The 80,867-nt window shown below is 71.0% G+C and carries 78 protein-coding genes and 1 pseudogene; 35 read left to right on the forward strand and 44 right to left on the reverse strand.

Annotation, left to right across the window (positions count from 1 at the left end; all coding sequences use genetic code 11):
* The 3 genes from IE98_RS0129720 to IE98_RS0129735 form a co-directional block, all read right to left on the reverse strand.
* Nucleotides 1–408 (reverse strand): cation:proton antiporter regulatory subunit (locus IE98_RS0129720; protein WP_043173353.1); only part of this gene is annotated, 408 nt, incomplete at its 3' end.
* Nucleotides 409–1,426: 1,018 nt separating this feature from the next.
* Nucleotides 1,427–4,060 (reverse strand): S8 family peptidase, encoded by a 2,634-nt coding sequence (locus IE98_RS0129730; protein WP_052391134.1) that lies wholly within the window; start codon nt 4,058–4,060, stop codon nt 1,427–1,429.
* Nucleotides 4,053–5,030: an AAA family ATPase gene (locus tag IE98_RS0129735; protein WP_030274258.1), complete on the reverse strand. Its 978-nt coding sequence runs from the start codon at nt 5,028–5,030 to the stop codon at nt 4,053–4,055. Before IE98_RS0129735 ends, IE98_RS0129730 begins: the two co-directional genes overlap by 8 nt.
* Before the next feature lie 741 nt (nt 5,031–5,771).
* On the opposite strand from IE98_RS0129735, the gene IE98_RS52060 reads away from it, so the two are divergent.
* Together IE98_RS52060 and IE98_RS0129745 are read left to right on the forward strand one after the other, a co-directional pair.
* Nucleotides 5,772–5,897, forward strand: a complete 126-nt coding sequence (locus tag IE98_RS52060; protein ID WP_267882374.1) for a hypothetical protein — start codon at nt 5,772–5,774, stop codon at nt 5,895–5,897.
* A gap of 116 nt (nt 5,898–6,013) precedes the next feature.
* Nucleotides 6,014–6,445 (forward strand): ASCH domain-containing protein, encoded by a 432-nt coding sequence (locus IE98_RS0129745; RefSeq protein ID WP_030274261.1) that lies wholly within the window; start codon nt 6,014–6,016, stop codon nt 6,443–6,445.
* 514 nt (nt 6,446–6,959) lie between these two features.
* Here IE98_RS0129745 and IE98_RS0129750 read toward each other — a convergent pair.
* The 9 genes from IE98_RS0129750 to IE98_RS0129790 form a co-directional block, all read right to left on the reverse strand.
* A complete protein-coding gene (locus IE98_RS0129750; RefSeq protein WP_030274263.1) occupies nt 6,960–9,113 on the reverse strand; it encodes a SpoIIE family protein phosphatase in 2,154 nt (717 codons plus the stop codon).
* 5 nt (nt 9,114–9,118) lie between these two features.
* Nucleotides 9,119–9,529: a hypothetical protein gene (locus IE98_RS0129755; RefSeq protein ID WP_030274264.1), complete on the reverse strand. Its 411-nt coding sequence runs from the start codon at nt 9,527–9,529 to the stop codon at nt 9,119–9,121.
* Between the two features lie 109 nt (nt 9,530–9,638).
* On the reverse strand, nt 9,639–10,187 hold the full coding sequence (locus IE98_RS0129760; RefSeq protein WP_030274266.1) for a hemerythrin domain-containing protein: 549 nt from the start codon (nt 10,185–10,187) through the stop codon (nt 9,639–9,641).
* Nucleotides 10,188–10,533: 346 nt separating this feature from the next.
* Complete coding sequence (locus tag IE98_RS0129765) at nt 10,534–10,815, reverse strand: hypothetical protein (protein ID WP_159401110.1); 282 nt, start codon at nt 10,813–10,815, stop codon at nt 10,534–10,536.
* A 274-nt stretch (nt 10,816–11,089) separates the two neighbouring features.
* Nucleotides 11,090–11,452: a hypothetical protein gene (locus tag IE98_RS0129770; RefSeq protein WP_030274269.1), complete on the reverse strand. Its 363-nt coding sequence runs from the start codon at nt 11,450–11,452 to the stop codon at nt 11,090–11,092.
* Between the two features lie 747 nt (nt 11,453–12,199).
* Nucleotides 12,200–12,685 carry a hypothetical protein gene (locus IE98_RS0129775; RefSeq protein ID WP_052391135.1) on the reverse strand — a complete coding sequence of 162 codons (486 nt, stop codon included), beginning with the start codon at nt 12,683–12,685 and terminating at the stop codon, nt 12,200–12,202.
* A 136-nt stretch (nt 12,686–12,821) separates the two neighbouring features.
* Nucleotides 12,822–14,120 carry an ArsB/NhaD family transporter gene (locus tag IE98_RS0129780; RefSeq protein WP_030274273.1) on the reverse strand — a complete coding sequence of 433 codons (1,299 nt, stop codon included), beginning with the start codon at nt 14,118–14,120 and terminating at the stop codon, nt 12,822–12,824.
* Nucleotides 14,117–14,581 carry a CBS domain-containing protein gene (locus IE98_RS0129785; protein ID WP_030274275.1) on the reverse strand — a complete coding sequence of 155 codons (465 nt, stop codon included), beginning with the start codon at nt 14,579–14,581 and terminating at the stop codon, nt 14,117–14,119. The genes IE98_RS0129780 and IE98_RS0129785 overlap by 4 nt, the downstream gene beginning before the upstream one ends.
* A 52-nt stretch (nt 14,582–14,633) precedes the next feature.
* On the reverse strand, nt 14,634–15,914 hold the full coding sequence (locus tag IE98_RS0129790) for a cation:proton antiporter (protein WP_106976746.1): 1,281 nt from the start codon (nt 15,912–15,914) through the stop codon (nt 14,634–14,636).
* A gap of 293 nt (nt 15,915–16,207) precedes the next feature.
* Between IE98_RS0129790 and IE98_RS43280 the strand changes: the two genes are divergently transcribed.
* Together IE98_RS43280 and IE98_RS0129800 are read left to right on the forward strand one after the other, a co-directional pair.
* Complete coding sequence (locus IE98_RS43280) at nt 16,208–16,531, forward strand: hypothetical protein (RefSeq protein ID WP_052391136.1); 324 nt, start codon at nt 16,208–16,210, stop codon at nt 16,529–16,531.
* The gene (locus tag IE98_RS0129800) at nt 16,528–17,022 is read left to right on the forward strand and encodes an STAS domain-containing protein (RefSeq protein WP_030274280.1); all 495 of its coding nucleotides are present in this window, start codon (nt 16,528–16,530) and stop codon (nt 17,020–17,022) included. The genes IE98_RS43280 and IE98_RS0129800 overlap by 4 nt, the downstream gene beginning before the upstream one ends.
* A 427-nt stretch (nt 17,023–17,449) precedes the next feature.
* Here the strand turns inward: IE98_RS0129800 and IE98_RS0129810 are convergent, their stop codons facing one another.
* The 4 genes from IE98_RS0129810 to IE98_RS0129825 form a co-directional block, all read right to left on the reverse strand.
* Nucleotides 17,450–19,153: a SulP family inorganic anion transporter gene (locus IE98_RS0129810; protein WP_030274283.1), complete on the reverse strand. Its 1,704-nt coding sequence runs from the start codon at nt 19,151–19,153 to the stop codon at nt 17,450–17,452.
* On the reverse strand, nt 19,150–19,497 hold the full coding sequence (locus IE98_RS0129815) for an ArsR/SmtB family transcription factor (protein ID WP_030274284.1): 348 nt from the start codon (nt 19,495–19,497) through the stop codon (nt 19,150–19,152). The genes IE98_RS0129810 and IE98_RS0129815 overlap by 4 nt, the downstream gene beginning before the upstream one ends.
* A complete protein-coding gene (locus tag IE98_RS0129820; protein WP_030274286.1) occupies nt 19,497–19,688 on the reverse strand; it encodes a hypothetical protein in 192 nt (63 codons plus the stop codon). Before IE98_RS0129820 ends, IE98_RS0129815 begins: the two co-directional genes overlap by 1 nt.
* Nucleotides 19,689–20,021: 333 nt before the next feature.
* A complete protein-coding gene (locus IE98_RS0129825) occupies nt 20,022–20,390 on the reverse strand; it encodes an ArsR/SmtB family transcription factor (protein WP_052391137.1) in 369 nt (122 codons plus the stop codon).
* 255 nt (nt 20,391–20,645) lie between these two features.
* On the opposite strand from IE98_RS0129825, the gene IE98_RS0129830 reads away from it, so the two are divergent.
* Entirely contained in the window at nt 20,646–20,996 is a 351-nt protein-coding gene (locus IE98_RS0129830; protein WP_030274289.1) for a zinc ribbon domain-containing protein YjdM, read from the forward strand.
* 254 nt (nt 20,997–21,250) lie between these two features.
* On the opposite strand, the gene IE98_RS0129835 is transcribed toward IE98_RS0129830, so the two are convergent.
* From IE98_RS0129835 to IE98_RS0129865, 7 genes are all read right to left on the reverse strand, one after another.
* Complete coding sequence (locus IE98_RS0129835; protein WP_030274291.1) at nt 21,251–21,655, reverse strand: hypothetical protein; 405 nt, start codon at nt 21,653–21,655, stop codon at nt 21,251–21,253.
* A gap of 83 nt (nt 21,656–21,738) precedes the next feature.
* On the reverse strand, nt 21,739–22,137 hold the full coding sequence (locus tag IE98_RS0129840; protein ID WP_052391139.1) for a roadblock/LC7 domain-containing protein: 399 nt from the start codon (nt 22,135–22,137) through the stop codon (nt 21,739–21,741).
* 102 nt (nt 22,138–22,239) lie between these two features.
* Nucleotides 22,240–22,896, reverse strand: a complete 657-nt coding sequence (locus IE98_RS43285; RefSeq protein ID WP_159401111.1) for a hypothetical protein — start codon at nt 22,894–22,896, stop codon at nt 22,240–22,242.
* A 977-nt stretch (nt 22,897–23,873) separates the two neighbouring features.
* Nucleotides 23,874–24,566 (reverse strand): ester cyclase, encoded by a 693-nt coding sequence (locus IE98_RS0129850; RefSeq protein WP_030274297.1) that lies wholly within the window; start codon nt 24,564–24,566, stop codon nt 23,874–23,876.
* Between the two features lie 279 nt (nt 24,567–24,845).
* Nucleotides 24,846–26,039: a hypothetical protein gene (locus IE98_RS0129855; RefSeq protein WP_052391141.1), complete on the reverse strand. Its 1,194-nt coding sequence runs from the start codon at nt 26,037–26,039 to the stop codon at nt 24,846–24,848.
* Nucleotides 26,036–26,563, reverse strand: coding sequence for a hypothetical protein (locus IE98_RS43290; RefSeq protein WP_030274301.1), 528 nt, complete (start codon nt 26,561–26,563; stop codon nt 26,036–26,038). The genes IE98_RS0129855 and IE98_RS43290 overlap by 4 nt, the downstream gene beginning before the upstream one ends.
* 146 nt (nt 26,564–26,709) lie before the next feature.
* Entirely contained in the window at nt 26,710–27,387 is a 678-nt protein-coding gene (locus tag IE98_RS0129865) for a carbonic anhydrase (protein ID WP_030274303.1), read from the reverse strand.
* Between the two features lie 324 nt (nt 27,388–27,711).
* Between IE98_RS0129865 and IE98_RS0129870 the strand changes: the two genes are divergently transcribed.
* Both IE98_RS0129870 and mscL read left to right on the forward strand, forming a co-directional pair.
* The gene (locus IE98_RS0129870) at nt 27,712–28,182 is read left to right on the forward strand and encodes an SsgA family sporulation/cell division regulator (RefSeq protein WP_052391143.1); all 471 of its coding nucleotides are present in this window, start codon (nt 27,712–27,714) and stop codon (nt 28,180–28,182) included.
* Between the two features lie 125 nt (nt 28,183–28,307).
* Nucleotides 28,308–28,751, forward strand: a complete 444-nt coding sequence (mscL, locus tag IE98_RS0129875) for a large conductance mechanosensitive channel protein MscL (RefSeq protein WP_030274306.1) — start codon at nt 28,308–28,310, stop codon at nt 28,749–28,751.
* Nucleotides 28,752–28,896: 145 nt separating this feature from the next.
* Here the strand turns inward: mscL and IE98_RS0129880 are convergent, their stop codons facing one another.
* The 3 genes from IE98_RS0129880 to IE98_RS0129890 all read right to left on the reverse strand — a co-directional run bounded on the left by IE98_RS0129880 (nt 28,897) and on the right by IE98_RS0129890 (nt 30,773).
* On the reverse strand, nt 28,897–29,220 hold the full coding sequence (locus IE98_RS0129880; RefSeq protein WP_052391144.1) for an ArsR/SmtB family transcription factor: 324 nt from the start codon (nt 29,218–29,220) through the stop codon (nt 28,897–28,899).
* A 276-nt stretch (nt 29,221–29,496) separates the two neighbouring features.
* Nucleotides 29,497–29,976 carry a pyridoxamine 5'-phosphate oxidase family protein gene (locus tag IE98_RS0129885; protein ID WP_043175453.1) on the reverse strand — a complete coding sequence of 160 codons (480 nt, stop codon included), beginning with the start codon at nt 29,974–29,976 and terminating at the stop codon, nt 29,497–29,499.
* A gap of 212 nt (nt 29,977–30,188) precedes the next feature.
* A complete protein-coding gene (locus IE98_RS0129890; protein WP_030274312.1) occupies nt 30,189–30,773 on the reverse strand; it encodes a DinB family protein in 585 nt (194 codons plus the stop codon).
* A 593-nt stretch (nt 30,774–31,366) separates the two neighbouring features.
* Here IE98_RS0129890 and IE98_RS43295 point away from each other — a divergent pair.
* The 7 genes from IE98_RS43295 to IE98_RS51255 all read left to right on the forward strand — a co-directional run bounded on the left by IE98_RS43295 (nt 31,367) and on the right by IE98_RS51255 (nt 33,849).
* Nucleotides 31,367–31,705 carry an STAS domain-containing protein gene (locus IE98_RS43295; RefSeq protein ID WP_043175455.1) on the forward strand — a complete coding sequence of 113 codons (339 nt, stop codon included), beginning with the start codon at nt 31,367–31,369 and terminating at the stop codon, nt 31,703–31,705.
* A gap of 114 nt (nt 31,706–31,819) precedes the next feature.
* The gene (locus IE98_RS0129900) at nt 31,820–32,152 is read left to right on the forward strand and encodes an ArsR/SmtB family transcription factor (RefSeq protein WP_043175466.1); all 333 of its coding nucleotides are present in this window, start codon (nt 31,820–31,822) and stop codon (nt 32,150–32,152) included.
* A 220-nt stretch (nt 32,153–32,372) separates the two neighbouring features.
* The gene (locus IE98_RS0129905) at nt 32,373–32,570 is read left to right on the forward strand and encodes a hypothetical protein (protein WP_030274317.1); all 198 of its coding nucleotides are present in this window, start codon (nt 32,373–32,375) and stop codon (nt 32,568–32,570) included.
* 4 nt (nt 32,571–32,574) lie between these two features.
* Nucleotides 32,575–32,913: an ArsR/SmtB family transcription factor gene (locus IE98_RS0129910; protein WP_030274318.1), complete on the forward strand. Its 339-nt coding sequence runs from the start codon at nt 32,575–32,577 to the stop codon at nt 32,911–32,913.
* 65 nt (nt 32,914–32,978) lie between these two features.
* Entirely contained in the window at nt 32,979–33,233 is a 255-nt protein-coding gene (locus tag IE98_RS46935; protein ID WP_199922986.1) for a hypothetical protein, read from the forward strand.
* Nucleotides 33,230–33,718: an ATP-binding protein gene (locus IE98_RS0129920; protein ID WP_052391145.1), complete on the forward strand. Its 489-nt coding sequence runs from the start codon at nt 33,230–33,232 to the stop codon at nt 33,716–33,718. Before IE98_RS46935 ends, IE98_RS0129920 begins: the two co-directional genes overlap by 4 nt.
* Complete coding sequence (locus tag IE98_RS51255; RefSeq protein ID WP_234443729.1) at nt 33,715–33,849, forward strand: DUF6126 family protein; 135 nt, start codon at nt 33,715–33,717, stop codon at nt 33,847–33,849. The genes IE98_RS0129920 and IE98_RS51255 overlap by 4 nt, the downstream gene beginning before the upstream one ends.
* 285 nt (nt 33,850–34,134) lie before the next feature.
* Here IE98_RS51255 and IE98_RS0129930 read toward each other — a convergent pair whose 3' ends face one another.
* Both IE98_RS0129930 and IE98_RS0129935 read right to left on the reverse strand, forming a co-directional pair.
* Nucleotides 34,135–34,422 (reverse strand): hypothetical protein, encoded by a 288-nt coding sequence (locus tag IE98_RS0129930; protein WP_030274321.1) that lies wholly within the window; start codon nt 34,420–34,422, stop codon nt 34,135–34,137.
* Complete coding sequence (locus tag IE98_RS0129935) at nt 34,419–34,703, reverse strand: DUF6247 family protein (RefSeq protein WP_159401112.1); 285 nt, start codon at nt 34,701–34,703, stop codon at nt 34,419–34,421. The genes IE98_RS0129930 and IE98_RS0129935 overlap by 4 nt, the downstream gene beginning before the upstream one ends.
* 649 nt (nt 34,704–35,352) lie before the next feature.
* Here IE98_RS0129935 and IE98_RS49545 point away from each other — a divergent pair.
* The 3 genes and pseudogenes from IE98_RS49545 to IE98_RS46940 all read left to right on the forward strand — a co-directional run.
* Nucleotides 35,353–35,571, forward strand: a complete 219-nt coding sequence (locus IE98_RS49545; RefSeq protein WP_159401113.1) for a hypothetical protein — start codon at nt 35,353–35,355, stop codon at nt 35,569–35,571.
* 242 nt (nt 35,572–35,813) lie between these two features.
* Complete coding sequence (locus tag IE98_RS0129945) at nt 35,814–36,155, forward strand: hypothetical protein (RefSeq protein WP_159401114.1); 342 nt, start codon at nt 35,814–35,816, stop codon at nt 36,153–36,155.
* 250 nt (nt 36,156–36,405) lie between these two features.
* Nucleotides 36,406–36,552, forward strand: a pseudogene (locus IE98_RS46940) (repressor LexA); the annotation flags it as partial.
* Nucleotides 36,553–36,844: 292 nt separating this feature from the next.
* Here IE98_RS46940 and IE98_RS0129955 read toward each other — a convergent pair.
* Both IE98_RS0129955 and IE98_RS0129960 read right to left on the reverse strand, forming a co-directional pair.
* Complete coding sequence (locus IE98_RS0129955; RefSeq protein ID WP_030274326.1) at nt 36,845–37,636, reverse strand: hypothetical protein; 792 nt, start codon at nt 37,634–37,636, stop codon at nt 36,845–36,847.
* A 221-nt stretch (nt 37,637–37,857) separates the two neighbouring features.
* Nucleotides 37,858–40,527 (reverse strand): ATP/GTP-binding protein, encoded by a 2,670-nt coding sequence (locus tag IE98_RS0129960; RefSeq protein ID WP_078661407.1) that lies wholly within the window; start codon nt 40,525–40,527, stop codon nt 37,858–37,860.
* Nucleotides 40,528–40,694: 167 nt separating this feature from the next.
* Between IE98_RS0129960 and IE98_RS0129965 the strand changes: the two genes are divergently transcribed.
* Nucleotides 40,695–40,976, forward strand: coding sequence for a hypothetical protein (locus tag IE98_RS0129965; RefSeq protein WP_030274329.1), 282 nt, complete (start codon nt 40,695–40,697; stop codon nt 40,974–40,976).
* Between the two features lie 69 nt (nt 40,977–41,045).
* Here the strand turns inward: IE98_RS0129965 and IE98_RS45200 are convergent, their stop codons facing one another.
* Nucleotides 41,046–42,890 carry a zeta toxin family protein gene (locus IE98_RS45200; protein ID WP_078661408.1) on the reverse strand — a complete coding sequence of 615 codons (1,845 nt, stop codon included), beginning with the start codon at nt 42,888–42,890 and terminating at the stop codon, nt 41,046–41,048.
* Nucleotides 42,891–43,031: 141 nt separating this feature from the next.
* Here IE98_RS45200 and IE98_RS0129975 point away from each other — a divergent pair, with 141 nt between their 5' ends.
* Together IE98_RS0129975 and IE98_RS0129980 are read left to right on the forward strand one after the other, a co-directional pair.
* Complete coding sequence (locus IE98_RS0129975) at nt 43,032–43,289, forward strand: hypothetical protein (protein WP_030274331.1); 258 nt, start codon at nt 43,032–43,034, stop codon at nt 43,287–43,289.
* A gap of 5 nt (nt 43,290–43,294) precedes the next feature.
* Entirely contained in the window at nt 43,295–43,663 is a 369-nt protein-coding gene (locus tag IE98_RS0129980; protein ID WP_030274333.1) for a hypothetical protein, read from the forward strand.
* A 589-nt stretch (nt 43,664–44,252) separates the two neighbouring features.
* Here the strand turns inward: IE98_RS0129980 and IE98_RS0129985 are convergent.
* Nucleotides 44,253–45,185 carry a transcriptional regulator gene (locus IE98_RS0129985; RefSeq protein ID WP_030274334.1) on the reverse strand — a complete coding sequence of 311 codons (933 nt, stop codon included), beginning with the start codon at nt 45,183–45,185 and terminating at the stop codon, nt 44,253–44,255.
* Between the two features lie 245 nt (nt 45,186–45,430).
* On the opposite strand from IE98_RS0129985, the gene IE98_RS46945 reads away from it, so the two are divergent.
* Both IE98_RS46945 and IE98_RS0129995 read left to right on the forward strand, forming a co-directional pair.
* Nucleotides 45,431–47,734, forward strand: a complete 2,304-nt coding sequence (locus tag IE98_RS46945; RefSeq protein ID WP_052391147.1) for a DnaB-like helicase C-terminal domain-containing protein — start codon at nt 45,431–45,433, stop codon at nt 47,732–47,734.
* 63 nt (nt 47,735–47,797) lie between these two features.
* Nucleotides 47,798–48,322 (forward strand): transcriptional regulator, encoded by a 525-nt coding sequence (locus tag IE98_RS0129995; protein WP_324605815.1) that lies wholly within the window; start codon nt 47,798–47,800, stop codon nt 48,320–48,322.
* A gap of 181 nt (nt 48,323–48,503) precedes the next feature.
* Here IE98_RS0129995 and IE98_RS0130000 read toward each other — a convergent pair whose 3' ends face one another.
* Nucleotides 48,504–49,844, reverse strand: coding sequence for a hypothetical protein (locus IE98_RS0130000; protein ID WP_030274340.1), 1,341 nt, complete (start codon nt 49,842–49,844; stop codon nt 48,504–48,506).
* Between the two features lie 338 nt (nt 49,845–50,182).
* Here IE98_RS0130000 and IE98_RS0130005 point away from each other — a divergent pair, with 338 nt between their 5' ends.
* Complete coding sequence (locus tag IE98_RS0130005; RefSeq protein ID WP_234443730.1) at nt 50,183–52,345, forward strand: B12-binding domain-containing radical SAM protein; 2,163 nt, start codon at nt 50,183–50,185, stop codon at nt 52,343–52,345.
* Nucleotides 52,346–52,401: 56 nt separating this feature from the next.
* On the opposite strand, the gene IE98_RS0130010 is transcribed toward IE98_RS0130005, so the two are convergent.
* On the reverse strand, nt 52,402–53,010 hold the full coding sequence (locus IE98_RS0130010; RefSeq protein WP_234443731.1) for a hypothetical protein: 609 nt from the start codon (nt 53,008–53,010) through the stop codon (nt 52,402–52,404).
* A gap of 62 nt (nt 53,011–53,072) precedes the next feature.
* On the opposite strand from IE98_RS0130010, the gene IE98_RS0130015 reads away from it, so the two are divergent.
* From IE98_RS0130015 to IE98_RS0130040, 6 genes are read left to right on the forward strand one after another with little or no spacing between them, the layout of a single operon-like run.
* Complete coding sequence (locus IE98_RS0130015) at nt 53,073–54,161, forward strand: aldo/keto reductase (RefSeq protein WP_030274346.1); 1,089 nt, start codon at nt 53,073–53,075, stop codon at nt 54,159–54,161.
* The gene (locus IE98_RS0130020; RefSeq protein ID WP_030274347.1) at nt 54,158–54,997 is read left to right on the forward strand and encodes an endonuclease/exonuclease/phosphatase family protein; all 840 of its coding nucleotides are present in this window, start codon (nt 54,158–54,160) and stop codon (nt 54,995–54,997) included. Before IE98_RS0130015 ends, IE98_RS0130020 begins: the two co-directional genes overlap by 4 nt.
* A complete protein-coding gene (locus IE98_RS0130025) occupies nt 54,994–56,181 on the forward strand; it encodes a hypothetical protein (RefSeq protein ID WP_030274349.1) in 1,188 nt (395 codons plus the stop codon). Before IE98_RS0130020 ends, IE98_RS0130025 begins: the two co-directional genes overlap by 4 nt.
* A 20-nt stretch (nt 56,182–56,201) precedes the next feature.
* Nucleotides 56,202–56,765 carry a hypothetical protein gene (locus IE98_RS0130030; RefSeq protein ID WP_030274351.1) on the forward strand — a complete coding sequence of 188 codons (564 nt, stop codon included), beginning with the start codon at nt 56,202–56,204 and terminating at the stop codon, nt 56,763–56,765.
* Nucleotides 56,766–56,819: 54 nt separating this feature from the next.
* Nucleotides 56,820–58,724, forward strand: coding sequence for a PEP/pyruvate-binding domain-containing protein (locus tag IE98_RS0130035; protein ID WP_234443734.1), 1,905 nt, complete (start codon nt 56,820–56,822; stop codon nt 58,722–58,724).
* A 57-nt stretch (nt 58,725–58,781) separates the two neighbouring features.
* A complete protein-coding gene (locus IE98_RS0130040; RefSeq protein WP_052391150.1) occupies nt 58,782–59,300 on the forward strand; it encodes an NUDIX domain-containing protein in 519 nt (172 codons plus the stop codon).
* Nucleotides 59,301–59,425: 125 nt separating this feature from the next.
* On the opposite strand, the gene IE98_RS0130045 is transcribed toward IE98_RS0130040, so the two are convergent.
* A complete protein-coding gene (locus IE98_RS0130045; RefSeq protein ID WP_159401115.1) occupies nt 59,426–59,599 on the reverse strand; it encodes a hypothetical protein in 174 nt (57 codons plus the stop codon).
* A 231-nt stretch (nt 59,600–59,830) separates the two neighbouring features.
* Here IE98_RS0130045 and IE98_RS0130050 point away from each other — a divergent pair, with 231 nt between their 5' ends.
* Nucleotides 59,831–60,940, forward strand: coding sequence for a hypothetical protein (locus IE98_RS0130050; RefSeq protein ID WP_030274359.1), 1,110 nt, complete (start codon nt 59,831–59,833; stop codon nt 60,938–60,940).
* 306 nt (nt 60,941–61,246) lie between these two features.
* On the opposite strand, the gene IE98_RS0130055 is transcribed toward IE98_RS0130050, so the two are convergent.
* The 3 genes from IE98_RS0130055 to IE98_RS0130065 all read right to left on the reverse strand — a co-directional run bounded on the left by IE98_RS0130055 (nt 61,247) and on the right by IE98_RS0130065 (nt 63,964).
* A complete protein-coding gene (locus IE98_RS0130055) occupies nt 61,247–61,738 on the reverse strand; it encodes a hypothetical protein (RefSeq protein ID WP_030274361.1) in 492 nt (163 codons plus the stop codon).
* A gap of 75 nt (nt 61,739–61,813) precedes the next feature.
* Nucleotides 61,814–63,181: a hypothetical protein gene (locus tag IE98_RS0130060; protein ID WP_159401116.1), complete on the reverse strand. Its 1,368-nt coding sequence runs from the start codon at nt 63,179–63,181 to the stop codon at nt 61,814–61,816.
* A 225-nt stretch (nt 63,182–63,406) separates the two neighbouring features.
* Nucleotides 63,407–63,964, reverse strand: a complete 558-nt coding sequence (locus IE98_RS0130065) for a hypothetical protein (RefSeq protein ID WP_030274364.1) — start codon at nt 63,962–63,964, stop codon at nt 63,407–63,409.
* Nucleotides 63,965–64,206: 242 nt separating this feature from the next.
* On the opposite strand from IE98_RS0130065, the gene IE98_RS0130070 reads away from it, so the two are divergent.
* The gene (locus IE98_RS0130070) at nt 64,207–64,635 is read left to right on the forward strand and encodes a hypothetical protein (protein ID WP_030274366.1); all 429 of its coding nucleotides are present in this window, start codon (nt 64,207–64,209) and stop codon (nt 64,633–64,635) included.
* Nucleotides 64,636–64,945: 310 nt separating this feature from the next.
* Nucleotides 64,946–67,255 (forward strand): hypothetical protein, encoded by a 2,310-nt coding sequence (locus IE98_RS0130075; RefSeq protein WP_030274368.1) that lies wholly within the window; start codon nt 64,946–64,948, stop codon nt 67,253–67,255.
* Nucleotides 67,256–67,264: 9 nt separating this feature from the next.
* Here IE98_RS0130075 and IE98_RS46950 read toward each other — a convergent pair whose 3' ends face one another.
* On the reverse strand, nt 67,265–67,765 hold the full coding sequence (locus tag IE98_RS46950) for a ComF family protein (protein WP_234443735.1): 501 nt from the start codon (nt 67,763–67,765) through the stop codon (nt 67,265–67,267).
* 239 nt (nt 67,766–68,004) lie between these two features.
* The gene (locus IE98_RS0130085; RefSeq protein ID WP_078661409.1) at nt 68,005–68,997 is read right to left on the reverse strand and encodes a DNA-processing protein DprA; all 993 of its coding nucleotides are present in this window, start codon (nt 68,995–68,997) and stop codon (nt 68,005–68,007) included.
* Between the two features lie 624 nt (nt 68,998–69,621).
* On the opposite strand from IE98_RS0130085, the gene IE98_RS0130090 reads away from it, so the two are divergent.
* The gene (locus IE98_RS0130090) at nt 69,622–72,054 is read left to right on the forward strand and encodes a hypothetical protein (RefSeq protein WP_030274374.1); all 2,433 of its coding nucleotides are present in this window, start codon (nt 69,622–69,624) and stop codon (nt 72,052–72,054) included.
* Nucleotides 72,055–72,610: 556 nt separating this feature from the next.
* Here IE98_RS0130090 and IE98_RS0130100 read toward each other — a convergent pair.
* Nucleotides 72,611–76,123, reverse strand: a complete 3,513-nt coding sequence (locus IE98_RS0130100) for a DEAD/DEAH box helicase (RefSeq protein WP_030274377.1) — start codon at nt 76,121–76,123, stop codon at nt 72,611–72,613.
* A complete protein-coding gene (locus IE98_RS0130105; protein ID WP_030274379.1) occupies nt 76,108–76,878 on the reverse strand; it encodes a hypothetical protein in 771 nt (256 codons plus the stop codon). The genes IE98_RS0130100 and IE98_RS0130105 overlap by 16 nt, the downstream gene beginning before the upstream one ends.
* Before the next feature lie 470 nt (nt 76,879–77,348).
* On the opposite strand from IE98_RS0130105, the gene IE98_RS43305 reads away from it, so the two are divergent.
* Together IE98_RS43305 and IE98_RS0130120 are read left to right on the forward strand one after the other, a co-directional pair.
* Complete coding sequence (locus IE98_RS43305; protein ID WP_043175457.1) at nt 77,349–78,095, forward strand: hypothetical protein; 747 nt, start codon at nt 77,349–77,351, stop codon at nt 78,093–78,095.
* A gap of 227 nt (nt 78,096–78,322) precedes the next feature.
* Nucleotides 78,323–78,583 (forward strand): hypothetical protein, encoded by a 261-nt coding sequence (locus tag IE98_RS0130120; protein WP_030274381.1) that lies wholly within the window; start codon nt 78,323–78,325, stop codon nt 78,581–78,583.
* A 95-nt stretch (nt 78,584–78,678) separates the two neighbouring features.
* Here the strand turns inward: IE98_RS0130120 and IE98_RS0130125 are convergent, their stop codons facing one another.
* A complete protein-coding gene (locus tag IE98_RS0130125) occupies nt 78,679–79,137 on the reverse strand; it encodes a replication/maintenance protein RepL (RefSeq protein WP_234443732.1) in 459 nt (152 codons plus the stop codon).
* Nucleotides 79,134–79,850 carry a hypothetical protein gene (locus IE98_RS0130130; protein ID WP_043175459.1) on the reverse strand — a complete coding sequence of 239 codons (717 nt, stop codon included), beginning with the start codon at nt 79,848–79,850 and terminating at the stop codon, nt 79,134–79,136. The genes IE98_RS0130125 and IE98_RS0130130 overlap by 4 nt, the downstream gene beginning before the upstream one ends.
* Between the last annotated feature and the right edge of the window lie 1,017 nt (nt 79,851–80,867).

The raw sequence follows: 80,867 nt of genomic DNA on the forward strand, positions 1-80,867 counted from the left end.
CAGCCGGAAGTCCGGGCCGGGGGAGGGCACCGCGCCGGTGCGGCGGAGCACGGCGACGATGGAGACGCCGGTGGCCGTCCGCATCCTGGTGTCGCCGAGGAGCCGGCCGTTCCAGTACGAGGTGCCGCCGAGCGGGATGCGCTCGGCGACCAGGCCGAGATCGGTGGTGTGCAGGACGCCGGGGCTGTGGTGAGCGGGCATCAGCGCGTCCACCAGGGCGGTCGACTCGTCCGCCGTCAGGTGCAGGGCCTGGGCGCAGGCGTCCGGGTCGTCGGCGCGGTAGACGTTGAGGCTGCGGGTGCCGTCGCGGTGGGCGATGACGGAGAGGTGCCGGTGTTCTCGGGTGGTCAGGTCGTACTGGATGCCCACGCCGGGCAGGCTGGTCGTCCGGACTCGGGGAACGGGCACGGCGTCTGTCCTCTCGTCAGCGGATCCGGGCAGCGCGCAGGGCGGACTGCCGCGCGGCGCGCGGTGCCTGGATGCGGAATCGGCCGTCCTATAGTAATGAAAACGTAAAGCGCCTTGTCCTGCGGGCGTCGGCGCGTGGCCGCTCGGTGCCTGCCACGGGTGTCGGCGGGTGCGGAAACGAGGCCGGGGCCGGAGTTTCGCTGCTCGGGCACGCGCCTGCGACCTGACCTGGTGCAGATGCTCGGTCGCGCGGGCGGCCCTGACTGTGTCGTCCCGGCCCTGCCGTCGCCCGTGAACGCCAGGGCGCCGGGTCAGGCGCGCTGCCGGGTGCTGTCGTGGCGCAGCTGGTCGGTGTGCCGGGCGAGGCGGTCGGCCAGGGTGGGGTGACCGGCGTGCAGGTGGGGGCGCAGGGCTTTGAGTGGAGGGAGGAGGTGGGATGCGTTGGCTGCGCCGTCCGGCACCCGCTGGTGGCGGAGGCGACGACACGTTGATTCAGGTTCTGCGCGGCTTTCGCACAGCGCGGCGGCGCACATCCGTGCCACTCGTTGCTGCTGCTCTGTTCGTGCGACGCGTCCGTGTCCGGCGCTTTGGGGAGCGCTGCACAGGGCATTGCTGGTGGGCCCGGCCCTGCGGCTGGTTCGCACACGCGGGTCCTTCCGGGCACGGCCCGCTGCCCGCCCCTATTCGGGCAGCGGGCCCCTCGACCGGCTCCTGCACGGCCCCGGCGTTGTCTGCGAGCGGACAGAGCCGGGCCGCCGGTCGTCTCGACCGGCGGCCCGGTGACCCACACCTCTGCTCACCTCCGACGTTAGGCGCCCCCGTGGCCAACGGCGACCCGGCCGGACCGCGTCCGGTGTTCTCACCAGAGCCCAGGCGGCAGGGAGGGGCTGTGCGCGGGACCGGGTCGGGGATCACCTTGGTACAACCGCTTCGAGGCTGCCCTGTTGTTCTGGGTATGTGGCCGGCCGACTGTGCGGTGGCGGCAGGCTGCCGTTCGCGGGGGCCCAAGCGGGCCGTGTTACCAGTCGATGGGCAGTTGGACGGACGCTCCGACGGAGGTCTGCGGCCTGGCGGCGAGGCCGGTGGGGATCGGGACGTCGAGCTTGAGGGCCGTGGGTGTGTAGAGGTCGGTGGTGACTTCCGGTGTGGCGAGGGAGATGAGCAGGGCGTAGGAGACCTTCCGGCCGATGCGGTCGGTGCGGTTGTGGTCCTTCCACCAGCCGCCGGCGGGGTAGACGGCGAGCATGCCGCTGCCGGCGAGGGTGGTGGCGTCGCCGCGCCAGACGTCGCTGTGCAGGGATCCGCGGTTGCGGTTGGTGGGGCCGACGACCCAGGCGTCGTCGGCCTCGAAATTCTTGATCTTGGTGATGCCGTCGTCTTCCGCCTCCGCGTTCTGCGCGATGCGGCGTTCGAACGCGGCCTGGGATTCGAGGGAGCTCTTCATGGCGAACCGGAGCCGGTGCGAGGGGTAGGTGTGCTGGCCCCGCACGCCCTTGCGTCCGGGGTTGGGCTCGATGAAGTAGGACAGGGTGACGCGCAGTTCGACGTCGGTGCCGCCGAGCTCGTCGAGCTGTTCGCGGGGCCAGGGGAGGGTGTGGAGTTTGAGCTCACCGAGGCGGGGGCCGTCGGGGTGGCGGTGGTAGGGGGTCAGCGTGTCCTGGATCATGAGGGTGACGGCGTTGGCCGCACTCGACAGGACCCTCTCCTGTGTCGGCACGCCCCAGCCGTAGCGGCGCAGGACCTTCCGGGCGAAGTCGCCCGGCCCCATCCTGGGCCTCCCGCTCTTGGTGTAGACGCCCTGGAGCATGGGGGCGGTCCAGCGGGCCTCGTGGACGAGCAGGGCGCGGACGGCTTCGGGCCGCAGGGCCGGGTAGGCGGCGTGGGCCATGGCTGCCAGGTGGGCGGCCTGGGCGGTGGCGGCGCTGGTGGCGTTGGCGGTGGTGAGGGGCCGGTCGATGTGGATGCCGGTGGTGGTGAGGCCGACGATGTCGTGCTGGTGCCACTGGGTGTTGGTCTCGTCGACGAGGAGGTTGCCGCCCTCGAGGACGATGTCCGGCTTGACGGGCGTGGTCTCGGGCATGGACACGGAGGTGCGGCTGAAGGGCGACAGTTCGCCGGCCTGGGCGAGGGGGCGGTATCCGGCGAAGGAGGGGTCGTCGGGGACGGTGGTGAGGTCGGTGTAGGCGCCGACGGCGAGGATGTTCCACGCCTGGGCCGGGTCTTCGATCCGCGAGGTGTCGCACAGGTCGAGGTGGCCGGGGCTGCCGTCGGTCGCCCGCATCTCGTCGGGCAGGCGGTCGCGGATGTTTCCGACCGAGACGATGATCAGCCGGGAGGCGGTGGGGTCGGGGGCGCCGAGCAGCTCGATCCGGTCGTCGCGCACGGCCACGGACGTGCCCGCGGCGAGGGCGTCGACGGTGGCGGACCACAGGGTCGCCGTTCCGTCGGTGCCGTTCTCCGGCCGCACCGACGGCTTGGTGACGGCCATCGAGAACACCCGCGCCCTCGGCTGCTCAACCGATCCGGTTTCGGCGACGGCCACCGCGTCGGCCGTGACCTCGCCGTACGTGCGCTGGCTGCCGGGAGTCTTGGTGGGCAGGAGCTTGACGGCTTCGATCCCGTGTGTGAGCTGCACGGGCTCGTTCGTTGCCAGCGCGGCGTCGAGGCCGTTGCCGTACAGGGCGAGGCCGGCCATTTCGGTGCCGTGCCCGCTGCGGTCGTCCGGGCCCTCCCCGGCCAGGGCGCTCTGGGCCCGGCCGGCGAGCGCGTCCTTCAGCAGGATGTGGCTCTGCCGGATGCCGGTGTCCAGGACGCACACCGTGGGTGATCCGGGGGGTGCCTGCTCAAGGCGGGCGGCGAGGTCCTCCACGAGCGGCATTTGCAGGGCGCGCTGGGTGGTGTGGATCTCTTCGGCGAAGCTGGGGCGTCTGATCTCGGCCGGGCAGTTGGTGGTCAGCAGGAGGCTGAGCCGGTCGCCGGGGGCCTCGACCTGGGCGACGTGGTAGCCGCCGACGGTGACGGCCCGGGGCGCGAGCTGCCAGCCCTGCTCCTCGGCGGTGGTGCGCAGGGCCTGGAGCTGGTCGTCGCTGCTGATGGCGGGGTCGAACCACAGCTCCCACCACCTGGTCGCGGCCAGGTCCGGGAGTGGGGTCTCCTCCTGCCAGAGGTGTTCGAGGACCGCCCGCTGGATGCGTTCGATGTTGGCCACCGTGGCGGCCTGCTTCGGGTTCCCGCCGGGTGTGTCCTGGGTGAACTGGCTGATCTTGTTGGCGAAGGTCTGGACGCTGCCGTCCGGGATCCAGACCACGGCGTCCTGGGGGTGCCCGGGCGTGGCCGGCCGGGCGGACAGCAGGGTCAGGCCGGAGCTGTCGAGGGCCTTCAGGTTGAGGCCGTGGCCCTCGGCGGCTTCGACGGAGATCGCGAATCCGTCGGGCCGGTGCTCCTGCTCGATGTGGCGGCGGTCCTCGACGGCGTCCCGCTGGGCCTGTTGCAGACCGTCGAGGAGCCGGGTGACGTGGCTCTGGCGGTCCGCCGTTCTGTCGACCGGATCGTCGCCGCCACCGCCGCCGGCCCGTCTCTTGGCGGCCAGGGTGGCGGCGTTCCACGGGACGAGCAGGTGAGGGGTGAACCTCGGCGGGGCCGGGTCAGGCATGGCGCAGCGCGTGCCGCTCGTCCAGGGCGTCGATGAGTAGGCGTTCGTCGATCATGTCGTCCCCTCCGAGGATGGCGCGTTTGGCGGCCGACTCCGCTGCCTTGACCAGCTCTGCGTGGCTGAGCTGGTCGACCTTGCCGGTGAGGTCGGCCCACCGGACTGCTGCGGTGTTCATACCGGTGAGCCTTCGCTGCAAAACCTCGATCGCCTGGTCCGGGGAGGGGGGTTGGTAGCGGACGACGAGGTCGAAGCGGCGGAAGAGGGCGCGGTCGAGGAGGTGGCGGTGGTTGGTGGCGGCGATGACGAGGCTTTCGGAGGGGGCTTCGTCGAGGAAGAGGAGGAAGGAGTTGAGGATGCGGCGGGCTTCGCCGACGTCGTTGCCGGCGGTTCGTTCGGCGCCGAGGGCGTCGAACTCGTCGAAGAGGTAGACGGCGCGGGTCTCGGCGGCTGCTTCGAAGATCAGGCGCAGTTTGGAGGCGGTTTCGCCCATGAAGCGGCTGATCAGCCCGTCGAGGCGGATGGTGAACAGCGGCAGGGACAGTTCCTTGGCCAGGGCGGCGGCGGTCATGCTCTTGCCGGTGCCCGGTGGGCCGGACAGCAGGATGCGGTGGACGGGGGTGAAGCCGAACTGTTCCAGGCGGGCGCGCTGGCGCTGCTCGTGGATGACCTTGTCGAGGCTGGCGCGGACGTCCTCGGCGAGGGTCATGTCGTCCAGGCGGACATCCGAGTAGCCGGCGGTGAGAAGGCTGGCGAGTTCGCCCCGGGGCTGGACGACCGGGATCGGGCCGGTGCGGGGGATCTTCTGGGCTCGGGCGGAGTCGATGAGCTCGCGGATCTCGACGGCGAGTTTGCTGTGGCCCTGGCGGGCGGACTTCGCGGCGACCTGCAGAGCGACGCTGTAGAAGAGGTCGTCGTCGCCTTCGGCGTGCGCGGTCAGGAGCGCCTTGAGGTGGTCAGCCGTGGCAGCCACACACCTCACACCCCTTCGTTGGAGACCGGACCGGCCCGCCACTCTAACGAGCGCGTTGGGCCATCGATACCCAGATCGCAGTGATTCAGCGCCGCGTCCATCGTACGGCGGCCGCCCAAACCCGCCAGCAGCGGGCCAGGGCTGCGATGCCTGCACCTGGCGGATCGTATGGCGCAGCGCGCGCCGCATGCGGAGCGATCGCCACCACGAGACGCCGCGAACAGGCTCTCGAGCGCTTCCCTGCTGGATTGGAGGATTCTGCAGCGGTCGGTGGTGATCGTCACACCCTGACGAGCGTCTGCCTGGCGTGCCGGGGCGCGGTGGGGGCGCGCCCCGGCACCGTACGGGCGGCCGGACACTGCTCGACCCGGCCGCTCCGGGGGAGCATGGCTACCCGGCAGGGCAGTTCGCGAACCCGGCTCCGGTGGGCGCAGCCCGGGTACAGGCCGCAGGACTCGTAAGCCGGCGCCGGAAGGACGTTGCTGATGCCGAGGCCCTGGCCGGTGGCCGGTCGCGTTGCGAGTTGCTCACCGTTATCGCCTCCCAACTCCGTAGGCCAACGCCGCTGTTCGCACGGGACTCTGCCGGATCGAAGTCCTCATGCACGTCTGTTCGCGCTACCGTGGCCCTTCGGACTGAAGGGGAGGGGCCGCGATGTTCGGGTTGGCACGGCTTATGGTCAGGTACATCCGGTACTTCCCGCACATGCTCGTCATCGTGGGTTGTCTCACGGCAGGTTCTATGGTGAACACCGACGATCCGGCGGCCAGCTTCCCGGACATTCTCACGCCGATCGCTGTGGTCGCCCTGGGCGTCGTCCTTGCTTTCGTCTTCCCTCCGGACGGCAGGCGCCGGCGGCGGCGCTGAGCGGCGGTTCCCGTGGCACGTTCAGGGCGCGGCGTGGACGGTGCTTGCTGTGGGCGCCCGGAGCGGGCGCAGCGGTGGGCCTTGATCGATGCGGCCGGGCTTCGTACCCTCGCTCGGTGGGACACGACGACCTTCCGCCTCTTGAGCTCGCCTTCCCCGGTCCGGAACGTGACCGTGGTGTGGCGGCGATTCTGAGTGGTGAGAAGACCTCGCTCACGGGTCTCCTGGAAATCTACGAGCATGCGGGGGAGGCAGTGCCGACGGCCGGTCAGCGATTCTCGGTGCTTGATTCCGAAGGTCGTCACGCCGTCACGATCGAGCTTGTCGAGGTGCGTGTTGTTCCCCTGAAGGAGATCGACGACGACTTCGCGCGAGCCGAGGGACGCGGCTACTTGGGCGTGGCCGAGTGGCGGACGGCGCACGAAGAGTTCTTCCGGAGCGATGGTGTGAGCGAGTACCTGGGACGCACCCCGGTCATTGATGACGACACTCTTGTCGTTGCGGAACGCTTCCGAGTGGTCGAGCCGGGCGCCCCGGACAGTCCGTGACCCGCTTGCGACTCGATGGACGTTGCGGGCCCCGGCGGCGTGGTGGTGCGCGCGGGCGGTCGTGGAGTCCACGCTGACATTCCACGTGGTCAGGCCCTTCGCATCGTTCTCGGCCTGCAGGTGCTCGAAGATCCGCTTCCATGTGCCGTCGCGCTGCCACCGCCGAAGTGGTTGTAGGGCCGATTCCGCGGCCCGCTCTTCGGGGAGCTCCCGGCGCGGGGCACCAGTCTTGGACTGCCACCGTCACCGTAGGCCGCCGATCAGCTGCCTGCGGGTCGCGTCGGCAGCCGTCCTGCGGTGTCGGCGACATCCTGGCCGGACCCGCTGATGCCGCCGGGGGTCGCCCGAAGGCCGGCTGCAGGAATGAGCGTCACTACCGCCTCCGGCAGCGCGAACACCGGTGACACCACCTGCAGCTGGAATCACCACAGTCGACGGCATCCCGTCCGTCATCAGGTTCTGCGACCGTCTGCCGGCCTGTTCGAGCGGAAGCGCGGCGCCCCCGGTTTCCGGGTCACGTTCCGGGTTGTGGCCGGGTGGTGCGCAGGACGAGCAGGGCGATGTCGTCGGTGGGCGGGGTGGTCCGCGTGGCGTACTGCAGGACGCTGTCGGTGAGGGTGTCGAGGTCGGGTTCGTGGTGGTGCGTCAGGTGGATTGCGAGGTCGGCGAGGGCGTCGTCGATGTCGGTGCCGGGGGTTTCGACGAGTCCGTCGGTGTAGAGGGCCAGGAGCGTGCCGGGAGGCAGGGGGATCTCGGTGGTGGGGTAGTCGGCGGTGGTTTCGATGCCGAGCAGCAGCCCGGGCGGGAGCCGGGGGATTTCGGTGTGGCCGTCGGGGTGGCGCAGCAGGGGTGGGGGGTGGCCGGCGGTGGCGAGGTGGGCGCGGTGGTGGGTGAGGTCGAGGTGGGCGATGAGGCAGCTGGTGAACAGGCCGGGGTCGAGGTCGGCGAGGAGGCGGTTGGTGGCGGCGAGGATGTGGCCGGGGGGTGTGCCGGCGGTGGCGTGGGCGTGGACGGCGGTGCGGACTTGGCCCATGAGGGCGGCGGCGGTGGTGTTGTGGCCCTGGACGTCGCCGATGACGGCGGTGGCGGTGGTGGGGCCGGTGCGGATCAGGTCGTAGAAGTCGCCGCCGATGTCCAGGCCGTGTTCGGCGGGGCGGTAGCGGGCCACGACCTGCAGGCCGGGGACGGGCGGCAGGGTGTGGGGCAGCAGGCCGGTCTGCAGGGTACGGGCCAGGCTGCGGGTGGTGTCGTAGAGGCGGGCGCGGTCCAGGGCCTGGGCGACCAGTCCGGCCAGTGAGGTGAGCAGGGCGCGTTCGGCGGGCGGGAAGGGCCGGGGCCGGTCGTAGGAGAGGATCAGGGCGCCCACGGCGTGGTCGGATGCGGTCAGGGGGAGGAAGGCCCAGGCGTTGCGGCCGGGATAGCGGGGGGATGTGGGGTAGGTGCGCTGCAGGTCGGCGGGGGTGGCGAAGAAGGCCGCGGTGCCGGTGGTCAGCGCGCGGGCGGCCGGGGTGCGGGTGTCGGCCAGGGGCGTGCCGTCGAAGCGGTCGATGAACTCGGCAGGGTAGCCGCGATGGCCGACGATCCGCAGCCGGCCTTCCTCCGCGGTCAGCACCGCCATGCCCTGGGGTCCGAAGGAGGGAACGATCTGGTCGGCGGCCAGCGCGGCCACCTCGCGCATGCCGGCGGCCTGGGCGAGGGCCGCGGCCAGGTGGGTGAGGTGGTAGAGCCCCATCGCCCCGACCTGCTCGGCAGCCGGCTGCTGCCCCGGCGCGGTGGTGGAGGGTCGTGCCGTGGCGGGGGTGATGTGGACGCTGATGCCGTGGTCGCCGGGGTAGAGCTCGAAGAACAGCCAGCTGTCCGGGGGGCGCAGGGCGGTGAAGGAGGCGGGCTGGCGGGTGATGACCGCGGCCCGGTAGCGGTCTTCGAAGACGGGGTCGTACAGCCACAGCAGCGCCTCCCACGGGCGCCGGCCCACCAAGGTCGCGGCACCGACGTCCAGCAGGTCGGCGGCTGCGGGGTTGATGAAGGTGGTCCTCCCGTCCAGGTCCAGGGCGCAGCAGCCCGTGGGGAGGCGTTCGGTGAAGTCGAGGGCGGCCTGGGCCCGGACGGGGTCGGTTTCGTGCCGGCGTGGCGGGGTCAGCACGCGTGGCTCGTCGGCGGGCAGCAGGGGGCGGCCGCCGACTGCCGCATGTTCCAGGTGCAAGGCGGCGCGGCGGCAGGAGGCAGTGATCGCCTCGCGCTCCTGGGGGCTGAGCTGTGGCGGGTGCCAGATCGGCCACAGCAGCACGATCCCGCCCCAGGCGGCGTGCTCGCCGGCGAGCGGGGCGGCGGCCAGCATGAAGTCGTACGGCAAAACGATGCCCAGGTTGGGATAGCGGCGGGCCATCTCCTCCTGGCTGCCCAACCAGACCAGGCGGCGCTCCCTGATGGCGTCCGCCACCGGAATCGACGCGTCCGGCGGGATGCGCTCCCACGGCGCGGCGATCTGCCGGGACACGCCGGAGACCACGGCCAGGCGCAGCACCTGCTCGCCCGGCGCGGAGAGGTAGACCATGCCGACCGAGGCCCCGGTGCCCTGCACCACCTCGGCCAGGACCGCATCCAGCAGCCCCGGACCGGAGCTCGCGGGAGCGGCTGAGGGGTCGCCGGGGCGGGTGGGCGGATGCATGGACGTCACCGTGTCCCGGCAGTGCGGCGGGCGCGTCCGAAACGGGCGCGGGCCGCGTCCGCGCTGATCCCCAGACCCTCTCCGATCTGCGCCCAACTGGCGCCGGCACTGCGATCGGCCAGCACCGCCGAGCGCACCACCTGCCCGGCCAGCTCCGGCACCTGCGCGACCGCGGCACAGTGCCACCACGGCGGCTGCCCCTGTCCCAGCTGCTGCGCCCGCTGGGCGATGACCAGCAGCTGCGCCAGCAGCCGGGCCTCCGCAGCTTCCAGCGCTCCGCGGGCCGGTGCCGCCGCCCGCCACCGGCGGCGGGCCCGCCACGCCGCCTGGCGGTGCGCGGCCCGGCAGAACCGGCGGCGTGAACCCGCAGGTCCCGGCAGCCGGGTCCCGCACCACTCACACCACACGTCACCCATATCCGGACAATACGCCCAGCCTGGAGTGACGGCACCCGACCGGCCGCCCGATCGGCGCGAGCAGGGGTATTCGACCGAGCCCTGTGCGGTCGCGTGGCTGCCAGCCGGTTCAGACGGCGTGGCCGCGTCCGGACAGCAGGTCGCGCAGCCGGTCGACCAGGCCGACCGCCGGGGTGAGGAGCTTGTTCGAGGCCTCGGCAGGGTGGGGACGGGTGGGCGCGAGCGTCTTCGCGTGGCGGACCTTGCGGCCCAGCGTCTGCAGTTCGTCGGTGGTGCAGGAGCTGCGCAGCGCGGGGAAGATGCGGTGCTCCTGGGATTCGGCATGGGCCGACACCTCGGCCGCGAGGCGGTCCACCAGGTCGTCGAAGCCGGGGTCGTGGGCCTGGTGGTGCTCCAACTCCTTCAGCGTCGCCTGGATCCGGCCGTCCTCGGCCGCCGCCTCCTCCACGAGCGCCGCCCCACCTGCCACCTGCTCGCGCACCGCGGGATGCAGGTACTCCTCCTCCGCCACGATGTGCCGCACCAGGAGGATCGTCAGGTCGTCGGCGCGGTGCTTTCGGCGCGCGTCCGCCGGCGGCAGCGCCCGGATCTGGTCGAACAGTGCCTCCGCCTCCCTGTGGTCGACGGCGAGCTCCTCCACAACGTCAAGGCTGTGCATGGCCGCCCTCCTCACATCACGCGGCGAACCGGTCGCCTCGGGCCGGGGGCGGCCGGACCGTCCGGCTCCTGGTGCCCGGCCATCGCCCTTCCCTTGTTCCGGGCCTGTCCTTCGTTCACCTTCCATTGTCCCGCGCAGGCGTTCCGGCATCAGGGGCCCGGCCGGCGGGCCGTGCTGTGGAGATCGCTCCGCTGCGCCGGTGGGATCGTCAGCGCTTGCGCGGTCTGCCCCACCTGCCGCACGCGTGAGCAGTCGGGGCCGATGACACGCCGGCAAAGTGCTCCGCCAACGGCCGGCCGAGGTTGCGTGCGATGCCTTGCGGCCCCGCCGCAGCGTCGAACGGCAGTCAGCGCTGCTGATCTGCGAGGATCACGAGTTCACCGCCGGCCGACGGGCCCGTGACGGTGTGCCCCAGCTGTCCCAGCAGGCTCGAGACCGCGGCCTGCACGATCGCCTGGATGCTGTCGCCGCCGCCGGAGCGCTGGTGTGCCAGCGAGTTGAAGCCGTCGGAAGCTGCCCACCTCACCACTACCCCGGCCGGCACCTCCCTCGCCGACAGTCCCGGCCGGCCGTCCTCCGTCTCGTCACTGACCAGGTGAAAACCCGCCTGAATCAGGGCGTTCTGCACCTGTGCCAGCAAGTCGGAGGGCGCGGAAGGTACAGCCACAGCAGCGCGTATGCCCCGATTCCGGAGCGGTCATGCCTCCGGCACGGGAGGCGACGGCACAGGCCCGGCCGACGCTGTCGCGGCGCCCTCCCGAGCGTGCCTTCGCGCGGCCGTGCCTGAACCGGAAGAACCGGACGACTCCACCTGTGCGCGCCGACGCACTGCCGCCGAGCCGGAATCCCGACGGCTGTCCTGCCGCCCGCCGCGGTGCCGTTCGCCGGGAGGCGACGCGGTGTCAGACTTCGAGGTCGGCCTCGATGCGCCGCGAGTGGTGGCGGGCCATGGCGAGGTTGGAGCGGTTGCGGTCAAGCATCAAATAGAGGAACAGCCCGGGGTGGCGGGTGAGCGGCCGGATCAGGTGGTACTGACCGGTCAGGCTGATCAGGATGTCCTCCAGCGTCTGGTCGCCCTGGCCCGCCAGTTCCAGGGCGCGCATCTCGGCGCGCAGGATGTCGGTGGTGGCGGCGGCCGCGACGGACAGGGTCTCTGCCGGGCCGGCGGTGCCGAGCGCCATACCGCTGGTGTAGTCCCCCAGGGCGGCGCCGAGCGCGCCGTCGATGCTCATCGCGTCCTTGAGCGAGGTCTCGATGCCGGCCACGTGTGTTCTCCAGCCGTTCGGGCGCAGGGAAGTGTCCCGGCGCGCTGATGTCCCCTTCTGTCGGGCGATCCTAGGAAAGCGAACGGCACGGCCCACCGATATGACCGTAAGCGATCGACTTCTGCCGGAAGGGGGCCACCTCATTTGCAATGCATGACATGTTGAGTTGATGAATTCTTCATGTCGTTGGATGCTGGACGGTGATGCCGCGCATCGACGATCCCCTCACCGCCGACGTGGACGCCCTCAGGCAACACGAGGAAGCAACCCATGAGCACTGCCGACCCGCCGCCCCCGGTCGACCTCGCGAGGGCACGGTCCTGCCAGATCTGCAGCGGGTGGGGAACCGTGGCCACGCCCGACGGAAGGTCCTATGTCCTGTGCCAGGCCTGCCAGGGGGACATTACTGACATCACGGCCGTGGGACGGACCGCCAACCGTCCGCCGCCGGCATCGATCACACGGCAGCCCGCGGCCGGGTGAGCACCCCGGCCAGCCGAGAACCCGGCGGCCGTGACCGCCCGCTCGGGTTCTCGGCCCGATGACGCACGACCCCGCGCCGTCTCCAGTGCCGCCGGCGGACGTGACGCACCCCGTGGCTGTGCAGGCAACACGACTTGGCAACACTGCTGGTCGCCGCGAAGAGGGTGGGCGGTGCGGTCGGGCTCGCCATCGCCAACGGGGCCGCCGCAGGACAGGGCGCCCGACGTTCGCGGGCCCTCCTCGGCCCTGCCCCGTTCGGGCCGGTCAGCGTTCACCGGTACCCGGCCGGTCGGTGCGGCCGGACCAAAGCGGCTCCACGCGCTCCCAGTCGCTCTCCCAGGCGGCAGCCGCCCGATGGTCGAGGACCCTGCGGCGCAGCAGGAGGACACCGGCGAAGACCGTGCTCGTCCCGGCCAAGGTGATCAGGCCGCAGGTCGCTGCGGACACTGCTATTCGGGTGTCTGCGGGGGGAGGGGAGGCGACGGCTCCGTCGTCGTCGACCCACAGCGGGACGTTCGTGCCCTGCGGTGTGCCGCTGGGCACCTTGACGGTTTCGGTCCTGGTGTCTGCGGCCACGGTCCAGGTGGCCCGGGTCTGCGCGGTACCCAGTGGCTGGCCTGCGGTGTCGCCGGTCGGCGCGAGGGTGGTGGCCGTCACCTGGTGGCGGTGTTCGGCGATAAGCCGGGCATCGGCGCGCATGTCGTGCAGCAGCACCTGGGCGGTGATCAGCGCGGCGGCGGCCGAGAGCACGGCCAGCAGGACGGCGGCGACGAGCAGGCGACTGCGGGCCCGGTCGGTCCTGCGGCACAGCGTGTTGGTGCCGGACCTCGCGCACCGCCGTGTCGAGGACGGAGGCGAGGCCGGCTGGGTGATCGCCGGCCGCGTGTCAGGCGAGGGCGTGGTAGCGGATCCAGAGGTAGGCGGCGGAGATGGCGATGGTGACGGCGGTGACGGGGATGCCGTAGCGGGTGAAGGTCCAGAAGGAGATGGGCTGGCGGTTGCGTTCGGCGATGCCGAGGACGACGACGTTGGCGGAGGCGCCGATGGCGGTGGCGTTGCCGCCGAGGTCGGCGCCGAGCGCCAGAGCCCACCACAGGACCTGGCCGTGGGGTTCGCCGACGGTGTGGACGAGGTCGGCGGTGATGGGGGCCATGGTGGCGACGTAGGGGATGTTGTCGACGATCGCGGACAGGACGGCGGAGGCGCCGAGCAGGGTCATCGTGGCGCCGAGCGGGTTGCCACCGGTGGCGTCGGCGAGGGCCTTCGAGACGGTTTCGATGACACCGGTCTCGATGAGGGCGCCGACCATGACGAACAGGCCGGCGAAGAAGGCGAGGGTGGGCCATTCGACGTCGGCGAGGGCGTCCTTCGCCTCGACCTTGGACACGGCGACGAGCAGGCCGGCCCCGAGCAGGGCGACAACGGACGGCGCGTAGTGCACGACAGGGTGGAGGACGAACCCGGCGACGACCAGGGCCAGGACCGCGAGGCCCTGGGTGAGCAGGCGCGGGTCGCGGATCGCCTCGCGTTCGTCGAGGGCCATGACCTCGGCGGCCCGGTCCTCGTCGAAGCGGAAGGCGTCGCGGAACAGGAAGCGGCACATCGCCAACAGGACGACGGTCAGCAGGGCGGCGAGCGGGGCGAGATGGACCAGGAAGTCGTTGAACGACAGGCCGGCGCGGCTGGCGATGATGATGTTCGGCGGGTCGCCGACGAGGGTGGCGGTGCCGCCGATGTTGGAGGCGAACACCTCGGCGATCAGGAACGGCGCGGCCTTCAAGGCGAGCCGGTCGCACACCAGCAGGGTGACCGGGGCGACCAGCAGCACCGTGGTGACGTTGTCCAGCAGGGCGGAGGTGGCAGCGGTGATGACCACCAGCATCGCCATCACCCGGAACGGCCTGGCCCGGGCCCGTTTGACGGACCAGATGGCGAGGTATTCGAACACGCCGGTCCGGCGGAGGACGCCGACGATCATCATCATGCCGAGCAGCAGGAAGACGACGTTCCAGTCGATACCGGTGTCGGTGGAGAAGAACGCGGCCTCGTCGTCGGTCGCGCCGATGGCCAGCATCAGCGCGGCGCCGCCGAGCGCCGCGGCGACCCGGTGCACCCACTCGGTGACGATCAGGACGTAGACGGCGGCGAACACCGCGAGGGCCGCCCAGGCCTGCCAGTTGTTCATCGGGCCACCTCAAGCAGGTGCTGCAGCAGGTTCGCCGCGGTAATGACGCCGAGCAGACGCGGCCGGCCGCCCCTGGGGCGTTCCAGGACGGCGACCAGTGGGGTGCGGCTGCTCGCCATCAGCGCGGCGACCTCCACCGCGGTGTCGTCCGCGTCGGCCGTCACCGGCCGTGGAACGTCCCTGGGGAGGCACTCGCGCACCCGCAGGCCCTCCAGTGCCGCGCACATCCGGTCGGCGTGCGCCTCGTCGATCACGGCCGCCAGCGACGGGTCCTCCAGCACGTAGCCCGGCACGAGCAGGCGCACCAGTTGCGAGGCGGGCAGCACCGCGTGCGGCAGGCCGTCGCCGTCGACGACCAGCACCCCGGGCAGGCGGCGGTCGGCCAGCAGGCGGGCCGCGTCCAGCGCCTGGTCGTCCAGGGCGACGGTCGGGTAGGGCTCGGCGAGATCGCGTGCACGCAACGGGGGAATCTCCTCGGTCGTCGGAACTGCTGCCAGGCCCGGCAGCAGGCGGTCAGATGTCGGTGAGGGTGGCGGGAGCCGCCGGGGCAGCCGGCGGTCCTGCCGGCGGTCCTGCCGGCGACCGGTTGGGCCCAACGCCGGTGGACGCCGGTGCCGCGGGCGCCGTGTCGTCGACGTGGAAGAGCCGGGCTACGGGCACATCCGAGCTGGAGTGCAGCACGATGGAGGCGGCGATGCACACCGCGATCAGGGTGTAGGCCTGCTCGCCCTGCGGGAGGCCGGCCTGCAGCACCAACAGACCGTAGACCACGGACGCAAAGCCCTTCGGGCCGAACCACGCGGCGACCAGCTGCTCGCGCCGGTCGATCCGCGAGCGCACCAGCGACAGCAGCAGGGACGCAGGCCGGATCAGGACGATCGCCAGCACCACCGCAACGTATCCGCCGACCGACAGGTCGCCGAACAGCCGCGGGGTGAGCAGCGCGCCGAAGACCAGCAGGGCGGCGAACTTGGCGAGTTCCGCGAGGGCCTCGCCGAGCGGCTCGAAGGCTGCCTTCGGGGCGGGGGCGACCGCGGCCAGGACGGCGCCGGCGGAGAACGCCGCCAGGTAGGGGTTGGCACCGGTGAGGTGGCAGGCGGCGTACAGGACGGTCCCGGCGGCAAGCGGCAGTAGCGGCTGCAGCTTGGCCTCCGCGCCAAGGCCCGGCAGGCGCAGCAGGAGGTTGAGGAGCAGGGGGACGGCCAGGCCCAGCAGCAGGCCGCCGGCCAGTTCCGCGCCGATCACCGGGAGGGAGGACTCGGTGCCGGCGGCGGTCGGGCCGGCGGCGGCGATCAGGACGAGGACGACGGGCAGGGCGAGGCCGTCGTTGAGGCCGGACTCGACGTTCAGCAGCTGTCGCAGCCGGGCCGGGACTTCCTTGCGGCCGACGATGGCGGAGGCGAAGACCGGGTCGGTGGGGGCCAGTGCCGCGCCGACCAGGAACGAGGTCGTCCAGTCGAGGCCGACCAGGTAGTGGGTGACCACGGCCATGCCGGCGAACGCCAGCGGCATGCCCAGCCCCAGGGCCCGCGCCGGGTGCCGCCAGGCCGCGCGTAGGGCGGGGAAGGCGAGGTGCATGCCGTCGGTGAACAGCACGGTGAACAGGGCGAGGTCCGCGGTGGCGGTCACGATCGGGTCGTGCGCGTCGATGTGGACCAGGCCGAGGAAGCCGTCGCCGGCCAATGTCCCCGCGGCTAGGAACAGCAGCGATGTGGACAGCACCGTGCGGGCGGCCAGCCCCGACAGCAGGACCGCAACCAGCAGCGCCGCCCCGAAAACAGCGACGAGCACCATGGAAACCCCCGGCGAAGAAGAGAAATGTCCCTTGCTCGCCGACCAGGCTTCCCGGCACTCCGCCACCGACTTTATACGACGTTTACGGGTCCTTGACAGACCCCTGGCGGGGTCGACCACCGAGGAGCCTCTCCCCGCACGGACGCGTAGGGCAGACTCCGGCGCCGCCAAGCGCTACGATCACCGCAGGTGAGCCGGGAAGTCTGGTCGGCACGTGACCCTCCCCTTCCCAGGAGCCGCCCCGTGCACCAGCACCACCACCTCGCCCGCACCGCCCCGGTGACGGTGCGCCGGTGAACCTCCAGTGGATCCTGCTGGCCTCGGCCACCGTCCTGTTCCTGCCCCCAGGGGTTGCCCTGGCCGCGGGCTGGGCACCGCGCCGCCTGCGGCCGCGGCTGGAACCCGTGCGAGCCCGCGGCTGGTGCCTGCTCGCCTGCTACCTCACCGCGCCGCTCAACGCGATCCCCCGCGCGAGCGGCGCCGCACCCGGCATCGTGCTGCTGTGCACCGCGGCAGCCGTCCCCTGCATGCTGGCGGGCCTGATCGGCCTGTTCGTCGCCGACAGCCGGCGGAAGAAGAACCTGGGCGGGGCCGACCCGCAGCCGGCCGCGCGATGAGGTCCCGTACCGAGAAGGCCGCGTTCGCCGCCGCCTTCGGCGCCGTCACCCTCGCCACCACCTGGGTCGGCGTCCACTATGCCGAGAGCCGATGGTTCCAGTGCGCCGTGCCGTTCGCCCTGCGCCAGGCCGCCCTGCAGACCCGGATCGCCGGGCAGCAGGTGCGGCGACGCTTCAGCCTCGGCGCCCGCCGACGACCCGTGGTCGTCAAACTCCGCGGCACCCTCGACGTCCGGAGCGCCGACCGCACCACCCGCCTCCTCGACACCGCGCTCAGGGCGGCCACTGCCAGCGGGCTGACCATCGACCTCGCCCGCGTCACCACCGTCTCGCGCGCAGGCACTGCTCCGCTCATCACCACTGTCCGCAAGGCAGACCGCGACCACGTGCCCGTCACCGTCCGCGGCGCCGACCCTGCCGTCCGCCGCACCTTCCACGACGTCGGCCTCGACCGCCTGGTGACGGTTGCCGAGGATGTCGGCCCTTCGTAACCGGACCCGGAAGAGACCGGGCCGGCTGGCCCCGAGCACCGCCGCAGTCCGGTCAGCGCCCGCGTACGTCTGTGGGGTCCGGCGTGCGGCCGGGCCGGCGGGAGCCCGCCTGTCCCGCCGACCCCCGGCTATGTCGGTCTCGTCGGTTTCGTCGCGAGGAAGCGCTATGTTCCTGCCGGGCGGGGGCGGGCCGTGGTGACGGGGCGGACGTGTATGCGCCGGCTGGCGGCTGCGGCTTCCTCGAGGTGCCGGCGCAGGGCCTGGATGTCCACCGTGGTGGGGCGGAGTCTGGTGCCGTGTTCGTCAACGGGGGTGATCTCGAAGAGCACGGCGCCTCCTGGGGCGGGTTGGACGTGGTGCGGGTTCGGGCGGTCGCTTCCTGTTCTTCCCCGGCCCGGTCTGACGCCGAACCGCGGGCAGGGCGGCATCAGTGGCCTGCGGTGTCGGCCAGCACTGTCGACAGGTGTCGGCGGGCGTAGGCGATGGCGTCGGGGGTGGCGCCGAAGACGCGGTGCTCGGCGTGGAGCCGGTCGAGGACGCCAAGGGCGTCCAGGGTCTTCAGATGGTCCTCGCGGACGCCGGAGACCAGGACGAGGATGTGGCGGCGCTCCAGCTTCTCGATGGCGTCGCCCAGCACGAGGGCGCCGGTGGCGTCGATCGCGGTGATCCGGGACAGGCGCAGCACGATGGCCTTCACGTCGCCGGTTTCGGCGAGTTCGAGGAGGAAGCGGTGGGCGGCGGCGAAGAACAGGGGGCCGTCGATGCGGTAGGCGACGATGTGTTCGGCGAGCAGGGCCTGTTCTTCGTTGTGGTGGTCGGCGGGTGGCAGGCCGTCGTGCAGGGGCACGCGGGTGAGGGCGGCGGAACGGGCGACCTGGCGCAGTGCGAGGGCGCCGGCCACGAGCAGGCCGACGATGACGGCGGTGACCAGGTTGAAGGCGAGGGTGGCGGCGGCGGTGAGGACGAGGATCGCGGCTTCGCCGCGTCCGGCTCTGGCGAGGGCGCGCAGGGAGGCGACCTCGACCATCCGTACGGCGGTGGCGATCAGCACGCCGGCGAGCGCGGCGAGCGGGATGCCCTCGACGAGCGGGGCGGCGGCGAACACCACCACGGCGAGGACGGCGGCGTGGACGAGTGCGGCGAGGCGGGAGGCGGCGCCGGAGCGGACGTTGACGGCGGTGCGGGCGATCGCGCCGGTGGCGGCGACGCCGCCGAACAGCGGTGCCGCGAGGTTGGCCAGGCCCTGGCCGAACAGCTCCCGGTCGCTGTCGTGCCGCTCGGAGACGCTCATCGCGTCCGCGGCGGTCGCGGACATCAGCGACTCCAACGCGGCCAGGGCCGCGACCGCGAGCGCCGCCGTCGCCAGCTTCGGCACGTCGCCGACGTGAAGGAACCCGAGCGAGGGGGCCGGCAGGCCGGAGGGCAGGTGCCCGATCGTCGCCACGTCCAGACCGGTGCCGGAAGCGAGGAGCGTCGCGCCGATGACGGCGAGCAGCGAGAACGGGATGCCGGGCCGCAGCCGGGCGCCGAGCAGCATCACCGCCGCCACGCCCGCGGCGAGGGCGAGTGAGGCGAGGTGGGGGTCGCGGACGAAGTCGACGAGGGCGTCCCACGCGGCGACGGCGGTGTTCTCCGCGCCGGAGGGTTTCACGCCGAGTGCGGCCGGGACCTGTTGGAGGCCGATGACGGCGGCGATGCCGAGGGTGAAGCCCTCCACCACCGGCGCCGGGACGAAGGCCATGAAGCGTCCGGCGCCGCCGAGCGCAGTGGCGACGAGCAGCAGGCCGGCGAGCAGGCCGACCGTCAGCACGCCGTCGGTGCCGTAGCGGTGGACGATCGGCACCAGGACCACGGTCATCGCGCCGGTCGGCCCGCTGACCTGGAGGTTGGAGCCGCCGAACACGGCGGCCAGGGCGCCGGCGACCACCGCGGTCGCCAGGCCCGCCTCGGCGCCGGCGCCGGAGGCAACGCCGAAGCCGAGCGCGAGCGGCAGTGCGACGATCGCGACCGTCAGCCCGGCGAGCAGGTCCTTGCGCGGCGAGCGCCGCATCGTCGCCCAGGTGGCATGGTCGGGCAGAACGGCGCGCAGCCGCGTTGCGAGGCGGCGCGCCACTGTGACCGTGCCGCTCATGCCTCGGCCGCCGGCCGCTTCGGTCCGCCGAGTTCGGCGAGCAGGTCGGACTGATCGGTGATCATCGCGCCGAGGATGCGGCGCGCGGCCTGCAGCAGCTCCGCCACATCGGGCGTGCTCAGCGCATAGACGACGGTGTTGCCCTCGCGGGTGGCCGACACCAGCTGGGTGCGGCGCAGCACGGCCAGCTGCTGGGACAGGTTGGAGGGCTCGATCTCGATCTCGGTGAGCAGCTCGCGCACCGGCCGCGGCCCGTCCTGCAGCAGTTCCAGCACCCGGATGCGCACCGGATGGCCCAGCGTGCGGAAGAACTCCGCCTTCGCCTGATACAGCGGAATCGCCATCAGTCCTGCTCCTCCTCGTCCGCCGCGCGGTCCAGCACGACGCCGTGGTGGGCCGCGATCCGCAGCAGTTGCGTGATCCGCCCCGCGTACGCCTGCGCCTGTTCCTCGTCGCCGGCCTCGCGTGCCCGGACCCGCAGCCGGCGGGCCTCGGCCAGCTGCTCGTGCAGTTCCGCGTCGAACCCGCCGCTCATCGCCGCCGTCCTTCCACCGCAGGTCGTGCCGCCGCACGCACGGCCTCCCAGTACAAGGATGCAGCATCTATGAACATGAAGAATTCTTCAAATTGCTACTATCGCAAGCCATGCCGGCAGAGTGAGAGTGGGAGGGGCTGCGTGATCGCGATCGGGCAGTCGGCCGCCAGTGGCCCGTGTTCGGCACGTCGATCCGGCGGCCGACGCCGCTGGGATGTGCTCAGGTCTCCGGCTGCTCCTGCCGTTCCCCGCCTCGATCGCTCGAGGCGCCCATTGAACACACCCTCGGCTCCTGGGGCCGCCACGGAGGCGTGCCGGCATGAGCCTCGGGGGTCAGGTGCTGGAAGCGGGGCGGAGGTCGCCGAGGATTTCGGCGCGGTCGGTGATGACGTCGGTGAGGATGGAGCGGGCGACGGCGAGGAGCTGGGCGACCTCGGGGCTGGTGATCCGGTAGATCACGGTGGCGCCGTCGCGGCGGGAGGTGACGACCCCGGTGCGGCGGAGCACGGCGAGCTGCTGGGAGAGGTTGGAGGCCTCGACGCCGACGTCGGCGAGGAGTTCCGCGACGGTGTGCTCGCGTTGGCTGAGGAGCTCGAGCACGCGGATGCGCACCGGGTGGCCGAGAGTTTTGAAGAACTCCGCCTTCACTTGGTAGAGCGGCACGGCGGTGACGGAGGGTTGCCGCGAGATGTCGGCAGGCATGGGGTCACCGTCCGTGTCGGGGCCAGGGGGCGTCGGATTCGACTCTAGCAATGCAGGCGGGATCGCCCCCGGCGCCGGATCGGGCGGCGACCGCGGCGCCGAGGCGTGAGACTTGCAAAGATTCTCAACTGATAAAGTTGTGGTTCCGGTGGTTTCCTGGTGGTGCCGCTGGAGCGGGCCCGCAGCGCTATAGGGGGTGCAGCGGGCCCGCACCCTTTTCTCCGGGATATGCGACAGACAGGGAAGACCGGGTTCATGAGTGAGAATCTGCCCCCGTGTCCGAAGTGCTCGAGTGAGTACACCTACGCCCTGGACGCACTGGTGGTGTGCCCCGAGTGCGGACACGAGTGGGCTGCCGGCGACGGCGGCGCGGAAGCCGCCGGCGAGCGGGTGGTCAGGGACGCGGTCGGCAACGTGCTGAGCGACGGCGACACGGTGACCGTCGTCAAGGCGCTCAAGGTCAAGGGCAGCGCCTCGGGCATCAAGGCTGGGACCAAGGTCCGCAACATCCGCCTGGTCGACGGCGTGGACGGCCACGACATCGACTGCCGGATCGACGGCTTCGGCGCCATGCAGCTCAAGTCGAGCGTGGTCAAGAAGGCCTGACCGCCTGGATGCACTCCCGCAGTTGGGTCCGCTTCGTTCCCTTGCGGCGCCCGAGGCCAGGTGCGTGAACTGGTGCACCTGCCCCGGGATTCGCGTCGACGCTGTGATGTCGGTACCGGCCCCATGCTTGCGAGCCACCGCGGACACTGACCGCCTCCCGGCAACACCACGGGCGGTACGCCTATGCAGATCCCGGGCCGCGCTCTGCATGTTCCTGGCCCTGGGGCCGGAAGCGCAGGGCGTGGCCGGCCCGGTCAGATGTGGCCGTGGTGCTTGAGGACGCGCCTGGTCTGGGCGAACAGCATGCCGACGTTGACGGTCTTGCGGCAGACGACGACGGCGACCACGTCCTCCTCGCCCTCCACCCGCAGGAAGAGGTGGGTGAGGTTGTCGCTGTTGACGAGGATCTCCTGGAAGTAGTGCCGGTCGGAGACCACGCCGCGGCGTTCCTTGAAGATGCCTTCGATCATGGCCACGTTGCGGCCCTGGAACAGGTCGAGGGTGGCGGCGGCGAGCAGGTCAAGCACCTCGGACGGGTGCGAGTCCATGGTTTCGACGGCCAGCAGCATGCCGGTGGACATGTCGATGACGCCCGAGGCCACGCACTCGGGTACGTCCGCGCGGAGGGTCTTGACGAGTCCCGACACCCGGTCGGACATGCTGGTTCCCTGCGTGTTCACTGCGCTCCTCATCTGGGCCCCGGAACAGGTTCCGTCCGGGCCGGTGGTTGTGTTCGGGATGTTCAGTGGTGTGCGGCGGGCGTGCGCGGGGCGGTCAGCAGGTCGTCGATCCGCCGGACGGCCTGCTCGCACTCGCCGTCCAGCCGGGCCGGATCCATGTCCGCGCTACCCAGCAGGGTCAGCACGCCCATGTCGCCGACCGGGCGCACCACGAGGTAGCCGTCGCCGTAACGCGCTGCGCTCCAGCGCAGGCGGTCCCTGCCGGTCGCCGCTCCGGCGCGGCGGGCCAGACCCAGTACGGCCGCGGCCAGGGCAGCCAGGCACTCCCCGTCAGCCCTGTCTTCGGTGTCTGCGGCGACGAGCAGGCCGTCCACCGCCGAGACCACGACCCCGGTGACACCGGTGGCGTTGCCGCGCAGTGCCCCCATCTCCGCGATCAGATCACCGCTCGTGTCGGTCACAACTCTCCCCATCGATCGAGAATGCTCACGCCGCCGCTCCTCGGCGGCGCCGCGGGGCCGCGGCAGGGGCGGCCCGACTGGAAATGGATGCCGGCCGTGGTGTCACGGCGACCGGTCGGCCGGCCGCGCGTGGCGGGCGGAGACGGGCCTCAGCGGGAGCACGTCGTTGATCCCGCTGGCACCGCGGCGGCGCAGCGGCAGATGGCCCAGCGTTCTGGCCGGGGGCGGCTGCCGGTCCACCACGGTGCCGCCATGCGGGTCCGGCACCGGACCGGGTTCCGCCGCCTCGACCAGCCCCTCGCCGGCCATGCGCGACAGTTCGGTGGTCACGGCGAACAGGCTCCGCCCGAGCAGGAGGGCGATGTCGTGTGCGCTGCGGTGACCGTCGACGTGCTGCAGGATGTCGCGCCTGGCGTCGGACAGTTCGGGGGCACGGGCAGCGGGTGCGGCCCGTACCCGGTCGGTGAACGGCGACAGTGCGGTGCGCATGCAGGCGAGAGCAGCCAGGCGCCGCTCGGTCTCCTGCAGCAGCCAGTTGGGGTCGATGCCCTGCGGGGCGGCCAGCAGGGGAGGCGGGCCGTCGGCTGGGGCGCTGCCCTCGATCCGGCCCGCGGCCATGGCGAAAGCAGCGTCTGCCGCGGACATCATGCACACGACCTGGAGCTCCTGCGGACCCACCAGGGAACGGGAGAGCAGGGCCGCACCGAGCCGGCCCCCGGCAGCCTCGTACTGCAGTGCCGACAGGTTACTCTCGCTCACTCGGCCGGAGGCCAGCAGCATCCGGACGGCATCCGGCGCCCCCGGCGACACCACCGCCACGATCGCCCCGCCGGACAGATGAACGACCCCACCCGGATCACCCGCCACCACCAGCGCACAGGGCCGGGATACCCCAGACGCCGACGCCAAGACCCCGGCGAACCTGCCCACCCCGCCGGGCTGCGCGACCGCAGGCAGCCGAAAACCTCCCGTCACCCGCACACCCTCCCCCACCGCGATCCATTCGAAATCAACCTCGTCTGATGCCCCGAGACCGCACCAGAAGCCGAACGCATGCCCGAAAATCCGAGGCCAGCAAATTGCGAATCTATGCAATCGCAAAATTGTGCAACAGTCAAACTAGTCGCATTAGAAGAAGATATTTGCATATCTTTTCACGATCGGAGTGGAGTTGGCCCCATTTCGTCCCCGCGGATGCCTTCGAGGGTGCAGAGGCGCTGCCTGTTCGACGACGGCGCCTCTCGCATCCGCCTCTGCGCCGATCGGTGAGCGACGCAGAGGCGGACGCGGGCCGGGCGCCGGGCAGTGCAGACCTCAGCAGCACCGAGGCGCCGCAGAACTGAAGGAATTGCGCACCAGAACGGTCACCTGTCCGCCGAAATCAGTTCAGTATTGCCCGGAACATTGCCGCCGGATGGCATTCGAGAGCGAAAGCAGGAGCACTTCCGATGAATTCGTGGTGAGCGCAGCTGCCGCAGGCGCGTGCTGGCGGCGACAACCTGCCCCGAGCCCGCGGGATGGGTCCGCTGCAGTGCGGCTGCCAGGTCGAGTGCCGCCGGCACACCCGAAGAACGGGGGCGGCCCCGCTGCGCTCGGGTTCGCAGCGGGGCCCCGGTCTCAGGTTGCGTGCATCCGCTGTCCGTTGCACGCGAGGCAGCGCCGGTCGGGGGCGGCAGCAGGCGGTGCTTCACCCGCTGCGCCTACGGTCCGCGGCCACGTGGATGCAGTAGTTCCGGTCAGTCGGGGAGCATGCCCATCTGGCGCATCATGGCGACGGCGTCCCAGCTCCACCAGCCTTCCTTGGCCATGCCGTCCTCGAACCGCCAGATCGTCATCCCGGCGGCCTCGATCATCTTGTTGCTGGCCGGCATGCCCATGTACTCGCCGATGTGGGTGCCGCGCCACATCCAGCGGGTGACGACCTGGTCCCCCTCGGCGATCTGGCTCTGGATGTCGAAGGTGAAGTCGAACGCGCGGCGGTAGCCCTCGATCATCTTCTTCACCGCCGCCGGGCCGACCGTGTCGGCGTCCATGGACGGGTCGTGGTCCCGGTAGTCCGGGGCGACGAGTTCGTCGATGGCGGTCATGTCGCCGGCCGCGGGTTCCATCAGCAGTCGGCGGGCCGCGTCCTTGAGGAGCTGCTCGTCGCGGACCAGGTCGAGGTTGGTGAAGGTGGGCGGCTCCTGGCACAGGGCCACCATCTCCCGGAAGATCCGGTCGGTCTCCGGCAGGCCGGAGTTGCGCATCGCGGCCTCGTACGAGGGGAACTCGACGATCTCCACGATGTGCCGGCCGTCCTCGCGGTCGGATCCGACCATGGTGTGAGTGGCGGTGCGCTTGCCCTGGGTCTGCTCGATCCAGGTGTCCATCAGCTGGTTGAGCTCGTCCGGCCGCTCCGTGCGGCACTCGACGATCTGCACGAACGTCATCGTGACCTCCCGGTCCACGCCACCGGCGGGCTTCACCCACCGGGTGTGCTGGCTCCACTGTGCCCCGGGCAGCAGCGGGCCGCCCTTCGATACGGAGGGTGATGCCGGAGCCGGTTCCGCCGTCGGCCCGGGAGCCCGGTGGCCGGCGCACCGGCCATTCCCGTCGGACGGCCGGAGGGCTCTGTCCGGCAGGCAGCGGACCGGTGCGTGCCCCTGCCGCGTGACTTCCGGGGTCGGCGGCGGGGTGCGGGTGGTCCCCTTCGGCCGGGCCACGCCGCGTCAGTCTTCGGTCAGGGCTGTGATGAGGGTCTGGGGCAGGCCGGGCAGGTCGACCGGCGGGAGGAGCAGGCCGTCGTCGGCGAGGTCGGCGAGTGTGCGGGCGGCGGCGAGCAGGGCGCCGGCGCCGGGACGGTCCCCGCGGGCCGCCGCGGTGAGCAGGGCGGGCAGGGTGTGCAGGGGGTGGGGGCGCAGGTTCGTGGCGTGCAGGAGTGGCAGGTCGCGGGGGTCGGCGTGCAGGAGCGTGGTGCCGTCCGGTGGTGTTTCGATCCGGCCGGTGAGGTCGACGACCAGGTCGGCCGCCCCGGAGAGGCAGGGGTGGGAGGTCGCGGGGTCGTGGAGGACGAGTTCGCCCACGCCGAGGGCGTGGAGCAGGCCGACGAGGTCCCAGCCGCGGTGGGCGCCCGACAGGACGACTGTCGCGTCGGCGGGCGCCGTGCCCCGGTGGCGCAGGGCGTTGAGCGCGGCGGCTATGGTGGCGACGGCATGGGCCAGGACCGTGTCCACCACGGCGGTAGGGCCGTCGGCGAGTGCGTCGCGGACCGCGGCGGTGTGCTCCGGCCGGGTGTGCGCGATGCAGAGTGCGGCGAAGCCGGGGGCGAGCGCTTTCGCAGCGGTGGCGAGCGCCTCGGGGGTGTCGGCGTCGAGCGGCATCGGGTGGATGTCCAGGCCGGTGGCCCGGCGCAGGTGGACGGCGGCGGACTCGAGTGCGGGCAGGACCAGGGGTGCGGGCATGGCGCCGAGGGTGAGGACCGCGGTGGCGTTGGAGACGAGGGCGATGCGGCGGCGGCGGCCGCTGAGGTCGTCCACGGCGTGCGGGTTCAGCATCAGGTGGGCGGTGACGCGGTGGTCGGCGTCGCGGTCCAGCAGGGCGAGGTCGCGGTCGTGGTCGGTCGGCACGCACAGCCGCTGGGTCGTCTTCCCGGTGGCCGCGGTCGCCAGTGCCGGGTCGGTGAGGTGGACGAGGTCGGCGCCGAGGCGGTCCTGCAGCAGGCTGCGGACCTGGTGGTGCGTCAGCGGTCCGTCGGTGTCGATGGTGACGGGCTGCAGTCCGGTGTCGGGGTCGACGGGGTGCGGGGTGATCCAGATCCGGCCGTGCGCCTTCGACATCGCCCGCATCAGGGTACGGGCGGCGCGGGCCGGCACGTGGGCGCGCAGGCTGTAGGCCGGCCGCACCAGGCCCAGCCAGCCGTTCACCGCGGCGTGCGGAAGTCGAGCCGGTGGCCGACGATCTGGTTGATCCGGATCCGGACGAGGCGCTCGCCCTCGCCCGTCCCCACCCCCGCGGATCCGCGGGGGCGGGCCCGCTCGGCTGCTGCGGCGATCTCCCGGGCCGGGCCCGCCGCGGTGACGACCCACCCGGCCAGCCCGTCCTCGTCGACCGATTCGCTGCGGTAGGAGAGCCAGTTCGGCACGGCAGCATCGGCGGGGCGGCCCGGCAGCGGGCGCACCCGCAGCACGAGATGACCGTCCTCGATCACGTGGCCCGCCGCCCGGAGGGGCGGCAGGTCACCGCCGCTGTGCACCAGCCTCCCATCGGCCACGGAGCCGAGCAGCTCCATGGCCCTCCGGACCGGCAGGTCGGACACCGCTGCAAGCGGCGGCCGGCCCGCTGCGTCCTCGCCGCCCGCCCCGCGCCCGGGCCGGTCGCCGACCGCGAACAGCGCGTGCCGCAGCTGGACCACCCGGTCCGCCGGGGCCTCGCCCGAGCCGTTCCTCACGCCAACTCCTGTCCCCGGCCGGAAGGTCGAACAGTGCGTCTACGGGACCGGAAGGCCCGCCTAGAGATGATGACCTTAGCAGTTGCGAATGTTCGCAAATCAGTGCGCTGCAGCACCTTGGTCGGCCTGCAACTCCCCTGCGGGTGTCAGCCGAAGCTGACCGCGCCCGTGTCGAGCGCGTAGTGGCCGGCCACGACCTCCAGCGCACCCCGGGCCAGCAGCGGGCGCAGCAGCGGGTCGCTGCGCAGGGCGGCGGCGGTGCGCAGTGTCTGGGCGCGGGTGGTTGCCTCGACGAGGTGGTCGCGGTCCGGGTGCTGTTTCAGCGCGTCCCGGTAGGCGGGACGGAGGCTGTCGGCCACGTCCCGCAAGTGCCCCGGCAGGGGATCGTCGTCATGGAAGGCCCGGACGGCGGCGGTCACGGCTCCGCAGTGCTGGTGGCCGAGCACGACCACCAGGCGGGCCGCCAGTTCCGCGGGGCCGTATTCGAGGCTGCCGAGGACGAGCGGATCGCAGGTGTGGGCCGCGGTGCGGACCACCAGGAGGTCGCCGAGGCCCTGGTCGAAGACCAGCTCGGGGGCGACCCTCGAGTCGATGCAGGCGAAGACCACCGCGAACGGGTCCTGCCCGCCGACGAGGGCGGCCCGGCGCGGGAGCGAGGCGTCCGGGTGGCGGGAGCGGCCCCGCACCCAGTTCTCGTTGCCCACCCTCAGCCGCTCCAGTGCCGCCCGGGGTGTCGCGGCGAACGCCTGCGGCGCCGCAGCGTTCGCCGCCAACCCGAAAGCGGCCACCGCACCCACGCACAGCACCGCGCGCCTGCTCGCCATCACGACCTCCAGCCTCAAAAGGATGGCTGCCCAACGAACGACAGCAGGCAAGGACACGGCGAGGGTGCAGGATCGGCCCTGCGGCCCGGCCTGCGGACCGTCCAGGTGTTCGGCGTGACCAGTTCGCGGCTGCATCGTTTCCTGACCTGAGGGAAACGATTCTTCTCCGAATTTCTACATTCGCCGAAGCTGCTGCAAAGATTGCCGGCGGCTTCGGGGCTGGAGCCGAGAGGATCAGCTGATTGTGACACCTGAAGCGGCCCAGAATATCGGGCTGTCGGAAGTCGCGATATCGGGGGAAAAGTGTTGCAGGATAATCACCCTGTGGTCCCGCCGCAGCGGGCGAGCACCGTGGGCTGCGCCTCGTTTGTGCTGCTCCATGCGGTGGTCGGGCCCGATTTTGATGTGCCTATCCCTTCCTGTCTGCGATATCACATCAAAGACCCCTATGCCGTGCATCTGGATGCCTTCGTCGACATGACAGAGCCGATCACCTGGTCCTTCGCGAGAGATCTCCTCATCCGGGGTGTGGACGAGCACGCCAGCCAGGGGGACGTGTCGATCTGGCCCGGCTCCGACGACGGCGATCCCGGCAGCGTTTTCATCTTTCTCAACACCGAGAATGCTGCAGCACTCCTGCGCGCGGAGCACGCCGAGGTCCGGGCGTTCCTGGACTGGACCGCGTGCGTGGCCCTTCCGGGCACCGAGGCCGAGCACTACGACCTAGAGAAGTTCGTCCGGAACCTGCCGCCGCAGCCTCCCTCGGCCCCTGGCACCGCCGCCGACGACCTGTAGCGGCAGGTGCGAGGGCAGCCCATCACGCCGGCGGGAGCCGGCAACGGTAGAAGCCGCCCGGACATCCGACCGGACGGACAGTCCGAACTCCCTGGAGAGTTCGGAAGAACAGGAAGGAAAAGCCCGTGTTCAAGGGGTTCCGCAGCTTTCTGCTGCGTGGCAATGTCGTGGATCTGGCGGTCGGCATCGTCATCGGCGCGGCGTTCACTGCGGTGGTCACCGGATTCGTGACCGCGTTCTTGACTCCGCTGGTGGGCGTGGCCTCGGGAGCCATCGGCGACTTCAGTAAGGAATCGTTCTCGATCGGCGGCACGGTCTTCCCCTACGGGGCGTTCCTGAACGCGGCGATCAGCTTCGTGATGATCGCCGCGGTCATCTACTTCGCGGTGGTGCTTCCGGTGACCCGGCTGCAGGCGCGGTTCGAGCCCGTGAAGGACAAGCCGGTCGCCAAGAAGGCGTGCCCGGACTGCCTGAGCACGGTACCGGCGGCGGCAGTCCGCTGCGCGCACTGCACCACCGAACTCGCCGGGCGCCCCGGCTTCCCGGCGATCCAGCGGTCGGCGCTCTGACTGCAGCCGCCCCACACCGGACGCCGGGCGAGGCGGCCCGCCACCCGGCGGCCGCCTCGCCCGGCTCTCAATTCGTGCAGGGGCGGGAGGTGTTCCGCCGGGCGGGGGCACTCCCACGTCTGGCCCCCGCCGGGTCCGGCCGGTGTCAGGCAGGAGGGCGGGGCGGTGGCACCTGCGGCACGGCCCGGCGCACGCCGGTGGCTTCGGCGAGGACAGGGTCGGCGAGGGCGAGCAGTTCGGCGATCAGTGGGTCGGTCAGGGAGCAGTGGGCGGCGGTGCCGCTGCGGCGGGTGGCGATCAGGCCGGTGCGCCGGAGTACGGCCAGTTGCTGGGACAGGTAGGGGCGTTTGACCCCGAGCGCTCGTGTCAGGTCGGCCACCGGGCGCTCGCCGCCGCCGAGGAGTTCCAGCAGGCGGATCCGTGCGGGGTGGGCCAGCGCCCGGAACAGGCCGGCCTCCGCCCGGTGCACCGGTGTGCCCGCGTCTTCGACGCGCCTGTGCGGTGTGGGTGCCTCGTTCGTCTGCAGCCGTCGCATCGCCGACCCGCCCGTCTCTGTACGGAAGCGTTCGCAAGGCCCCACCCGCTGAACGTCTCAGACAGGCAGGGTGGTCCGGAAGCGTGCCGAGAGTAGCAACCCCGGCTGACTGCCCAGTGGCGGTTTCCGCGGGACTGTCGCCCGTTCGAGTGGGGGTCGACGGTGTGGTGACGGCGGTTGCTGCTGCCGTATCCCGGGCGGTGCGGGTCGTCAGCTGCCAGGGGCGGGAGGTTGTTCAGTGAGGCGGAACCCCGTGACGAGCTCGGCCTTGATGCGGACAGTGCGGGTCATCGGCGTGTCCACCCACGGGTGCAGCAGCTGCTCGTAGCGACGCAGGTCGTCGGGGTCGGTGACGGGTCGGGCGTAGCCGGTGACGACGACGCTCCATCCGAGATGGGTGTCCGGGTCGATGGCGTCGGCCTCGTATGCGACGACGGTGCCGCCGGTGCCTGCGATGGCGGTCGTCAGGGCGGCACTGTCGTGGGTGCGGATGATGACCGCGTCGTCGGCGACGATGTGGTTGACCGGCCGGATGGCGGGCAGGGCGTCCTTGGTGAAGACGATCCTGCCCAGCGGGACGCTCGCCAGCAGCTTCAGGCATTCGCTCCGCCCCAGCGGCGCCATGCGCCGGGCGCCGGCGCGGCTGTGCCGGTAGTCGGTGAGGTGGTGGTGCACGGCTTCGTCGTTCATGAGGTCATCGCGATCACTCCATGCGGCCCGGCTGAAGCGTCCGTTCCCGGCCGCATACAGCGGCCGGCAGCCGGTCGGCTCTGCACAGTGCCGCACCCGCGGACCGCATGCCGGGTCTCTTCCCGCGTCTGTAGATCACGGTCCCTGCGTTGCCGACCCGCGGGAAGGGCCGATTGGCCCCACCCGGACGGGCCTGGTGAGGAGTCGGCGCGTCAAGCCTCGGTCGGTGCGGCCGACCTGGCGGCCTGCTCGATCTTCGCGCAGTGGGCTGCACGGGCTTGTTCGTCGATCTGCTTCTCATGTTCGGGGCGCATCCCTGTCCGGCCGTCGAGGCCCTCGCGCAAGATATCGGCGTGCCCGGCATGTCGGTTGGTCTCGCCGAGGACATGGACCATCACGGCGAACAGGTTCGTGTTGGGATGAGGATCCGGCCACCACGGCACGTGCCCGGGGGCGTCGAGAGCAAGCTCGCCGATCGTCGCGTCGGAGTGTTCCCACGTGCGCCGGTAGAAGCCGATGATCTGTTCGCGGGTCTCGTCCTCGGTCGCCCACAGGTCGCTGCCGTTGTAGTCCTGCCACCGGGGCAGCGGTTCCGGGGAAGGGCGGTCGAAGACCTCGCCGAAGTACCTGGCCTCGACGGTGGCCACGTGTTTGACCAGGCCGAGGAGGTTGGTCCCGGTCGCTGTCAAAGGCTGGCGGGCGTCGTACTCGGACAAGCCGTCGAGTTTCCAGAGCAGCGCCTTGCGGTCCCGCCGCAGTCTCCCGTGCAGGTTGTCTTTCGCGAATGCATCGATCATGCGGCACGAGCCTGCCATGGACTGATCATGGTCTCAAGATCCCGTACGTGGTCCGCAACGAACAGAGCCGAGGCCTGGCCATGGCCGCCGCCCTGACCTGCCGCAAGAGGCTCGCGAAACGTGTTCGCCGGCCTGGTGCGCAGGGGGGCGCGGTGGTCGGTCAGCCACGGGGCCGCAGGTGCCCGGACGACCGGGGATCTGTCGCAGCCTAGGCATGGGCCGCCTCCGTCGTCCATGGGTGACCTCGCGGGGGCCTGGTTTCCGGGCAGGTCACGGCATCGCCGCCCCGGCGTCGGTGAAACCCGGGGCGGCGAGCCGGTGGCGGCCGCTTCCGGTGGCCGTCACATGACGACCTTAGCAGTTGCTAATGTTGGCAACTGCGTGCGAGGACAGGAGGCGGGAATGCGTATCTCACCGGACCGTCACCGGGTGCTGCTTGCTCCGAATCCGGTGCCGGGTGTGTGCGGTTCGGCGCCGGCCGAGCGGTGCCTGCGGTCCGGGCGTTGCCTTCTCCTGCCCGGCCCTGCTGGTCGCGCAGGGTTCGCACGCGCTCACCGCCGCCCCGGGTGCGGTCCTCAGGGGCGGCGGTGAGCATGCAGTGGGAACTGGAGACAGTCGACGGCGTCGGCGTCCTGCGGCTGTCCGGCTTCCTGGGAGCGCGCGCCACCCACCGTTTCCGGGGCGCGTTCGACTGGGCGATGGCCCGCTGCCCGGGCCCGATCGTCGTCGACCTGTCGGACCTGAGGGGCTGGAGCACAGAGGGCGAGGCCGCGATCGTGGACGCCGCCGGCCTGCTGGGCGAGCGCGGCCCGCTCGCGGTCTGCGGCGTCGGCCGGCGCAAGGCGGACCTGCTCAGGAGCGGATCGGCCCTGTCGGTGCTCCGACTGTGCGCCGACCTCGACGTGGCCCTGGTGGTCCTCGGTGTGCACTGACCTCTCCCGGCCCCAGTGTGCGCGGTTGCTAGAGTCGGCACTCGATGATGCCCCACCCCGGCGGCCCGGAAGGTTCGAGACGGTGACGACGTGAAGGCCGATACCCCGCCGTCCGTGACCACGGTTCCGCTGTACCAGGTGAAGGCGGAGTTCTTCAAAACACTCGCCCACCCGGTCCGCATCCGCGTCCTCGAGCTCCTCAGCGAACGCGACCACGCCGTCTCCGAGATCCTCCCCGAGGTCGGCGTCGAAGCGGCCCACCTGTCCCAGCAGCTTGCCGTCCTGCGCCGCGGCAACCTGGTGGCCGCCCGCCGCGAAGGCGCCACCGTCCTCTACAGCCTGACCAGCCCCGAGGTCGCCGACCTCCTGCGCGTCGCCCGCTCCATCCTCGGCGGCGTCATCACGGGCCGGACCGAACTCCTCGAGGGCCTGCTCGCCCGCGACTGACGCCGCGCAGCCCCTGCTCCGAACCTCACGGGACGCACACGCGAACCATCGCCGCCCAGGCGGTAGTGACCCCCCTAGGCGGATGCCTGCCAGCCCGTAGATCACGACTACTTGAATCCAGCACATGCAAAACACGTGATTTGAAAAATTCTTCATATTCATACATCCTGTACTGCTGTTGGATCGGCGCGGGGTGCGTGCGGCACCCGGGAGGGTGCGAATGGTGACCGAGGTCTTCGACGAGGAGCTGCGTCTGCAGCTCGCCCAGGCCCGCGAGGCGCTCGAGCAGGCGAGCGCCGAGGGGGACGACGACGGCGCCCAGGCGTATGCGGGACGGGTCACCGCGCTGCTGCGGATCGCAGATCGGCACGGCATCGCCCTGCCGCGCACCGCGGGCGACGACCAGGGAGAAGGCTGACCCAGTGACCGTCCCGCTGTACCAGGTGAAGGCGGACTTCTTCCGCGCCCTGGGCCACCCGGTACGCATCCGCGTCCTCGAACTCCTCCAGGACGGACCGCTGCCGGTGCGCGAGCTGCTCGCCGCGATCGAGATCGAGGCCTCCAGCCTCTCCCAGCAGCTCGCCGTCCTGCGCCGCACCGGCCTGGTCACCGCCACCCGCGAGGGCAACACCGTCGTCTACGCGCTGCGCACCCCCGACGTCGCCCGCCTGCTGCAGGCCGCCCGCCGGATCCTCAGTGACATGATCACCGACCAGGGCCGGCTCCTGCAGGAGCTCGGCGCCGAGGAAAGCGCGGCGTGAACACCGCCCGCACCGGCACAGCGCGGCTGCAATCCGTACTACCGGACCGCCGGACGCTGGCCACGATGGGCCGCTCGCCACGCAAGAACCTGCTCGCCGACCCGACCGTGGCGATCGTCGCGCTGCCGCTCGCCCTCGGCACCGAGAGCTCCTCCGGCGCCGGCGCCAAGGCGGGCCTGGCGACGGCGCCGGTCGCCAGTGCGCTCGCGGCCGTGCTCGGCGGATCCAACGCACGCCGCCTCGGATGCCCACGCGGCGGACGCGATAGCCACCGCGGGGGCTTCCCGGTGACCGCCGCTGCCGTCCGGGCCAGCCGGTGATTCGCCGCTGGCGGGACCGCGGCCGCCGCAACGATCCGGAACCGCCGCCCCCGGCCGCCCCGACCGCAAACCGGCGGGAGTACCGGATCAGCCTGGCCACGACGCTGCCCGGCATCAAACTGGCGCGGCGCATCACCGTGACCGTCCTCACCAGCTGGGGCGTGCCGCCGAGGACCGGCGTCCACGACGCCGCCGTCCTCGCCGTCACCGAACTGGCCGCCAACACCGTCCGGCACGCAGCCTTGCTGTCCCCGTCCTTCGAACTGCTGCTGGCCGCCGCCGACGACCTGGACGTCGGAGTCCGGGACAACCACCCCGACCTGCTCGAACTCCCGCCCCCCGACGGGACGGGCGGGCTGGCCACCCTCGCCGACCTCGCCCACAGCCTCGGCGGCCGCCTGGCCCTCGAACCCGACCCCGGCGGCGGCAAGACCGTCCACGTCCTGCTGCCCCTCACCACCCCCGTGCAGGAGAAACAGTCATGAGCGACGCCGTCCGCGACGAGAAGGCCAAACGCAAGGCCATGCTGATCCGCGCCTCCATCTACATCGCCGGCACCCACCTGTTCGCCGGCTTCGTCATCCTGCTGTTCACCCTCGGCAACCGCCACCACTGACAACCGCCAGAGCAAGACGCGGGACGGTCCCCCCGACCCTGGGCTGCCGCGGCGAAGTGGCAGGCGGGGTCACGAGAGGCGATTCGACAGGCCGATACCGGCGGCGAGCTCCTCGGGTACGCCAGCGGCGTTGCATGGGCGCAGACGCCGCCAGCCGCGGAGCGGTGACGGCGGACGCGGCGCCGCCTGGAGCACGCCGGGCCCGACCTGCAGACAGACCACGGCTCGCAGTCAGGGACGGGCCCGGTGCCGGTCAGCCAAGGCCCCGAGACCCAAACAGGCGCATCAGTCCGCGCGCAGGATCCGCGAAACGTAGATGAGCGGCGGGTCCGTGCTCTCGTTCACCGCGTACTCCACCAGCCCGACGTCCCGGTGCAGCGGCGCCGAGTGCATACCGGGCCTGCCGGGGACGGGCAGGCTGAGGTGAGGGAAGGGGTTCTCGCGCAACTCCACGAGGAACGCGACCGCGGCGGAGAACACGTCCGCCGGTGTGGCCGGGTCGGCGAGGAGCTCCTCGACGGCCGGGGAAAGGGTGATCGGGTCGTCCGCGGCGGGGACGTCGTGATCGCTCACTGGGCGCCGAGACGGCGCAGAACCACCGACGCCGAGTCCCCGGGAGCGGTGCCGGCCTGGAGGGCGGCATGGATGCGGTCGCCCTCGGGATCGCGGTAGAGCTCGGCCCGCAGCCACCAGCGGCGCAGAACGCCACCGATCGTCTCGTCGGTGGCCTCGCCCATCTCCCGGTAGAACTCCATCCGCTGCGCCGGTGGCAGGGCCTCGGCGACGGCGTCCGGGGTCCGGGCGATCGGCTGGCTGCCATCGCCATGGTGGCCGTGCACCGGTGCAGTGCTCACCGTTCCTCCCGGAGATCTCGTGCAGGTGGGCTGGTACCAGTGTCCCCCTCGGATCGACAGTCCGGTACCGACCCGTGATTCTCGTGTCCGCGGGGCTGTGCTCCGGGCCTTGCGGCGTTCCCGCCGACGGGGCCCGTGGGGTTGTCAGCCTCTGGCGCGCAGGCGCCGGGTGTTCCCTGGCATGGACTGCGGGGGCCGGGGCGGGTTCACTCTCAGCGTATTTCCAAGCGGAAGGCGGGTCGGACGCATACGGAGCCATATTTCCGCGTTCACTCTTTCGGAGCAGTAGGGGCCCATCTCTCGCGCGGAAGCCTTTCACTCTTTTGGAGTAACGGGCCTTCAGATGGAGTTTCCAGATCTGACTGATGGTCGGCGACGTGCCGTCATCTACCAGCATGAACCAGTGATCCAGACGGGTCGGCATGAGATCTGCAGGGCCGTTCTCAAGTCTGGAAAGCGACGCTCTTTCGGCCCATCAAAACGGCCTTGGTCTGCGGAATTCCGGAAAAGGGAACGCGGCTCCGGTGTCCTATGCTGCTCGCAGATCCTGAGCGCGAAAATGCAGAAGAGCCGCCCTGCCAGGCGGCTCTTCCTACTGCATACCGCTCAGGCAAATGCGTCCACCAGCGTTGAGAGGAGCAGCATCAACATGCTGACACATGAACCCCACCGTGGCGACCGTCCCCAGCGGGCACGGCCGCGTGACTCGCGCAGCCTTCCCGTGCCCTATCCCTTGATCGCGCTCATGGTCGACGTCGTTCTCTCGGGCGGCTCGATCGCCGCAGGAACGAGTCCGGTGCAGGCCGTGCTCACCGGTATCACGGTCCTGGTGGTTCCGATGATCGCCATGTACAGCAGGCGGGTATAACCGCTGTCGTGGGGCCCGGCCGGAATCGGCCGGGCCCAAGCACGGAGCCGCGGGCATCCTCAGCACGGCGACCGATACGCCGACCCGCACTCCTGGTGGGCCGCGGCACCCGGGACTGCTGACGGCTCGTGAGCTGTTGGTAGGCTCAGTGTTGCCACCGCGCTGGTCCGCCGAGGGCTCCGCCCGACGCCATGGTGCTCCGCACCGCGCATGTCGATTCCGCCATGCCCGAGGAGTGCAGCATGCCCGCCGACCACCGCCGCAAGGCCGAGATCACCGCCCGAATGGCCCTGACCGGGGAATCCCGCCGGCACGCCGCTTGGGCTGTCGCCAATCCCGAACTGGCCGGGTACGAGGAGTGCGCCGGCTGGGGAGCGGGCTGCGAGTGCATGGAGTGCACCAACGCGCCCGTGTCGATGTGCCAGGAGTGTCTGTACGTGTTCCATGATCACCCCTTTGAGCCTGAGGACGGTTCCTGCCCCAACGGCTGCACCGACTACCTGGAGTCCAAGTCGGGCCGCAGGCTGAACGCTGTCCGCCTCGAGGCGCTCGGCCCCGTTCCGAAGGCAGACCGGACGTCCTGACCAGCCGGCCGTCGGCCGAACTGTCCGCGCCACCCGCTACGGTGTGATCACTGAGGAAGCCGACTGCCCCTGCCCAGTCCGATCGGGCAGAGGCAGCGGCATTCATGGGCCGCGGGTGCCGGGAGCCCCTTGGGGGCCTCCAGGAATCGGCGCAGGTAGACACGGTATTGGGCACCGAATTGTTCGTAAACCGCCGAAAGCAGCGGGCGTAGAGTGCAGCCCACCAAGATCCCATCGCTGAGGAGCGCCCGTGCCGGAGGACACTGCGCACACCGTCCGCGCCAGACGCCCCCGCGGCGTCTGCACCGATGAGACCGGCCTGACTGAGCGCCAGCGCCGCGTCATCGAGGTCATCCGGGATTCCGTGCAGCGCCGCGGTTACCCGCCGTCCATGCGCTAGATCGGCGAGGCCGTCGGCCTCTACAGCGACCTCCACGGCCTCGCCGACCAGGCCCTCGGCCCTCTCTAGGACACGATCCTCACCGTGCTCCCGGTCCTGCTCCGCTGCGGCACGACGATCGGTGATCGGCTCGCTGCGTGCACCGGCCTCGCCGACCCCGCACGCCCTGCGTACAGCAGGTGAGTGAGCAGCGAGCCGATCGGAGCCGCACGAGAGCAAGAGCCGGTTGGCCGCCGGAAGCCGGCCAGCGGTTCCAGGGTCCCGGACCGTGACGACGTGGCGGGATGCCCTACTCGGGCCGGTGCCCGGTCAGCTGCTGCCAACGGTCGCGGGCGGCATCCAGCTCGCGGCGCGCCTGCGGGATGCGGGTGTCCTTCTTCAAGCGGGTGGTGACCTCCTCCAGTTTCTGCTGCGCCTGCTGCTGCCCGTTCGTATCGGCGATGGCGAGCTGGAGATCGGCCTCGGCCTGGGGGATGAGCGCCTTGCGCTGCGCCTTGGCCGCTTTGGCCTTGGCGATGGCGTTGTGGACGTCGACGACGAACGCCCTCACCTCAGCCTCGGGTGTCTCCATCGGGGAGATGTCTGCCTCGGGTGTCTTCTTCAGCGAGAAGGTCAGCAGCTGCTGGAGGCCATCGGGCAGTGTCAGGTAGACGTGGCCAAACGAGTGCGAGTACTCGTCGCGGATCGAGATCCCGTTGAGCGGGTGTGAGGTGGTTCGTCCCTCTGCCGTCACCTGCAGCACGTGGTCGTAGAGCCGCAGAGTGCCAGCGAGTTCGCTGCGCAGTGCACCCTGGCCCGGGTCACGCAGCCGGGACAGGCGCAGCTCGGCCTCACGGACGCGGCGCCCGTGGCTGGAGACTGCCGCCTCCATCGCGGTGCGTGCGCTGTCGCGTTCCTGCCCCGCGGCGTGCTCTAGGCGGCGAAGCTTCTCGCGGGCCGCTTTCAGATCTCGCCGGTGCTTGCGGTATTCGGGGCGAGGGCTGAAGGAGAAGCGCCAGTTCCCCGGGTACTTGCCGATCCGCAGCACCAGCCAGCCGCCAAGGACCAGCATCGCCAGGACTATCCACGTCGTGGTTCCCATCGAATCCCTCCATCTTTGTCGGGCGGCGGCATGCGGCGAAGTTGTGGTGGCACTCGCCCGGTCACGGCGTCGGCGACGGGCCTGGGGCACGGATCAATGCAGGTGGTCGACCGGCGTGGTTGGTCATGGCTTGCCTTGGTCGATCGGATCCACGAGGTATGAAGCCCGGGCCGTGGCTGATGGTGCCTGCACGTTGGGCAGGTGCGGGACGCAGGCACTGTCTACTGGTGCGTCCGGGTCTCCTGACGGCCGGTTACGAGGGACCGCCACCTGGTGCGGACCGTCTCTTCGGCGTCGAGCCACTGTGTGGTGGAGGGGGCGGGCAGCGGGCGGTCGGCCATGAAGTGGGCGATGTCCAGGTAGTAGGCGAAGTCGCCGTTCGCGGTGGCGTCGCGCAGACGGGCGAGGGTGGCGGTCAGGTCGTTCTCGGCACCGCAGACGGCGTGGTGGAAGGCGAGAGCGGTCTCCAGCAGCGGGATGAGCCAGGGCAGGCCGGCGACGTCGATCTGGGCCCGCAGCACGGTGTGGCGGTCGGCGATCTCGCAGTTGTCGGTGCCGGCGTCACGGACCAGGCCGGCGACCTGGAGGTGCAGGACGGTGGCGCGCTGGTCGAGCGGTTCCAGGTACTGGCGGGCGAGGTCGATCTCCTCGCCGGCCCGGTCTGGGTTGGTGAAGGCGGTGACCAGGGCCAGGCGGGTCTGGGCGATGGCCCGCTCACCGGGCGCGTCGTGCTGCTCTGCCTCCGCCCGCCCGTCCCGCAGGGCCTGGGTGGCCGCGGTGAAATCTCCCTGCGGCCACAGGATGTCGCCCTTCACGCGGTGCCGACGGCTCTTCCACGTCAGGGTGGAGGCTGCGGCCAGCGCGGCGGGGAAGTCGCCGTGGATGCGGGCGAGGTTGGCGATGCCTCGCTGCGCTTGCGGGGCGAGGCGCCCGCCCGCGGCGGCGACCTGGCGCATGCCCTCGAGGGAGGCGGCGGTGCGGCCGAGGTCCTTGTCTGCCTTGGCCCGGTAGTACCGGGCAAGGTCGGTCAGTTCCTCGGTCAGCAGGCCACTGTCCAGGACGGCGCCAAGGCGGCGGGCGGTGTGGGCGCGGTGTTCGTGCTGGCGGCGGCTGATGGCGGTGAGCAGCTCGGCCAGGGCGTCGGCGGGCGTGTCCGCGGTCTGGTCGTCGCCCTGGGCAGGGGCGGGCGGGGCGATGGGCTCCCATACGGAGTCGTCGATGTAGGCGAACGCGGCGTCCGTCAGCCAGGCCAGGTCGTCCAGGTGGTGGTCGCGGGCCAGGCGCAGGCCCTGGCGCAGGCACGCCACCAGCCAGGCCCGGCCGGCGGCGGGGGAGTGGGTGCGCCACTGCCCGCCGAGCGCGGCCAGGGCCCGCTGGGCGGCCTGGTGCCAGTCGGCGGGGGTCCACCGGTCTGCCGACGTGGTGTCGTCCGTCTGCAGCGCGGCGCGGATGGCGCCGTGCAGGTGGTAGGGCCAGGTCGCGTACGGGTCCTCGCTAACCATTGGCCGCTCGACGAGGCGGCGGGCGGCAGCCTGGTGGGCCAGGCCGGCGGCCTGGGTGGCGAGGTCGAGGTCGAAGGCGTCCAGCAGGGAGGCGCTGCGCAGGACGTGGCGCTCGTCGTCGGTGAGGTCGGACAGGGTGCGGGCGATCAGGGCGGGGAAGGTGTGGTCGAAGTCGGCCGAGGTGGGGGTGCGGCCGGTGCGGCGGATCTCCAGGAAGCGAGCGACGGCCAGGTCCAGGTGCAGGGGCAGGCCATGCGAGCGGGCGGTGATGACGGCGCGCACGTCTGCGGGGATGAGCGGCCGGCCATCGTGGGTGAGGCGGCGGGCGAGGTAGTTGTCGCAGTCGCTCGGGGAGAAGTCGCCGAGCAGGTGCTGCCGCCGGCCGCCCGCGGCGTGGGCCGGCTGCTGGCCCTGCGGGGCGAGGTGCGGCCACGCCTGGGGGCCGGTGTAGTCGAGCTGCCCCTGCAGAGCGTCATCGCCCCAGGCGAGGCGGTTGCGGCCGGCGATGACAAAGAAGCAGTTCGGCATCAGCCACACCAGGCGCTGCAGCAGCCGCTCCAGGTCGCGGTGCCGGTCCTCGGTGTCCTCGAAGGTGTCCAGCAGGACGACCGGCACCACCGCGTGCTTGGCGGGCAGCCGACTGATCTCCCAAGCCAGCAGGTGCGGGTAGAAAGACAGCGCCTCCAGGTCCGCGTCGGCTTCCAGCAGGGCCGCGGTGCGGGCGGCTCCGGCCAGCGCCCGGGCCCGCTCGCGGCGCTCACGCAGTGCCGTGACGAGCGCGGAGGCGACCTGCCCGGCCGCCGAGCCCACCAGACCGGGCAGCTCCAGCGAACCGGCGACCTCCCCGACCGCCGACCGCAGCTGCTCGGGCAGCAGCTGCCCTACCTTGCCCATCAGCCCGGTGCGCCGGATGTACTCCTCCAGCGGCTCGCCGGGGTGCTGGGCATCCCAATAGCGGCGCAGCGCCAGGTCGAAGCTGGGCATCGACCGGCCGACCGCGCCGGCCAGGGCGAGTCGGATGCTCAGGATGACTCGTTCGAGGTCGGAGCCGGTCGAGGCCGAACGCGAAAGGTCGATGCGTACCGGCAGCAGCCGCTCGCCCGCCCCGATGCTCGTGCCCCACTGCTGGGGCCGCTGGTCGGCGGCGGCGAGGGAGGCTTCGAGTTTGCGCAGCAGGGTGGTCTTGCCGACTCCGCCGACACCGTGGAAGGCGATCAGATGGGTGCGCGGTGCTTCCAGGTCCTCGACGTCGAAGCCGGGGGCGGCGATGGTGCGCAGGTGTTCTTCGAGGGCGGTGGCGACCAGGGACCACTGGTGTTGCCGGTTGGTGAACGCCTCGGCGCTGTCGACCGGGTCGTTGGAGCTGAACAGCGTGCGAAGGTCGGCCACCAGAGTCCCCCCAGGACATGTCATCTGAGGCCAATTTAGGTGATGGACCAGGTCAGGGGGCAGGATCAAGCGGAAATGGGCCGGGAACCGGCCACTGGCGTACCCGTCCGGGTGGCTGGTGGCGCCGTCCTGGCCGAGACCGTTCGAAGCCCCTGAGGTGGTTCACCGTGCATACTCCCCCGCCCGCATCGTCCCCGTCCCCGGACGGCGAGGGTGTCTCCTACGAGGACGCGAAGGAGGCCGTCGATGCGGTCATCGCTTGGTACGGCCGCCAGCTCCTGGACGCGCGGCGCTCGGGCGACCAGCAGCGCCAGGCAGAGCTGATCGAGCAGATGCAGGCCTGCGCCGAGGACCGGCGCAGGCTCATTGACGCGGCACCCGCAGAGATGGCGCGCATCAACGACCTGTACGCGGAGCGCCTGAGGAACCTGGGGACCGGCGGAAGCTGAAGCCGACGCCAGCGCCGGCCCCGCAGCAGTACGCCGCGGCGCCGGCGCCCGGCCCCCGTTCCGTAGTGCTCAGACGCAAGAGGCCGAAAGGCCGTCAGCCGGTGTGCTGCAGGCAGGCAGCGCGCCGGATGCACCGGTGGGCGGTTCGAGCCGGCGCGGCTGCAGGGCCGCGGGCATGAGCGGGACGGCCAGGGCTGCGATGGCGGTCAGGTCGTCGCGGTACTGCGGCATCGCAACGTGCAGGCCGCGCTGGACGGCCCAGAACCGGTGCGCCTCCTCGTCGGTGTAGGGGCGCGCCTGCTCGGCGAGCAGCGCCAGCACGGCCCCCGGGTGCCGCGGCCGGTGGCGGGTGGGCTGGCTGCGGTACAGGGCTGTGCCGTCGCGCCGCATCACGGTGATCTGGTCGACTATCGCCAGTTCTTCGGCGGCTGCGACGACGTCGGGCAGCACCTGGTAGTGGGTGTCGTGGCCGGCGGCGGTGGTGAATCGGGCGGGCAGGCCCCGCCCGCTGACCCGGGCGTAGCGATGGGCGGTGCCCTGGCGGGAGTCGGCCGCGCGCACGGCCAGGACCAGCAGCTCCACCCGGTACCCGGCCCGTCGGTACGTCTGCGCGGCTGCGGCGAACTGCGTAGGTCCGGCCGGGGTGGTCTCGATGACGAGGTTCCCGTGCCGCTCGCGCACGTAGGCCTCGGCCTTTGCCTGCCAGGCCCGGTAGTCGGTGCGGATCTTCTCCGAGGCACGGCGCGGATCGGTGTGCAGCAGCTGAAGGTAGTCCGGGTGCAGGGCCTTGAAGTCGTCGCCGGCCAGGTGGATCGGGCTGTGCAGGGACCGGTGGACCAGTTGGGCGGCCCGGGTCTTGCCGGCGCCGGGCTGGCCGGCGATGTAGACCACGAGCGGCTTCTCCTGGGAGGTGATTGGCTCCAGCATGGTCGGCACGACCATCGCGTCGAAGACGAAGTCGTGCTCGTCCGAGGACAGCCGGTGGTAGTCGACCCCGGGCGCCCGCTGCAGTGGCTGGGCGGTGCGGCGCACCGGTTCGGCCAGCGCCGCGGCCCGCTCGGCGTCGCGACTCACGGCCAGCGCCCAGTCTTCGGGGATCCGGGGGTCGTGCACACGCCGCTCGCACGCGGTCAGCTGCCGGCGGAACCGGCCGGTGGTCGCCGCGTCCCAGGGGCGCTTCCGCTCGGCGACCACGGCCTGGGCCGCGCGCGCCGGACGGACCCAGCGCCCGTTGGAGCCGAGCTCGTTGACGTACACGCTCTCCAGCACCGCCGCGGCGCCGCGCCGCACCACGAACACCTTGTCGGCCAGATGCCCGGCCTCCACCGCGCCAAGCGCGTCAGGCAGCGCGGCGGCACAGGCGTCGTGGTTGTCCCAGGCCACGTAGCGGGCCCGGCCCTGGGCAGCCAGGTGCAGGTAGCGGTCCAGGACGCCGAGCTGGCTGAGCGCCTCGGGCACGGCCAGGGCCACGATCTCGACCCGGTAGCCCGCCTGCCGGTAGGTGGCGATCTCAGCCAGGAACTCCTCGGGACGGCCCAGCGCCGCCTCCACCACCGCGTCGAACCGGTAGATGCGCAGCAGCGCCTCCAGCCGGGCCTGCCATCCGTAGGTGTCCGTGCGCACCCGCACCCCGGCCGTGCGCACGTCCTCAGCGAGGAACCGGGGGTAGTGGGGGTGGACGGCCTTGTAGGCGTCACGGTCCACTCGCACCGCACCGCCCCGCGCGGCGAGTGCCGCGTGCACCAGGTCGACGACGAGCGTCTTGCCGCTGCCGGCTTGCCCGGCCACGAACACCACTACCGGACGCTCCTGGCGGACCGCGTGCCCGATCCCGGCCGGAAGAATGAACCGCTCCAGCACCGCGGCGCTCTCGGCATCCGACAACGCCGCCGGGGCCGCGTCCCACTCCTTCAACCCGCTGCTCCTCGCCGCTTCAGGCTCCTGATGGGCGGTCCGCCCTCACCACATCATAGCGGGTACGGGTACGGGTACGTACCCATGTAGAGAATGCGGGTACGTACCCATATCCTGATGAGGACCGAGAGGAGCCCCTTGATGGCCGACGCCAACGTGCGCATCCCCGCCGAGACCCGCGACCGCCTCGCCGAGATCGCCGCGGCCGAGCATCTGTCCCTGCGCGCCTACCTGGCCCGCCTCGCCGACACCCTGCTCACCCCCGCCGAACGCGCCGAACGCGCCGAACAGGCCCGCCAGAGGCTCCAGGCCTGGAACGGCTACGACCCCGACACCGCACACACCGAACAGCTGGACGCCGAACTCGACCGGCGCCTGGCCCAGGCGGGCGGCCAGTGACCGTCCTGCACGTCGTCCTCGATGACACCGCCATGGTCGCCGCCGGCCGCGGCAACATCCTTGCCTCCCGGCTCATCCACCGCGCCCATGCCGAGGCCGGCTGGTACCTCTACGCCCCCGCCTGCGCGCTCGTGGAAGCCGACCGGGCCCGTCCCGGCACCGCCGAGCACCTGGCCGCCCTGCCCGGGGTGACCGTCCTCGACCTCGACCTCGCCGCCGCCCTGGCCTTGGCCAAGGAGAACACCTGGGCCGAGGCACACACCCGCTACGCCGCCGCCCCGACCCCGGAGCGCCCGGACGGCGCGGTCGTCGCCACCGTCGACCCGGTCCGCTGGAAGGGCCAACCGGTGCGCGTCATCGACCTCACCCCATAACCCTGCCGCCGAGACAGCCAAGCCCCTCCAGGCGAGGGCACGAGCCGACGGCACCCGGCCGCACGCCGGTGACCGGTGGCCCGAAGGAGGCCGACGAGGCCAGTACGTCGGTGGCAGCGCCAGCCGGCCGTCTGCCGAGGGACATCGTGGCCAGGGTTTGGGCAGCCAGGGCAGCGGGTGTGGAGGAGTGTCATGTCCGATCCTGGCCGAGGCCTTCACCGCGCCCGCCGCCGTGGGACGGGGTGATCAGGAGGGGTCAGGTACCTATCGCGGCCGGTAGCTGGGAGGGTGGCGAAGCCCGCCGACGGGCGGTTCAGACGGACGGTTGAAGCGGTTCACGAACCGTCCGGCCGGGTAGCCATGTTGCCCCGGAGGGCCGGGTCGAGCAGTGCCCGGCCGCCCGCGCTGCCGGGGCGCGCCCCCACCGCGCCCCGGCACACTGCCCGGACAACGAGCCCGGCGACAGTCGCCGATCACGCCCCGGCGACCGCACGACCGGCCGCAGTCCAGGGCAGGACCGCGCTGCCGCGCTCCCTCGCGGCCTCCCGTGCCACATTCGACGGGCCGTAGTCCCTGCCAGCCGGGAGACTCAGCCCGCGGCCGGAGGAGATCGGTAGATTTCCGGGATCTGCAGCACGCCGCGCCGGTTGAGGCCGTCGGGGGAGTACCAGTGGGCCAGCGGCCAAGGCCGGCTCAACTCGGCTCCGAGCCATCCGTCCGGCTGGACGCCATCAGCGATCGCCCCGAACTGATGGGCGTAACGCCCGGTGCCGATGCCGGGCACCGGGTGGAATCGGCCGTCCGGCTCGACCAGATAGGGCTGGCCGCAACCGGTGCAGAACAGGCCGAGCTTGCCCCAGGCCGCGTTGAGCGGCCGCTCGTCGAGTGTCCCCGCGGCGAATCGTGCCGCGCCGACCCCACACGGGCAGGATCCGTCGGACTGGTACAGCACGGTGTCCGGGACAGTGTCGCGCTGCACTCCGAGCCAGCCCGGGGCGAGGCCGAGCGCGCGGGCCAGGGCGCGGCGCTGGCCCGCGTCCGGGCGGGTCGCGCCGCGGCTCCACCGGGCGAGGAGGTGCCCCTCGAGTCTGGCGGCCCGTGAGACCTCTGCTGCAGTGCGGCCGGTGGAGGCGTGCACGAGCCGGATGCGCCGGGCCAGCGGGTCGAGCTGGTGAAGCGCCCAGGCGTGGTGCTTCAGCAGCTCCTCTTGGGCTTGGTCCGGATCGACGCCGGTTTCCTGTGCGCGTTCCAAGGCGCGCTGCCGGTGCGCCTCCGCGAGCCAGGCCCGGGCGGCGGCCTCGGGCTGTGGGGTGTCCAGGGGGAGTCCGATGAGGGCATCCCCGGCCCGGGACAGTTCGACTGCCGCGCTGGTGCCTCCAGCTCCGCACTCGAAGACGGTGGCCAGGAGCCGCTGCAGGACGGCCATCCCGGCTTCGCCAATGCCCACGACGAGCAGAGCGCTCGCAGCGTCCACGGCGCGCAGCGCGCGAAGCTCCCGCCCCTTGTTCCAGAGCTCCAGCATGCCCGCCCCTCCGTCACCGGTGATCCATTGACCGGTGCGGCAGCAGGCTAGCGGCTCCTGAGAGCGGGGCGGGGCAGGTCGTCTCGACTGTCATGAAACCCTGCCTCGCCTTACATCGATGCCCAACATTTCAAAACTACAAAGCAGCTGTTCACAGCCATACCAAAGGCCCCAAACCTTACAAAATTGCCCCACGACGTAAGGCGGAGGTGTAAGGTGGTTCCGTACACAATAGGAGGTCTGCCATGCCCGTCAGCAGCGGTCAGCGCCCTACCGCCTCAGCGAACGACGCACCGGACGCGATCGGAGTTGAGGACGCCCGGAAGCAGCTGCCCACGCTCATCAACCAGGCTCAGAGCGGACACCCCACGACGATCCGGCACGACACGCACTGCGCCCAGATCGTCGGGATCGCCGAGGGCACCGACCTGGCCGGCCTGAAGCGCTCGGGCGTCGCGGAAGCCCGCAACACTCTCTCCGCGCTCATCGTCGCCGCCGCCGGCCAGCCCTCCGTCATCACCCGCCACAACAAGCCGGTCGCCCTCCTGGTCTCGGCCCACGCCCCCGCCCGGCCCGTCTCCTCGCGGGTGCTGGCCACGGTGGGCGACAGCGTCACTGCGCTCCTCGACCTCGGCCGCCAGCAGACCGGCATCGGGATCCCCGGCGTCGACCAGGCCGCCGCCGTGCTTCGCCATGGTCGCCTCACACTCGTCGTCGGCGCCCCGGGATCCGGCACCAGCCTGCTCGCCCTGTCCGCGGCCGCCGCCGCGGCGCTCGACGCGGGCACCAGCGTCCTCTACGCAGCATCGGGTCCGACCCGGACCGACATCACCTACCGCCTCATCGCCGCCCGCGCCGACGTCGACTACCAGCGTCTGCGCGCCGGCGCCCTCACCCCCGCCGAGCAGCACAGCGTCGCCGACTTCGCGCCCACGCTGCAGGCGGCCCCGCTGCTCATCGACGACGGCACCGGCCTGGACGTGGCGGCGATCGGTGAGGTGCTGCGCGACGGCAACGAGATCCGCCTGGTCGTCGTGGATCGCCTGCAGTCCGAGCCGCATCCCCACCGCCCGCTGTCGGGCACCAACGTGCCACCGGCCGTACGCGAGCTCGCCATCCTCGCCCAGCAGCACCAGATCCCGATCCTGGCCGCGCTCGACTCGCCCGACCACACCGCGGCGCTCACGCTGGGCGCCGACCTCGTGCTCGCCCTCTCTCGCACCGAGTCCGCCGTCGACCTGCGCATCATCGAGGCCGACCTGGGTGTGCAGACGGACGTGCCGCTACTCCTGGACAGCTCCCGTGCCCGGCTGATCGACCGGCCGCCCGCCGTCGCGGCCTCCGAGCTCGCGGCACGCCCGGTGGAGGCCGCCCCTGCCGTCGCGCCCGAGCCCACAGCCACTGCGGCAGCCGAAGCGGCTGCGGCCGATGCAAGCGCGGTGCCGGACCGTGTCACTGCCAGTCCGTCAGCCGCCAGTGACGAGCCGCCCGCGGCGGCACCTGCCGGTGCCCCGGTGGAAGGCGTGGTCGTGCGGACCGGCGCGACCAAGTTGTCGACCGGCCGCGGCAAGGACGCCATCGTCAACCACTTGCTGGCGATGATCGAGAAGAAGCGGAACAGCGCGATCGAGCTCGCGCAGGGCGACATCCAGCTCGCCATCAAGATGCTGCAGAAGTCGGCGATCCAGGACGTGATGGGCCTGTTCGCCTACACTCGCGAGGACGCGCGATACGAGCACACCGCCCACCCGCCGCTCCTGGAGCTGTTCAAGCGGCAGGACGGCAGCAAGGCCGACCTCGTCTGGGAAGGCCGGCCCAACTGGGAGAACGAGGACCTCCTCTACGGGCCCGGCCCGAAGCAGCTCGTGCACCGGCTCGACATGAATGCCGCGTACCTAAGCGCGTTCAAGGCCCACCTGCCGATCGGGCAGCTCAAGCACTTCGGCGGCAGCGACTGGGACCCCAAGTTCGCCGGCGTCGTGCGGGTCAGCGTGAGGCCGTGGGAGCACCGGAACCTGCCGGACCCCATGGGCAGCCGGGAGCGGGAGGACGATGCGTGGATCACCACCGCCACGCTCCGGCTCCTGCGCCGGCTGGCCGGGATGGGCCTGTGCCAGCAGCCGACGGTCCACGAGGCATGGGTCGCGCACAGCTCCGAGCACATGCTCGAATATCTTCGCCTGGCGCTCGCCACCGCCCGTCAGCGCGGAATCGAAGAGGACGACATCATCGTCGTCGAGTACGTCAAGGACATGTACGCGAAATTCGTCTCGACGAGCGGCACCAGCGTCAACAACCACCTGCTCAACAACCCGGCCTGGCAGCACATCCTGCGCGCCCAGGCGTTCTTCAACCTGTATTTGAAGGCGTTGAAGGCCCACAAGGCCGGCCTGCAGATCGCAGCCATGAAGGGCACCGACGAACTGCACGTCATCGGGGCCTGGCGCGATGTGTTCGAGGAGGGCCGGGGCCTGACCCAGGTCAAGGAGAAGGCCGAGGAGAGGTACGAAATTCCGATGGAAAGGCCCAAGAGGAGGGGACGTAAGTAAATGGCCGGACGGTGGAGAGAACTCGGGCGGTACAACGCCCGGGGAATCCCTGGCGGCGTGGCGATGGCGATTCATCTCGACACGGAGGTGATGAAGCGCGGCATCAAGTCGCCGCTCACCAGCAAGCGAGGACTGGCCGCCAGGCTGAAGTATCTGACGGAGAAGAAGGGCGGGCCCGAGGCCATGGCGGCGGCCGGCATCACCGTCAAGCCGCGGACCCTCAAGAGCTGGCTGGACGGCGCGAGCACACCGCGACCGGACAACCTTGCCAAGATCGACGCAGCCTACTGGGCGCTCAAGGGACGCAACCTCGTGCCCCGGCTCAAGGAACTGCTCGACAACGACGGTGCAGGCACCGAGATCGAGATCTATCCGGTCGATCAGAGTCACGTTCCGGAGAAGCACCAGCGCGACATCGATGTCCGCCGCATCAACCTGCGGGGCGTGTGGGACGACTTCGTCGATGCCTGGCTGGACGAGGACGCCGATCTCCTAGACCAGATCTGGGACGAGGTCCTCAACCAGCTCGGCTCGGACTACGACGCGTACACCTACGTGGAACACGTTGGATTCGCCGTCCCCCGGTGATCGAGACAAGGGCTGTGCAACCTTCCAAGGGTGCACAGCCCTTCGTCGTGCGCCGTGAGCTGCGGGACGAGTCAGCCGACGAGGCGGACAGGAACCAGGAACTACTCGAAGGCGTAGGTGTGCGCGCTCGACGACGTCGAGACCGGGGCCAGGGCGCCAGCCAGCCGCACCTTCAGCCTTGTCAGGCGCGCAAGACCTCGCGGAGGTCAGCCACGGCCCGCTCGCCGGTCCGGCTCGCCGGGATCACCCGCAGCAGATCAGCTGCACGCGAGCGCACAAGTCCGGTCCGCTGGTCAGCGGGGAGCTCGACCAGGGCGTCCACGGCCCGCCGGCAGCCGTCGACGGTATCGCCGGCGTGATGGTCGCAGAGCGCCGCGTCCATCTGCATCAAGGCCCGCGCCTGGTAGCTGCTGGCCCCCGACAGCTGTAGGGCCCGGGCCTGTGCAGACCGGGCGGGCCGGACATCGCCGAGCCTGGTGTAGGCGTGCGACAGGTGAATCTGCAGCTTCTGCTCCGGCAGCCCCAGCCACGTGTCGGCGCTTCCCGCAGAGTCGAGGCTCTCGGCGAACGCCTGCGCCTGCGTCAGGGCCTCCCTTGCCGCCTCCGCGTTCCCGGACACCGCGTGGGCCCGGGCGGACACCGCCGAAGCGAGAGCCGAGGCTGCGGACGGACGCCCACCTGCAGCTGCCACGGCGAGGTCGGACAGGCGCACCGCTTCCCGCGGCACACCGTACGTCAGGGGTGTCATGGCCTCCCTGGCGTAGAGCCACGCGAGGACCTGCTTGTCTCCGGACTCCTTCGCCGCCAGGCGGGCGGAGTGGAACCAGCCCCTCGCCTCCTGCGCTTCACCGAGATCGTGAAGGACGATCGCGGCCATCCCCGAGAGCTGACCTACCGTGCGACACAGTCGGCCGCGATCCTCCGTGGTCTGGGGCTGGCTCAGAAGGGTCCGCAACTCGACAACGTCGGCGGCGAGCACGCCGAGCCGGGCGGCCGGGGCCTGGCCTCCGTAGCCGAGGGCGTAGTTGTCGGCGACCTCTTCCCAGTAGTCGAGGTCGGTGGGCGTAGTGCGGCCGGCGAGAGCGGCGTCCAGAGTGTGGCGCTCGTCGGCGAGCGTGCCGAGCGCGACGGCGGACAGGCCGCCGGCGAGGAGGGCCTTGAGGGCCAGGCGCCGCTTCATGGCTTCGTCTGTCGAGGGTTCATGGGGCTGCTCCGTAGAACCAGGCGGGGCGGGCTTCTCCCAGGGTCGCTGAGCGAGACCGAGATATCTACCCGGAATGCCCAGGCCGTCCGCGATCCGCTCGACACCCTCGAAAGAGGTAACCGAGGCCTCGCGGCGGGCTACAAGTGATACCCGCTCAGGCTTCATGGAACACGCCTCGGCGATGTGGTTGTAGCTGAGGCCGGCGGCCTTGGCCGCAGTGAACACGGTGGCGAAGTCGCGGATCTTCAGTGCCGCCACCACCTGCGGATCTTCCAGGAATCCGGCAGGGAGTACGAGCAGTCCCGGGCGCTCACTCACGAAGGTCCCCCAACGGTTGCGCGGCCGGCGGGGCGCGCGCCCCCTCGATGGGGGCCCCACGACGGGGTTACACCGCACCTGGCCGCCCGGCTTGAATCACTCATGGCAGGACGCGACGTCCTGAGCATCCGGAGGCTCAGGACGGCCGCTCAACGGCCGTACTCGCCCAGCGCACCCAGGAACTGACGGTCAGTCATGGTGTGCGGCAGCGGTCGTGTGCTTCCCAGATCGACAGGGGAGCCGCCCGTCTTCGCTCTAACGGCAGCCACTCCCACCCGTCCCGGCTGCCCCGTCATGCCCGTCGGGCTCTTCTCCGCACAGGAGAAATGGAGGCGTTCATGGCTCCACACCGGTCCGGCCTGTTGGCCGGCTCCCTCACGCCCCTGCTGGAGGCAGTTGCCCCCGGCGTCGACCCCACCCGGGTCGCGGCCACCGCCGAAGCGTGGCGCACCATGCCCAACCGGCTGCGCCAGCACCTGAAGGACAACATGGGCGACAGCGTCGGCCGCGTGATCGTCACCGGCACGCTGGAGCGTCGGCTCGTCCTCGTCGAACGCTCCGACGGCCGCTGGAGCGTCGCGGATCTCTCGGGCCTGGCCCACGAGACCCGCCACTGGCCAGCCTGGCTGACAGGCCACATCGACCTCGACAAGCCCTCCTCATGGCTGTCGACCGCGGACCTGGACGAGTACGCGGTCCACCGGCTGTCCCAGCCGCGGCTGCTTCTGGCCGCCCTGTACCACCCCGAGAACTTCCCGCTGCCGCGCTTCCCGCTGGCGATCAGCGCCGTGGCCCGTGCCGCCCGCTCCACCCTGACGGGAACCACCAAGCTGCTCGACATGCAGCTCGGCGTCGACCTGCAGGACCTGGTCAAGGAGGTCAGCGACCGCACGCCGGACGTCCTCGGCATCTCCGCGACCTTCGGACAGCACGACCTGCTGGTGGAGCTCCTCAACGCCGCGTACGCCCTGCCCGAGCCTCCGCTGGTCGTGGCGGGCGGCAGCCTGACGGTCCGAAACGAGAGGCTGCTCCTCGAGGCCTACCCCGATCTGCTGGTCGCCCGGGGCGCCGGCGAGCCGACGATCCGCGGCATCCTCGCCCACTGGCACGGGGACATCCGCCGCGAGGACATCCCGGGGATCGGCTACACCGGAGCCCCGCGCGGCGCCGGCACCCTCGCCGTGCAGCGCCGCACCGGCCTGCCCGCCGCCTCCCTGCGGGACGAGAACGACATCCTGCCCGAGCTCGACCTGCTCGATGACACCTTCCGGCACCACGGCGTCGCCCAGATCGAGTGCTCCCGCGGCTGCACCAGCGCCTGCAGCTTCTGCCCGCGAGGCCACAAAGGCCAGTGGAACGGTGCCGGCTCCGCCACGTTCCCCTGGCTCCTGGACGAGATGGGCCGCGTCTTCGACCAGCACCCCGGCACCGCGCGAATCCTGTACGCGGTCGACGAGGAGTTCATCGGCCGCGGGGCGGACGCCGTCCCCCGCGCCCTCGACATGGCCGCGACCCTCCACGGCGCAGGATTCTCCTGGGAGACGAGCTGCCGCATCGACCAGGTCGTCGACCCCGACCGCGATCTGGCTTGGCACGCCGAGCGGGCCGAGATGTGGCGCGAGCTGGTCCAGCGAGGCCTGCGCCGCTGTCTGTTCGGGGTGGAGTCCGGCGTGGACTCCATCCTCGAGCGGTTCCGCAAGGACACGACCGGCGAGCAGAGCGCGCTCGCGATCCGGACGCTCTCCGCGCTCGGCATCCCGACGCGGTTCACCTACATCACGTTCGACCACCTGATGACACTGGAAGAGCTCAAGGCCACCTACGCGTTCCAGGGCCGCGACGACCTGCTGCTGCGCCCGCTCCCGCACCTGTCCGTCGAGGAGATCGTCGCCGGCGTGCGCGACGAGGACTTCGTCGCGAAGTACACCACGGGCCGGCAGCTCCACCAGGGCATCTCGTACATGCTCGTGTCCATGGAGTGCCTTATCGGCGCCGCCTACACCCGGATGGTCCAGGCTGCGGGCCTGGCCGGTGCGGCCAGGCCGTCGATGGGGCGCCAGGACGCCGACTTCGCGGACTGGCGGATCGGCGTCGCCTCGGAATGGGCGCAGCGGTGGATCGACCGGAACTTCGCCCTGGACTACACCCTCAAGTCCCTGGAGAAGATCTTGGACCAGGGCGAGGCGTGGCGGGCGGTGCGCGTGGCCCGGGTGGTTCTCAAGGACGCCGCATACGCGGTGCTGGGACGCATGGTCGGCGCGATCGAGGAGACGCCGCTGGCCATGGGAGTGGAGGGCGGCGGCGCCGGCCTGCACGCGAAGCTGCGGGCACTGCTGGACGAGGAGATCGCGAACCTCGGCGGTCGGGCGTGGAACGCGGTCCACTCCGCGGTCGTGGTGCTGCCCGGCGAGCGGGCCGAGCTGCTGACGGCGGAGTACCGGCGGTGGCGGGCCAACAGCGACTGGGAGCTGATCAACGCGGGGGACCCGTGCGGGACCTGATGCGGGCGGGCCGCCCCCACACGTGGGGGCGGCCCGCGGCAGGGCAGCGGTGCGACTCAGGCGGTCTTCTCCGGGATCGGCACCCAGTTGAACTCGGGGCAGAACCGGGCGTAGGTGTTGAGCTTCCACTTCGCGTAGTCGTCGATGCGGCCGCTGCTGCGCAGCAGGTGCTTGACCCACAGGTGGCAGACGCGTTCCTCCTCGGTCATCGACTCGTCGATTTGGTCGAGCATCCGGCAGGCGACCGTGAAGTCCTCCTCGGTGAGAGCGGACAGGTCGACCTCAACGCCCTCGAGCTCGAAGCTGAAGACGAGCCGGGTCGTGGAGAAGGAAGTCTTCCGCTCCCCGAGGAAGGTCGCCCTGTCGGCGAGGACCTGCATCAGGTGGTCCCGGTCGTCCTCCGGGTAGCCGATGCCGAGATCAAGGTCGGACGTCTCCAGGTTGAGGCGGGTACCGAGGGAGCCGACGTCGCGGGGCTCGCGGCCGGTCAACTCGCGGATCATCTCGGAGGCTCGGGCCCGCAGGGCCAGCAGGTGCTCGTCGTGGACGCGCATGGAGGCGTAGAACGCCTGGGCCCGCGCGTACTCGGCGTCGGTGAAGTCGGCGCGGGTCGTCCAGCCGGCGGCCGTGATCGCGCTCAGGTCGAGTTCGGTGTGGGTGCTCACGCGCCCCACGATAGCCAGATTCGTCATGGTTCGTGGTGAAATCTCCTGAAGGGGGAGTAGCAGTGAAGGGTCTCGAACCTCGCAAGCTGGCAAGGGAGTTGACGATCAGCCCGGTGGCGATCGGCTGCTGGGCGATCGGAGGCCCCGGCCACAACTTGGGGCTGCCGATGGGGTGGGCGAACGCGGACGAGCGTGAGTCGCTGCTGGGGCTGCGCCGGGCGCACTACCTCGGCGCGAACTGCTTCGACACCGCCGACGTGTACGGGCACGGCCGCTCCGAGCGGCTGATCGGCAAGTTCCTGACCGGGGTGGACCGCGACAGTGTGGTCCTGACCAGCAAGGTCGGCTACTTCGCCGGCACCGCCGAGCACGCCTACGAGCGCACGCACATGCGGCACCAGCTCGAGACGACGCTGCGCAACCTGGGCACCGACCACCTGGACGTGTACTTCCTGCACAACAGCTCGTTCGGCGAGCGGGACCGCTACCTCGAGGGCGCGGTCGAGCAGATGCACGCCTTCCGGGAGCAGGGGCTGATCCGGGCTGTCGGGATGCGCGGCCCGCACCGGCTGGCGACCGACCGCCTCTCGGTGCCCGTGGGGGAGCGGGAGGACAAGCGGGCCCGCTTCCGCACCCTGTTCGACATCGTTCGGCCCGACTACCTGGCGGTGCGGTTCAACGCCCTGACCCCGCCGGCCCGGGACGGGGAAGAGGACCTGTTCGCGTTCGCCGCCGCCCGCGGTGTCTCGGTACTCGCGAACAAACCGCTGGGCCAAGGCCTGCTGCTCGGCAAGTACCACCCCGACCGGCCCCCGGTCTTCGGCGACGGCGACATCCGCCAGCGGAAAGCCTGGTTCACCGCCCCGTTTCTGCGGATCATCGACGACGGCCTGCAGCCGCTGCGCGAGCGCTTCGGCCCCTCGCAGGCGGATCTGGCCCGGGTCGCGATCCGGTACGTTCTCCAACACGCCGAGAACTGCGTCGCGTTGGTCGGATTCACCCGCGCCGAGCAGGTCGAGCAGAACCTGCTGTGCCTGGGTGACGAGCTCACCGGCGACGACATGGCGTTCATCCGTGAGACCACCGGCCGGCTCCAGCAGGACCTGGACGGCGCCGGGGAGGTCTTCCTCGACGAGCTGGAGAAGCCATGACGACCGCCGCGCCCGAGCAGGCCACGCTGTTCACGCATCGTTCCGCCGGCCACGAGCCCGCCGCCGACCAGCTGCGGCTGCTGACCTGGAACCTCCAGCACGCCTCGCCGGGGCGCACCGTGCGGCAGGTGGACTGGCTGGCTGGCCAGGAGGGCGCCGACGTCGCGGTGCTCACCGAGGTCTCCGGCGGGGCTGGCGGTGACACCCTGGTGCAGGAGCTGAGCGACGCCGGGTACCGGACCGTCATCGCCCCCTGGGGCGAGGGCGACCTGCGCACCGTCATCGCCTCCCGCCACGCGGCCATCAGCGCGGAGTCCGCCCCGGTGGAGTTCCTGCCCCACCGCTTCCCGCTCGCCTCCCTCACGGTCGCGCAGACACCGATCACGGTGGCCGGCCTGTACGTACCCTCCCGCGGGCCCCGGGAGCGCCGCAACGAGGCCAAGAGCGCCTTCCAGACCGCAGTCACCGAGGCGCTGCCCGCCCTCGCCGAACGAGGCCACCTGGTCGTCATCGCCGGCGACCTCAACGTCATCGAACCCGACCACACCCCGCCCCACCACGGCGTCTACGGCACGTGGGAGTACGACTTCTACCGCAGCTTCGCCCAGGCCGGCTTCACCGACGCCTTCCGCGCCCTGCACCCGAACGTCGTGGAGCACAGCTGGTTCGGACGCCGCTCCGCCGCAGGCTACCGCTTCGACCACGCCCTGATCACCGAAGCCCACCGCGCGCAGGTCCTCACCTGCACCTACCTGCACGAGCCCCGCGAGGCCGGCCTCAGCGACCACTCCGCCCTCCAGCTCACCATCGACCTGACAGGGGAACCCTCACCATGACCGCGACCGTCACCGACATCGACCCCACCACGCTGCCCACCCGCCGCCGCACCGACACCGTGCTCCTCATCGGCCCGAGCACGCTGCGCCACGAGGCCCTGGGGGCGACCGGCCGCGAGATGATCGCCGCCACCTTCAGGTCCACGGCCAACCCGTCGGACAACACCCTCGTCCTCACCGCCGACAACGCGGCCGCCTCCTACTACCGGATCGGCCCGCACGGCAGCCGCGGCAACGACACCTCCGCCACCCTCGGCCGCATCGCCCGGGCCTGCGACACCTTCGGCGACCTGGCCCCGCTGTTCCTCCTCACGGCGCTGCCCGACGGCCGCTGGCAGCCCTTCACCCAGCTCTCCTACGTCGGCTCCGAGCTGCTGTTCCTGCGCCTGGACGGCGAGCCCCTGCAAGGCGACCCCGCCAACCCGGCCACGGTCCGCGAGTGGACGGACGACCTCGCCGCCCGCCACCGCGCCCATGGCCCCCACCTCAACAACCACCAAAGGTGGTTCACCAACGCGCGCCCCGACACCGAGATCGAGCAGAAGTTCACCCTGCTCGGCGCCCCGGACATCTGGCGCCTGGCCCTCGAGGCCCGTGACCTGATCGGCGCCGGCAACCTGCCCGGCTGGATCCTGGAGCCCGGCGGCGGATTCGAACAGTGGGACTTCCTCAACCACCTGCATGCCATCAGCGGGCCGCCCGGCGAGGAAGGCCACATCGCCTACATCCCCGCGGTCAACGGCAGCTGGATCAGCCGCCGCAAGTGGGGCGCCGACGGCATCCAGCGGCGCGAGGTCCTCACCGAGGGCCTCGACCTCGGCCGTAGCCCCGACCTGCGGCAGATCATCGCCGACCACCACGGCGTCGACGTCGACTGGTCCGCCACCTACCGCCGGGTCCGCTACAACGTCCTGATGGAGGCCACCCGCACCGGCCACATCTTCTCCGTCATGTTCGACCGCTGCACCGTCCAGGACCGCCCCGACATCCCCGCCCTCCACCAGGCCGAGGTCGAGTACGTGCGCAGCCGCACCCTCACCCCCGCCGGCCCCGCCGACGGGCTCATGGACGACTTCGCTGCTCTCACCGACTGGACCAGGGCGTGGCTCGCCAGCCGAGCGATTCGTTGTACCGAGCACCACCTGTCCAAGGCGACCTGGCTGCGCACGCACCTCGCCACCTGACCACCAGGAGCCCCTCCCCGATGCTTCGCCTCTCCCTGTACGGCCTCACCGGATCCGGCAAGTCCCACGTCAGCAAACTGTTCGCCGACACCCTGCACCGCCGCGGACTCACCGTCGAGGTCGTCAAGCTCGCCCTGCCCCTCTACCGTGCGCAGGCCCACCTCTACCAGGAAGCCGGCCGCGAGATCGGCACCTGGGAACCCGACCAGGAGCTCCTGTGCGAGCTCGCCCGCCAGTACCGCCGCATCAACCCCGACTACCTCGTCGAGGACTTCCTGCGCCGCACCGCCGCCAGCACCGCGCAGGTCGTCATCAACGACGACCTCCGCGACGCCGCCACCGACTACCCCCGCATGGCCGCCGCCGGCTTCGACTTCGTCCGCATCACCTGCACCGACCCGGTGCGGCTGCGCCGTCTCGCCGCCCGCCCGGACCGCACCCAGTCGCCCGAGACCGACGCCACCTGGGGCTACGACCGCATCGTCCCGACCTGGACCCTCGACAACTCCGACGACGACACCCGCAGCGCGCAGCTGCAGGTGGAGGAGATCGTCGCCAAGTGGCTGGCCGCACACCACACCTGACCGCCCCGCCGGGCACCGCCCGGACCACAACGGAGGGGAACCCCCGTGACCACCATGCTCGTCCCCGCCCTGCCCACCACCGCGGAAAGCAGTCCCGCCACCGTCGGCAACAAGTTCGCCGCGCTGACCGCCGCCGCCGGCTCCACCCTCGTCCCGCCGGCCTGGTGCCTGCCCGTCCGGTGGTTCGAGGAAGCGCTCGGCCCGGACCGGCTGCGCCGCCTGCCCGAGCTGTTCGCCGACCTCACCACCACGGTCGGCAACGACCTGGTCGGCGCCGAGCGCGAACTCGCCAGCATCCTCGACGGCCTGGCCCTCACCCCGCGCATGCGCACCGTCATCGCCGGCGTACTCGCCCAGCTCGACGGCCCCGTCGCCGTCCGCTCCTCCACCACCGTCGAAGACGGACCTGCCGTCAGCCACGCCGGCCTCTACGAGTCCTACCTGCGCCTGGACAGCCTCGTCCAGGTCGAGGCCGCCATCCTCGCCTGCTGGCGATCCTTCTACGCCCTGCCCGCCGTCCTGGGCCGCCTGCGCGCCCACGACACCGACCCGGCGCCCCGCATGGCCGTCATCGTCCAGGCCATGGCAGACGCCCACCTGGCAGGCATCGCCTTCACCCAGCCCGACGGCACCGTCACCGTCGACGCCGTCACCGGAACCGCCGAGCACCTCGCCTCCGGCGCCGAAGCCGGCACATCGATCGACGTCCCCCCGAACTCCGCGGCCGCCGAGCCGTATGCCTCCGTCGCCGCCCTCGCCCTCAGCCTCAAGACCGTCTTCCGCCGCGACGTCGACATCGAATGGGCCTGGGACGGCAACAACGCCCAGCTCCTGCAGGTCCGCCCCCTCACCGCGCAGCTGCACCGCACCGCGCCGACCGGCCCCGTCTGCTCCGCCGCCAGCCTGTACTTCACCGACACCCTGCCCGCCGGCCTGGTCCTCGGCGACCTGGCCGACGTCTACCTCGCCATCACCACCAAACGCTCCCAGCCCTACCGCGCCGCCCGCGCGGCCGGCGTCGCCATCCGAGACGGCTGGATCCTCAGCATCAACGGCCAAGCGCTCAACGACCCCGCCCTGCGCCCGGCCTGCCTCACCGGTCTCACCGGCGACGTCGTGGTCGACCTCGGCCACGACCTGCGCCAGAACATCCTCCCGGCCGCCGGCCTTCTCGACTTCCTCTCCTCGGCGTGGGGCACGGCCGACGATCCCCTCACCGTGCACTCCGCGATCATCCGCCCGTTCATCCGCGGCCTCGCCGGCGCCGTCGCCCACCGCCAGGACGACGGCACCACCGCCATCGACCACTCCGCCGAGGGCCTGATGGACATCAACCGAGGCATGGCCGGCGTCGAGCAGATCCTCTGCCCCCCGCTGACCGACCCCCACGCCTGGAGCGCACTCACCCCGCCCGCTCCCTGGACAACCGAGGCCCTCCACACGATCGCCCGCTTCACCGACGTCCTCGACGCCGACATGCGCGGCGTCTACACCGAGTGGGTCATCACTGCGGACGGCCCGCAGTTCGTCGACCACACCGACCCCGGCACCGACCACGACACCGTCGTGCCCACCAGCGGCCGCATGATCAGCCCCGGCGCCGCCACCGGCCCGCTGCTCCGCATCCCGGACAGCGACGACCTCACCCGCCTCAGCACCGCCCCGATCATCAGCATGCGCTCGGTTGCCGACGCCCCCGCCAGCGACTTCGCCACCAAGCTGATCGCCGCGGTGCGCTCCCTCCCGGCCAAGCCCGTCATCTACGCCCGCCGCCCGTATGCGATCCTCTCCATCCTGATCGGCGACGTCGCCGGCATGGTCTTCGAGGACGGCGCCCGACTGTGCCACCTCGCAATCCTCCTGCGCGAGGCCGGCGTCCCGGCCGCCGTACTCGACGGCCCGCTGCCCGACGACGCCACCGTCGCCGCCCTCGACAACGGGTCCGTCCACACCCGCTGACAGCCGCAATTGCCCGGATCGCCTGCCGACTGGGCACCCCGGGCATAGCCTCGGCCGATGAACACCGATCACCAGCAGGGGGATGGCGTCGCCGGGCCCGGCGACGCCATCCCCCCGCAGCTCTTCCACGCTGCCCTGCCCAACTGGAAGGCGTGGGCAGCGCTCCACGTCCGCGACGAAGCCGGACGCATCCTGCTGCTCCACTCCGCCACCGGATGGGGCTGGCAGCACCCCGGCGGGCATGCCGATCAGGGCGAGCTGCCCCACGAAACCGCCGAGCGTGAGGTGCTGGAGGAAACCGGCCACAAGCTCTCGCCCGGCCCGCCCCTCGCGCTCGTCATCTCACCACCGCGCAACGGCGTACCTGCCCGCTTCGGCGTGGTCTTCGACGGCGGCGTCCTGACCCAGGATCAGGCAGAGCAGATCCGGATCGACCCCGGCGAGCACGACGAGTTCCACTTCGCCACCGTCGACGACTGGGCCCACCTTCTGCCGCCCGACGCCCATGTGCGCCTGCAGGCGTACGAAGCCGCGCGCTGCAGCGGCACCACCGCGTACCTCACCGACCTGGGGTAGCCCGCGCCGGTGGACGCGGGCGACATAGCCTCCCCGGCCACCTGCGCCGGTTCCCCCAAGAGGGCGGCCGCAGGTCGGCGCCCGTCCGCCATGCGCAGCCAGTGCCGTGCACCTCAGCCAGCGGACTACAGCGCCCGCTGGAGCAGCGCTCCGGCTGCAGCAGCGGCCAGCGCACCGATCAGCGCGGCCTGCCACGCCACCATGCCCTGACGCCGCGCCCACTGCTGGGCGCGAGCGTGTGCCAGCGACCCGGCCACGGCGACAACGAGCCTCTTCCCGTCCTTGTCCATCGAAATCACCTCCTTCTCCACCACCCGGCCCGCACGGGGCAAGCGCCGACGTTCCTCTGGTTAAGCGTCGCGTTCTACCCTGTTCCTGCGAGCGCCTACGGCCACGGTAGAGGCCCGGTATCGGCAATAAAAGACCTGGTCAGCAGGATGCAAGTTATCGACCCCGCAGCTGGGAGTACTTCGCTGCGCTGCGAGTTACAGCCCAGAAAACTGGGAGTTCTCACCGAGAGGATGGACCGCATGGACGAGGACGGTGTCGGCAGCGCGCTGGATGCCGAGGCACTGCGAGGCGCCGCAGCCGCCGAAGGCCACCAGGTCACCGACCGCATGCTGGAGACGTTCCGCAGCCAGCAGCTGCTGCCCCGACCCGAGCGGGCCGCCAACCGCGGCCGCCGACCCGTCTGGCACTACCCGCCCGGCACTGACCAGCAGCTCCTCGCTCTGCTCCGCTGGAGGGAGCACACCCGCGACGTCGACACCTTGCGCGTCCTGCTGTGGCTCGACGGCTACCAGGTCCCCACCCCCGCGGCCCGCGAAAGCCTCATCGCAACCCTCGACCGCTGGATGGCCACCCTCCACGACGCCATCGTCCAGCTCGACTCCACCAACGACCGTGACGCCGCGCTGACCGCCGCGGCCGCCACTCTGGCTGGCCGACGAGGACAGCACACCGTCCTGCCCCGCGACACCCGCCTCACTACCGCCCAACGCACCGACGCAGCCGAGCTCATGCTGCGCATTTTCGTCTTCGGCGAGGACACCGCGCCCGGTGAAGAGCAGGCGCTGGTGGTGGAAAAGGCGCTCGGTCTGGCACCCGGCCGACGCGACAAGGTGGCCGGAGCGGGTCCGTGGCTGACAGGCCCGGCGGCCGCACTGTTCGACGCCGGCCGCCTGGTGTCGCTCCCAGCACTGGCCGCCGCAGTCCACGGCGCCGACGACCAGACGCTGGAGATGGCCCGCACCGCCACCACCGCCCTGTTCAGGGCGCTTCCGCTGCTCGCCCGCCTGCTCACGGCGACGTCCGGGCAGGACAACCCTGCCGGCATGAAGGCCTTCGGGCGCATCGACGAGGACCCGAACTTCGTGCACCTCGCGCTGGCGATGGTCATCGCTCTCCAGAGCGAGGGCGGACCCTTCGCCGACAGCCTCTCCCAGGTCACTGACAGCCTCAACAGCGTCCCCGCTCTGGCTGCCGGTCTCGACCAGGTGATGGAGATGCCCCAGCCGGAGGTCACGGCGAACCTTGCCACCCTCCCGCCAGCCACGCGGGAGCAGGCCCACCGCCTCATCGATGCTGCCGCCCAGGGCGACCACCGTCGGCTTCCCCTGCCGCCCGAGCGTCCGCGGTGATCCCTCCCAGGGATCCGCGCACACGCCCGACGCCGCAGGCCCGAAGAGGGCGCCACCTGCCGAGCTGCCCCGTGCCCGCCTGCCCAGTGCGTGCCATATATGGGCAAAGGGCGTGACACGAACGGGGCTGAGGACTCACGTCCCCTGCGCACGATCCGATCTCCCCCTAGCGCGCAAGGGTGACCACACACTCGGGCGTCGCGGCCGGCCGGCGGAGCAGCAATCGGCCGACCGAGGGCGCGGCCCCGTGGCCCCGCGAACCCCCGTCGCGGCGAGGCCCGGGGCCGTTCCCCTTCACGGCACACATCACCAGGTGATGGGCACGGTGGCGCGGATCAGCTGGACCGTCGCCTGCGCCGTGAGCCGGCCGCCCTCCCCGCCAATCGACCGGCAGAACGTGACGAGCATCAGCAGGGCAGCTCCCCGACGCACCTCGGCCGGAGCCGTCTCCCACAGCTCTCGGGCTGGCGAGACGCCGTGCTCCCGGTACGCCGCCCAGATGCCGTAAACAAGGCTGGAGACCTGGTCGGGGGTGGCGGCCAGTTTGCCGAGCCTGGCCACGGCCTCCCTCTCACTGAGCCCGGGCAGCGGGCGGGCGACAGTCGGGCCGAGCAGGACCAACACGCCTTCCCACAGCGCGCCGTGCTGCTCCAGATCAGCCACGAGCTCGCGGCATGTGTCTGCAGATGGCGAGGCGATGATCGCCTCGACGGCGCGCTCGACACAGTCCTCGACGGAGGCAGTCGGCGCAGAAGAACTGGACGCCGCTAGGCGGGGACGGTCAGGTTCGCTGCTCATGGGTCCACACTCACACCTTTGGGCGGATCCTCACGAAACTCACGGTGGCGTGGCGGCCGGTACCGGCGGCGACTTCTACAGCCTGGGCACCGCCGGGGGCGGGACCTCCAGACCATGGTGCTGAAGGACGCTGGTGAAGAAGTCGGTGGCGAACGGGACGAGCGGTTGTGCTCGCAGCTCGTTCGTGGTGACACGCCAGACGTGGTAGCCCCGCAGCTTGAGGTCTCGATCGCCACGGACTGTGTCGTCGACGGCCTTGTCGGTGGCGTAGTGGTGCCGGCCGTCGACTTCCACGATGACCCGGACGCCGTTCGGCAGGAGGAGCAGGAAGTCCATCCTGTGGTTGATCAGCGCCGCTGCGCCGCGCTTCTCCACGGTCTTGGGGTCCCAGTGCAGCCAGACCTCGGGGAGCAGGGCCGGCATGTCCCAGTCCCGGCTGGCGAAGGCCGTGTAGTAGGCCTCGCCGAAGGCGCGCTGTGGTGAGATGTCGGACTTCGGTATCGAGTCGAGCAGTCGCTGGTACAGAGCTTTTCGGTCGGCCACTTCGTCGCCGGTGCCTCGTCGCGCCTGCCACCAGGTCATCAGGTCGCTCCACCGAAGGCCACCGGGTCCGACCTGTCGGTCGTAGACCAGGTATTTGTCGTCCGGGACGATCTCGAGGTCGTTGTCGAGGACGTCGGCCAGACGCATGTCGGGCTTGTCGAGCGTGGCGAAGACGAGGGTCTTGGGGCGTCGGGGTGCAGCAGTTCCGATCCGGACGAGGTCGAAAGTCGGGTAGCCCTCGCGCTCACCGCTCTGCTCCATCCGGATACCGATCCGGGCGAGCACGGGGTTGACCGCCGCGACGATTCGGTCCTGGGCCTCGGCGTCCGGCAGGAAGCTGGGGTTGACCAGGCCGAGCAGGAAGAACCGGAAGCGCACAGGAGCGGCCTCGTAGGCGCCCAACTGCTCGAAGAGCTCGTCCACCGACCAGTCGGAGTTCTTGAAGACGTGCTGGTGCAGAAGCGCCCGGCGGCTCGTCGCGGACTTCCCGGTCCAAGCGAGCATCGGGTCGTTGTCCAGATGCCAAACGATCTCCAGGAGCTCTTCGAACCTGTCGTGCCGGTGGACCAGGTCGTCGATGTCGAGCGCGGCCGCCAGCTCGCGCCGGACTCTGCCGGGGATCTCAATCTCGGACCAGGACGCGGCCCACACGAAGTCTTCCAGCAGGAACCGCTTCGGCCTATCGACCTGTGGTTGCTTCGAGAGGAGCAGCCGCTGGGCCAGCGGTAGAAGATCGTCGTCCGGTAGTGCGTCCAGGCAGCCCTGAAGACGATCGTGCTTGGTGGTCCCGTCATCGGGCGGCATCGGCAACCCGAACTGGACTCCGAACGCCGTCAGGTCCCGGTGGCTGCTTGAGTGCCAGCCGAGGATCACGTCGCTCACGGCTTCTCGCAAGGTCATCACGAGATCCACCCCCTTCGACGCGAGTCTTCCAGGCTCGACGGACATCAGGGGAGGCATGCGCGACTCCAGAGGTTGCCAATGTGGCCAACCGCCAGCTCGCCTGGACCCTCATGGTGGCCGGAGTCGGCCCACTTGCCGATGCCGCCCTTCACCTAAGCTCAGCGCTGCTGGGACTCGATCCGCCGAGCACCGACGTGCCGGCCTCCCGTGCCTGGTCCCCTGCTACGACAGGTGCCCTTCCTGCCAGTAGAGGATCTGGTGGGAGACCTTCGTCCAAGCCGCGTGTTCGGGGAGACCTGCGTTCTCGACCAGCGTGCGCACCTCGATCGCGTGGCGCAGTGCGTCGCGGCCCCGGCCGTCCTTGAGGGCGGCGCGGGCCTTCCCGATGAGTCCCGAGCCTTGGTCGCCGGCTCGCCGTTGGGCGGTCTCCACGACCGGCATGACATCGGTGAGGAACTCGGTGAGCAGTTCGTCCGACCACAATGCCCAACGGATCCGCGTCATCAGCCGGCTGATCAGCATGACGCCGGTCAGTACGAGAACTCCGTGAACCAGGCCAAGCCAGATGGAGGGCTTCCCCGAGACGACGCCGAGGGCCGCGTAGCAGGCGGGCATCATCGCGCCCACGGCGAACACCAGGCCGAAAAGGATGACCTTCTCGGTCGCTCCGGCCGTGCTCGTCCCCCGGGCCTTGCCGCCCCGGGCCCGTGCAACAGCGACTGCGACACAGGCGACGACTCCCAGCCATCCCAGGGTGAGAGCGAGGCTCAGCAGAATCACAGACGTACCTCTCCAGGCTCCAAAGCGGCTGCAGGACCAGGCGCGATACCCGCTAACCGAGTGGCCGCAGTCTAGCGACGGCTCCCGACAACAAGGCCTTGCCGCCAGCCCAGGCGGCCGGCCCAGCAGGGTCTCCGGCGGCGCACGCGCTGGGGCGTGTGACCTGCGCAGTACGCCGGTGGCGGGCGACACCGAGATGCCCGTTCGCAACACTGGGCGCTGTGGTGGAGACGGAAGGAACGATGCCGCGGGGTCGGGCCCGTATCGGCGTCATTGGGACCATCCTGCTGCTGGCCGCAGCGGTGTGGTGGTCCATCAACGTGCCGTACGCGGCGGCCGGGCTTGCCACTGCCGGCACGGCGTGGCCCTTCAACTGGCTCGCGGCGATCTTCATCCCCCTAGCGGGAGCGTCCTACGCGGCGACTCTGGCGCGCAGCGAGGCGGCGGGGCAACGCGTCGGCGGCCGCCGTCTGGTCACGGTGGTGCTGATCTCCGCCATGTCCCTCAGCTGCGCCGCGCTCTCGTACCCGGTCGACCACCCCGGCCATGGCTCCTGGTCTACCGCCCTGTACATGGGCGGACTCGATGCCGGGTTCGCCTACGCGGTTCCCCACCTGGTCCTGGCGCAGGCCCGTTCGAGGGCATCATCGAGGGCCTCTCTGGCGGCCTGATCGCGCACCTTGTACCGCCGCCGCGTATGCCGAGTCCGGCTGTTTCACGGGCCAGGTCGGCGCCGCTACCGTAGGGAGGGTGGGTCTCCGGCCGGAGGTCCGCAGGCGGATGTGGACCGAGGCGGACGGTGAGCGCAAAGCCCATCGCGTAAGCGGATGTGAACCACGAGGCCGCGCTGAAGTACGCCGTGCAGCTCATCGACCACTGGTGGGCCCAGGTCATCCAGACCGGACCGAAACACCGTGCGACCAGATGCCCGCGCTGCGATCATCGAGGCGGCCGAGTGGCGCCGGATATAGGTGAGGGCAGTTGGAGAGCAGCAAGACGGTGCGGGCTGTCGTCCTGGACCACAAGGCCGTCTTCAGGCCGGGCACGACCAGGCCTTATCCGGGCATCGACGCGCTGCTCTCCTGGATCGCCCAGCAGGGCCTGTCCTGGGTGCTGCTCTCGAACGACCCCTTCGACGCGGGGGGCGCTTGCGCTGCGGCCGGCCTGCCCGTGCCCGTGCTCCACCTGACCCGGGACGACATCCCCGATCGTAAGGCCCGCGGCAGCGGCCTGTGGCTGACCACGGCCGCCGTACGGCTCGGGCTGCGCTGCAATCAGCTTCTGATGGTCGGCACCACCGAGTGGGACTGGTTCACCGGCATCTGGGCCCACGTGCTGTACGTCCACGCCCGGTGGGCCGACGAGGCGAGGAAGCCGGTCCTCGCGCTGATGGCCGGGCACCCGGGTGGGGTCCGCTCCCTGCTGGAGCACTGTCTCCTGGCCGAGCCGCAGTTCGCCTTCGCCCTCGACAACGACGCCCTCTCGTTCCGCCTTCGCGCGCTGCTGCCTCCGAACGTCCGCCTCCCCGCCACCCGGCCCACGTCGTTCGAGCTCCAGGACGTCTTCACCCGCGACATCCCGGTCACCATCGCCGGCCGGAGCGGACGCGATCTCCTCATGCTGTACTTGCTGTGCTCCGCGTACCTCGACGGCACTCTCCCGGGCGGGCGCGACACCTGGTTCTGTGTCTACCCCAGCAGCACTCCCGGCAGGGTCAGCCCCCAGCTCGCTGAGTATCTCGAGCGCGCCAAGGTCGTCGTCGGCGCCTTCTACAAGGGCGATCTCCTGCAGCGCGTCGTCCAGGCCCCGGACACCAGCATCGAGCGCTGGAAGGCCAGCAAGGGCAGGCCCGCCGCAGACATCTCGATCGCGACCCAGGCCCAGACCGTCCGTGTCAACCCCGACTACCGGGGAAAGATCAGCGGCAAGACGGTCGTGGTCTTCGACGACTTCACCACCACCGGCATGTCTCTGGACTGGGCCCGCACCCTGCTCACCACGGCGGGCGCCGCCCAGGTCATCGTCCTGACCGTCGGCAAGTACCCCAAGCCGCACACCTACTACACACCCAACCCCGACGTCTCGATCGACCCGTTCACCACGAACCCGTTGACCTTCGCCGACTTCACGACCACCACCGTCGACCCCGGCACCGGCCCGGGCCCCGAAGTAGCGCTGCGCCGCTCTTTCGAGCTGATCGTCGCCAGCCCTGCCGCCGAAGCTGCAGCGCCAGCCTCGGGCAGTGCGGTGCCCGCCGCCTCTGCTGCAGCCACCGCACCGACGGGACCGAACCCAGCGCAAATCAGCCGTCCCGCTGTCCAAGGGCGTACCTACCCACAGCCCCCGTACACGGCGCGCGAGCACCACCTGAGCGAGCAACTAAAGCGGCTCCAGGCCCAGGGGCGCCTCACCTGGGTCTGGTCCGGGGAGTTCGATATCCCGTGGGACGCGGATCCCGGACCGACGTGGTGGATCAGCGCGTCCGGGCATACCGAGGCGTGGTACGACATCGAGGCGGCCGAGCGGGTCGTTGCCGCAGTGAGCGCGGCGGCGGGCATCGCCTGGACGCCCGTGGCCCCGGCCGGGAGGACGGGGTCTTCCGCGTTCGGCCAGCCCGCCCCGCTCGGCGGCCGCATGTGGCCGCGGCCCCCGTACACGACGCCCCGCGAGCGTCACCTCGGCGAGCAGCTCGACCGGCTCCAGCTCCAGCGGCGCCTGACGTGGATCTGGACCGGAGCCAACGTCTTCGTCGGGCGCCAGAGCGGGGACTCCGGTCTGTGGTGGATCGCCGGGCTCGGGCATCCCGATCAGCACCACGAGATTGAGGCAGCCGAGCAGATCGTCACCGCCGTGAGCGCGGCGGCCGGCATCGCCTGGCAGCCAGCGTCCCCGGCAGGCGCAAACCAACCCGCCCCGCCCCTCGCAGCCGGCCCTGTAAACGCCCCTGTCCGTCCCGCTCCACAGGGCCGGATGCTGCCCATGCCGCCCTACCGCATGGCCCGCCAGCGTCACCTCGGCGAGCAGCTCGACCTGCTCCAGCAGCTGGGCCACCTGACGTGGAGGGGCAGCTTCGTCATTCCGCACGGGCGCACCAGTACGACCGCCCTTTGGTGGATCACCTTCCCCGGTCGTCCCGAGCAGTGGCACGAGACCAGGGAAGCCGAATTGGTCGTGGCAGGCGTCTGTGCGGCGGCCAGCATCATCTGGGAGCCGGTGGCCAGCCCTGGCGGAGAGAACCAGCGCGCCGAGGCCCTGCAGAAGATGGCGGCACGGCGCGCAGCCCAGTCCTAAGACGACGGGTCAGTGCCACGGCACGCGGGCGAGGACCAGGCCGCGGACCTCCGCGGCGCCATGCGCGAGGAGGAACCGGGCGACGGTCGTCATCTGCGCGCCGGTGGTGAAGACGTCGTCGACGAGGAGCAGGCACAGGCCGTCGACCGGTCGGTGGAGTTCGAGGGCGGCCGCGTGCTCCTCGGCAGCCGCCCACTTGCTGCCCCACGAGGTTCCGGCCCCGGCGGACGCGGCGGTGGCCCGGGTCTTGGTGAGCACCGGGCGGTCCGGGTCAGCGATGGGCCAGCGGCCGGTGCGGTTCGCCTCGCTGCTCCCGCGCATAATCTCCTCGACGTGCTGGGGCTGGCGGTCCGGCGCAGTCGGGTTGCCGAGGATGAAGTCGATGTCGGCGACCTGGTCGGCGTGGTTGTCGAGCCATCCGATGATCAGGCGCCCGTAGATCTTCGCCCAGCCGAGGCGCCCGTCGTACTTGAGCCGGGGGAGGGTCTCCCGCATCGCCCCCTCGTACATCGCCACGGCGTCGACGCGCGTGAAGTAGCGGCGGTCCTGCGGCCACCCGCAGATCCTGTTCCCGCACACCGTCCCGGGCCCGGTCAGCGCCTGGCTGCAGACCAGGCAGTGCGCTTCGGCGACCTGCGGCAGAGTTGCCGTGGCACAACGCGCGCAAATCTCCGGCGCACCGTTGTTGACGTACGCGCAGCGGGGGCAGTTCGGGAATCCGAGAGGTTCAGGGGAGGCGCTCGATCCGGTCACAGGCCGGCCAGCGCGAGCTGGAGCCGCTGCTGTCCGGCCTGCTGCGCCTGCGCGGCGCTGCCCAGGCGGCCGAGGACGTCCTCGAGCTCGGCGACCTCGATCGCCCGGCCGTCGGCGAGCATCTTCTTGGCCCAGGGTTCCTGGTCGGCGAGCGAGCGGAGCAGGAAGACGAGCTTGCCGTGCTCGGCCGCGAGCCGTGCCTGCATCTTGGCCCCGGAGGTGCTGGACGCCTCGATCACGACGCTGCCCATGGTGCAGCCACTCGTGACGACGTTGCGCCGGGGGAAGGTGTAGGTGGCGGGGGGCAAGGTGGGCCAGAACTGGGAGAGCAGGGCGCCGCCCTGGTGGACGATGGCGGCCGCGAGGTCCTTGTTCTGGGCCGGGTAGATCTTGGCGGCGATGCCGGTGCCCATGACGGCGACGGTGCGGCCGCCGGCGGACAGCGCAGCGGCGTGGGCAGCGGTGTCGATGCCCTTGGCCAGGCCGGAGTAGACGACGACGTCCGCCTCTACGAGGCCGCGGGTCATCCGGGCGGCGCGGCGCAGGCCGTTGTCCGAGGCGCCGCGGGTGCCGACCACCGCCACCGAGCGGCCGTCCCGTTCGGAGAGCTCGCCCAGGTAGAACAGGAACGGTGGGAGGTTGTGCACCAGGCGAAGGTTCGCCGGGTACGCCGGGTCCAGCACCGTGACCAGGCGGGCGCCGCAGTTCTCGGCGGCCTCCAGTTCGGCGTCGACCCGGTTGCGGGCCTCAGCGAGCCCCGGCAGCGCAGCGAGCAGGACGGGTAGGCTCTTGCGCGACGCCGCCGACAGCTCGGAGAACTGCCCGCTCAAGACGGTCTCGATACCCCCCGGGGTCTGGCAGGTCCGCGCGAGCAGGCTCCAGTCGACGGAAGCGTCGTCGGCACGCAGTGCACAGAGCGCCAGCAGGTCGCGGTGCGCCCCGGTGAGTTCCGATGGGAGGTGTCCCTGTGTAGGCGCGGGCTCGGTCATGATCATTCCTTCTACTCGCGGCCCGGGGTGTTCGAAGGGTTGTGCAGCGGAGACTTGGGCCTCGATCCATCATGGCGCACCCCACTGACGGGGCCTACTCAGGCCCAGCAGGTACCCAGATTCGTCTGGTCCGCGCGTCGGGCCCGACGGTGCCCCGCCCCTGGACCCTGGGCACAGCTCGTCATCCCGTGCTGGCCGGGCGTCCCGCAACCGGCGCCAACCCCCATCGCGAAGACCGGGTCGGTGACGTACTGAACGGTGCGCGAGTCGCCCGTTGCTGAAGGCGAACTTGATCACGGGGCAAGGGCCATGCTCGCTCGAGATGCTGCACAGGCAGACGGATTTCACTGGTTGTGCCTCCGCTGTCACTCCCTGCCCTTAGTGTCCGGGTGGATTCCTCGCGGAGTCGACCCCCTTGCCGTGGTGGTGGACCCGGACACGGCTGGCCTCCGATGTAGGCCAGATGCCTCATGTCCGCTGGTGCGGAGGCAGCAGGAGGGGCGGCATGACCGCCCCGTGCCTGACTGCCAGCCGGTGCTGCAGGGGGAGCGGCGCACCGCGGGAGGCGGATACGACAGCCAACGGCTGCCGTGTCGTCCGACCTACGGTGAAGGAGAGCCACTAGTGGCCGATGAACTGGTTGACGATGACTACCCGGACGACGTCGATCCGGCGCTGGCCGCCGCACGCGACTGGGGCGTGGCCGACGCCCCCAAGGCGACCCGTCGGAAGAAGAAGTTCCAGAAGCTGATCGAAGCCGGTGCCCTGATGCTTCACCCCGATCATCTGGAGTTTCTGGCCTATGTCCAGAACTGGGCGGAGGTGGAGCGCACGCTTCCCACGTTCAGCGCCAAGTCCGGCCGCTACCGGGACAGGGTCCGGCCGATGCGGCTCGGCAAGTACCGGGTGTACTGCCTGGACCTGATGCTGCCGACGATCGCCACCGTGCAGCAGCTGATGAACTACCGTACTCGGCAGGGGCGTTCCCTGCGCGATGTCCCTGACGCCTTCCGGCCGGTGTCGCGCAGCCACGCCCTTCTGGACGGTGACGGCTCCCCGGTCGTGGGGGTTATGCACACGTACCACTCCTCTGTCGGACTCCTCAACGAGCTGCACAAGGCGTCGCAGCAGCTGAGAGAGTCGCGGCAACGGGAGCGCGGCTGGGAGCCGCTGCGGGACGCGGTACTGAGTGTCGGTGTCGAGAACGGCGGCCTGTGGTTGCAGACGGTTTTCGCTCCGGCCAGGGCTGACGGTGCGCCGGACTGGGAGCGGGCCCAGGGAGCGCTCGCTCCGGCGGATGCCGCCAGCCGCAAGGCCGTCTGCGACTCCTGCGTCGATCCGGACGGCAAGCTCGCCACCGTTCCCGTGCTCAAGCCGCGCCGCTCCGACATCTACGGGGGCACGGAGAAGGATCCCTCCGGTTTGATCAGCGTCCCCGAAGCGGTGGCGGTCCACCTGGCCAAGGCTAAGGCCAGTGTCGCCAGCTACGACTTCGTCGAGGACCTGCCGGACGAGGCCCGTGAGCTGCTGCACACGACGGTGATGCCCGTCCGGCTGGCGTACAGGGTCACCGACTCCCGTGGCCGCGATGTCCGGCTGGACGGCCCGGCTCTCTTCCGCGCCATCCAGCAGCACTTCCACGGGCCCGAGCACCTCGGGCACCCGCCAGCCGAGGCGGAGCGGCTCGTGGCCGATGACGTGTACGCGGCACTCCGTCGCGCCATGGAGGAGGGCGCTTTCGAGGCCGTCGCGCCTGCGGACGGCTGCCCGGCGCGGGTGGCGTGGACCCCTGCGCTCTTGGACGCGGTGTGCGGCGAGGGCCCGAAGGATGCCCTTGCCGAGATCGGGCTGCCCCCCACCTGGCAGGGCGCTGTGGCCGCCGCACTGATGCTGGTCTTCGGTGACGGGCCGGAGCGGGCCGTCATCGGCAAGGCTCTCAAGTCGCGGCCCCAAGGAGGAAGGTACGGCGACCGGCTGGACGAGCGCCGGCTGTCGCTCCTGCGCGAGTGGGTCTTCGGTGAGCTTGCGGTCAACCGCCGCGCGTTCGATCAGGTCGACGCGAAGGCCCTCTTCGAGGACCCGCTGAGGGCCTGGAACGGTGACACCGGCGAGCTGGTGGAGCGAATCCGAACCGCTGATGCCACCGTTACCGAGACGGCCCTGTTCGGGGTGCTGGCCACCGTGGCGGCCGCCCGCCACGGGATGCAGGTCGTCGACATCGGCTCCCGGCAGGAGGCCCGCGGCTTCGCGAGCGTCAAGGCCTACCAGGCACTCCGCGGACGCCTGGTACGGACCGCACCCACCTCGGAGCCGCGCCTCGAGTTCCTTGGCTGCGGCCCGGTGTATCTGCGGGCCCTGCTCACGGACCAGCTGCTTCTCCAGGACCCGACCCCGGACATCGTGGACGGCATCCAGGCGCAGGCTCCGACGGTCGCGGGCTGGCGGACGTGGGCGGCGGGCAAGACCGGGAAGCTCTCTGCGGACGGAAGCCCGGTCGAACCCCGGCGGGAGCGTGCGGCGTTGACCGACGATGCCGGCGGCCTTCTCCAGAACTCTGACGGGACGGTGTGCTACGAGCTGATCGACGTGCCGCAGCTCGCGCCCGCCGACTTCCTTGACCAGTTCTCCACCCAGGCGCTGACGCGCCGCGCGAAGGAGAGCGAGGCCGCTGCCGAAGACCTGCAGACGGGTCGCCCCCTCAGCGCGGACGAACGGGCCACGGACGCCCTCGACGAGGCCGGGAAGCTTCTGCCCGCACTCGGTCGGGAGATCGGCAAGCTCGAGGGGATCCAGGACGAGGGCTTCGTCTTCGACGCCGCCCAGCGAGACCGGCTCGCGCGGCTTGCTCTCGACGTGCGTGGTGCCGGACAGCCGGACCGGACGGCTGTCGGCGGCCGGATCGACGCGCTGGTGCGCACCGCGCACGATCGGGAAGGCCAGTTCCTGCTCGTCCAGGAGACGGTTGCCCTGGGCAACCGGGCTGCGGCAGCCGACCTTGATGACGAAGACGGCGGACAGGAGGAGGAGTTTCTCCTCACGGGGAAGGACGGCCGGTGAGCCGTACTGTCCTTACCTCCTCGCTGTGGCAGGCGATGAGCGACCGAGCCGGCAGGTGGCGACTCCGCCATGACCCGGTGGCGCACCCGATCGCCAAGCTCCCCGAAGTCGACGCTGCCCGATGTGTCTACGTGCCCCTGATCGCGACACAGCGGCCGCCGGGAACCTTCGTCGTCGACTACGTCGGCTCAGCGGCGCGTGCCCATCCACGAGCCGTGTGGCAGCGCGTCGTCGGGGAGCACCAGCTGGTCCACCTGGACCGGAAGAGGGACTGGGACCGCGTGATGGTCCTCCCCCTGCGCCCGGAGACGCCGCTGCCCATCGTCCGGATCATCGAGGCTGCAGTCGCTGACCTGTGCGGTCGCCCTCCAAGGTGCACGCGTCTCCCGCACCTGCCCAGGAATTGGCGCTCAGTGATCGCCGCTTAGAAGGCCCCAGATGCCGCGGCTCGGCGGCTGGTCTGGCCCCTGCGGACCAGCCGCCGCGGATCCGGTCAGGGTCAGCCGGGGCCTGCACCGCCGTCCGGCTGGCCTGCCCTGAGCCCGGTGGACGATGGCTATCTCCTGCGCCGGGTGGTGACGAGCTGACCGTCCTGGAGGCGGTAGTCGAGCTCGAGGCCGCTGTCGATCACGGTGAGGACGGCGTGGTGCCGGGCTGCGGGGATGAGGGCGATCTGGTTGCCGTCGCGGCTGACCTTGATGGTCGTCGGCGTCTTGCCCGGGTGGGCCAGTGTGACCGGCCCGTCCACGCTGCCCGGCGCGAGCTGTGCGAGGGGGATGGTCACGGGGCGGCCCCGCAGGAGTTGGTTGAGCGGGTTGGCCGGTCTGCTCACGTAGTCGAGGAGGTCTTCGACCTCGTACGTGTTCGCCTTGTAGGCGGAGGTCCAGCCGTCGATCTGCTGGTCGGCGACCCAGGTGCGGAGCTCGCCGGAGCCGATGCCGGCCTCTGCCGCGGCGCGGCCGATCTGGTGGGCCAGGCGGCGGGAGGTGATGCCGGAGGTGAGCAGGGTGATGGCCTGTTCGGTGTCGACGCCGTGCCGGATGTGCCAGGCGGTCTGTGCGAACAGGCGGGGGGTGGTGGGGGTGAGCAGGGGGTGGGTGTTGACGAGGTTGATCAGGGCGCCGGCTGTCCAGCTGATCGCGTGCTCGAAGGCCTGCTTGATGCTCTGGACGGTTAGCTCCAGCAGCCGGGGGTGGGACGGCATGGGGGAGCTGACCGTCCAGGCGCGGGCCAGTTCCGGGATGGGGGTGCCGGAGATCCAGTCCCGGACCGCATCGTCGATCGGCACGTCGACGTTGAAGGCCATGGTGTGTTCGCTGGTGAGCTTCCAGCTCCGGGCGGCCTCGGGCGTCAGCAGGAGGTTCTCGAAGGCGCCTTGCTCGGCGAGGAAGTCCAGGGTCCGCTCCAGGGGCCACTCGGGCGGCCCGAAGAAGACGCTGATCTCGTCCAGGGTGTCTTTCGGGGCCGCGTGGGCGACGAGCTGCTCCGCGAGTTGTTGGGCGAGCCAGTCGAGGTAGCGGGCGGATCCGATGCTGGTTCCGGTGCTGGCCCACCGGCGGGCCGAGACGGGGTCGGTGGCGTCGTAGACCGCGGTGGTCTTCTCCGCGAGCGCCATCCAGCGGGCCGGCAGGGATGGGTCGTCGGCCTGTTGCATGGCGAGCAGCGACCGCACCGGGTCCAGCCGGTCGCCGGGCGTGTGGAGGGTCTCGGCGTAGGTCTGCAGAACAAGCCACACGAACGCGGCGAAGTCCGCCGCGACCGATCCCATCACTCCGAACAGGCCGTCGACAGAGTTCCGCAGCTGATGCTCGGCGTGGGCCAGTGACCGCAGGGCCTCCGCGCTGAGCAGGTCGGAGGTGACGGTGAGCTGCTCGCTGTCGGGGGTGAACGTCTCGAATTCCGCGGCCCGGGGCGGATAAGGACGGGTGAGGACGACCCATCCCTCGCTCTCACGCCCGGCCCGGCCGGCCCGACCGACGGCGTTGAGCAGTTTCGCGGGGCTGAGACCGCTCTGATTCCCGTGCGTGGGGTCACCCTCGAGCGAGTGATTGATGATCACGGTGCGCACCGGGAGGTTGACGCCGTCGGTGAGAGTGGTGGTGCTGGCGATGGCCAGCAGGCTCCCGTCGCGCAGGCCTTGCTCGACAGCGTGGAGAACGTCGTCGGGAAGGTCGGCGTGGTGATAGGCGACGCCGTGGCGGGTGCAGTCGACCATGGGATGCTGCTCACCGAGGGTCTCGGCGAGGAACTCGTTGAGCGCCGCAGCCTCGGGGCGGACGTCCAGGTGATCGGCCATGGCGAGCGCGGCGTTCCTCGCGATGACCTTGCTGGCAACAACCATCAGGACACTGCCGGCCCGGGTCAGGGCAGCGGCCCCGGCGGCGAACACCTCGTAGTCGGCGACACCGCCGGTGAGCCTGGTGTTCTTGTTCCACTGCCAGGAGTTGGGGGAGGCGTACGGCCTGGTTCCGACGTCGGGGAAGGTCAGGCCGAAGGTGCCGCTGGCGGCGGTCGGCCGGACGACGAGCCGGGGGGCCAGCGGCACCGTCGCCCGCGTGGTGGAGGGGCGGTCCTTGCTCGGCTTCCGCGGGGTACGCACAGCCTGATCCTTGAGCTGCCGCGGGTACATGAGGCCGTGCAGGCGCCTCGGGCCGCGCCATTCGTCGGTGAAGTACACCTCCTCCGGCGGCCGCGTCGGGTCCAGCCACGACGCCAGGGCGGCCTTGTTGCCGACAGCGGCGGACAGCAGGACCAGCCGGATGTCGGAGCGGTTCCGCAGCAGGGCGAGCAGGCTCTCCAGCACGAAACCGCGCCGGCCCTGCGCCAGGTGGTGGGCCTCGTCGACGACGATGAGGCTGACGTCGTCCAGCGCTGCGCCCGGGTTGTTGCGGATCATGTGCATGAGCCGCTCCGGAGTCACGATGTCCACGTCCCCGACGAGGGAGCCGCTGCCGTCCGCAAGCGGGAAGTCCGGCTGCTCGGCGACCAGCTTGCGTTCCAGCAGTCGCAGCCGGCCGCGCAGCGCGGCCCGCATCTCCCGGCCGAGGCTGCGCATCGGCGACACGTAGACCACGCGGCCGGCTTTCTGCGCCAGGTGGGAGCAGATCACCAGCTGGGCCATCAAGGTCTTGCCCGCGCTGGTGGGCACGCTGATCAGGCTGCGGCCGGTGGCGGGGTCGACCGGGTTGCCCCGCTCAAGGTTCAGCAACTGGCGCTGTGGGCGCCACAGTGTCATCACCGGCGGGTCGGACATCGCGAAGGTCCGGGCGACCGCGTCCGGCGTTCCTTCCGGGAGCAGCGTGTACAGGCTGCTGGCGGCCATCTCGCCGCTCAGGCCGAGGAGGTGGGCCGCGACCCATCGGGCGGGCGGGTCGCTGAGGCCGGCCCGGCCGTCCAGTACGGTGCCCAGCAGGTCCTGCGCGTCCTGAAGTCGGTCGGGATCGCCGAACGAGAGGAACAGTCGGAGGAGGTGGACCGCTTCGACGACGGCTTCGGCGGGTCCGTACATCGTGCCGGCGAGCGGCTCGCCGTCCATCAGTTCCCGGAGCTCCGCGAACTGGCGGCGCCAAGCGGACAGGGCCCGGTTCAGGTCGGGCCGGTCGAAGCCCAGGAAGACGACGCCGGCCTCCAGGGCCAGGGTGTCGATGTGCGCTGCAAGTGAGGACGTGACGTTCACCAGGGTCTTGACCTGGCGGTAGACGGCGGTGGCGTTCGGTTCTTGCTCGCACCTGCGGTATCCGGCCTGGGCGGCGAAGGCGACCTGCAGCTGCTCGGTGGGGGAGCGCCGCTCGTCGGCCAGGGCCAAGTCCATGACGTGCGCGCTGACCGCGAGGGCCTGCCGCATCCGCACGGGATCGAACCCCGGACTCCCCGGCTCGACCGCGGCCACACCGTGCAGCAGCCACGCGGTCGCCAGCACGCTGTCCGGGATCTCCTGGTCGCCGCGGAAGGCGCTGATCTCCAGCTCGGTGATGGCCTCCAGCAACTCCTGTGCGGAGGGCAGGACCCCGCCGGGACGGTACTCGCCGAGGGCTGCGGCGAGCACGGCCGGATCTAGAGTGCGGTCCACACGTACTCCCTCACATGCTGGGCGAAGCCTTCAAGATCGTCGATCGCCACCACCAGTCCCTGGAGCGCGCCGGGGTGCTTGTGGGTGGTGAAGTGCTGATGGGCGAGATGGAAGGCCTTGGCCGGGATGGCGGTGGCGTTCAGTGCGACGCTGACCCCGCCGCCCGCGGACTCCTCCTCGTCCACCCACTGCTCGGCCAGACTGCCGACGAACTCCCGGATGTCGTCGGCGAGCAGCTTGTCGCCCCAGGACAGCATCCCCAGGTAGGTCTGCGCCTTGGTGCTGAGCTGTGTCCAGCCCTTGTAGATCGACCCGCTTGGATCGTTCGCCGCGCCGGTGTACTTCTTCATCTCCCAGAGGCGGAAGGAGAAGCCCCGGGCCGTTCCGGCCTCCCGATAGACGATGAGACCGTCACCGCCGCCGTCGTTGACGGCGGGTTTTGGCGGGCTGAGGATCTCTACAGGGCGCGCCTGGTCCTCGGGCAGGTCGCGGGTGAGGAGGTACCAGAGCCACTCGCCGACATGGCCGGCCGGCCCGTGGTTGCCGGCCTTCTTCGCGGCAGCCTTTTCGAAGACGGGTTCCGCGAAGCCCTTGACGAGGGTGTGGTCCTTCCCCGTCAGCTTCGTCCTGCTCAGGGTGGCCTCGCGCCACGTCCCGTACGACCGGGGCCGCCCTCCGGTACGTTCCCGCATGATCTCGTCGGCGACTATCCACGCCGCAGCTGCCCGGTCCTCCGGGCTGTTGCTGAGGGTCATGACGAGCTCCCAGGGGCACACCTGGCCAGCGCCCCGGGGTTCCCGCTGCACAAGGTCGGCCACCCGCCCGCCGAGGGCCGTCGCTCGGGCTAGCGCCCGCGCCGGCGAAACGTCCACCACCCGAACCCCCTGCTCGTCCCGCACCCCCGCGCCGAACCGCACCGGGCGGGTGCAGGGGGCCGAGGCGACCCTCGGCAGGGTCACCCTATCCAGCGCCTGCGACGGTCCTGGCCGACACCGTGATGGGCGCCTCCCAGTAGGCCGGGTTGGGCTCGCGCTCCACGCCCTGTGACGTGCTGGCCCTTGCGAGCCGTACACGCCCCGGGCCGCCGCGATGCTGGTCGCCTCCGACACCACCACAGCAGTGCGTGAATTCCAGCTCGACGACGGGGACCCGGGCAATCGCTGCCTGGCGGTCAAAGTTCGATGAGACAAGTCGAATACCCAGGCCCGATTCATAGACTCTGATCATGACTCGCGTCGGGGACGGTACTCCCCCGCCCCACCTCACGCCTCGCTGGCGGGACCTGCCCCGGCTGGCCGTCGTCTCGGCCCACGCCTACGCCCCGCCGCGCTTCCCGCGCGGCCCGATCCGCGGCGCCCTCGCGCCCGTATGGCTGATCCACCTCGGCATCCAGCACGCCGCAGGCAGCGTGCTCGCCATCGGGCCGTCCACCCTCGCTGTCCTACAGCCTCGACGCCTCGGCCTGCGCATCCGCGGCGCCCTGGTGGGCATGCTCGGCGTGCTGCTGCTCCTGCCCGCCGTGATCGTGCCGACCGCCGTCGTGGCCTTCGCCCTCGGCAACGCCATCGCCGGTCCCACCGGAGCGGGTGCCGTCGCGTACACCGTTCTCGGCGCCGAACTCGCCATCCTCGTCTGGCAGTTTGCGCACCTCCTCACAAGGGTCAGACATGGCGTCGAGCTCCGCCGCGAACTCGCGATCCTGCGCCGCACCGGACCGTGGGGAGAGATCGGCGGCCTCGTCGGCGGCCGGGACGGACACGCAACCCGCCACCTGGTCCGCCAGACCCTCGCATGGGCTGACGAGCAGGGCCTCGGCCTCGCCGCCGTTGCAGCCAACGCCCGACTCCGCCGCGCCTACGCGATCGGCGGGTTCCACCCCGCCCGCCCCGGCTCGCCGGTCCTGCTGCGCCCACCCACACTTCCCGCCGCCGCCCGGACGGAGCTCCTCACGCCAGGGCGGCCAACGAGCTGAGCCCGGCCAACATCAGGAACTGCAGCACCTCGCCCACCGGCGCCGCGCCGCACACAGCCCCGACCGCTCCACGCCAGCAGGCCAGGGAACAGCGCCAGCGGCCCCGGCAGCTCCACCACCTCGGCGGCTTTGCCGGTGGCCGGGACGGACAAGGTCGCCCGGGCCCGGGGCTTCGCTACTGGCCTCGGCGCTTGCCCCGTCGCATCGGCCGCCGCTACCGTCCAGGCGTGATCGGAAAGCTGCTGGGCACAGTCCTCGGGTTGGTCGCCGCCGGGGTGGCGGCGCAGCGGCGCACGGCGGCCCGCAGGCCGGAACCGACCCCCCGTATTCGGACGATGCACCACTGGCGCTGCGAGTGCGGCGGGCACTCCCGTGGCGGATTCATCACCCGCGATGAGGCGTGGTGGGCCGGCGAACGGCACAGGAGGCTCAAGGAAGCCGGCCATCCGACGGCGGAGCTCTACACGAGCAACCACCCCGACGACTGAGGGGGTAGGCTCCCGCTGCCCGGCGAGGCCGGCACTGGCCAGCTCAGGTACTGGCACACCGGTCCGAGTGCCTGCGCCCAAGCCGAGCGCCGGGCTTAGCCCACGGCGGGGAGTACACGGATGTTGCCAGCCTTGCGGGTCTTGGCCTTGGCCCTCTTCTTGCGCTGCTCCGCAAGCTGGTCCTTGTAGGCCGCGGCGGCGCGCTGGTAGGCGCCGACGAAGTCGGGGTGGTCAAGGCGATGCTCCGGCGGCATGACCGCGATGGCTGCAACGCAGTCCTCGGGACTGCGGTACGGCGCGATCATGGCGTTGAGCTGGTACGTGCCGTTCTTGACGCGCTTCACGAGATGAGCGAGTTCAAGGTCCCGCATGCCGGTGATCACGGTGGCTCGGGAGATTTTGACCAGTTTGGCGATTTCGTCCTGGTTCTGGACGAGCCGTCCGCCTGGCTCACTGTAAGCGCGGAGCTTGAGCAGGATTCGGTAGGCCGCGGGGCCCATGTCCAAGTCGGCGACGACGCCGTCCGCGTTGACAGCTGCGAAGTGCAGAGTCACGAGGTGGTCCTCTCCTTGTCCTGTCGGGCTTTGCGTCGCGCGGCCCGTTCCTCGGCCCGCGCCTTGCGCAGTTCCTCGATCGCGGTTCGCATCGCGTCCAGCGACGGGAAGCGGACGCGGTCCGGCAGTCCAGTGTTTCCCCGGATCTCGGAGATCCTATCGGCCTGCTCCACTCGAATCATCTGCGCCGGCTGATCCTCGGTCGCCGGGATGAACTCGGCCACCCTGTACGAGTACGGCGGGTTGAACTGGTAGACCCCAGGCCGCTTCTTGTAGACGATCCCGTGCTCCATGATCTCCTGAAGAGCATCGTTGATCTTGGGGCGCGTGATGTCCAGGACGGTGCCCATCTCCTCCTGGGTCAGCTCGATCTGCCCACCCGCTCGCTGGCACGCGATCATCAGGATGATGATCCGAAGGGGGAGCGCCTCGCGGAAGAACTGGGCGATGACCAGGAAGAACTCCTGGCTGTCGAGGGAGAAGGAACCCTGCTGGTTCGGCTTGCCCGAGTAGATCTCCAGCGGCTTGTGCCGCGCACTCACGGAGACCTTGCGGTCGGGGTATCGCTCCGCCAGGTCGTCCAAGCCAGGTACCGAGGGAACCGGCGCTAGAGGGGAAGCGAAGGCACTGAGCGGATCGGCGAGAGGCAGCTCTGGCTGCTGCGGGTTGACGCGCGGCGAAGTGCGGCGGCGGCGCGCGGGCTCGGTCGGCACGGGCTGGGTCTCCCACGGTCGCGTTCAGGTCGATGATCACTGCGGACCTGCAGTATGTCAGAACCCTTTGACAAGAATGTTGGAACCTCACGACATTCTGCGTGTCGCGTGTCCCCTCAGAGGGAACACCAATGCCGGCCGCGTTCCCTCTGAGGGGACACGCGTCGCCTGTGACAGCCATGGCCCAGAAATGTCAAAGACCTTTGACCATCCGGCCGCCGCCGGTGTTCAGGATCCTTGACATTCCAGCCCGCCGCTGTCCCCTCAGTTGGAACACCGAGAGGGCACCGTGTACCCGATAGGGGGTCACATTCGTATACGCACCAGTTGTTCTGACCAGCGGAAACGTCTTCGCAGCCCCATCTGAGGTGACCCGCCGTCGTCTCGCTCCCCTCACCAACCCACGGGCTGCGCCCGCGAGCCTGCGGCTGACATGACTACAGCTCCGGGGTACCAGGGCGCTTGGCGCCCCTGGACCCCGCCCTGGGCCGGCATCACCCAGCGCGAAACCGGCGTGTTGATGGCCGGTCATCGTTCGCGCTGGGCAACGCCGTCCATTCGTTCACCACTGGCCCGCCGTTCTGGTTCCGGTTGCACCATCCAGAGGGAGTCATCCGACCCCTGGAGCAGGGGCTGTCCGGTGAGTCCCTCGGCCCGGAGGGCCGGCTGGACGTGCAGAGGTCGCGGGGGGCCAGTTTCGCCGTATGGTCTAAGCCAATCCAATTGGTCCAGTCCATAGAGGTCTCTACCACTTGAAACTGATGCTTCATCAGTAAAATTTGGCGGCATGGCAGCAATGCCGTTCCACCCCCACCACCCCGCCCGGCCGCTACACTGGACCCATGACCAACACCGCAAACCACCCAAGCGCGGAGCGCGCCCCTAATAGCCCTCTGAACAGCCAAAACGTTACCCAACACCCCGAAATGGCCGGCCGGATGGCACACCCGACTACTGCGCTCCGGAGGAGCGCAGCTACACGCTCCACCTCCGCCACGGAGTGGCGGAGCGTCACAC

The organism is Streptomyces sp. NRRL B-24484, assembly GCF_000717715.1.
Lineage (GTDB): Bacteria > Actinomycetota > Actinomycetes > Streptomycetales > Streptomycetaceae > Kitasatospora.

Coding starts and splice junctions, on each gene's coding strand:
- IE98_RS0129730 (WP_052391134.1), bottom strand. CDS start 4,060: ATGCCTGACCCGGCCCCGCCGAGGTTCACCCCTCACCTGCTCGTCCCG.
- IE98_RS52060 (WP_267882374.1), top strand. CDS start 5,772: ATGGTGAACACCGACGATCCGGCGGCCAGCTTCCCGGACATTCTCACG.
- IE98_RS0129750 (WP_030274263.1), bottom strand. CDS start 9,113: ATGCATCCGCCCACCCGCCCCGGCGACCCCTCAGCCGCTCCCGCGAGC.
- IE98_RS0129755 (WP_030274264.1), bottom strand. CDS start 9,529: ATGGGTGACGTGTGGTGTGAGTGGTGCGGGACCCGGCTGCCGGGACCT.
- IE98_RS0129760 (WP_030274266.1), bottom strand. CDS start 10,187: ATGCACAGCCTTGACGTTGTGGAGGAGCTCGCCGTCGACCACAGGGAG.
- IE98_RS0129780 (WP_030274273.1), bottom strand. CDS start 14,120: ATGAACAACTGGCAGGCCTGGGCGGCCCTCGCGGTGTTCGCCGCCGTC.
- IE98_RS0129790 (WP_106976746.1), bottom strand. CDS start 15,914: ATGGTGCTCGTCGCTGTTTTCGGGGCGGCGCTGCTGGTTGCGGTCCTG.
- IE98_RS0129800 (WP_030274280.1), top strand. CDS start 16,528: ATGAGGTCCCGTACCGAGAAGGCCGCGTTCGCCGCCGCCTTCGGCGCC.
- IE98_RS0129810 (WP_030274283.1), bottom strand. CDS start 19,153: ATGAGCGGCACGGTCACAGTGGCGCGCCGCCTCGCAACGCGGCTGCGC.
- IE98_RS0129815 (WP_030274284.1), bottom strand. CDS start 19,497: ATGGCGATTCCGCTGTATCAGGCGAAGGCGGAGTTCTTCCGCACGCTG.
- IE98_RS0129820 (WP_030274286.1), bottom strand. CDS start 19,688: ATGAGCGGCGGGTTCGACGCGGAACTGCACGAGCAGCTGGCCGAGGCC.
- IE98_RS0129825 (WP_052391137.1), bottom strand. CDS start 20,390: ATGCCTGCCGACATCTCGCGGCAACCCTCCGTCACCGCCGTGCCGCTC.
- IE98_RS0129830 (WP_030274289.1), top strand. CDS start 20,646: ATGAGTGAGAATCTGCCCCCGTGTCCGAAGTGCTCGAGTGAGTACACC.
- IE98_RS0129835 (WP_030274291.1), bottom strand. CDS start 21,655: ATGTCCGACCGGGTGTCGGGACTCGTCAAGACCCTCCGCGCGGACGTA.
- IE98_RS0129850 (WP_030274297.1), bottom strand. CDS start 24,566: ATGACGTTCGTGCAGATCGTCGAGTGCCGCACGGAGCGGCCGGACGAG.
- IE98_RS0129865 (WP_030274303.1), bottom strand. CDS start 27,387: ATGGCGAGCAGGCGCGCGGTGCTGTGCGTGGGTGCGGTGGCCGCTTTC.
- IE98_RS0129885 (WP_043175453.1), bottom strand. CDS start 29,976: ATGAACGACGAAGCCGTGCACCACCACCTCACCGACTACCGGCACAGC.
- IE98_RS0129890 (WP_030274312.1), bottom strand. CDS start 30,773: ATGATCGATGCATTCGCGAAAGACAACCTGCACGGGAGACTGCGGCGG.
- IE98_RS43295 (WP_043175455.1), top strand. CDS start 31,367: ATGCAGTGGGAACTGGAGACAGTCGACGGCGTCGGCGTCCTGCGGCTG.
- IE98_RS0129905 (WP_030274317.1), top strand. CDS start 32,373: ATGGTGACCGAGGTCTTCGACGAGGAGCTGCGTCTGCAGCTCGCCCAG.
- IE98_RS46935 (WP_199922986.1), top strand. CDS start 32,979: ATGGGCCGCTCGCCACGCAAGAACCTGCTCGCCGACCCGACCGTGGCG.
- IE98_RS51255 (WP_234443729.1), top strand. CDS start 33,715: ATGAGCGACGCCGTCCGCGACGAGAAGGCCAAACGCAAGGCCATGCTG.
- IE98_RS49545 (WP_159401113.1), top strand. CDS start 35,353: ATGCTGACACATGAACCCCACCGTGGCGACCGTCCCCAGCGGGCACGG.
- IE98_RS0129945 (WP_159401114.1), top strand. CDS start 35,814: ATGCCCGCCGACCACCGCCGCAAGGCCGAGATCACCGCCCGAATGGCC.
- IE98_RS0129955 (WP_030274326.1), bottom strand. CDS start 37,636: ATGGGAACCACGACGTGGATAGTCCTGGCGATGCTGGTCCTTGGCGGC.
- IE98_RS0129975 (WP_030274331.1), top strand. CDS start 43,032: ATGGCCGACGCCAACGTGCGCATCCCCGCCGAGACCCGCGACCGCCTC.
- IE98_RS0129985 (WP_030274334.1), bottom strand. CDS start 45,185: ATGCTGGAGCTCTGGAACAAGGGGCGGGAGCTTCGCGCGCTGCGCGCC.
- IE98_RS46945 (WP_052391147.1), top strand. CDS start 45,431: ATGCCCGTCAGCAGCGGTCAGCGCCCTACCGCCTCAGCGAACGACGCA.
- IE98_RS0129995 (WP_324605815.1), top strand. CDS start 47,798: ATGGCGATTCATCTCGACACGGAGGTGATGAAGCGCGGCATCAAGTCG.
- IE98_RS0130005 (WP_234443730.1), top strand. CDS start 50,183: ATGGCTCCACACCGGTCCGGCCTGTTGGCCGGCTCCCTCACGCCCCTG.
- IE98_RS0130020 (WP_030274347.1), top strand. CDS start 54,158: ATGACGACCGCCGCGCCCGAGCAGGCCACGCTGTTCACGCATCGTTCC.
- IE98_RS0130025 (WP_030274349.1), top strand. CDS start 54,994: ATGACCGCGACCGTCACCGACATCGACCCCACCACGCTGCCCACCCGC.
- IE98_RS0130030 (WP_030274351.1), top strand. CDS start 56,202: ATGCTTCGCCTCTCCCTGTACGGCCTCACCGGATCCGGCAAGTCCCAC.
- IE98_RS0130035 (WP_234443734.1), top strand. CDS start 56,820: ATGCTCGTCCCCGCCCTGCCCACCACCGCGGAAAGCAGTCCCGCCACC.
- IE98_RS0130040 (WP_052391150.1), top strand. CDS start 58,782: ATGAACACCGATCACCAGCAGGGGGATGGCGTCGCCGGGCCCGGCGAC.
- IE98_RS0130050 (WP_030274359.1), top strand. CDS start 59,831: ATGGACGAGGACGGTGTCGGCAGCGCGCTGGATGCCGAGGCACTGCGA.
- IE98_RS0130055 (WP_030274361.1), bottom strand. CDS start 61,738: ATGAGCAGCGAACCTGACCGTCCCCGCCTAGCGGCGTCCAGTTCTTCT.
- IE98_RS0130060 (WP_159401116.1), bottom strand. CDS start 63,181: ATGACCTTGCGAGAAGCCGTGAGCGACGTGATCCTCGGCTGGCACTCA.
- IE98_RS0130070 (WP_030274366.1), top strand. CDS start 64,207: ATGCCGCGGGGTCGGGCCCGTATCGGCGTCATTGGGACCATCCTGCTG.
- IE98_RS46950 (WP_234443735.1), bottom strand. CDS start 67,765: ATGTACGAGGGGGCGATGCGGGAGACCCTCCCCCGGCTCAAGTACGAC.
- IE98_RS0130085 (WP_078661409.1), bottom strand. CDS start 68,997: ATGACCGAGCCCGCGCCTACACAGGGACACCTCCCATCGGAACTCACC.
- IE98_RS0130105 (WP_030274379.1), bottom strand. CDS start 76,878: ATGACCCTCAGCAACAGCCCGGAGGACCGGGCAGCTGCGGCGTGGATA.
- IE98_RS43305 (WP_043175457.1), top strand. CDS start 77,349: ATGACTCGCGTCGGGGACGGTACTCCCCCGCCCCACCTCACGCCTCGC.